Origin of the sequence: Bradyrhizobium sp. WSM2254, from assembly GCF_000472645.1 — a bacterium.
GTDB lineage: Bacteria > Pseudomonadota > Alphaproteobacteria > Rhizobiales > Xanthobacteraceae > Bradyrhizobium > Bradyrhizobium niftali.
Genome location: NZ_AXAB01000040.1, coordinates 1 through 89,948, shown reverse-complemented (window position 1 = coordinate 89,948; position 89,948 = coordinate 1). Strand labels below are relative to the sequence as shown.

The following is an 89,948-nucleotide window of genomic DNA, read 5'->3' as shown; positions in this document are numbered from 1 at the left end:
GCTGGTGTCGCCGGCGGCAATCGAGCGCGGCCGTCAGGCCGGCTTCCACGACTATGTCGCCAAGTTCGACCGTCCCGGTCTGATCGCGGCGCTGAAGGAACAGACCGCGGGCGCCGCCGGCGCCTCCGAGCTGAGCCGGGCCGCGGCGTAACCAGAGCATGATCCGGAAAAGTGTGAAGCGGTTTTCCGACGAGATCATGCTCAAAACGAAAGAACCGGATCAGGAGATACGCTTATGGCCAACAAGATGCAGACCACCGAAGGCGCCATGGTCGAATACGTCACCGCGATGATCGGCGGCCAGCTGTTCGGCCTGCCGATCTCCCGCGTCCAGGACGTGTTCATGCCCGAGCGCGTCACCCGCGTGCCGCTGTCCTCGCGCGAGATCGCCGGCGTCCTCAACCTGCGCGGCCGCATCGTCACCGTGGTCGACATGCGCGCCCGTCTCGGCCTGCCCAGGCCCGAGGACGGCAAGGTGCCGATGGCGGTCGGTGTCGACCTGCGCGGCGAATCCTATGGCCTGCTGATCGACCAGATCGGCGAGGTGCTGCGCCTGCCCGAGGACGGCAAGGAAGAGAACCCCGTCAACCTCGACCCCCGCATGGCCAAGCTCGCCGGCGGCGTCCACCGTCTCGACGGCCAGCTCATGGTCGTCCTCGACGTCGATCGCGTCCTCGAGCTCGAAACCAAGGTCCAAATGGCTGCGTGAGCCAACGAAACATCGAAGCCGGAGAACCAAAATGAAAACGTGTTTGGTGGTCGATGATTCCAGCGTCGTGCGCAAGATCGCGCGCCGCATCCTGGAAGGCCTGGACTTCCAGGTCACCGAAGCCGAGGACGGCTCGAAGGCGCTGGAGATCTGCCAGCGGCAACTGCCCGACGCGGTGCTGCTGGACTGGAACATGCCCGTGATGGACGGCTTCGAGTTCATGGGCCACATGCGCCGCCTGCCCGGCGGCGATCAGCCCAAGGTGGTGTTCTGCACCACCGAGAACAACGTGGCTCATATCGCCCAGGCGCTCAGCGGCGGCGCGAACGAGTACATCATGAAGCCCTTCGACAAAGACATTATCGCCGACAAGTTCGCTGAAGTCGGCTTGATCCCGGTCGGACAAGCCATGGTCTGAGTGTGTCTGGCCCGAGTGTTTCGGCCAGAGTGTTTTCAGTACAGCTTTCGAGAGGCCATCTGTGACCCCGACCGAGTATGAGTATCTGCGCAAGTTCCTGAAGGACAATTCCGGTCTCGATCTGTCCGCAGACAAGCAATATCTGATCGAAAGCCGTCTCTTGCCGCTCGCCCGCAAGGCCGGGCTCTCCGGCATCCCCGAGCTCGTGCAGAAACTGCAAGGCGGCTCGCGCGTGCTCATCACCGACGTGGTCGAAGCCATGACCACCAACGAGACCTTCTTCTTCCGCGACAAGGTCCCGTTCGATCATTTCCGCGACACCATCATGCCTGAGGTCATCAAGGCGCGGGCCGGCCGCCGCAGCGTGCGGATCTGGTGCGCCGCCGGCTCGACCGGGCAGGAGCCCTATTCGCTGGCGATGTGCCTGAAGGAGATGGGTGCAGCCCTCACCGGCTGGCGCGTCGAGATCATCGCGACCGATCTGTCGCAGGAGGTGCTGGAGAAGGCCAAGGCCGGCATCTACAGCCAGTTCGAGGTGCAGCGCGGCCTGCCGATCCAGATGCTGGTGAAATACTTCAAGCAGACCGGCGAGACCTGGCAGATCAATCCCGAATTGCGGGCGATGATCCAGCACCGCCAGCTCAACCTGCTGCACGATTTCGCCCAGCTCGGTACGTTCGACGTCATCTTCTGCCGCAACGTGCTGATCTATTTCGACCAGGAGACCAAGATCAACATCTTCAACCGGCTGGCGCGCCAGATCGAGCCCGACGGCTTCCTCGTGCTGGGGGCCGCCGAAACCGTGGTCGGACTGACCGATACGTTCAGGCCGATTCCCGACCGGCGTGGCCTCTACAAGCCGAACGATCCGCGTGCCGCCGCGGCCAAGCCGGCCCTCGCCGGCGCGGCGCCGCGCATGGCGGTGATGGCAGGACGATAGGCATGGCCGAGGATGGAAAAGGCGCGGAGCGCGTCACCTTCAGTCGCGGCTATGATGTCTGCATCATGGCCATCGACGGCACCTGGCGCCGTGACTGCAAGCTCAACGCCATTTCCGATACCGACGCCATCCTCACGGTTGAAGGCTCGATCCAGGGGCTGAACCTGAAAGAGTTCTTCCTGCTGTTGTCGTCCACCGGCCTTGCCTACCGCCGCTGCGAGCTGGTGCGCGTCAACGGCGCCGAAATGGACATCCAGTTCCTGCGCGGCAAGAACCGGAAGAAGCGCGGCGCGGCCGGCGGCCACGACGCGGCGGCCTGACCGGCGCGTGGCGGCCAGCGCTTTCCGCCACGTTGCTTTACATTTGCTGAAACATCCGGACGAATTTGCCGCGGCGGCTTTACGTGGCCGAAGCCCGCGCCGTGTATCCATTGCCCGTCTCAATCTCAGGAATACGGCAATGCCCAGAAGTTCCCTCTCCCCCGTCCCGTCAAACCTGCCCGACGTCGCCGAGCGGCGTGCGCTCCAGCTCCTGGTGGTCGATGACGACGCCACGCAGCGCAGCCTGATCACGGTCGCCGCCAAGCAGGCCGGCCACGAAGTCACCGTGGCGCCGTCCGTGGCGGAAGCGATCGAGAAGCTCCGCGCCGCGCGCTTCGACTGCGTGACGCTCGATCTCGTGCTGGAGGATGGCGACGGCATCGACGTGTTGCGCGAGATGGCGAAGGCCAAGTTCGCCGGTGCCGTGATCGTCATCAGCGGCATGGACGGCAAGCGCCGCAGCGCCGCCCGCAGCTTCGCCCGCTCCGTCGGGATCCAGCTCCAGGGCCTGCCGAAGCCGCTCGATCTGGCGGCCCTGCGCATCAGCCTCGCCAACCTCGGCAAGACCGCGATGGGGCTGCCGGCGATCCACACCTGGGGTGGTGTCGCCAGCGACGCGATCGTGGAACGGCACCGCACCTGACGCGCGGAGCTGCCATGCAATCGGGCGCGGCCGCCGCCGCGCCGATCGCGACCTATACCGGGTCGCCGGAATCCGACAGGTATTGAAGGGCGCGGCCAAGGCCCGCCCGACAGACGTTGAGGGCGGCGCTCGCCGTGGCATAACGCGGCGTGACGTCGTCGAGCACCAAAATGTCGGTGGAACCCGCCTGATCGCCGCTGTCGTCCCGCTCCAGGCCTGCGTCGATCATGGCTGCGTCGATCAGGCGCATGCTGCTCTCGATCTGCGCGATCAGGCAGCGAAGGTCGGCCGCGATCAACTGACGGCTGTCGGCCTCGGGCGTCGTGACGAGAAGTGGCGTGCCAGCCGAATTTAGCATGGATATTCTCCGTCCCCCGCAATTAGGCGCCATGCCGCTACTTGTGCGTTAAGTCCATGTCCCGTACAAATACGGGTGGGCCGAATCCGCGCCGAACGCCATAAGGGTTGGCGCGGACGCGAGTCCTCAATGCCGAATGGACTCTAATGCCAATTGGACATGGCACATGGCCGAACAAACCTCTCGCGGTGAAATCTTCGTAGTCGACGACGACCCGGCCGTTCGCGACACCTTGTCGATGGTGTTGAAGGCGGCGGGCTATGAGGTGATCTGTTTTGCGGACGGCGCAGCGCTGCTCTCCGTCGCGCGAAACCGCACACCGGCTGCGATCCTGCTCGACGTGAACATTCCCGGAAAGTCGGGTCTCGACATTCTGAAGGAGCTGCAGGGTGAGGATTATCCGGCGCCGATCTTCATGATCTCCGGGCAGGGCGACATCGCGATGGCGGTGGGCGCCATCAAGAGCGGCGCGCTCGACTTCATCGAGAAGCCGTTCCGCGGCAGCGAGATCGTCGGCCGCCTCGACGAGGCGATCGGCGCCTATGCGCGCAGGCAGGCGGAGAACGCAGCGCCGAAATTCGGCTCGCTGCATTTCCCCGGACGCGAGCCGTTGACGCGGCGTGAGCGCGAGGTGCTCGAGCAGTTCGCCGCCGGCGCATCCAACAAGGAAGCCGGCCGCACGCTCGGCATCAGCCCGCGCACCATCGAGGACCACCGCGCCAACATCATGAAGAAGCTCGGCGCGCGCAATGCGGCCGACCTGATCCGGATCGTGATGACCGCGGCGCAGCGCGCGTCGTAAGTCTTTCGGTTGAGCTTTCGTAGCCCGGGTGAGCCAACGGGTCGGCGCGAAGCGCCGCCCGATGACAGGCTCCGCGACACCCGGGAACACTGCCGCAGAGTCCCGGATGTCGCTTCGCTCATCCGGGCTACAGTGCGGCGAGTCACCCCAGCAGCGCCTTGCGGATGATCCGCGCGAGATCCGATTTGCGGTAGGGCTTCGCGAGCAGCAGAACGCCCGAATCCAGCCGGCCGTGATGGATGATCGCGTTCTCGGTATAGCCCGACGTGTAGACCACTTTGAGATCGGGGCGCGTCTTCATCAGCTCGTCGGCGAGCTGCCGTCCGTTCATCTTACCGGGCATGATGACGTCGGTGAACACCAGGTCGAAAGGCTCTCCGGCGGCAACGATCGCGAGCGCTTCCGCGGCGTTCGCAGCCTGCAAGGTGACGTAGCCCAGCGCGTGCAGTTGCGCCAGCACGTAGTCGCGCACCAGCCGGTCGTCCTCGACCACCAGGATCGTCTCGTGTCCGCCCTCGATCGTCGCGGGAATCACGCCGTCGCCGACCGCCGTCGCCGTCTTGCCGGGTGGCAGGTACATCTTGATCGTGGTGCCGTGGCCTTCCTCGCTGTAGATCTTGATGTGGCCTGCGGACTGCTTGATGAAGCCGTAGACCATCGAAAGCCCGAGTCCGGTGCCCTTGCCCGGTCCCTTCGAGGTGAAGAAGGGATCGAACACCCTGGCCAGCATGTTGGATGGAATGCCGGTTCCGGTGTCGCTCACGGCGATCAGCACATAGTGTCCGGGCCGGACGTCGTTGACGCTGGCATAGACCTCGTCGAGATAGGCGGCGCCCGTCTCCACGATCAGCTTGCCGCCGCCGGGCATGGCGTCGCGGGCGTTGAGCGCGAGGTTGAGGATCGCCGTGGTGAGCTGGTTGGGATCGACGATCGCAACGCAGCTCTCCTCTTCGAACACGGATTCGATCTGGATCTGCTCGCCCAGCGTCGGCCGCAGCAGCTTTGCGGTGTCGACGATCAGCGAGTTGATGTCGATCTCGCGCGGCTGGAGCGGCTGCTTGCGCGCGAATGCGAGCAGGTGCTGGGTCAGCTCGGCGCCGCGTCCAGCGGCCTCGTCGATCATCCGGGTGATCGCCGCAAGCTCGGGCTCCTTGGCCACTGCGTCGCTGAGGATTTCGATCGTCCCGGTGATCACGGTGAGGATGTTGTTGAAGTCGTGCGCGACGCCGCCGGTGAGCTGGCCGACCGCCTCCATCTTCTCGGCATGGCGGATGCGCTCCTCGGACGCGATCTTGTCGGTGAGGTCGCGGTAGAAGACGTTGAACAGGATGCCCTCCCGGCGCTTCAGCGCCGTGACGCTCAGCTCGGCCTTGAATTCCTTGCCGTCGCGACGGCGAACCATGAGCTCGCGGCGGCGGTTGAGCCTCCGGCCATCCGCGGACTCCAGGAAGTGCGCGAGGCCGACCGTGACCCGCCGGCGCTCACTCTGTGCGACGATCAGATCGACCGCATTCCTGCCCAGCGCCTCGTCGCGGCGCCAGCCGAACAGCTCTTCGGCCCGCGTGCTCCAGTTCAGGATGATGCTGCGGTCGTCGGTCTGGACGAAGGCGTCGAGCGCGGTCTCGACGATGTTGCGGGCCAGCTGCTCGCTTTCGCGCAGGGACTCCGCGGCGAGCCTTGCCTCGGTCATGTCGCGCCCGACCAAGAAGTAGCGCTTGGCCTGATCGGACCAGTTGCCGAGCCAGGACAGCCAGATCTCGCGTCCGTCCCTGTGGAGGCAGCGGGTGTCGGCGAGCTTCGGATGCCCGCCGCGCCTGAGCGCGCGCATTTCCTCGCGGGATTGATCGAGATGGTCCGGGTGGATGAAATCGACGCCGCTGCGGCCGATCATGTCGTCGGGCGGGTGGCCGAGAACGGCCTCGCAGCTCGGGCTGATCTGCACGATGTGGCCCTGCGAGTCCATGATCATGATCAGGTCCTGCGAGGCGTCGAAAAGCTGCCGCCGCTCCTCGAGCTGCTGCTTTAGCGCCCGCTCGGTCCGTCGCGCCTCGGTGAGGCTGCGCGCCGAGCCCGAGGCGCCGATGATCTCGCCGGAGGGGCCCCTGATCGGCGAGAGGCTCACCGAGATTTCGACCGGGCTGCCATCCTTGCGCAGGCGCGCGGTTTCGAAATGCTCGATCCGCTCACCCCTCGCAATCCGCCGAAGATAGTCCTTGCCCTCTTCGCTGCGATCCGGCGGAAGCAGGATCGACGTCGGCTGTCCGATCGCTTCCTCGGCCGAATAGCCGTAGAGGCGTTCGGCTGCCGCGTTCCAGCCGATGATGGTGCCGTCGAGCGTTTGCAGGACGATCGAATCGTCGGAGGATTGGACCGCCGCGCTGAACAGGCTCTCGCGGACGGCGAGCTGATCGCGGACGGCCTCGGTGCGACGCCGCTCCTCGATCTCGTACTCCAGTGCCGACGTCTTTGCCTTCATCTCCTCGACCATATGGGCAAAGGCCCGCGCCAGCACGCCCGTCTCGCCGCTTGCATCGACGGGAATATCCGCTGGCCGTCCGCTGCCGATGGCTTCCACGGCCGCGGTCAGGCGCCCGATCGGGCGAGTCAGGGAGCGTGCCACCAGCACCGCGAGCAAAGCCGCGGCGAGGACGGACAGCAGGCCGACGAGCAAGGACGTTTTTTGAATGGCGGCCGGCACGCGGCCAAAGACGGCCGGGGGAATGGTCACGATGATTGCGACCCATTCCTTGCTCGCAAGCACCGCAGGCGCGATCGCCGCGCCGCTCGGCCGGCCCGAGGCATCGGTCGTGAGCTGCGTGGATACTCCCGGCGAGCCTGCCAGTGCTGAGAAGAATGGGAAATCATTGCGCCAGTTGGTGGGGTGGCCGCGCAACGAGCCGAATTCTCGTGTCTGATCGGGATGAACCAGATAGTCGCCGCGCGCATTCACGACGTAGATCTCGCCCCCCGAGCTCGTCGTCGAGCGAATGCGGTCGAGTGCCGGACGCATGTCGATATTGGCGATGATGATGCCGAACGGCTTGCCGTCCGGCGTGAACAGCGGCGTCGCGGCCCGCAGGGTCGGCGTGTGCAAGGCCGTGGTTCCCCCCTGGCGGGTCGCGAGTTCGATGGGCGACACATAAATCTCGCCCTGCGCCAGTCGTATCGTTTCCTGAAAGTAGGTTCGTTCGCTCTTGCGCTCCAGTTCGCTGTCAGGGACGATCCGTACTGCTCCGTTCGGGCCGGAGCGATCGACGCGGACCAGTTCGCGCTGGTCGTCGTCAAGGCCGATGATTCGAAACTGCCCGTAGCTGGGTTTGGCCTCGATCTCGGCCGCGAGCCGCGCCGCGATGCGCTCGCGCCAGGTCTGCTCTGAAACGCCGTCGAGGGCGTCGATTCCTCCGCCGAGGTGAGCCCGGATCAGACCGTTGATTCCCGCGGCGGAGCGATAGCCGAGCAGATCGCCGCGAACTCCGGCAACGTAGGATTCAAGATTGGTGGCCAGCAGGCGTGACTGGGCTTCGACCCGCTCCAGGACCCGCGGAATGACGGCTTGTGTTGTGTTGCGATAGCCCAGCCAACCGACTGCGGTCACGGTAGCCGCCACCAGCAGGATCATCGCAATGGCCAGCCGCGTTGCAAGTGTCATGGAGATAATCGCAGGGGTTTCCGGATGACCGCGCCTGTCCTGGCCTGGAGCAGAGGAAGCGCCGTCGTCATCGGCGGCCGGTTCTGACATCGGGCTCCTCCGGCTTGCCCGCGTCGAGGCAGCCGTTGACCGCGGCGAGCAGCGCGTCTGCCCGGAACGGCTTCTGAAGGCTTGCCACTGCGCCGAGCTTGGTCGCCATCTTCAGGAAATCCGGCTCCGCATAAGCGTCCGGCGAGATCGATCGGCCGGAAATGACGATGATCGGAATCGCCGGCTGCTGCGCCCGGATGTGGCGCATCGCCTCCAGCCCGTCCATGCCGGGCATGAAGATGTCGAGAAACAGGAGGTCGAACTGACTGGCCTCGAACAGCGCAAGTCCCTTGTGGCCGTCGCCGGCGACGGTGACGTGATGACCGGCCCTCTCCAGAAGCAGCCGGATCGTGATCTGCACGGCCGGGTCGTCATCCACGATCAGGATGTTGGCCACGTCTGAATTCCTCCGGGTCGGCTGGGACGTTCCAGTGACCGCAAATCAAAGCATCAAAGACGAAATTGTTGCGCGGATTCTGTCCGCCCCGCAAGCGGCTTGCGTTTTGGGTGCGATTGACCCGGCCGGCGCGCAAAGGGGGCGATGCCATTGCAGTTTGTACGCACGCTTGCGTGCATATGAGCCCATGGTATCGCCGTAGTTGTACGGGACCCGGATTTCACCATGAGTTAAAGGCGAGTGACCACAATCCCCCTCAGTTTCGGTACCCGCATTTTGCGCATTTCATTGTCCACATTCTGGCCTCTGCCCCACGCCGGCCGATCAACCGACCACCAGCACGAGATCTTTCATGTTTAAATCGATTGCGAACACCGGCATTCGGACCCGGCTGCTCGGCGGCTTTGCGCTGATCTGCGTTCTGCTCGCCGCGACCGTAATTTACACCGTCGCGGCCGTCTCGGATATCTCGTCGCGCATCAAGACGGTCGTGGATCAGCGAGCGCCGGTCGCCGTCGCAAGCACGGAGCTCGTCGGCAATCTCTACTCCACGCTCTCGGTGCTGCGCGGCTATCTGCTGACCGGCGATGCGCAGGGCAAGCGTGACCGGGCGGCGGTCTGGGCCGACCTGGATCGCACCGCCGCTGCGGTCGACCGCATGGCGGAGGGTTTCTCCAGTCCGCAGAACAAGACCACCTGGAGCGAAGCCAAGGCGCTGATCGCAGAATTCCGCCAGGCCCAGGACAAGGCCGAGCTCACCGCCTTCACCCCGTCGGCCTATCCTGCGAGCGAGCTCCTGGCAAAGGAGGCCGCGCCGCTGATCGCGACCATGTTCGCCGAGATCACCGCGATGATCGACGAGGAGGAGGCACTGGAGGCGACGCCGCAGCGCAAGCGCCTGCTCAAGACCTTCGCCGACGTGCGCGGCAATCTGGCCGCGGCGGGATCGCAATTGCGGCTCTACGTCGCCTCGGGAGAGGCGGCCGACCGTGACAAGTTCGAAAAGCCGCTTGCGACCTTCAGGGCCGCGCTCGCATCCGTCGGGACCCAGGCGGATCTGCTCACCGAAAGGCAGGCGACCGCCTACCGGGCCATCGCCAGGGCGAACGAGGCCTTCACGCCGTTGCCGCAGAAGATCTTCGCGATCCGCCAGACGCCGCAATGGAACATGCCGGTCTTTATTCTGTCCACCGAGGCCGCTCCGCGCGCGGCCCGGATCCTCGATCTTCTCGACGGCAGGAAGGACGCCGAGGGCAAGCGCGCGGGCGGCCTCAAGAGTGACCAGCAGTCCAAGCTTGCCGAGGACGCCCGCAGCGTGGCCGACGAGGTCGAGAGACTGCTTCTGCTGCAATGGATCCTGCTCGCCGCGGGGCTGGCGCTTGGAACGGCGATTGCGATCCTGGTCGCGCGCTCCATCACCCGTCCGATCGTCGAGCTGGTCGGCGATTCCGCGCGCCTGTCCGGCGGCGATACCAGTGTCGAATTCAGGACGGCTGAGCGCGGCGACGAGATTGGAATCGTCTCGCAGGCGGTGGCCAAATTCCGCGACAACGTAATCGCCCAGCAGCAGGCGGCGGCGGAGCTCGCGCGCGAAGCGGAGGCCCGCGAGGCGGCCAACCGCAACACGGAGAATGCGGTCGAGGAATTTCGTGCGACCTCGCGCGACCTGCTCGCGCTGGTCGACGAGAATGCGGGGACCATGCGGCAGACCGCGGAGAGCCTCGGCGGGATCGCGCACCATGCGACGAGCCAGGCAGCTTCCGCGGCGAGCGCCTCCGAGCAGACGGCGGTCAACGTCCAGACCGTCGCCGCGGCGGCCGAGCAGCTTGCGAGCTCCATCGTCGAGATCGGCCGGCAGATCGAACTGTCGAACAAGACCGTGCGGTCCGCGGGCGAGGTCACCGCGCGCTCCGAGGCCGAGATCGAAGGTCTCGCGCACGCGGCCCAGAGCATCAGCTCGGTGGTCGACCTGATCCAGGCGATCGCGGCCCAGACCAACCTCCTGGCGCTCAACGCCACCATCGAGGCGGCGCGCGCCGGTGAGGCCGGCCGCGGCTTTGCGGTGGTGGCCTCCGAGGTCAAGGCGCTGGCCGACCAGACCCGTAATGCGACGCAGGACATCACCCAGCACATTGCCGCGATCCAGAATTCGACCGGCAGCGCGGTCGCCTCCGTCAAGGAGGTCGCAACCGCCATGCGCCGGATCGACGAGGTGACCGCGGCGATTGCCAGCGCCGTGGAGGAGCAGGGCGCGGCAACGCGGGAGATCTCGCAGAACGTCCAGATGGCGGCGTCGGGAACGCAAACGCTGGCCACCAGCATCGGGACCGTCTCCCGCGCCATCGCGGAAACCAACCGCTCGGCCGACGACGTGATGGGGGCCGCGAACCATGTTTCGGCGGCGGCCGAACGCCTCGCCGCCGAGGTGCAGGCCTTCTTCGTCAAGCTGCGCAGCGGTCCGATGGACCGCCGCAGGAGCGACGATGCCGATTATCGCGGGCCGGAGCGGCGCACCGCCGCCTGACTAGTCCGTCAGGTATTCGGGGTGGTGGCTCCGGATCTTGTCGAGCTCGCTTAGCGTGCCCGACAGATGCTTGCGCAGATGCTGTTGCGCGGCATCGGCGTCTGCCGCCTCGATCGCGCGGGTGATCAGTCTGTGGTGGCGCACGATGTTCTGGGCCTTGCCGGGCGAGGGCAGGTGCAGCCGGCGCAGGCGGTCGATATGTCCGCTGCGGCTGCGCACCAGCGCCCACAGCTCCTGTTTGCCGGCGGCTGCATAAAGCTGCGCATGAAAATCATTGTCACCGGCGATGAAGCTCTCGAAGTCCCCGGCCTTGGCGAATTGCTGCTGGAGCGCGATCGCGTGGTCGAGGCGGATGACCAGGGCCTGGTCATGTTGCTCCGCGAGCATCCGGACGATTTCGAGCTCGAGCGCCTGGCGCAGGAAATGGGCCTGCTCGGCGCGGCCGACGTCGACCCGGCTGACCACGGTCGCGTGCTGCGGAAACACGTCGACGAGCCCTTCCTCCTCCAGCCGCATCAGCGCGTCCCGGATCGGCGTCGAGCTGACACCGAATTGCGCGGCGAGATCGGTACGCGACAGCGGTGAGCCCGGCGGCAGTTCGAGCGCGAGAATGGCGTTGCGCAGCCGCTCGAACACCTGCGGCGCGGCCTGGCGGCCGCGATCGAGCCGGGCGGCCGTGCGGGGCGCGGGATGGGCTGATTCCATGACTGCGACTCCGGCGGACTTGCCTTTGATGCACTAATGCATTAGTGCATCAGCAAGGTCTTCCGTCAATGGCGGCCAGAGGAAACGAACAACAATGATGACGCAATTCCAGCGCGGCTGTGCCGCCATGGCCCTGATCGCCGCAACCGTCCTGCCGGTATCCGCGGCGCGTGCCCAGCAGAAATCCGAGATCTCGCTGTCGCGCCAGCCCGGCATTTTCTACATGCCGAGCCACATCATGGAGAAGCAGAAGCTGATCGAGAAGCATGCTGCTTCGCTCGGGGTACCCGGCGTCACCACCAAATGGGTGACCTTCTCCGGCGGTGGCGCGCAGACCGATGCGCTGCTCGCCGGTGGCGTCGACATTCTCAACACCGGCACAGGCAATCTCCTGCTGCTGTGGGACCGTACCCGCGGCGGCGTGAAGGGCATCGTCGCGACCTCGGCGCAGCCGATGACGCTGATCAGTCGCGACGCCAACATCAAGTCGATCAAGGATTTCGGCCCCGGTGACAAGATCGCGGTGCCGACTGTCAAGGTCTCGACGCAGGCAATCGTGCTTCAGATCGCGGCGGCCGAGGCCTTCGGTGCCGATCAATGGTCCAAGCTCGACGCCAACACCGTGCAGCTCGGCCATCCCGACGCCTATGCGGCGCTCGCCAATCCCAAGCACGAGGTGCACACTCACTTCTCGATCCCGCCGTTCACGTTCCTGGAGCTGAAGAACGTGCCGGGCGCGCATGTCGTGCTGTCGTCGCCCGACGTGATGGGCGGCCCGCTCAGCCAGGCGCAATTCTTCACCACGACCAAATTCGCCGACGCCAATCCCAAGATCATCCAGGCGGTGCGCGACGCCACCAAGGAAGCGCAGGACCTGATCCGCAGCGACACCAAACAGGCCGTCGAGATCTACAAGGAGATCACCGGCGACAAGACCTCGGTGGAAGAGCTGCTCGATCTCCTGAAGGAACCCGGCATGATGGAGTGGAATCTCGAGCCGCAGGGCACGATGAAGTTCGCCGCCCACCTCTACAAGACCGGCACGCTGAAGAACCAGCCCAAGGCCTGGACCGACTATTATCTCCCCGTCGCGCACGACCTGAAGGGCAACTGATGGCGCTGCTCGATGTCAGCGGCGTGACGCTGCGCTACAAGACCTCCAGCGCCGTCGTCACCGCCACCGAGAGGGTGAGCTTCACCGTCGACAGGTCCGACCGCTTCGTGCTGCTCGGGCCGTCCGGCTGCGGCAAGTCGACCCTGCTCAAGGCCGTCGGCGGCTACATGAGCCCGAGCGAAGGCCGCATGAGCATCGACGGCCGCGAGATCCACGGTCCCGGCGCCGACCGCATGATGATCTTCCAGGAGTTCGACCAGCTGCTGCCGTGGAAGACCGTGCTCGCCAACGTGATGTTCCCGCTGCTCACCGCGCGAAAGCTGCCGCGCAAGGACGCCGAGGCACGCGCGCGGGCATATATCGAGAAAGTCGGCCTCACCCGCGTCGTCGATGCCTATCCGCACACGTTGTCCGGCGGCATGAAGCAGCGCGTCGCGATCGCGCGCGGCATGGCGATGGAGCCGGACATCCTGCTGATGGACGAGCCGTTCGCCGCGCTGGACGCGCTGACGCGCCGGACCTGCCAGGACGAGCTGCTCCAGCTCTGGAGCGAGACCAGGTTCACCGTGCTGTTCGTGACCCATTCGATCGCGGAAGCGATCCGCATCGGCAACCGTATCCTCTTGCTGTCGCCGCATCCCGGCCGCGTCAAGGCCGAGGTGGTCGATGTCGACAAGGTCTCGGGCGCGGACGGCAGCGCCGGCCGGCTGGAGAAGGAGATCCACGATCTCCTGTTCGCCGCCGAAGCTACGGCGCATTGAGGGAGCCTCCAACATGGGCGAAGCGAGAATATTGCTGCGTGACACGTCGGTCGTCACGGCCGGCGGCGCAGGCGAGGTCGAGCGCAAGCTGAGCGTGCCTGAAATGTTGTGGAACGACGGCTTCGTCCGCAAGACCGTCATCATCCTGTTCCTGGCGGCGGTCTGGGAAGCCTATGGCGTCGCCCTCGACAATCCCCTGCTGTTTCCGACGCTGCACGACACGATCGTCACGATGTTCGAGCGCGTGAAGGACGGCACCATCCCGCTGCGCGCCTGGGCGTCGCTGAAAGTGCTGTTCATGGGCTATTCGGCCGGCATCGTGCTCGCCGCGATCTTCACCGTGCTTGCAATCTCAACCCGCATCGGCACCGATTTCCTGGAAACGGTCACGGCGATGTTCAATCCGCTGCCGGCGATCGCGCTTCTGCCGCTGGCGCTGATCTGGTTCGGCCTCGGCAATGGCAGCCTCGTTTTCGTGCTGATTCACTCGGTGCTGTGGCCGGTGGCGCTCAACACCCATTCCGGCTTCAAGAGCGTCTCCAACACGCTGCGCATGGTCGGCCGCAATTACGGCCTGCGCGGGCTGCCCTATGTCGCAAAGATCCTGATCCCCGCCGCCTTCGGCTCGATCCTCACCGGCCTCAAGATCGGCTGGGCTTTCGCCTGGCGCACGCTGATCGCGGCCGAACTGGTGTTCGGCGTGTCCTCGGGCCAGGGCGGGCTCGGCTGGTTCATCTTCGAGAACCGCAACCTCCTCGACATACCCGCCGTCTTCGCAGGCCTCTTGACGGTGATTATCATCGGGCTCTTTGTCGAGAACCTGATCTTCCGCGCCATCGAGCGGAACACGGTCCAGAAATGGGGCACCCAATCATGACCAAGAAGAAGAAAACACCCGACCAGCTCCGCAGCGCGCGCTGGTTCGCGCCCGACGACCTGCGCTCGTTCGGCCACCGCTCCCGCACCATGCAGATGGGCTACGCCCCCGAGGAGTGGAAGGACCGCCCGATCATCGCGATCCTCAACACCTGGTCGGACGCGCAGCCCTGCCACATGCACTTCAAGTCGCGCGTCGACGACGTCAAGCGCGGCATCCTGATGGCCGGCGGCCTGCCGCTGGAGCTGCCGGCGCTGTCATTGTCGGAATCGCTGCTGAAGCCGACCACGATGCTCTATCGCAATCTGCTGGCGATGGATGCCGAGGAGCTGCTGCGCAGCCATCCCGTCGACGGCGTGGTACTGATGGGCGGCTGCGACAAGACCACGCCGGCGCTGCTGTTAGGGGCGACCTCGATGAACATTCCGGCGATCTATCTGCCGGCAGGTCCCATGCTGCGCGGCAACTGGAAGGGCAAGACGCTCGGCTCCGGCTCGGACGGCTGGAAATACTGGGACGAGCGGCGCGCCGGGCAAATCTCCGACAAGGACTGGCTCGACATCGAAGCCGGCATCGCCCGCAGCTACGGCACCTGCATGACCATGGGCACCGCCTCGACCATGACCGCGATCGCCGAAGCCATCGGCATGACGCTGCCGGGCGCCTCCTCGATTCCGGCAGCCGATGCCAACCACATCCGCATGGCCAGCGAATGCGGCCGCCGCATCGTCGAGATGGTGTGGGAGGATCTGACGCCCAAGACGATCCAGACCCGAAAGGCCTTCGAGAACGCGATCGCGGTCGCGATGGCGATGGGCTGCTCGACCAACGCGATCATCCATCTGATCGCGCAGGCCCGCCGTGCCGGCCAGGACATCGGGCTCGACGATTTCGAGATCGCGAGCCGCAAGGTGCCTGTCATCGCCAACGTACGGCCGAGCGGCGACGCCTATCTGATGGAGGACTTCTTCTATGCCGGCGGCCTGCCGGCGCTGATGGGCCAGATCAAGCCGCATCTGCATCTCGACTGCATCACCGTCACCGGAAAGTCTCTGGGCGAGAACATCGCCCATGCCGAGGTGCACAATGACGACGTGATCCGCTCGGTCGACAATCCCATCTACAAGGAGGGCGCGCTCGCCGTGCTCAAGGGCAATCTCGCGCCCGACGGCTGCGTCATCAAGCCCTCCGCCTGCGCGCCGCGCTTCCTCAAGCACACCGGACCTGCGCTGGTGTTCGACGACTATCCGTCGATGAAGAAGGCGGTCGACGATCCCAATCTGGACGTCACCGAGGACCACATCCTGATCCTGCGCAATGCAGGCCCGCAAGGAGGGCCGGGCATGCCGGAATGGGGCATGCTGCCGATCCCGACCAAGCTCGTGAAGCAGGGCGTGCGCGACATGGTGCGCATCTCGGACGCGCGCATGAGCGGCACCAGCTACGGCGCCTGCATCCTGCACGTTTCACCGGAGTCCTACATCGGGGGCCCGCTGGCCCTGGTGCAGAACGGCGACCGCATCACGCTCGATGTCGCCGCCCGAACCATCAATCTCGACGTATCGGAGGCCGAGCTCGCAAAGCGCCGCGCCGCCTGGAAGGCGCCCGAGCGCCGCTTCGAGCGCGGCTATGGCTGGATGTTCACCAAGCACATCAAGCAGGCCAATGACGGCTGCGACTTCGACTTCCTCGAGACCGATTTCGGCGCGCCGATCGGCGAGCCGTCGATTTATTAGTTTCTGTCGTTCCGGGATGGTCCGAAGGACCAGACCCGGAACCTCGAGATTCCGGGTTAGATGCTGACGCATCGCCCCGGAATGACGACCATGAGAGAGTACGAGATGTCCAAACTCAGCGAAGCCACCCGCAACAAGCTCAAATCCGTCTCAACCGCCACCGTCGCGACCGCCTTGTTCAAGCGCGGCCTGCGCATCCAGATGATCCAGGATGTGCATCCTCTCGGGGCCGATCAGCCGACCATGGTCGGCGAGGCCTTCACGCTGCGCTACATGCCGGCGCGCGAGGATCTCAACACCATCGACGTGTTCAAGGACCGCTCGCATCCGCAGCGCAAGGCGGTCGAGGATTGCCCTCCGGGCGCCGTGCTCGTGATGGACAGCCGCAAGGACGCGCGCGCGGCCTCGGCCGGTGCGATCCTGGTGACGCGGCTGATGAAGCGCGGCGTCGCCGGCGTCGTCACCGACGGCGGCTTTCGCGATTCCGCCGAGATCGCCAAGCTCGGCATCCCCGCCTACCATCATCGTCCCTCGGCGCCGACGAACCTCACGCTGCATCAGGCGATCGAGATCAACGTGCCGATCGGCTGCGGCGACGCGCCGGTGTTCCCGGGCGACGTCATCCTCGGCGATGCCGACGGCGTCATCGTCATCCCCGCGCATCTGGCCGACGACATCGCCAACGAGACGTTCGAGATGACGGCGTTCGAGGACTTCGTCACCGAGGAAGTCGGCAAGGGCCGCGGCATCTTCGGCCTCTATCCCGCCACCGATCCGCAGACGCTCACCGATTTTGCGGCGTGGCGGAAGAAGAACGGACGGTAGTTGAACAGTCGGTGGCGCCACAACACCAGCGTCGTCCCGGCGAAGGCCGGGACCCATAACCACAGGGAGAAGTTTGGCGAAGACTCGCAGTTAATAAATCTTCGCTCGGTACAGCTACCTGCGCTTCACGGATAAATCACGCGGTATGGTCCCGGCGTTCGCCGGGACGACGGCGGTGGGTGTGGTTACATCCCGGCCTCCGCCATCCCCGCCGCCCACAGCGCAAACGCATAGACGATCGCGACTTCGTCGAGACGGTCGAAGCGCCCCGAGGCGCCGCCGTGGCCGGCGCCCATGTTGGTGCGCAGCAGCACCGGGCCGCCGCCGCGCATGGTGGCGCGCAGGCGCGCGATCCATTTGGCGGGCTCCCAATAGGTGACGCGCGGATCGGTCAATCCGCCCATGGCCAGGATCGCCGGATAGTCCTTCGCCGCGACATTGTCGTAGGGCGAGTAGGACAGGATGGTGCGAAAATCCTTTTCGCTCTCGATCGGGTTGCCCCATTCCGGCCATTCCGGCGGCGTCAGCGGCAGCGTGTCGTCGAGCATGGTGTTGAGCACGTCCACGAACGGCACTTCGGCGACGATGCCGGCGAACAGCTCGCCGGCGCGGTTCGCCACCGCGCCCATCAGCATGCCGCCGGCCGAGCCGCCATGGCCGACGATGCACTTTGCGCTTGTGTACCTGGCGTCGATCAGCGCCCGCGCGCTGGCGGCGAAATCGTCGAACGAATTCGTCTTCTTCTCGCGCTTGCCGTCGAGATACCAGCCCCAACCCTTGTCGGCGCCGCCGCGGATATGGGCGATGGCGTAGACGAAACCGCGATCGACCAGCGACAGGCGGTTGGCGCTGAACGAGGCCGGCATCGCCATGCCATAGGAGCCGTAGCCGTAGAGCAGGAGCGGTGCCGATCCGTCGAGCTTCAGCCCGCGGCGATAGAGGATCGAGACCGGGACCTCGGCGCCGTCCTGCGCCTTCGCCATGATGCGTGTGGTGACGTAGTCGGCCGCATTGTGGCCGGACGGGATCTCCTGGCGCTTGCGCAAGGTCCGCGTGCGCTTGGCCATGTCATAATCATAGACCTCCGACGGCGTCGTCATCGACGAATAGGCGAACCGCAAATTCGTCGTCTCGAACTCGTAGGAACCCATCGTATCGAGCGAATAGGCGGCTTCGTCGAAGGCGATGGCGTGCTCCTCGTCCGTCGCGAGATCGCGGATCACGATCGCCGGCAGCGCATTGGCGCGCTCTAGCCGCACCAGATGGCCGGCATAGAGATCGAGGTCGATGATGTAGATGCCCGGACGATACGGAATCAGGTCGCGCCAGTTCTTGCGCTCGGGCTGGCTAAGCGGCGCGGTGACGATCTTGAAGTCGATGGCGTCATCGGCATTGGTGAGGATGAAGAGCTGATCGCCGCGGTCGGCGAGCGAATATTGCACGCCTTCCTCGCGCGCCGCGACGAGGCGCGGCGGCGTATCAGGGCTTTCGAGGTCGATCAGCCGTTGCTCCGAGGTCTCGTGATCGCCGCCCGCGATCACGCAGAAGCGGCCGCTGGTGCTCTCGTGCAGATGGGTGAACCAGCCGGAATCCTGCTCCTCATAGACGAGGGTGTCGTCGGCCTGTTTCGTCCCCAGCCGGTGCTGCCACACCTGCATCGGGCGGTGATTGTCGTCGAGCTTCACATAGAAGAAGCTTTTCGCGTCCTTGCTCCAGACGATACCGCCGTCGGTCTCCTCGACGAGGTCGTCAAAGTCCTTCCCCGTCGCCCAGTCGCGCACGCGGATCGAAAAATATTCCGAGCCCTTGGTGTCCGCGCTCCAGGCTTGCAGCTTGTGATCGTAAGAATGCCGGCTGCCGCCGAACTTGAAATATTTGTGATCTTTTGCCAGCGCGTCGCCGTCGAGCACGATATGCTCGTTGCCGCCCTCGCGTGGCATGCGGCCGAACAGCTCGTGCTGCCCGCCCTCGCGAAACCTGCGGAAATAGGCGAACTGGCCATCCGGCGACGGCACGCTGGAATCGTCCTCCTTGATGCGCCCGCGCATCTCGCGCACCAGCGTCTTCTGGAGGGCGGCGGTATGGCCGAGCAGGCTCTCGGTGTAGACGTTCTCTTCATCCAGATATTTGCGGATATCAGGGTCGAGCACCTTGGGGTCGCGCAACACCTCCTGCCATTTTTCGTCCTTCAGCCAGGCATAGTCGTCGGTCACGGTGATCCCGTGCCGGGTGAAGCTGTGCGGCCGGCGCGGGGCGACGGGGGGCTGGGAAGGTGTCTTGGCTTGTGTCACTCGATCCTCATTGCGTCTCACCGGAACCCATCTCGTCATGCGCGGGCTTGACCCGCGCATCCATCAAAGACGAATTCTTGAGCGATGGATTGCCGGGGCAAGCCCGGCAATGACGGCCGTAGACGGCGGCGGGTCGCGCATCATATGGCGACGAGCGCATGAATTGCCAGCGCGACTGCGCCAAGGACTGCGCCAAGTCGCCGGGTTGTTGATCGGCCCCTTGTATGCTTTAGGGGCCAAGTCCTTTAGTAGCAAAGTCCTTTAGTGGCCAGGTCCTTTAGTGGCCATGTCCCCGCCGCCGGTCCAGCCTGATGCTGTTCAATTCCTACCCGTTCATCCTGCTGTTCCTGCCGGCCGTGCTGGCCGGGTACTTCTGGCTCGGGCGGCGCGGCAATCTGACCCCGGTGATCTGGCTGGCGGCCGCCTCGCTCGCCTTCTACGCCATCGGCAGCTGGCAGTTTGTCGCGCTGTTGCTGGCGTCGATCGCCTTCAACTACGGCATCGGCTACCTCCTGATCGCGGCGGAGCTCGCACCAATGCAGCGCCGGGCGGCGCTTGCCGTCGGTGTCGCCGGTGACCTTCTCGTGCTCGGCATTTTCAAATATGCGGGCTTTGCCGCCGACAATCTCAATGCGCTGCTCGGCACGCATGTCGCGGTCCACATCCTGCTGCCGGTCGGCATCTCCTTCTACACCTTCACCCAGATCGCGTTCCTGGTCGATGCCTTTCGCGGCCAGGTCGCGGCCTACGCGCTGCCGCACTACGCCCTGTTCGTGACCTATTTTCCGCATCTGATCGCGGGGCCGATCCTCCATCACAAGGACATGATCCCGCAATTCGAGCAGGAGGAGTCCAAGCATCCGCACGCGCATCTGATCCTGTGCGGAATCATCATCTTCGCCATCGGCCTGTTCAAGAAGACCTGCCTCGCCGACGGCATCCAGCCCCTGGTCGCGCTCGCCTTCGACGCGCGCTCGCCGAGCTTCGACCAGGCCTGGCTCGGTGCGCTCGCCTACACGTTCCAGCTCTATTTCGACTTCTCCGGCTATTCCGACATGGCGATCGGGATATCCCTGATGTTCGGCATCTTCCTGCCCGTCAACTTCAACTCGCCGTACAAGGCCACCAGCATCGTCGAGTTCTGGCGCCGCTGGCACATGACGCTGTCGCAATTCTTGCGCGACTATCTCTACATCCCGCTCGGCGGCAACCGCCGCGGCCGCGCGCTGCGCTACGTCAATTTGATGGTCACGATGCTGCTCGGCGGGCTCTGGCACGGCGCGGCCTGGACATTCGTGGTGTGGGGCGCGCTGCACGGCGCCTATCTCTGCATCAATCACGCCTTCAACGCGCTGGTGCCGGCCATCCCGTCGCCTCTCGCGCGCCCGGTCCGCATCCTTGGGGCCGTGCTGACCTTCCTGGCCGTCGTCGTCGCCTGGGTGTTCTTTCGCGCCGAGCGGGTCGATTGGGCGTTGCGGATCACCAGTGCCATGGCTGATCCCTTGAACATCGTCCTCGGCCGCGAGGAGATCGCGGCGCTGGTGCAGGTCACGATCTATGCGGCACTGGTGTGGCTGGCGCCGAACACGCAAGCAATCATGGGCTACGATCACGGCAATCGCAGGGTCGGCGAGAGTTTGCGGGCAGGCCGCATGCGGCCGCTGGTCCTCTATGTTGCGTCGCTCGTGCTCGCGTTCGGGATCCTGGGCATCCAGAGCCACAGCGAATTCATCTATTTCAGGTTCTGATGCGGGGATCGTTCACCAGCGTGAGGCGTCTTCTCCTTGCGAGCGTCGCGTGCGTGCTGGGCGCAGCGGCGCTGACTTTTGCCGTCGACCCCCTGCAGCTGTTCCGCCCCTCGCGCCTCATCGCGCCCTTCTATTCCGACGACACGCGCATGCAGAATGCCGGGCTGATCCGCAGCCAGTCGTTCGACACCGCCTTCATCGGCACCTCGCTCGCGATCCATTTCCGCCAGAGCGACATCGACCGCGCGCTCGGCGTCCATTCGCTCAAGCTGGCGATGACCGGGTCCAACTCGCGTCAGCAGGGCTTCGTGCTGGAGCAGGCGATCGATCGCGGCGCCCGGCGCGTGATCTGGGCGATGGACGATTTCAGCTTTGTCGATGCGGCCGGCATCGAGGCTGATCCCTATCTGTCCGTCGATCTCTACCGGAGGACGGCCAAGGGGATCGCGGCCTATCTGTTCAACGCCGCCATGGCGAAGGAATCCCTGTTCGCGCTGCTGCGGTCGATTCCGCCGCTGCGGGAGCCGTTGACCCGTGCGGCGCCGTTTCTCCCCGTCAAGTTCGCGCTGTTCGACGTCGACGAAATCTACGCGCTGCCACGGGATTTCGACGTCGCGCGCGCCTACAACGCGGAGAGGACGCGCGCTGCCTTCGCCTACATCACCGATCCCGTGCGCAGCAGCTTTCTCGGCGAGGGCTACGGCTATGACGCCATGGTCCGGCATTTCGAGCGCGACGCCGTCGGCCTGATCACGCGCCATCCGGACGTGACCTTCGACATTTACTTCCCGCCTTATTCGATCCTGCAATTCGTCGCGATGCGCGATGCCTCACCGGCGACGCTGAAGATCGTCATCGATCTCACGGCCCTCATCGCGCCGCGCCTGACGCAGCTTCCCAACGTGCGCCTCCACGATTTCCGCGCGATCAAGGCGGTGACCCACGACCTCAACAATTACGGCGACGTCATCCACCATTCGCCGGTCATCGATGCAATGGTGCTGAAGTGGCTGGCGAGCGGGGAGCATCGGGTCGATCCGAAAGCACCGCTGGCGGCGCTGGAGGAGCTGAAGGCGCAGGTCGAGGCATATCGGGTGCCGCAGCCATAGCCAAACACTCCGCTGTCGTCCCGGCGAAGGCCGGGACCCATAACCACAGGGAGAAGTTTGGCGAAGATCATCAGCCAAGAGGCGCTCCCGCGGTACGGGTAGCGTGCGTCATCGATAGATCACGCGGTATGGGTCCCGGCTTTCGCCGGGACGACAGCGGAGGGTTAGGCGCAAGCTTGCGCCTACGCCGCCACCTCTTCGCCGAGATACGAAACCGCCGCTTCCAGCCCGCCCTTGCCGTGCGGGATCTTCAGCGCGTTGAGGCCGATCTCGATCACCCCGAGCGTGCCGAGCAGCATCGGTGCGTTGACATGGCCCATATGGGCGATGCGGAAGGCTTGTCCCGAGAGATCGCCGATGCCGGTGCCGAGCACGACGCCGCACTTCTCCTTGCAATAGCGTTGCAGCACTGCGGGATCGTGGCCGTTGTTCATGGTCACCGTGGTCACGGTGTTGGAGCGCTCGCTGGCCTCGGCGACGTTGAAGCCGAGCACCTGGCCTTCCGACCAGGCGGAGACCGCACGCCGCGCGGCTTCGCCGAGCAGGCTGTGGCGGCGGAAGGCGTTTTCAAGCCCTTCCTCGTGCAGCAGGTCGATCGCCTTGCGTAGCGCGAACAACAGATGCACCGGCGCGGTGCCGGCATATTTGCGGTAGTTCTCGGCGCCCTCGCGCTCGCTCCAGCTCCAATAGGGCGTCGACATGTTCGCCTTCTTGTGCACTTCGAGCGCGCGCGCATTGGCGGCGACGAAGCCGAGGCCGGGCGGCGTCATCAGGCCCTTCTGCGAGCCGGACATCGCGACGTCGATGCCCCATTTGTCCATCTCGAACGGCATGCAGCCGAGCGAGGCCACGGTGTCGACCATGTACAGCGCGGGATGGCCGCTCGCCTTGATCGCCTTGCCGATCGCCTCGATGTCGTTCTGCACGCCCGAGGCGGTGTCGACCTGGACGACGACGACGGCCTTGATGGTGTGCTCCTTGTCGCGGCGCAGGCGCTCCTCGACCTCGTGCGGCCGCACCGCGCGGCGCCAGTCGCCCTTGAGCACCTCGACCTCGGCACCCATCAGCGCGGCTGCATTGCCCCAGCCGATTGCGAAACGTCCGCTCTCCAGCACCAGCACCTTGTCGCCACGCGACAGCACGTTGCTCAGCGCCGCTTCCCAGGCGCCGTGCCCGTTGGCGATGTAGATGTAGGACTTGCCCTTGGTCGCAAACAGCTTCGAGATGTCACCGAGCAGGCTCTCCGTCAGGTCGAGCATCTCTTGGGAGTAGATGTCGATCGCCGGACGATGCATCGCCCGCAGCACCTCGTCGGGCATGTTGGTGGGCCCGGGGATGGCCAGAAACTCCCGGCCCGCGCGAACGGTCATTGCTGTTGGTCCTTGTTGCTTGAGAACAGGCTGGTGGGTCGCTGAATCATACTTTTACGCGCTGCTGCGATGCAAGAAAAGCACGCAAAATGCAGGGCTGGGTTATCTTTTGGTCTCCCGACAACCGGCGGCTTCCGCCTCCTCGACCGAGCAGAACCAGCGGGTGCCCTTGCTGATCTTCATCTTGATCTGGGTGTACCAGCGGCTGGTCGGCTGGTGATAGATGCACTCGCCGGCGGTGTTGACGTTGCCCTTGATGGTGCAGTCGGGCGAGGGCGCGACCGGCCCCGAGGCCGAGGCAAGCAGCACCGAGTGCGCCCCGTCGGGCGGCTTGGTGGCGCCCAATATCGTCGTCTTCTTGTTGCGCACGCGCCAGTCCCAGGGCGCGATGAAGGCGCCCTGCCACATGCCGGCCTTGGCCTCACGCGCGGCGGCCTCGTCGGCGTCGTAATCGTGCGAAACGCGGGTGTAGGACAGCGCCCAGCCGCTGCGCACCAGCCATTTCTGGATGTCCTCGCCGCCGACCTCGCAGCGCGCCACGGTGCGGCCGCGGCGGTCGATCGCGCGGGTGTGGCAGACCCAGTTCTTGCCCTCGGTGTATTTGGCGAGCTCGTCGCGCGCCGCGATCCCGCAGGTCCAGCGCTCGGTATTGGTGTTGAGGCAGAGCTGGTCGGACGACGGCGCGTCGATGCCGCCGAGCCGGATCCTCGTGTTGCCGATCACGACGGAATCGCCGTCGCGGACCTTCGCCGTGCCGGTGATGTCGGCGGCCTGCGCCAGCGACGGCAGGGCGAGCAAAGACAGCGCAATCAGGAATTTTCGCAACATGCCGGTCCGCGTGTTCAGGAAAATCGCGATAGACCCCGCAATTGTGGTCGGCTTTTGGCCATCCGGCCAGCATATGCCTAACGGATGGGCTTTCAACTTCCTGTCATTGAATGACGGACGTAGGGTGGGTTAGCCCCGCGCTGCGCGAAGCGCAGTCGCTCGGCGTAACCCACCTCTTTGGTCTCTATAGCGACAGAAGTGGTGGGTTACGCTTCGCTAACCCACCCTACGAAGCCTACCCCCGCCCAGCCATCGCCCGCTTCGCCACCGCCAGCCCCATCAGCACGAACGCCGACGTCACCTCAGGGCCACCGACCAGGATCCGCGTCGGCGTCTTCATCTTGTTCCATTCATAGGCGCGGAACGGGCCGCGGCGGCCGCCTTCGCCGAGGCTCGCGACGATGACGTTCAGCGCCGGCGCGAAGGCGCGCGGGTCGGCGCCGAGATGACCGAGCGCGATCAGCGCCAGCGCCGCGTCGAACACGTTCATCTCCGCGGCCATCAGCTCGCCCTTGACGTAGGAGAGCACGCGGTGGCGGATGAAATCGAAGTCGCCGTCCGGATCGATCGCCGCCTGCGCCGCCAGCGGCAGCGCCAGGAAGGCGGCATAGCAGCGGCCGAAATAGGCGCTGTAGAGTTCCGGCAGGTAATAGATGTGCGAGCGCGGATTGGCGAAGGCGCCGCTTGATGCCAGCCGCTTCTGGAAGCCGATGATGCGATGCACGGTCGCCAGCCGCGCCGGCGTCTCCAGGATCTTCCAGCGCGCCAGGTTGCGGAAGCTGACCTCGAGAATGTCGAGATTGAGCGTCGGATCGAGATCGTTGCCGTAGGGACGCTCGCCCTTGAGATTGTCGATCCAGGTCGCGACCCCGCCCTCGTAGTCGATGTTGTCGTTGAGCGGCACGGTCACGCGCGGCTCGTTGACGCCGGCGAGCACCTGGTAACCGCTGTAGAAATCCAGCAGCGGCTGGTCGATGATCGGATCGGTGCAGCCGGCCTGCGTCGCCGCGGAGATCGAGCAGGCCGTGGTGTCGCAATCCGGCACGTAGACGCCGAAGCCGAGATCCTGCTTGATCTGGGCGAAGAAGCGCGAAAAGCGCGGATGCGGCGCAGGCGCGAGCGCGGTGATGACGTTGAAGCGCGCGCCGTCGGTGCCCTCGACCTCCTCGCGGCTGATGTTGACGCAGAAATCGACCATGTCGGCGATCGCGCGCTCTGCTGCCGTCTTGTCGGCCGGCGAAGCGAGCCCGGTCTCGATGAAGCTCAGCAGCGCCTCGATGAAGAAGGCATCGTAATAGGCCGAGCGGTGGCGGATCTGCATCGGCTCCCACATCGGCTCGGCAATGCCGGTCCAGGGCGGATTGATCACGGCGGCTGCCTTCGATCGCGCGATGAAGACACGGGCGAGGTTGAACAGCAGCGAGGAGTTCTTGTAGCCGCGCGCGTTCAACCCCGTGAGCGCCATGGTCAGCTCGCGTCCGCGGAAATCAGGGTCGCCGATCAGGTTGAAGGCGGCATAGGTCGGCAGGAAACCGTTCTTGCGGTACGAGCCGAGCAGGTGCTGCGCACAGTCGCGGATCACGCCGTCGATCTGTGAAGCTTGCGGCATGGCGGCGACGAACAGCGCCGGCGGCGGCCTGGGATGGTCGAGCGTGATGCTGTCGACGAGATCGGCCACGGGCTGGCCGATCGCCGCCCAGTCCGGCTCGGCTTCGTCGCGCGCCCGCGCCAGCGCCGTGCGAAGCCGGGTCAGCTTCGCCTCGTCGCGCAACTCGGGCAGCCCGGCGCGGCGGAGCAGTATCCGCAATGCGGGATTGCCGAGCGCGGTCTTGTAGAATTTGGCCAGATGCGGATCGCCGCTGGTTGCACCCGCCAGCACGGGATCGCAGACGTCGTAAAGCGAGGGGCCGTCCTTCCGCGCCGTCAGCGCCCGGCAGGCGGCGCCGGCAAAATAATGAAAGCTCATGAAATACCTGGTCGCGGGGCCCCTGGTCGGGGGCCGGCCGGTGCGGTTCCCATCCGCGCACCACCCCCTGCAAGTCTTTGAAAAAGCTACCCGGATTCGCAGGAAATACAAATGTGATAGCGGTCACGGAAAAAACCGGCATGAGGGCTGCATGATCAGGCCCCGGAAGGGCTACGGGAACGCAAAACCAGGAGAAATTTAGGTCATGGAATTAACTAACATCTTCAGCGACTTAGCTCAAATTTTGGGCAATCTATTGCCGGACACACTATATCCCGTTAAAGGTTTGTTTGGTGCGGCGCCGCAAATTGCGCGCAATTCGGGGGCACTCCCCCGGCCAATCCCTCAAACCTAAAGACGCTATCGCGCTACTCAACCTGTGTGCGCGCGCGTGGCTGATCTTTGGCACTGACAGGAATGAAGCGAGATGAATGTAAGGCAGCTCGACATTTCCCGACGCACGATTGCGGTGGCCGCAGCCCTCATCGGCACGGTCTCGCTCGTGATCGGCGCCCATGCTGCCCTCAACATGCGCGCGCTCGATGCCGCCAAGGCTGTTACGACCGACCAGGTCACCGGCTCGATCGGCCAGACCTCCCGGCTCGCGCTCGTCATCGGCAATGGACATTATCCCGACGCCAGCGCGCCGCTGACGCAGTCGATCAACGACGCCCGCGCGCTGTCCTCGACCCTGCGCAAGAACGGCTTTGACGTCGACATGGTGGAAGACGCGACCAAGGACGACATGGTCCGCGCCGTCAACCGCCTGAAGTCCCGGATCAAGCGCGACACCGTCGTCATGCTGTTCTTCGGCGGCTTCGGCGTGCAGGCCGGCCGCCAGAGCTACATGCTGCCGGTCGACGCCGTGATCTGGAAGGAAAGCGACGTCCGCCGCCAGGGCGTCTCCATCGACGGCGTGCTCGACATGATGAAGGAGCAGGGCGCCAAGGCCAAGCTCGTCGTCGTCGACGCCTCCCGCCGTAACCCCTATGAGCGCCGCTTCCGCTCCTACAGCCACGGCCTCGCGCCGATCGGCACGCCCGACAATGCGCTGATCCTCTCCTCCGCTTCGCCCGGCAAGGTCGTCGACGACGGCAAGGGCGAGCACAGCGTGCTGGTCAGCGAGCTTCTCGGCAACCTCACGACGCAGGGCAGCGCCGAAAGCGCCTTCAACAAGACCCGGGTCGCCATCTCCCGCGCCTCCGAAGGCGACCAGGTCCCGACCGTCTCCTCCTCGCTGCTCGAAGACGTCCATTTCGGCGAAGCCGGCGGCTAGGTTTTCGCGGCCATCGTAGGGTGGGCAAAGGCGCAATGCGCCGTGCCCACCATCTTTCCCAAATCGCAGACAGAATTGGTGGGCACGCTTCCGCCTTCGCTCTTCGAGCTACGGCGGACAAGTCGCTTTGCCCACCCCACGATATGCGTGTGTAACGCACATCTGCCCCCACATCGTCATTGCGAGCCAACGGGTCCGCGCGAAGCCGGCCCGATGACAGGCTCCGCGAAGCGATCCAGTATCTTTCCGCGGAATGATTCTGGATTGCTTCGTCGCACCAGCGCAAAATTGCTTCGCAATTTTGTCGCGGGCTCCTCGCAATGACGGTTGAGGCGAGACCTACTTCGCCGCTTCCGCGGCCATCACCGGGCGCACCGGATCGCCTTCGCGCAGGAGTGCGCCGGCGCGGGCGACGACGACATCGCCTTCGTTGAGGCCGTCGCGGACCTCGATATTGCCGCCCGACATCAGACCGATCTCGACGCGCTTGGTCTCGACGCGGTTGCGGCGGATCACCTGCACCACGGTGCCGGCGGACGAATATTGCACGGAGGTCAGCGGCACCGCGACGTTGCAGCTCTGCCCGGTCTTGATCAGCGCGCGCCCGCTCGCATTCAGCAACAGCCGTTTCTGCGAGGAGATGCCGATATAGACCATGCCCTGCTGGATGTTCGGCTCGATGGTTGGTCCGATGCGGCGCACCTTGCCGTCGATGTCGCCGGCGCCGGCGATCCGCACGGTCGCCTGCTGACCGACTGCGAGCTTGCGCACGTCGGTCGTCGCCACGAGGCCGACCAGATCGTATTCGCTGCGCGCCACGATCGTGAATAGCGCCTCGCCCTTGGCCGAGGCGAGGTTGCCGATCTGCGCGGTCGAGGTGGCGATCACGCCCGCCACTGGCGCGGTGACCTGAAGTGTGCCGCCCTCGGGCAGCGCGAGGCGCGCCAGCACCTGGCCGGCGGTGGTGGTCTCGCCGGCCTCCGCCAGCACTTCCGTCACCTTCAGGCCGGGACGTTCGGGCCGCACGGACGTTTCCTCGCGCGCGATGATCGTGCCGGTGGCCTCGACGATGTCGGAGAAGCAGGATTTTGCGACTTTCAGCACCGTGACGGCCGGCCCCTTGGGCGCGTCGTCATCGGCGGCTCCGGCCGGATATTGGCCGAAGACGAGCACTCCGGCGATGGCTGCGGGAAACAGGCTTCGAACAACGGCACGGGGCAAAGGGCGCATCGGAAATTCCACGGGGGCTATGCCTCCAATCGATAGCAGATGGCAGCGGCCCGGACTACGGCAGCGTTGTCCCAAAGCGGGATGCCGCGCCGCCCGGGCTGCCGCGGCAAGTCTTTGATTAGTCGCGGGATTGGGGAACAGGTTCGCTCGCCGCCGGGCCGGGCGCCGTGGCCGCACAGCTTGCGGTTCGAGATCGGATGCAGCGGTTCGTCTGCGAGCGGCCGGTCAGCTTCGGCGATCTCCGAGCAGCTTGCCGGAGGAACGGTCGATCAGATGCAGCCGCGTACAGGCCGGGCAGGGCACGGAAACGTGCGTGCGGTCGGCCGGCTCGTCGCCAAGCCGATGCTGCACGTTCATGCCGGTCTGGGGGCACTTGAAGACAATATGACGGTCCATCCCCGTCATATGATGCCAGTGCCCGGACTTTGGAATTACGGATGATTACTTAGGTCGGCCGCGGTCCCCTCACGGCAGGCTCAGGAACTCCACCCAGTTCGGCTTCTTGCCGGTGGGGTAGGATTTCAGCTTGCTGAGCGCGCCGCTGCTCTGGTCGATCGCATAAACCGTCATGCCGTCGGACAGCTCGCCGACCGCGGCGAGGTAGCGGCTGGACGGATCGATATTGAAGCCGCGCGGCTGCTTCTCGGTCGGCACGCTTCCGACCGTGGTCAGCTTGCCGCTGGTCGGATCGATCTTGTAGGCGGTGAGCGTATTGGTCGTGCGTTCGGAGGCGTAGAGGAAGCGCCCGTCCGGGGTGATGTGGATGTCGGCGGCCCAGGGTTTCCCATTAAATCCCTCCGGCAGTGCGGTGGTGCGCTGGATCTCGTTCCATGCGCCGCTCTTGGCCTCGTAGGTGAAAGCAGCGACATCGCCGTTCAGCTCGTGGATGAGATAGACGAACTTGCCGCCCGGGTGGAACACGAAGTGCCGCGGCCCTGATTTTTCCGGCACCTTGTAGGCTGGCGGATCGCTCGGCGTCAGCGTACCCGCCGTGGCGTCGAACGCGAAGCTCAGCACTTGGTCGGAGCCGAGATTGGTCGCGAACACGAAGCGGTTGTCGGGCGAGGGCAGGAAGGCGTGCGCGTTCAGCCCGGTCGGGATCACCTGTTTCGGCTCGCCCACGACGCCGTTCGCGGAAAGCCGATTCAGCGCGACCTTGTTGCCGCCGTAGGAGGCGCTGAACAGGACCTTGCCGCCGCGGTCGGTTGCGATGTACGCCATGCTGTCGGCGAGCGGACCGTTGCCGATAGGGCTGAGCTGGCCCGTCTTGGGGTCGATCGCAAAACTCACCGCCTGGAATGGCTGCGAGCGGATTCCGGCAATCAGCACGCGGTGGTCGGGTGTGATCGCGAGCGGCGTCGAGGAGCCCGGCTTCTCGACGCCCGTGAAGGCGGCGGTCTGCACCGGTGTCATCTCGCCGCTTTCGGACAGCTTGAACACGCTGATGTCGTTGCTGTCGGCATTGCCGACATAGGCGAAGGTCTCGGCCATGCCGGCGCGAACTCCTGAAATGAGGGCAAGGAAGGCGAGCGTGGTGGCGATCGCAGCGCGGGGCGTTATGGATGCGATGCAGCCTGTCGGTCTCGGCATGGGCGTTCTCCTCGGGGCCGGTGCGGCCTTGTCGTTTTGTCGCAGAGGATAGCGGCAGGCGTCTCGCCGCACCAAATTCCAAATGAGATCGATCGATGCCGAAATTGTATCGGTTGCGTTGCACCGAAGGCGGCTACCGCACCGCGGCCGTCAGGTTGCGGAAGTGCAGATTCGGGCCGGCCGGATGGTCGGGCGGTCCGAGCACGGTCCACACGACGACCGCGAGCAATGCCGAGGTCAGGATGGTCCAGGCGACGAGTCGTTTGCGCATCAGGCCAAATCCGTCCGTCGAAAGTTGGGGGCGCGCGGCCATCGTGCACTGCAAACGGCGACGACCCTATGAACTCGTTCACAGCCCAAGGGGATGAAAGGGCCCGCGGGATGAGGATGTCGTGGCAAAGCGCCACACCGGTTAAACCGATCGCAAGGTCTCTCCGACAAACTTGAACGGCGCTGCGTTTCATCTGCTCAATCTCAGGCCGCAGGCCCGGCCACCTGATCGCTAGGAACGGCAGCCCCCCTCCCGCCGTTACCCCTGATCTCGCGGGCGGAGGACGCCAAAACGGAGGCTGGCACGTGTTTTGGATTTATTGGGACACCGCCTGGTCACTGATCATCAGCGGCATCATGTTCACCACCATCGTCACGCATCCCGACGCCGAGTTCGTCGAGATCCGGGCGGCACGGCAGGCGAAATGAGCTTTCACTCCGCCTGAGCCCCTCATCTCCGTAGTTCAACGGAGCCTGTCGCACGCGCCGTGGGCGCTCACGGGTTTGGTGAACCAAATCTTAGGGCTGGACCGGTATTTTTCTGCATCTTTTTCGGAGATGCGGCGCTCACCATGGCATTGTTCGGCAATCCCTCCATCCGCTCGGTTCTCGGCGCCATCATCGGCGTCCTTGGCCTGTTTCTGATCGGGCAGCTCGCAACCGGACTTTTTGCGGCGATCGAGCGCAACGGCGCCGCGCAGAAGGTCGAACGTTTCGCCAGCACCGACCAGCAGCTGTTTGCGACCCTGCTCGGCTTCCGCCTCGAACGCGGCACCTTCCTGTCGGCACTTGTCGCGGACGCGCCGGCCAATGCCAATGCCGATAACCGCATCGCCACCAACCGGCAGTTGTCGGAAGCCGCCTACAAAAGCGTGCTCGAGCGTCTCGATGGCGTGGCGGATTCCCGCCTTGCCGGTGCCATGAGCAAGCTCGTCGCGGTCCATGACGCGCTCATGCCGCTGCGACCCAAGGCGGAAACGGCCATCCACCAGGCGAAGGCGGAGCGTGACGCAAAGGTCGGCGACGAATTCCGCAAAGCGGCGCAGGATTATCTCGATGCCATTCTGGCGCTGACGGCCGAGCTCGAGAACGCGCTCAAGCTCACGGATCCCGTGGTCGATCATCTCCTGGGCGTAAAGCAGTCGGCCTGGGCCGCGCGCAATTTCGGCGGCCTCGTCGCCATCCGTCTGGAAGCCGCGGCCGCGAGCGGCAAGCCCTGGAGCGCCGCCGACATGGTCGGTGCGGCCGAGGATACCGGCCGCGCCAAGCAGGCCTGGAGCCAGGTGCTGGATGTCGCCGGCCGCCCCGACGCTCCCGCAAGGCTCACTGACGTGATCGCGCGCTCGAAGCAGGGCGATGCCGCCGCCATGACCGAGCGCCAGCAGGGCTTCATCAAGGCGCTCAGCAACAACCAGACCATCGACATCAAGATCGAGGACCTGTCGAAGCTCAACACCGCCATTCTCGGCTACAGCGTCGAGGCCGGCCAGGTCGCGCTCGCGGAAATGGTCGCCCGCGCCGAGCAGCAGATGACATCGGCGAAATGGAGCCTGGCGCTCAATGGCGGGATGATGCTGGTCGCGCTCGCCATCACGGTGTTCGGCTTCATCCTCGTCAATCGCCGCGTCAGCGCGCCGATCCGCAAGCTGACGCAGGCGATGCGCTCCCTTGCCGAGCGCGACTATGCGATCGAGCTCGCCGGCATCGAGCGCGGCGACGAGATCGGGGAAATGTCGCGCGCGGTGTCCGTGTTCCGGGAGAACATGATCACCGGCGATCGCCTCGCCGAGGAACAGGCCGCCGAGCAGGCAAAGAAGGAACGGCGGCAGCTCGCCGTCGAACGACTGATCGAACAGTTCGAGAAGACCGTGACGGAATCGCTGCACACGCTGGCCTCGGCCTCCGGCGAGCTGAACGCCACCGCGCAGTCGATGTCGTCAACCGCCGAGCAGGGCTCGTCCAAGGCGGCCTCGGTCGCGAGCCTCTCGGGCGATGCCTCCTCCAATGTGCAGACGGTTGCCGCCGCCACCGAGCAGCTCTCGGCCTCGATCAGCGAGATCAGCCGTCAGGTCGCCGAATCCTCCAGCATTGCCGGTGCCGCTTCGGCCGAAGCCGACCGCACCAACGCCGAGGTGCAGGCGCTGGCCGATGCCGCGCAGCGCATCGGCGACGTCGTCGCGCTGATCACCGGCATTGCCGAGCAGACCAATCTGCTCGCGCTCAATGCCACTATCGAGGCCGCACGCGCCGGCGACGCCGGCCGCGGCTTTGCGGTGGTCGCATCCGAAGTGAAGAACCTCGCTACGCAGACCGCGAAGGCGACCGAGGAGATCACCGGCCAGGTCGCCGCGATCCAGGGCGCGACCCAGTCCTCGGTGACCGCGATCCGATCGATCGGCTCCACCATCCAGCGGGTCAACGAGATTGCGGCGGCGATCGCGGCGGCCGTCGAGCAGCAGGGCGCCGCGACCCGCGAGATCGCGCGCAACGTGCAGCAGGCCTCGCAAGGCACCAACGAGGTCTCGCGCCACATCTCCGGGGTCTCGCAAGCCGCCGGCCAGACCGGCGCCGCCGCCGGCGAGGTGCTGGATTCCGCCAAGATGCTGGCGCGCCTGTCGGACGATCTCAAGCGCGACGTCGACGGCTTCGTCGGCGATCTCAGGGCGGCGTAGTCCGGAGATCCGTAGGGTGGGCAAAGCGCAGCGTGCCCACCATTCACGTTCGATGCGGATGGATGGTGGGCACCGCGCGCGAAGAGCGCGCCTTGGCCCACCCTGCGAAATCACTGCATCGTCGCAGCGATCTTCTCCGCCGACATCAGGACCGGAAAGTTGGTGTTGGCGCATGGCACCACCGGGAAGATCGAGGCGTCGACGACGCGCAGGCCCTGGATGCCCTTGACGCGGCCCTGGTTGTCGACCACCGCCATCGGATCGTCAGCCCGGCCCATGCGGCATGAGCATGAGGCGTGCCACACGCCGATGGTCGCCTTGCGCACGAAGGCTTCCAGCGCCTCGTCGTCGTTCATCACGTCATCGAAGCTGAAGCCTTCGACCACGAAATTGTCGATCATGTAGTGGCGCAGCGCCGCCGGCCCGTCCATCAGGGCTGCGGCGATCGTGGTCAGAATCCTGTTGGTGTTGTTGACCACGCCGATCTTGCGGACGCGGTCGGTATAGGAGGCCGGGAACGGCTTGTCCGTCACCACCTTGACCGCGTCGCTCATCTGCACTGCCGCCATTTTGCGGAAGCCGCTCATCAGGCGATCGAGGTCGCGCCGGTCGGACAGCAGGTTGAACTCGACGATCGGCTCTGCCGCGGGGTCGCGCGAGGCAAGCTTGATCTGTCCGGTCTCGGAATAGGTCTTGTTGACGAACGTCAGCAGCGAGCCGATCTGCGCGCCGACCGCATGCCAGGCCGACTTGTTGAGCAGGACGACGAACATGTCGCCCTTCGGCACCCCTGACAGCCCGGACGAATAGCGCAGGCCGAGCTGCATGTGGCGCCTGGTATGCTCGTTCATGCGCGCGCCGCGGCGGACAAAGGACGACAGCGAAATCGAGGGATGATCCATCAGGCGCTGGCCGACGCCTTCAAGTCCCATCAGGACCGGAATCCCCAAATCCTTGAGGTGACCGACCGGGCCGATGCCGGCGCGCAGGAGATGCGCCGGCGAATGGATGGCGCCGCTGGACAGAATGATCTCGCGTCCGCGGAATTCCTGCTCACGGCCGTTGATCTTGGCCTTCACGCCGACGCATTGCGTGCCGTCGAACAGCAGCTCCCGAACTTGCGTGTCGGTGGAGATCGTGAGGTTGGGGCGCTTGCGGGTGTCGCGGTCGAGATAGCCCATCGCGGCGGAGACGCGTTGCTCGGCCTGGTTGGCGTGCGTCACCGCGAAATAGCCGTCGACGAACTCGCCGTTCTGGTCGGCTACGAATTGATGGCCTGCCTGCTGGAAGGCATCGGCGAAGGCCTGCGAATGCCGCGTCCAATGCTCCCGCGGAATCCGGCGCACCGGGATCCGGCCGTCCTTGCCGTGGAACGGGCCGTCGAAATCGAGGTCGCGTTCGACCTTCTTGAAGAACGGCAGCACGTCGTTCCACGTCCACCCTTCGCACCCCGCGCATCCCACTCATCGTAGTCGGTCGGTGCGCCGCGGTTGGCCATCTGGCCGTTGATGGACGAGCCGCCGCCGAGCACGCGCGCCTGCTCGTATTTGCGTAAGGGAGGACGGCCTTCGGTCGGATTGTTGTGGCTGACGATCTGGGTCGTGACCTTGAGCTCGGTCCAGTGGAAGCGCGGATCGAAATAGGCCGTGCCCGGATAGCTGTCCCTGATCTCGGCCGGCTCGTTGCCGGGTGGTGTGTCCTGTCCGGCTTCGCAGAGCAGGACCTTGTTGGCACTCTTCGCGGAGAGCCGGTGGGCCAGCACGGACCCCGCCGAGCCGCCGCCCACGATAATGTAGTCGTACACGATTGGCGCTTCCTCTTGTTCTTGTGCCGAAGAGGTTAGCGCGGATTTATTTCGAGGTCACGCCACGGCTCTTGTTGGTGGCGCCATGAGGTCAGGAGGGTGGAGCGATGCCGCGGGGCGAGCCGGACGGCGGGTTTGCGCCGTCTCGGTCGATGAACCCTATTGCAGCACTTTCGGCATCACGATGACGACGTCGACCTGCTTGTCCAGCACCTGCGATGCGACCGCGGCGATGTAGGACGAGTAGCTGTCCTCGATGTCGGACGCCATCTCCTCGTTTCCGGCGAAGGCGTAGAGCATCGTACCCTCGATCTTGTCGAAGCGGATGCCCGCGAAGACCCGATCGAACGTCTCGGCGCCGACGATGCCTGCCATGAGCGCCTGGATAGCCTGGTCCTGGACGAGTGTGAGCGTCATCATGCCGATGAGATATGGACCATCTTCCCGGATGCAAGATGCGCAGGAACGATGCCGGCTTGTTCTCATTGCCCGGTCGGCCTCACGGCGCCGTCGTGCCGCCGTTTCAGCCCGCGGGCCTGGCCGTCTGCGGCAGCGGCGGCTTGCGCTCCGGAAGCTTCTTTTTCGGGGGCGCCGGCAGCAGGCCTTCCCTGATCGCCTGCTTGCGCGCGAGCTTGCGGGCGCGGCGAATGGCCTCGGCTTTTTCGCGCGTCTTTCGCTCCGACGGCTTCTCGTAGGAACGCCGCTGCTTCATTTCCCGAAACACGCCCTCGCGCTGCATCTTCTTCTTCAGGACACGAAGCGCCTGGTCGACATTGTTGTCGCGAACGAGTACCTGCAATTGTGTCTCCTTGTCGGGCTGCGAAATGCGGCAGTCCTGCACGCAGCCTATTGCGCAGGAGCTTCGTTGCGATCGTGAGGATGACGGTGACGGCGATCTTCGCGCCGGCTTCGAACACGCGAGCTGCTTGTCGCCGCGATAGAGTTCGGGGGCGACGTGAACACTCCCGGGCCGCCATGTCAATCGATAAGGCTTCCCTGCGCGTCAATTCGCCATCTGAAGCCGTTCCGGGCTGGCAACGGCGGGGCTGATACGGGGCGGGGGGCGGGTATGCCCTAAGCCGCCGCCGCCTGTTCCGACAGCAATTGCTTCAGCTTTGCGGCCGGGACGGCCGGGCTGAACAGCCAGCCCTGCATCTGGCTGCATCCGAGCTGCCGCAGCACCTCGCGCTGCGCCTCGGTCTCGACGCCTTCGGCCGTCGTCGCCATCCGGCGCGCGGCGGCCATGTGCACCACGGCCTGCACGATCGGCGAAGAGTCCTCGGGCTCGCCGATATCGCTGATGAAGCTGCGGTCGATCTTGATCTTGTCGAAGGGGAAGCGGTGCAGATAGCTCAGCGACGAATAGCCGGTGCCGAAATCGTCGAGCGCGATGCGCACGCCGAGCTCGCGGAGCTGCTGGAGAATCGTCAGCGCCTCCTCGTCGTCGCGAATGAGCACGGTTTCGGTGACTTCGAGCTCGAGCCGCCCGGGCGCCAGGCCTGACTCGGCAAGCGCGGCGGCGACCTTGAGCGCCAGCGTCTTGGAACGGAACTGCACCGGCGAGACATTGACGGCGATGTGGATATCGCCGGGCCAGGAGGCCGCCTCCGTGCAGGCCTGCTTGAGCACCCATTCGCCGATCTCGCCGATCAATCCGGTGTCTTCCGCGACCGGAATGAAGTCAGCGGGCGAGACCATGCCGCGCTCCGGATGGTGCCAGCGCAGCAGCGCCTCGCAGCCGGTGACGACGTTGGCCGCAAGATCGACCAGCGGCTGATAGTGCACCTCGAACTCGCCGCGCGTCAGCGCCTGCCGCAGATCGAGCTCCAGCTGCCGGCGCAGCCGCGCCTTGGCGTCGTATTCGGGCGTGAAGACGCGGAAGGTGCGGCGGCCCTCGGATTTGGCGGCATACATCGCCAGATCGGCGCGCTTGAGCAGATCATCGAGATTGTCGCCGTGGTCGGGCGCGATCGCGATGCCGATGCTGGCATCGGTCGGAACCTCCTGGCCCTTGCAGTTCACGGGCGTACGCAATGCGTTGAGGATCGTTTCCGCCAGCGCCGTCAGCTCGGCCTGGTCGCTGGTCCCGGCCTTGACGATGGCGAATTCGTCGCCGCCCAGCCGCGCGACGAGGTCGTTGCCGCTGACGCAGGCGCGCAGGCGGTTCGCGACCTGGCGCAGCAGTTCGTCGCCGACCTCGTGTCCGAGCGAATCGTTGACGCCCTTGAACTCGTCGACGTCGATATAGAGGATCGCGAACGGTTTGCCCTGGCTGAGCTCCGCCACGCGGCGTTCCAGATGGCCGCGCATCAGCACGCGGTTGGGCAGGTCGGTCAGCGCGTCGTAATGCGCCATATGCGCGATGCGTTCGTCGGCGCGGATGCGCTCGGTGACGTCGTCATGGGTCGCGAGCCAGCCGCCGGCGGCACCGGGCTGGTTCTTGACCTCGATCAGGCGGCCGTCCGCGGTCTCGACGATGGTGCTCTGGGTTCGCCCGGCATTGCTTAGAATGTCGTCGCAGTAGGACGCGACGTCACCATGGAACGATCCGGTGTCATGGCGATGCTGGATCACGTCGCGGAAATAGGCGCCGGGCTTCACCACGTCAGCCGACAGTCCGTACATCTCGATGTAGCGCCGGTTGCAGACGATCAGCCGCTCGTCCTGGTCGAACATCAGAAGGCCCTGCGTCATCGTGTTCATCGCGGTGTCGAGCTGCTGCTTCTCCGCAGCGAGCCTGCGCGTCATCTGGCGGAAGATCAGGAACAGCGTGAGCACGAGCAGGCCGATCGACAGCACGGCGATGGTGACGAAGAATTTTGTCTGCGTGTGCCAGGTCGCCAGCGTCGCATCCAGCGATTTGGTTGCGACCACGACCAGAGGCACGCCGGTCAGGAGGCGCGCGGCGACGATGCGGTCCTTGCCGTCGATCGGGCTGGCGAGCTGCGTCGTGACGAAGGTGCGCTCGAACACCGCCATCTGCTCGCGCGTGCCGTTGCGAAAATTCTGTCCGATCATCGCGTCGACATGCGGAACGCGCGCGAGCAGCTGGCCGTTCTGGTGGTGCATCGCGATCGAGGATTCCTCGCCGAGCCCGGTCGAGGCGAAGAAGGATTCAAGCTGCTCCGGCGAGATGGCCCGCGACACCAGGCCGAGGAATTCGCCGTGGGGACCGGAGACGCGCCGCGCGAACACGATCGCAGATCCATTGCCGAACCGGCCGGGCACGACTTCGATCTCTTCCTGCGAGGCCGGATCGTTCTTGAGGCGATTGAAATAGCCGCGGTCGGCGACCGAAATATCGGCCACCGGCCAGCGCCGCGACGAGTTGATCAGCACGCCCTTGGAATCGAACAAATTTGCGCCGGCGACGTCGGACCAGCCGCTCGCCTTTGCGCGCAGCACCTCGTGCATGGCCAGCGTACCCATCTCGCTGCGGAAGATATCGGCGGATGCGATGCCATGGCTCTCGAGCTCGGCGATGACGCTCTTCTGGAGCACCGCAAAGTCCTCGAACTCACGGTCGAAATGCCGGGCGAGCATGCGCACGGAGTTTTCCAGGCTGTCGCGGCCGCTCTCGATCGCATTTTGCCGGAAACGATCGACGGTAAGCGCGGTGCCGATGGCCATCGCGACCATCAGCACGAAGCCGCCGGCGATCAGCCACGTCAGCGGCGCTCCCTGCCAACGGCGGAGCAACGCGCGCATGCGCGTGGTCCATCGGATTGATGTGCCCATCCAGCCCTCCCGTGGGATGCAAGATGCAGCAAAACCGACAAGAGCCCGTTACCAGTAAGGGTTAGGGAAACATGAATCGGAACGGAATCAGAGGGTTGGGTTCCCTCGATCGCCGCGAGCTCCGTAGGCTGGGTTTACGCTGACGCGATTCCGGTGGATCACCGGCGGATTTCCCACTTCAAGGCTTCCGCATTGGCCTTGGCGAACATCGTCGGCACGTCGAACTTTCCGGTCTCGAGATCATAGCGGCATCGCCAGCCGCCCAGCCCCTTCATGGCGACGTTCTTGGGATGATTGTCATATTCGCCCGACAGCGAGATCACGAGGTAGCGGTTGTTGGGCCAGTCCATGCCGAGCGAGCGATAGGCCTCTTCCGTACCCTCCATGAGATTGGCCGAGATGTGGAAGTCGAGCTTGGCGAACCTCTTCGTCTCCGGCCGGCCGTAGAAATAGGCCCAGGCGAGATTGCTGAGCGGCTTCTTCGTTGCGCTCGCGAAGGCGCCCTTCTCGACATGGTAGAGATAGAGGTCCTGCTCGCCCGAGCCGGTCTTCTGCATCCGCACCAGCCATTGCGAGTCGCTGGTGAAGCGGAAGCCGGCCCCGTAGCCCTGCTCGGGCTTCAGCTCCGTCATCTGCTCGCCGCGGCGAACCCAGGCCTGCCATTTGACGTCCCAATCCCCGCCGTCCTTCATGTACTGCTCGATCTTGGTGGCGCCATCGGGCGAGGTGAAGGCGAGGCCGGCATTGTTGGTGAGGATGTAGTCCGGCGGCGGGCCGGATGCGGCGAGCGCGGGCGAGGCGACGAGTGTCAGGGCAAGTGCCAGCCATCGGGCCGGGCGTGAAAATGCGTTCACGGAAAAAATCCTCAAAAAATATGCCGCGATGCGGCCTCGATCATTTGACGCCGACGGGGCCGCGCCGGTTCATGTGCGCTAATCCCTTCGAACGTCTTGCTGCCGCAGCCAAATCGGCGCAATTTGCCGGCCTCGGTTGATTTGCGACCCAAGGGTTCATTGTCTGATGATCACCGCTTCCAAGGCCTTCATTGCGTTCTGCCTGCTCGCGGTGGGCGGCACCGTGCTGGTGATCGGTCCCACTGAGCTGCGCCGCCTGCTGCCGGGCGGGGCGAACACCGAGATCGCCGTCGCGGCCAAGCCTGAGGTCAAGCCTGACGTGAAGCCTGAGGCCAAGGTCGAGGCCAAGGCGGAACCTAAAGCCGACACCAAGGCAGGGACGAAGCCCGAAGAACCGAAGCTCGCCGCCGGCGCGCCGCCGGCGTCCCCTGCGCCGAAGCCGGCTGGTCCATTGGACGAGACGCAAAAGCAGGTGACGGCGCTGGCCGATCTCGCGCCGGTCAAGCCGCCGGCGGCCGCGACCGACGCCGGTCCTCGCTTCGATGTCGCCCGCGTTGACGACCATGGCGAGGCGGCGGTGATCGCGGGCCGGGCCACGCCGGGCGCAAAGGTCGAGCTGCTGCGCGACGGCCAGCCGCTTCATTCGGTGGTGGCCGATGCGTCGGGCCAGTTCGTTATGACGCCGCCGCAGCTCCCCGCCGGCAGCTACGAGCTGACACTGCGCGCTAAGGCGCCGGATGGCACCGTCACGCAGTCCGGCCGCACCATGCCGGTGACGATCGCGGAGGCGGCGCCGCCGCCGGCGCGTGTTGCACCGCCCACGACCAGGCAGGAAACGAAGCGGGCCGAGACGCCGGACGAGAAATCGGATGTCGTGGCATCCTTGCCGTCGGCATCGGACAGGTCCGCGGCGCGGCCCAGGGTGATGGGGGCACCGAAATCAAAGGGCATGGCGCGAGCGACGACGGTCGCGTCGGCCTCGCCGGGCGACGCCCTCAGCGGCACACCGGCAGAGGCGGGCGGCAGCCGGGTGATCTCCCGCGGCGACAGCCTGTGGGCGCTCAGTCGGCTCGCTTACGGCGACGGCGCCCGCTACGCGGTGATCTTCAAGGCCAACCGCGACAAGATCCACAACCCGAACCTGATCTATCCCGGCCAGACTTTTGTGCTGCCGCAAAAGGCGCAGTGAGCGCGGCACTTCGCCGACGCGATTGCACCTCCTGCAGCCATGATTGCGATCCTTCCTCTCCCCGTCCTTACGAGGGGGTAAGGGGCTGTCTCCGCGACATGGACAGTCAGGATTCTCATCGCCGCGACGCTTTGACCCTCACACTAGCGGAACCTTTGGTTCCCTCGTGCGTCATGTGATTTGAGGTGGTTCGCGCTTGGCGCTGGAGGAGGGCCAAGGTGGTCAGGTCAGCGGTCATGTCGGGATCACGGATGCGCCTCGCGCTGGCGGGCGCCAGCCTTGTCATTCTGGCCGTGCTGCTGCCGAACAAAGCCGAAGCGCAGTTCGGATTGCGCGGCGGGCCGCTCGGTGTCGCGCGGTTCGCCGTCGGCCACGTTATCGGCATGTCGCGCCTGCGCCATGCCCGCATGGCGGTGCGGGGCGGCCGATACCGCTCCGCCGCATTGCGCTCCCAGGATCCCCGTGGTGCCGAGAGCCGGCAACCGCCCAATCCCGCCATCCTGCGTGCGGCGCTCACGGCGCAAGCGGCGCTGTCGGGCTGGCACGGCGGCCGCAGCCCGCAGGGCTGGTGGCGCCACCCCGATGGCAGCTATGGCTGGGCCGGTCCGGTGTTCTGGCCGTTCGCACATGACGATCTCGCCAATGCGGTCGTCTTCGGCGATACGACCAGTCTCTCGCTCTACGGCTATGGCGACATCTATGCCGCGATCTTCTCGCCCTATGCTGCCACCGAGCTCGCCGCCTACACCGCGTCGCAAGGCAGGCGCGCGCGAAAGGTCCCCTCGATCGAGGACATTTGCGACGCCAGCGATACCGGCGGCCTGCCCGTTGATCGCATCGCCGCGGTGGTAGCACCGAGCGAGTTGCAGCGCGCAGCGCTCGACGATCTTGCCGCCGCCTGGAATGGAGCGCGCGACACCATCCGCGCCGCCTGTCCGGCACAGGCGCTGGCGACCGCATCGGAGCGTCTCGGCCTGATGCGCGAGCGCATCGGGGCCATGATCAAGGCGACGGATGCGATCGAAGCGCCGCTCGCGAAGTTCGCAGGTCTCCTCAACGACGACCAGAAAGCCAGGCTCAATGCCCTCGCCAATGATCGTCGCGCGGCGCTGGCGTCTCGCCAGCCCAAGGACGCGCAGGCCGCCGCCGCTTGCCGACCGGACTACGATCCCCGCTACGACGAAAAGGCGCAGCGCCAGTATGAGCAGCTCGTGCAGCAGCAATGGCCTGTCGCCGATATGGCCACCACGCTTCGTCTGGACGACACCGCCCGCGCCCGCCTCGACGTGCTCCAGGACACCACGCTGCGCACCATGGAGACGCTGAGCGCCTGCCCTGCGGAGGCCGCCGCGACACCGCTGGCCCGCCTCGCGGCCGTGAAGGCACGGCTGGCGGCGATGCTGCAAGCGGTGAACGCCGTCACTGATGCGCTCGACGATTTCGAGGCTGACTTGAGCGACGAGCAGAAGGCCGGCTTCGAGGCGATCGGACCAAAGCGCGGGGCGTGATCACCCGCACGCCCAGTCGAACTTCATATCCTTGAAGTCGAGCTGCGCGTTGCCGGTGCCGAAATTGTAGCCACCGAAATATTCCTCGAACTCGATGTAGAACGGGCTCATCTCCGGCACCGCCTGGCAGGGCCGCATGGTGCCGCCGAGATGGTTGTGGGCGTGGTCCTTGCTCCAATCGTGCAGGCGGTAATTCTCGGTGCTCGGGGCGCCGCCGACAAAGTAGTAGTAGGACTGATAATCGCTCGGCGGGTTGCGCGGGAAGTGCGGGTCCTGCGGGGCCTTGCCGGCGTTGGGATCGGTCGCGCGCGGCGTCAAGGCGATCGCGAGGTTCTCCGCCAGATCGGCCCGCGGAGGGCCGGCGAACATCTTCTGCGCGAAGGGCGGGGCGGACTCGAAGAAAGCGCTGGCGCCGCCGACATCGAGCCAGCGCGGCCGCTCCGCCGTCGCAAGCGCAAGCGGTGCCGGCGGCGTCGCGAACGCGCCCTCGTATTCGGCTGCGGTCAACAGCAGCGCGGCATATTCGTAATCGAGGATGTCGGTCATGCGCGAGAGCCGCGGATGCGCCGGCCGCGCCAGCACGGCATCGCGGATATCGGGATCGTCAACCGCGCCGCCGTCATTGTGATCGGGCGGCGTCGCAAAGAACGACACCGCGACGATGTCCGCGCCATGCACGCGATAGTCCTCCGGCAGCAGAAGCGTGAAGCCGTGCATCAGCGGAAAACCGGTGACGGGATCGAGCGGCCATTGCTCGCTGCTGATGCCCGGCGGCAGTCCATAGACCCAGCCGTGGTCGCGCGCGCGATCGGCGGGACCGTCCAGCATCTGCAAATCATAAGCACGCGAAGGCAAGGCAAACGTCACGATCGTCTCCATCCGAAGCCTGCCTCGCCGTCGAGGCGATGGTTAGTCGCGGGGAGGGGTGATGCGGTTCGTGGGAGGGGTCCGCAAAATAGGATGCAGATATCATTCGCAACCGGCGCCTCAAATTCCGCTGTCGTCCCGGCGAAGGCCGGGACCCATAACCCCAGGGAGGAGTTTGGCGAAGATTACACGTTCTGTACTAACACCATCGCGATCGATAGATTCCGCGGTATGGGTCCCGGCCTTCGCCGGGACGACCCGGGGAAGATTTTGCCTTCCTCACGGATTGAGAAAGAACTCACCCCCGCCTTCGCGCCGCCGCGGCGTCCACCACGTTCTCCACTTCCTCGCGCCAGCTCAGTATCTCCATCGCCAGCACGGGGTGGTTGAAGCCCTTGAGCTGGAGATCGTCGAGCGCGCGCGCCTCGACCCAGGGCTCGACGATGCCGTAGACGCGGCGGCTCACCACGATCTGGCCAGCCTTGGCCTCGCCGCAGAGGCGGGAGGCGAGGTTGGTGACGCTGCCGATCGCGGCATATTCCAGCCGCTGCTCGAAGCCGACCTGGCCGAGCGTGGCATAGCCGAGCGCGATGCCGATGCCGAAGCCGAGGCTGTGGCCGCGGTTGCGCCAGCGCTCGGTCAGCGGGCCGATCGTTTCGCGCATTTCCACCGCCATCTTCACCGCGCGTTTCGTGTGGTCGTCGAACTGGATCGGCGCGTTGAACAGGATCATCACGCCGTCGCCGGAATATTTGTCGAGCGTGCCCTCGTATTTGAAGATCAGTTTGCCGAGCGCCGCGTGATATTCGCGCAGCACGTTCATCGCCTCTTCCGGTTCGGTCGCTTCCGTGAACGCCGTGAAGCCGCGCAGGTCGCAGAACACGACCGTTACCTCGCGGCGCTGGCTGGTGAGCAGCCCCTCGGGGCTGTCGGAGGAGGCGATCAACTGCGCGACCTGCGGTGCCAGGAACCGCTCGAGCTTGCGGATGCGCTCGATCTCGCCGAGCTGGGTCTTGACGCGCTCCTCCAGCGACTTGTTCCAGTCCTTGAGCTGCTCGGTCTGCACGCGCAGCTTGTCCGCCTGGGCGCGCACGGTCTCGTGCGCCGCCTCCAGCGCGTGGCTCTTGTGATCGACCTCGGTGAACAGGCGCGCATTGCGCATCGCCAGCACCGCCTGGTTGGCGAAGGTGCGCATCAGGCCGATGATGCTGCCGGCGAACTCGCCGCCGGCGCGGCGCAGCACCACCAGCGAGCCGAGCGTACCCTGCTGGTCCACCAGCGGCACCACCAGCACCGAGCGGAAGCCGGCTTCGATCGCGACGTCGCGCAGCGGCTGCTCGGCCGCGTGGTCGAGGTCGGCAAGCGCGATCGGCTCACAGCTCGCCGCGGCATCGCTCAGGATGTTCTCGCCTTCGTCGATCGTGACGTGGGCGCCGTCGGCCGATTTGTCGATGCCGTTGGATTCGACCAGGTTGAAGCGGCGCGTCTCGGCATCGAAGCCGTAGATCAGCACCGCGTCGGCATGGGTGATCTCGATCGCGTTCGCGGCGATCGTCGGCAGCACCGCGTTGAGATCGAGCGATGAGGCGACCGCGCGGCCGACCTCTTCCAGCACCTTGAGCTCGTTGATCGACTGCGCGAGATCGCGGGTGCGCTCCTCGACCTTGGTCTCCAGGTTCGAATAGGTCTCCTGAATCTGAACGGCCATGCGGTTGAACTGGCCGGCGAGGTCTTCCAGCTCGTCGGAGGTGTGCACGTCGATGCGATGGCTGAAATCGCCTTCGCCGAGCTTGTGCGCACCGTCGCGCAGCGCCGTGATCGGAATGATCATGCGGCGGGCGAGCAGGGTGCCGGCGAGGATCGCGACCATCAGGCCCATGCCGATCAAGAGCGCGATGCGCACCAGCTGGTCGCGGATCGGCGTCAGGGCCTGCGTGGTCGGCTGCTCGAACATCACGCTCCAGCCGAGTTTCGGCACGGTGCTCGCGGCTGACAGCACCGAATGGCCGTTGAAGTCGGTGCCGGAGGTGTCGGGCTCGCGGCCGGGCGAAATCGCGGCAGCCACCTGCGGCAGCTTCGACAGGTCCTTGCCGACATCGGGGCCCTTCGCGGACGTTGCCAGCACGCGGCCGCGCGGATCGACCACATAGGCAAAGGCCGCCTTGCCGACCTGGGCGTCGGACAGCAATTCGGAGAGGAAGCTGAGATCGATCTCGGCCACCGTGACGCCGGCGTTGAAGCCGGAATGCGCCACCGAGATCGACATGAACGGGGTCCGGTCGGAGAACCAGGCCGGCGCGTAGCTGACGCCGCGCGCGACGGTGTCGGTGAAGCGCATGTCGCGGGAGAGATCGGCGTTGCCGCCGGTCGTGGTCGACTGGCGCGAGACGCGCAGCACCTCGCGGCCGTCGCCGTTGAGCTGGAACAGCTGGTTGACGACCGCGACCTGGTGCAGGAGCTGGGCGTAGTCGGCGCGGCGCTTCTCGAGGGTGTCCTGGCTCGCGCGGGTCACCCAGCTGATCTGGCGCTCGAGCTCGGAGATCGACTGTTCCATGCGCCGGGCAACGGCCTGGGCCTTGTCCTCCAGCCCGTCGGCCAGCTGCGTCTTGGTGGCGCGATAGGAGATCCAGGTCTCCATCGCGCCGTTGACCGCGAGGACGAACACGACGAGGCCGACGAGGGAGACGACGTATTTGGCGAACAAGCCCTCGCGCAGAAACCGTGTCTTGTCGTTCGCTCCCGCCATCCGGATCCTCTCGCGCCGCCATCGACGCCGGCGCTACGGCCCGTCCGGGCCCCGCCGCCCTTCTATCACAATTTGGGCCAAGGGACGTCCCGGGACCGGTCGACCGGCCAGCGTGGTTACCCGCTGCGGACGCCCGGGCGGGCCGAAAGGGTGGTGAATTGCCGCAGCCTCCTCCGTTCGGAGGAAGCAGGCAATGGCGAAGCCGAGGTAAGGGATCGGCGTGAAGTCCAGCCCGTTGGTCCGCCAATCATCGATTAAAGAGCTGCCGCAGCACGTCATTCATCGGCTGGCTGTCCTGCTGCGCCACCGGCGGCGCGTCCGGGGCCGGGGGCGCCGGCGAGGCCTGCGGTGCCGGTGTGGATGGCGTTGCGGGCAGGCCGCGGCTGCGGCCGGTGCCAGTAGCAGTCCCAGTGCCAGCGCCAGTGCCGGTTGCAGCTCCGCTGGAAAGCCCCTGCTGGATCAGATTGCCGATCGCCTCGCCAAGCGGGCCGCCGAGCAGATTGTTCTGCCCCGGCTGCTGGGTTTGCGGATTGGCGTTGCCGGCTGCATTGCTGCCACCCGGCGCGGTTGTGCCGCCGAGACCGAGGCTGCCGAGGATATTGCCGAGCCCGGCGCCATCAGGCCCGAACAGGCCCTTGCCCATCTCGCGCAGCTTGGCATAGGCGGCGTCCGGATTGTCGAGCACGCCGGCCATGTCAGGGTAGATCCGCGGTTGCGACCAGCTGCCCTGGATCATCACGGGGATGCCGAAGCCGACCGGCTCGGAGGCGCGGCCCTGGCCTTCGGTGGTCATCACCAGCTTCGGCTCGACGCGAAAGCCCATCATCTTGGTGTCGAGCGCGATCGTGCCGGCGCCGGTCACGCGCACCAGCGGCCCGATCAGATTGAGATCGGTCGTCACGGCCTGTCCCTTGTCGATGCGGAAGGAGGCCGAGAGCTGCGACAAATCCGTGCTCTGGTCCTGGCTGGGGTTCTGGTTCTCTTGCCAGCCGGACAGCGTGCCCGATGTCAGCGAGCGGATCATCTGCGCGACGTTGATGCCGCGGATGGCGCCGTCCTGGAAATTGACGAAGGCCGTGCCCTGCATGTTCGCCATCAAGGCGCGCTGGCTGGTGCCGGCGCTGCGCAATGCGAGCTTGGCTTGCAGTTTGCCGTCGATGCGGTCGAATTCGGCAAGGCCCTGGAGCAGCGGCAGCGCGCGCACGCCGACGAGGTCGGAATGCATGGCAAAGCTCGGCGCGCCACTGGTGGCATCCAGGATCACCTCGCCGGAGACCTGGCCGCTATAGGCGCCGAGATTGGCGGTGCCGGCCTTCAGCACGCCGCCGGCGAGCTTTGCATCGAGCGCCAGCGGCGCAAGATGCGCATCGCCGATCACGGCATCGTTCGCGGAGATCCTGATTTGTGCATCGACATAGTTGAGGCCGGACACGTCGATCGGCGCATTGCTCCAGGGCTGCCCGGATGCGCCGTCCGGCGATTTCGCCAGCGGAATCGCGAGCCGCTGGAAGTCGAGATCGACCTTGACCAGGGGCTTGCTCGCGATGTCGACCGAGGCCCAGCCGTTGAACGCGCCGTCGCCGAGCGTGCCGTTCACGCCGTTGATCATCACGACATCGCCGCTCAGCCGCATCTCGGCGTGACCCGCGAGCCGGGACTTCAGCACATCTGGCATGTCGATGGCGAAATCCACCGGGATCGTCGGCCGGTCGGCTGGCGGCGCGGGCGTCGTCGCCTTGATGTCGAACCTGGTCGGGTGCTCGCCGACGCGCGCGGTGCCGGTGATGTTGACCTTGCGGTCGCGATCAACGATCGCGTCGGCGTTGATGGCGCTGATGCGGCCCTCGACGCGATCGCGCACGCGCGCGAATGCGACCTCGCCGTCGGTGATCTTGACGCGGTCGATGGTCGCGCCATCCGTGTCGAGCGTGAGCGGCTTCGACGCGGCGCCGGGGTTGGGCAGGCGCTCACGCAGCAGCGGCTGGTAGAGCACGGGACGGGTGACGACGAGCTCGCTGATCTTCGGGCGGCCCGACCAGACGCTCGCGAGCGACATGTCGGCCTGCACGCTGTCGACCGTGAGGCGCGTGATGCCGCTGCGGTCCTTCGGATCCTGAAGCGTGAGATCGTTCAAGGTGACGTTCAGCGTCGGCCACAGGCTGATCCTGGTGGTGCCGTCGATCGACAGGCGATAGCCTGTCGCGCTCTCGACCCGCGACGCAATCGTCGAGGTCAGGAAGCCCGATGGGATCCCGACCACGAGGAGAACCGCGATCACGATGATGATAGCGGCGACCGCGGCGCCGGCGAATTTCACTGCTCTCATGTCGACTTTCCAACGACGGACGCACGGTGCCGAACCCGGCCGCTCACCCGTCCTATGCGCGTGAGTTTATCCCGGGACGGGAAGCCGCTCCAAGCGGTCAAAAATAGTCAGGGGGTGCTGCAAAGTTATGTGACTTATGACACACTTCTCCGGCGCGGTTTTACGCGATTCTGGAGGTTGATGGTTCCAGCCGATTTGCCGGCGAAATTGGCACGTAAATTCACAAGGAAGTTGAAATGAGCAAGCAGGCCGAATTTGCGGTCATCCTGAAGATGAACCCGATGTTCGCCGATCTCGGCGCAGACGAGCTCCAGCGGCTGTCCAATCTCTGCCACACCCAGCATCTGGCGAACGGCGAGGTGCTGTTCCAGAAGGGCGATGCCGGGGACGCGCTGTTCGGCATGCGCCGCGGCCAGGTCCGCATCGAGACCGGCGCCTCCGACGGCAGCCGGCTGACGCTGAATTTCATGGGGCCGGGCGACCTGTTCGGCGAGGTCGCGGTGCTGGACGGCCAGAACCGCACCGCGGACGCGACCGCGGGCGAAGCCAGCGAATTGTTCGTGCTGCGGCGGGAAGACTTTCTCGCCTTCCTCGAGCGCGAGCCGAAGGTCGCGATCAAGATCATCGCGCTGCTGTGCCAGCGCATCCGCTGGCAGAGCGAGCGCATGGAAGAGTCCATGTTGCAGCCGCTGCCGGTGCGGCTGGCGCGGCGGCTCTGCGCACTCGCCGCCGATTTCGGCTCGGAGGTGCACATCTCGCAGGAGCAGCTCGGCGTCTTCGTCGGCGCCGCCCGCGAGAGCGTCAACCGCCAGCTTCAGGCCTGGCGCAAGGACGCGATCCTGGATCTTCAGCGCGGCCGTATTTTGCTGAGGAACATGACCAAGCTGACGGCGATCGCGCGGAACGAGTAGGGGCTCTCGCGAACCCTACTCCGCCGCAGGGTGCACGATGTTCTTCGGTGCCGGCTGTGCCGGCGAAGCTTCGTGATGACCGGGGACCTCCGTATCCTCGCTGTGCACGATCAGCCGGCTGCCGAAGCGCCAGATCAGGGCGCCGAGATCGTCCATCACCATGAACATCGCGGGCACGAACACCAGCGACAGGATGGTCGAGAAGATCAGGCCGCCGATCACCGCGAGCGCCATCGGCGAGCGGAATTCGCCGCCGGCGCCGACTGCGAGCGCGCTTGGCATCATGCCGGCGGCCATCGCGATCGTGGTCATCACGATCGGGCGGGCGCGCTTCATGCCGGCGTCGATCATCGCTTCGTCGCGTCGCTTGCCGTCGCGGATCGCCTCGATCGCGAATTCCACCAGCATGATCGCGTTCTTGGTGACGATGCCCATCAGCATCAGGATGCCGATCCACACAGGCGTGGTGAGCTGCTTGCCGGTGACGAGCAGGGCCGCGATGGCGCCGCCTATCGACAGCGGCAGCGAGAACAGGATGGTGATCGGCTGGAGGAAGGTGCCGAACAGCAGCACCAGCACGGCATAGACCATCATCAGGCCCGCGGTGATCGCGGTGGCGAAGCCGTCGGACAGCTCGTTCAGGCTTTCGGCGTCGCCGGAAGGCGAGACCTTCACGCCCTTCGGCAGGCTCTTCATCACCGGCAGCTCGTTGATCTTCTTGGTGGCATCGCCGAGCGCCGCGGAGCCGACGAGGTCGGCGGCAACGGTGGCCTGGCGGTCCCGGTCGTAGCGGTTGATGCTGGTCGGACCCTGGTCGAGCTTGACGTCGGCGATGACCGAGAGCGGCACGCCGCCCTTTTCGCCGCGCTCACCGAGCGGCACGCGCAACTGCTCGAGCGTCTTCAGATTGCCGCGCGCGGCGTCCTCGAGCTGCACCCGGATCGGCACCAGGCGGTCGCCGACGTCGAACTTGGCGAGCGCAGGGCCGACGTCGCCGATGGTGGCGACGCGGATGGTCTGCGACAGGCTTTCGGTGGAGACGCCGAGGCGCGCGGCGAGATCGGCGCGCGGCTCGATGCGCAGCTCGGGCCGCTCCAGCGTGGTTTCCGAGATCACGTTGGCGATGGTCGGGATCCGCTTCATCTGCGTCGCGAGCTCGCTGGCGACGTTGTTGACGATGTTGGCGTCGACGCCGGTCACGACCAGCGAGATCGCGCGCAGGCCGTTTTCGTCGAGGAACCAGAAGCGGATGTCGGGAATGTTCTCCAGCTCCTGGCTGATCGAGAATTCCAGCTCGCGCTGGGTGATGTCGCGATCGCCCTTGGGCGTGTAGTTGATGATCAGGGCGGCGCGCCGGACTTCCTGGGTGCCGGGTGGTACGCGCCCGCCGTCGACGAAGATGCTCTTCACCTCGGGCCGCTTGCGCAGCCGCGCGACGATGTCCTCGGTGACCTTTTCGGTGTAGGCGAGCTGGGTGCCCGGCGGCAGCTCGAGGGCAAGCAGCGAGCGCGCGCTGTCCTGCGCCGGCAGGAAGCCCTGCGGCAGCAGCGTGATGCTCCAGATCGAGGCGGCGAAGATGCCGAAGCCGATCAGCACCGTGATGAAATAGTGCTTCACCGACCACGCCACGATCCGGTGATAGGACCGGAGCACGCGGCCGGGCGGCGGCTCCTCGTGATGGCCGTGTTTGAGGAAGTAGGCGGCCAGCACCGGCGTGACGAAGCGCGCCGCGAGCAGCGAGAAGAACACCTGCACCGAGACGGTGATGCCGAACTGCTTGAAGAACTGTCCGGCGATGCCCGACATGAAGCTCGCGGGGGCGAAGATCGCGATGATGGTGAGCGAGATCGCGATCACGGCGAGGCCGATCTCGTCGGCGGCTTCCAGCGCGGCACGATAGGGCGATTTGCCCATGTTCATGTGCCGCACGATGTTCTCGATCTCGACGATGGCATCGTCGACGAGAATACCTGTCGACAGCGTGATGGCGAGGAAACTGACGAGGTTGAGCGAGAAGCCGAGGAGGTCCATCGCCCAGAATGCCGGGAAGATCGACAGCGGCAGCGAGATCGCGGCGATGATGGTGGCGCGCAGATCGCGCAGGAACAGCAGCACGATGACGACGGCGAGGATGGCGCCCTCGAACAGGGTCGAGATCGCCGCTTCGTAATTGCCGTTGGTGTATTCGACTGAGGTGTCGATCAGCTTGAGGTCGACGTCGGGATAGGCGGCCTTGAGCGCGTCGATGCGCTTCTGCACGGCGTCGGCGACCTTCACGTCGCTGGCGCCCTTGGAGCGCTTGATGCCGAGCGCGACCACCGGCTCGCCGTTGAAGCGGGCGAAGGTGCGGCGATCGGCGATGGTGTCGGTGACGGTGCCGAGATCGTCGAGCCGCACCTCGCCGCCGCCGAACAGCGGGACCATGGTGCCGGCGAGGTCGCTCAGCGTCTTGGCGCCGGCCAGGGTGCGGATCGCCTGGTCGTTCTTGCCGATCTCGGCGCGGCCGCCGGCGACGTCGACATTGGTGCCGCGCAGGCTCTGGCTGACATTGACGGCGGTCAGGCCCATCGCCTGCAGGCGGTCGGGATCGAGCGAGACCAGGATCTCGCGCTCGACACCGCCGATGCGCTCGACCTGGGCGACGCCGCGCACGCCCTGGAGCGCACGCTTGACCACGTCGTCGACGAAATAGGAGAGCTGCTCCGGCGTCTTGCCGGGCGAGATCGCGGCATAGGTGACGATCGGCAGGCCGATCACGTCGACGCGCTGGATCAGCGGCTCGGTGACATTCTGCGGCAGGTTGGAGCGCACGCGGGTCACCGCGTCCTTGACGTCGTTGAGCGCGCGGTCGGTGTTGGTCTCCAGTGCGAACTGGATGGTGGTCAGCGACAGGCCGTCGGTGATCGAGGAGGTGATGTGCCTGACGCCCTCGACGCCGGAGACCGCGTCTTCAATGGTCTTGGTGACCTGGGATTCGAGCTCGGCGGGCGCAGCACCGAACTGCGACACCGCGACCGAGATCACGGGAATGTCGGCCGAGGGCAGCCGCGTCACCGCGAGCTTGGCGAAGGAGGTCCAGCCGAGGATCAGGAGGATGATCGAAAAGACGACCGACGGCAGCGGATTCCGGATCGACCATGCCGAGATATTGAGAGCCATCAGCGTACCCGCGTGCGATCGAGTTCATCGGCGAACATGGTCTTGATCTGGTCGCCGTCATGCAGAGAAGAGCCGGCGTCGGCCACGACGATTTCGCCGACGTCGAGCCCTTCCAGGATTTCCGTCGCGGTGTCGGACGACAGCCCGACCCGCACCTTGCGCGTCTCGATCGTGTTGCCCTTGACGACCTGCACGGTGAGATGGTCGATCGCGGTCTTGGGCACCGCGACGCCGCAGCTTCGCTTGGCGTCGATCGAGGCGCGCGCGAACACGCCGACCTTCAGCGAGGGATTGTTGGTGACGCTGATGCGGACGCGGCCGAGCTGGGTGGTGCGGTCGATTTCGGGCGCAACCAGCCGCACCCGGCCGATCAAATCGGGCGCGTCGTCGCGGCTGATGCGCACGGTCGCGCCGGCGCTGAGCTTGGGCATGTGCACGGCCGGAACCTGGGCGTCGAGCTCGATCTCGTTGTTGACGGCGATGCGGAACATCGGGCCGGCCTGCGGCGAGGCGGGCGCGCCGACGATGGTGCGAACTTCCGTGACGAGGCCCGGCGCCGGCGCTTTCAGCGAGATCGGCCCTTGCGGGCCGGGCCGCTGCGGCTGGCCCGGGATCTGCGGCGGTGCCGTCAGGCGCGCCAGCTCCTGGTTGTCGGTGACCATGGTCCCTTCGGTGACGAAGAGATCGGTGACCCTGGAACCTTCCTGGTCGGCGACGACGACAGCCTCGCGGCGCGGCACGAAGAACCCGGTCACACGGACGAGGTCGGAGAAGCAGGCATTGGTCGACTTCGTCACGATGACGAGCGCCTCGCCCGGCGTTTCCTTGGCCTCGGGGCGACGCCGATGCTCGAACAGATAATAGCCGATGCCGAGCGCGACGATGAACGCCACAGTTCCGGCAGGCTTGAGATAGTCGGAGACGTTCATCGCCGGATTGTCCTGGCCTGGCTCACGGCCATCCGCACGAGGCCTGCTGAGAGCGTTTCCCTGAAACAAAGCGGCGTCCCGCAAGGCTGCGGGACGCGCTTTGGAAGCGAGACTTTACACCACATCACGAACGGTCATTTCAAAGAATTGCGTCGTGCTTACTTCGATGCGGTGGTCTTGTTTTCCATGTTGACGACCTGCACGCGGCGGTTGACCTCGGCCATCGGCTGGCTCGGGTCCTTCAGCTTGCTCTTGCCGTAGCCGACGGTGACGAGGTCGGTCGCGGAGATGCTGTACTTCTCGACCAGGTAGCGCTTGATCGCATCCGCGCGGCGCTCCGACAGGTCCTGGTTGTAGGCTTCGCCACCGGCGGCGTCGGTGTGGCCGGCGACCACGAAGGTCGATCCCTTGAGGTCGGGGCTGGTCAGCGCGCGACCGAGCGCCTGCACCGAAGCCAGCGACTTGGTGCTGATATTGGCGGAGTTGTAGTCGAAGGTGATCTCGAGATCGATGTTCGGCTTGTCCTTGGCGACCGATGCGATTTCCTCGCGCTCGGTCGACGACAGCGAGCGCGTCGAGCGGCCGCGCACGGACTGGATCAGCTTGGTCTCCGACGCGCTCGGCGCAGGGTCGGCCTGCGGCGCGATCGAGAGGCCGCGGGTCAGCGGCTTCTTCTGCGGCGGCGCCAGTGCGCGGACGATCTCGTCCTCGGTGACGTTCTTGCTGTTGCCGTCGTCGGCGGCGAATGCGGGCGAGGCCGGCAGCGACAGCGCGGCGCCAATGGCCATGATGGACAGGATTGCGGTAAGTCCCTTTGCAGCCAATCTCATTTGCCAGTCCCTCCTGCGCAGCTGACCTGCGTGGTTCCAAAATTCCTGCAATAGGCCCCCCGGGGAAAGGCCGCCTGCGGCATCCGTCCCTTTAGTCTGTTTTGGGCGGCCGAGGGTTCGAGGCGTCCGCCGCCTCAATTCAAAAAAATACTAGCGGACTCCGTAGCTTGCGAATTCCTGAACGATGTTCGGATCCATCGCCTTGGCATTGGCGATATCCAGCGCCCCTTCCTGGGCGGAGCCGTTACGCTGCTTGGCGAGGCCCCGTCCGTACAGCGAGGAGGTGAGGCGCGGATTGATCCTCAGGGCCGCATCGAAATCGGCGATGGCGTTCTTCACCGCCCCCGATTTCAGATTGACCAGCCCCCGGCTGTCCAGCGCATCGACGAAATTCGGTCGCAGCCGCAGCGCTTCGTTGCAATCCTTCAGCGCGGCCTGGAGATCGCCGACCACGGTGCGGGTCCAGCAGCGGTTGTTCAGCGCCTCGACGTCCTTCGAGTTGATCCGGAGCGTGTCGTCGAAATCCTTGATGGCGAGGTTGTAGGCGCCCTTGCTGGCATAGACCTGGCCGCGCCGGTACAGCGCGTTCACGTCATCAGGATTGGCCGCGATCTTGGCCGTCAGGCCCTTGATGGTGGGGTCCTCCGCCAGCGCGGCCGCGCTAGGCCCGGCGTCCGCATTCGGCGCAGGAGCGGGATCGGCCGGTTTCACCGGCGGTGGCGGCGGGGGCAGGGCGGCCTCGACCTGCGGCTTCGGTGATGGGGCCGGTACGGGCGCGGGAGCCGGTGCGGCTGCCGTGTCGGCCGGCTTCGGCGGCGGAGGCGGTGATGGCGGCGCAGGTGGTGCCGGCGGCGGGTTATTGGCGACGACGGGCGGCGGAGCGGGGGGCGCGGCCGGCGGCGTTGTCGGACGCGATCCGCCGGCTCCCGGAATGAACGAGAAATCTTCGGCCAATGAAGAGGATATCCACGGCACCTGCTCACCGCGCGAGGCGCGGGTGACGCCCATCTTGGTGCGGTTCAGCGTCTCCTCGGCCATCAGGTCGGGGACGCGGATTTCCTTCAGCAGTTCCTGGACGAACAGGCTGTGCTCGCCGCCGGCATCGGAGACCACCGAGGCCAGCGCCGCCGAATACATCACCAGCGTGCCGTTCGGCGCGATGACCGGGGTCAGGCCGGCCGAGAAGCTGCGGAACCGGCGCTCGAACGGGTTGCGCCTGGAGGCATCGACCAGCGCGATCTTGACGCCGGCGCCACGGGTGTTGAGCTCGCCGAGGACGGCTTCCAGGCTGAAACCGTCGCGGCGCACGTCGGATTCGGTCCAGATTTGCGCGTCGACCGGCAGCATGTAGCTCTGGCGCGCCGACTGGATGCCGAAACCGCTGAAGAATATCAGCGCCACCGAGCCCGGCTTGATCTTGCCGTAGAGCTTGTCGAAGGCGCGGCGCATGCCGTCACCGGTCAGGTTCTCGCCGATTTCGACCGAAAAGCCGTCGCGCTTGAGCTCGTCGGCGATGTCACGGGCATCGTTGAGCGGCTCCTTCAGCGGGGCGTCTGCATCCGGATATTTGGCGTTGCCGATGACCAGCGCATGTCGGTCGCCGGCCGCAAGCGACGGAGCGGTCGGCACGAGCGAAACGAGCAAGGGAAGAAGGAAAAGGAAGCGAATTTTCATAATCAGCGCGGTCCAGCCAAAAAGGCGCCGTTCCAGCTTGCGCCGCGGCGACCTTAACTTACGCAATGTGCATTATCAAACCGCGGAGAGGGGGCGTCAACCGCTTGGAGATTCGGCATTATCGCGACGATTGACCGCAACGCGTGGGTGCGCTGCGCGGGGAATGAACCGGCCATCATGGTTGGGCTCGACGCGATCTGGTTGGGCATTGCAGCGGCCATGTCAGGACCCCCATGATTATTGGGGAGCCATGTTAGGGAAGTCATGTTTACGGGAGTCTTGGCGCCGAAAATGTGATTGGTCTCACACTGGAGCGGGCCTCCACGCATCACGCGAGGCGTTTGACCTTTCCGGCGGACAATGGCTTGGTGCGCTCGTACCTCCCCGACGGTCCACTCACAAAAAAGCAAAACCAAAAGCAGAGCCATGGGAAACGCCTACGAAATCTACGCACTGCGCTATGCAACGATGTCGCCGCGCACCCTCAACATGAACTTCCTGGCGCCGGATCCGCATGACAGTGCGGCGCAGGACCTCGACTATTTCGTCTGGCTGATCCGCGGCGGCGGGCGCGACATCCTGGTCGACACCGGCTTCAATGCCGAGGAGGCGAGTGCGCGGGCGCGCAAGCTGACGCTCAATCCGGTCGACGCGCTGGAGCGCTTCGGTGTCGCGGCGTCGAGTATTCGCGACATCATCGTGACGCATCTGCATTACGACCACGCCGGCAATCTCGACCGCTTCCCGAACGCGCGCTTCCATCTCCAGGAGCGCGAGATGGCCTACGCGACCGGCCGCTGCATGTGTAACGGACTGCTGCGACATCCGTTCTCGGTCGAACACGTCACGCAGATGGTGCGCCATGTCTATGGCGAGCGCGTTGCGTTCTATTCAGGTGACGGCGAGGTCGCGCCCGGCGTCACCGTGCACCGGGTCGGCGGCCATTCCGACGGCTTGCAGGTGGTCAAGGTCGAGACCGCGCGCGGGCCGGTGGTGCTGGCCTCCGACGCCGCGCATTACTACGCCAATCTCCAGCGCCGCAGCCCGTTCCCGATCGTCTACAATGTCGGTGACATGGCGGTTGGCTGGGAGACGATCGAGCGTCTCGCCGGCCATCCCGACAGATTCATTCCCGGCCACGATCCGATCGTGACGGAGATCTATCCGCGTGCCAGCGACAAGGTCGACGTCTGGGCGCTGCACCTGCCGCCGTCAAAGTCGTTTGCGAAATAGGAGCAGTCATTCCGGGGCGCGCGTAGCGCGAACCCGGAATCCATTTATCGACGTAACCGGTGGCGCGATGGATTCCGGGTTCGCGCTGCGCGCGCCCCGAAATGACAACAGCGGCTAATACGCCTGCTTCGCGTCGGCCTCTTCGCTGGTCTGGATCAGGTCGAGGCTCTGCTCGATCTTGCCGAGCAGCGCCGAGAGCTGCTTGCGCTCCTGCGCCGAGAGGCAGGCGAGGATCTCGTCCTCCCGCCGCAGCAATTGCGGGAACAGTTCTTCGTAGAGTGCGCGGCCTTTCTTCGTCAGTTGCAGGCGGAATTCGCGGCGGTCGGCTTCGTTCTCGACCCGCTCGATCAGCCCCTCGTGCAACAGCATGGTCACCGCGCGGCTGATGGTGGATTTGTGCGTGCGAGTGCATTGCGAGATGTATTGCGCGCTACAGGCATCGTTGCGGAAGCCGAGCGTCGCGATCACGCGCCAGGCGGGAATATCGAGGCCGTGACGCTCCTGATACTCGACCGCGAGCGCGGAACTCACCTCCGCCGCAAGCCGGTTGAGGCGGAATGGCACGAACTTGAACAGGTCGAGCCGTGTTTTTGGCCGCGGCGACGCCTCGCCCGCCTCTTGTCTCTTCAGCGCCGCATCGCTGGATGTCCTCGCCAAGGCTTGCGCTCCGAATTCCAGTTGACGGCCGGCCGGCTCCGGTCCAAAATAGTTGCACGTGAGACTATCTAGCAGATCAGTCGTCTTCTGACCAGAGCCGAGGTTGATGTATGGCGCCGGCCAATACGCATCAGGCCAAAACCCAGTTCGGCTATCGCCGTCATCCCGATCAGGACCGCCCCGGGCCAAGCCCCGCGGAGCATCCGGTCGTGATCGTCGGCGCGGGCCCGGTCGGGCTGTCGCTGGCGATTGATCTCGCCCAGCGCGGCCAGCGCGTCGTCCTGCTGGATGATGCCGACCGCATCGGCGAAGGTTCGCGCGCGATCTGCTTCTCGAAACGCTCGCTGGAATATTGGGACCGGCTCGGCGTCGGCGACCGCATGGTCGAGAAGGGCGTGGTGTGGAGCGTCGGCCGCATTTTCCACGGCGAATCCCAGCTCTACCAGTTCAACCTGCTGCCGGAAGACGGTCACAAGCGGCCGGCCTTCATCAATCTGCAGCAATATTATGCCGAGGCCTATCTGGTCGATCGCATCAGCGATTTGCCTGAGGTCGACCTGCGCTGGCGCAACAAGGTGACGGCGCTCGAGCAGCGCAACGATTCCGTCGCGCTGACGATCGAGACGCCGGAGGGCGCCTACCGCCTCTACGCGCAATATGTCGTCGCCTGCGACGGCGCGCGGTCGTCGCTCCGGCAGATGGTTGGCGCCGAGTTCGCCGGCCAGGTATTCGAGGACCAGTTCCTGATCGCCGACGTCAAGATGACGGCGGAATTCCCGACCGAGCGCTGGTTCTGGTTCGATCCGCCGTTTCATGCCGGCCGCTCGGCGCTGCTGCACCGGCAGCCTGACGACGTCTGGCGCATCGACCTTCAGCTCAATCGCTACGCCGATCCCGTTGTCGAGAAGAAGCCGGAAAACGTGCGGCCGCGGATTGCGCGCATGCTGGGCCACGACAAGTTCGAGTTCGAGTGGATCTCGCTCTATAAATTCCAGTGCCGGCGGATGGACCGCTTCATCCATGGCCGCGTGATCTTTGCCGGCGACTCCGCACATCAGGTCTCGCCCTTCGGTGCGCGTGGCGCGAACTCGGGTCTGGAGGACGCGGAGAATCTGTCCTGGAAGCTCGATCGTGTGCTGCGCGGCAAATCGCCCGCCAGCCTGCTCGACAGCTACCATGTCGAGCGCAGCCTGGCGGCCGACGAGAACATCCGCGAATCCACCCGCTCGACCGATTTCATGGCGCCGAACTCGCATCAGGAGGCGCGGCTGCGCAAGGCGGTGCTGTCGCTGGCCAAGGAAACGGAGTTCGGCAAGCGCATGGTCAATGGCGGCCGGCTCTCGGTGCCGTGCAGATATGATACGTCGCTGTCGTCGCCCGATGCTGATGCGTGGCGCGGCGGACCGTCGCCCGGTTGTTCCATGTTCGATGCGCCCGTCTCGTCGCGTGCGGGCGAGCAGGCCTATCTGACGGACGCCTTCCGCAAGGGTGGAACGGACTTCACCTTGCTGTCGTTCAGCAATGGCGCGCAGGTCGGCGCGCCCGAAGGCGTGAAGGATATCCGCATCGGCGGCGAGGGCGGACTTGCCGATCCCGCGGGCCTCGTCGCAAAGCGCTACGACGCCGAGGCGGGTGCTGCCTATCTGCTCAGGCCCGATGGCTACGTTGCCGCGCGCTTCCGTCATCCGACGCATGAGGCGATTTCGGCTGCGTTATCGCGGGCCCAAGGGTTGAATTGAAAGGCGTGAATTGAGGTTTGGTATGCCGCTTTCCACCAGTTCCAACTTCGCGCGGCCTGACGATGCCTTTCGCGCCATCGTCGAAGCGCATCGCGGCTTCACCGACGAGCAGAGTGCCGATTTCGACGCGGCGCTGGTGCTGATCCTCGCCAACCATATCGGTGACATCGACGTGCTGCGGGAGGCGATCGGGCTCGCGAAGCGCCGCATGATCGACGGCCAGCAGCAGCAACAACAGCAACAGCAACAACAATAACCCAAAGACCTGAGGATGAATTTGATGGCGAAGAACTTCGCATCCACCGGCGATCTCGCCGAGAAGAAGATCACCTTCTCGGAGATCGGCACCGATCTCTATGCCTTCACCGCGGAGGGCGATCCGAACACGGCCGTGATCGTCGGTGACGACGGCTGCCTGGTGTTCGACGCGCAGGCAACGCCGGCGATGGCGGGCAAGGTCATCGAGCGGGTCCGCGCCGTCACCGACAAGCCGATCAAATATGTCGTGCTGTCGCACTATCACGCCGTGCGCGTGCTGGGGGCCTCCGCCTACAAGGCGCAAGGCATCGTTGCCTCGCAGGAGACCTATCGCCTCATCGAGGAACGCGGCAAGCAGGACTGGGATTCCGAATATGGCCGCTTCCCGCGCCTGTTCCAGGATGCGCAGAGCATTCCCGGCCTGACCTGGCCGACGCTGACCTTCGAGGGCGAGATGTCGATCTATCTCGGCAAGCGCGAGGTTCGCCTGATGCAGTTAGGGGCCGGCCATACCTCGGGCGACATCGTCGCCTGGGTGCCGGATGCGGAGGTGATGTTCTCCGGCGACCTCATCGAATATCACTCGGCCTGCTATTGCGGCGACGCGCATTTGCGCGAATGGCCGTTGACGCTGAACGAGATCCGCAACTTCAATCCCAAGGCGATCGCGCCGGGCCGCGGTGACGCGCTGAAGGGGACCGCCACCGTGCGCGAAGCCATCGCGATGACGCGCGACTTCGTCACCTCGCTCTATGGCGCAGCCGAAATCTCGGTCGCCAGGGGGCGCAGCTTAAAGGAATCCATGGCCGCGACGCGCGAGGTGATGGATCCGAAATTCCACAGCTTCGCCATCTACGAGCACTGCCTGCCGTTCAACGTGTCGCGCGCCTATGACGAAGCGTCGGGGATCGACGATCCCGTGATCTGGACCGACAAGCGCGACCAGGAGATGTGGGCCGCCCTGCAAGGAGGAGGATAGTCATGAACATCAATACCTCGCCCGATCAGATCATCCGCAGCTCGGCCCAGGTCACGCCGGGCTACATGTCCGGCTTTGGCAACAGTTTTGAGACCGAGGCGCTGCCGGGCGCGCTGCCGATCGGGCGCAACTCACCGCAGCGCTGCGCCTACGGGCTCTATGCCGAGCAGCTCTCGGGCTCGCCCTTCACCGCGCCGCGCGGCACCAATGAGCGCTCCTGGCTCTATCGCATCCGCCCCTCGGTGAAGCACTCCGGCCGTTTCGAGAAGGCCGACGCCGGCCTGTGGCGCTCGGCGCCCTGCCACGAGAACGATTTGCCGATCGCGCAGCTGCGCTGGGACCCGGCGCCGATCCCGAAGGAGGACATGACCTTCCTTCAGGGCGTGCAGACCATGACGACCGCCGGTGACGTCAACACGCAGGCCGGCATGGCCGCGCATGTCTACCTCATCACCAAGTCGATGGTGGACCAGCATTTCTACAATGCCGACGGCGAGCTGATGTTCGTGCTTCAGCAGGGCAACCTGCGCCTCGTCACCGAGTTCGGCCGCATCGACGCCGAGCCCGGCGAGATCGTGGTGATCCCGCGCGGTGTCAAATTCCGCGTCGAGATTCCGAACGGGCCGGCGCGCGGCTATCTCTGCGAGAATTACGGCGGCGCCTTCACGCTGCCGGAGCGCGGCCCGATCGGCGCCAATTGCCTCGCCAATGCGCGCGACTTCCTCACCCCGGTCGCGCATTACGAGGACAAGGACACGCCGACCGAGCTCTACGTGAAATGGGGCGGCGCGCTGTTCAAGACGCAGCTCGCCCATTCGCCGATCGACGTGGTCGCCTGGCACGGCAATTACGCGCCGTACAAATACGATCTGCGCACCTTCTCTCCCGTCGGCGCGATCGGCTTCGACCATCCCGATCCCTCGATCTTCACGGTGCTCACCTCGCCGTCGGAGACCGCGGGCACCGCGAACATCGATTTCGTGATCTTCCCGGAGCGCTGGATGGTCGCCGACAACACCTTCCGGCCGCCCTGGTACCACATGAACATCATGAGCGAGTTCATGGGCCTGATCTACGGCGTCTACGATGCCAAGCCGCAAGGCTTCGTCCCCGGCGGCATGAGCCTGCACAATTGCATGCTGCCGCACGGCCCCGACCGCGACGCGTTCGAGCATGCCAGCAATGGCGAATTGAAGCCGGTGAAGCTGACCGGCACCATGGCCTTCATGTTCGAGACCCGCTACCCACAGCGCGTCACCGCACATGCCGCGAATTCGTCGACGCTTCAGGACGATTACGCGGATTGCTGGAAGGGCCTGGAGAAGCGGTTCGATCCGAATAAGGCGTAGTGACTTCGTCATTCCGGGATGCGCCGAAGGCGCAGGCCCGGAATCCATACTCACGATCGTGGTTATGGATTCCGGGCTCGCGCTCCGCGCGCCCCGGAATGACGGCGGAGAAACCGTCTCAAAACATCCGGCAGGAAACCAATGCCCCACCCCAACGACCCCAGCCTCCGCTCCTTCATCGACGTCGATCCCGCCTCCGACTTCCCGATCCAGAACCTGCCCTATGGCGTGTTCTCGACCGACGCCAACCCGACGCCGCGGGTCGGCGTCGCGATCGGCCATTACGTGCTCGATCTCTGGGAGATCGAGCAGGACTCGCGTCTCGATGTCGGCGCGCTCGGCGTGTTCTCGGGCGCGTCGCTCAATCCGTTCATGGCGCTGGGGCCGAAGGTCTGGGCGAAGACGCGGGCGCGGATCAGCGAGCTCTTGCGCGCGGATCATCCGGAGCTGCGCGACAATGAGGAGCTGCGCAAGCAGGCCTTGGTGCCGATGCGCGATGCCAGACTGCACATGCCGTTCGCGGTCTCCGGCTACACCGATTTCTATTCGTCCAGGGAGCACGCCACCAATGTCGGCGTGATGTTCCGCGGCAAGGAAAATGCGCTCCAGCCGAACTGGCTGCATATGCCGATCGCCTATAACGGCCGCGCGTCCACCGTCGTGGTCTCCGGCACCAGCGTGAAGCGCCCGCGCGGGCAGTTGAAGCCGCCGAATGTCGACGTGCCGAGCTTCGGGCCATGCAAGCGGCTCGATTTCGAGCTGGAGATGGGTGTCGTGGTCGGCCAGCCGTCGCCGATGGGCGGCATGCTCACCGAACAGCAGGCCGAAGAGATGATCTTCGGCTTCGTGCTGCTCAACGACTGGAGCGCGCGCGACATCCAGCAATGGGAATACGTGCCGCTCGGTCCGTTCCTGGCAAAAGCGTTTGCGACCTCGATCAGCCCGTGGGTGGTGACGCGCGAGGCGCTGGAGCCGTTCCGGCTGAAGGGGCCGGAGCAGGAGCCGGTGCCGCTCGATTATCTCAGGCAGGCCAAGCCGCAGAATTACAGCATCGAGCTCGATGTCTCGTTGCGGCCCGGCGGCGCGAACGCGCCAACGGGCATCAGCCGCACCAATTTCAAATACATGTACTGGTCGTCGGTGCAGCAGCTCATGCATCACGCCTCCTCAGGCTGCGCCATGAATGTCGGCGATCTCCTCGGCAGCGGCACCATCTCCGGCCCGGAGAAGAACCAGCGCGGCAGCCTGCTCGAGATCAGCTGGAACGGCACCGAGCCGGTCGAATTGCCCGGCGGCATCAAGCGCTCGTTCCTGGAGGACGGCGACAGCCTCGTCATGCGCGGCTGGTGCCAGGGCAACGGCTACCGGGTCGGGTTCGGGGAGGTCGAGGGGACGATCCTGGCGGCGGAGTGAACTGTCGCGCACTCCGGTGTCGTAGGGTGGGTTAGTCTTGTAGGGTGGGCAAAGCGAAGCGTGCCCACCATCGCTCGGCGTTTTGGTGGGCACGGCGCAAGAGCGCCTTTGCCCACCCTACGAGACCTATCGCCTCTCCGGCGGCACGTCGCGTATCCGCGCGCAATGCGCCGCGACATCCTCCGCGCTGTACTTCAAATGCACCCGCTTGTCCGACGGCACGTGCTTCGTCACACATACGCCCGGCCGCCATTCCTGCGTCGGCCTGATCGGGCGCGGGGCAAAGCCGCCGCCGCAGTTCGGGCAGACGTTGGAGAGCTTGGTCTCGACGCAGTCCGCACAGAACGTGCATTCATAGGAGCAGATCCGCGCATCCGTTGCATCGGGCGGCAGGTCGCGGTCGCAATATTCGCAGTTCGGTCGAAGCTGGAGGGCCATGGTCGAATCTCCGGATCGGCTGGATCATCGCAGACGGTGCCTTACGCGCGAATGCCGTAGTTCCCTCGATTTCAGCCAGGCTTCAGCTCCCTGAGCGGCAGCCGCGTGCTTTCCTTCAACCGGTCGAGCACGATCGAGGAGCGCACATGCGCCACGCTCTGGTGCGGCATCAACACGTCGTTGACGAGGTTGGAGAGGCCCTTCAAATCGCGCAGCACGGCTTTCAGCACGTAATCGGCATCGCCCGTCAGCGAGTAGGCCTCCTGGATCTCGTCGATGCGGTTGACCAGCGCGCGGAACCGCTTGGAATTGTCCGGCGAGTGGGTCGCGAGCCCCACCTGAATGAAGGCGATCACCCCGAAGCCGAGTGCCTCGCTGGAAAGATCGGCGTGATAGCCCGATATCACCTTCTCCTCCTCCAGCCGCATCCGCCGGCGCGAGCATTGCGAGGCCGAGAGACCGGCGAGATCGGCGAGCTCCTGGTTGGTGAGGCGGCCGTCGTCCTGGAGCGCGCCGAGGATCTTGAGGTCGAAGGCGTCCACCGAAATCATGCGCGTTTTATCCATTTGATGCACAGATCATGCATATGATAGCCAAATGACGCCCCGTTTGCACGCCTCTTGCGCGTCCCATGAAGGATAGTTCCTCTCAGCAGCCATTTGGGAGAGCAGCATGGGTCCGTTTCCGCACGATGCACCGCCGGCCACTGTTAGCGCCGACAATCCGATGGGCACCGACGGGTTCGAGTTCGTCGAATATGCCCATCCCAATCCGGGCGAGCTGCACGCGCTGTTCAAGCTGATGGGCTATGCGCCCGTCGCGCGCCACAAGACCAAGGCAATCACGGTCTATCGCCAGGGCGACATCAACTATCTCGTCAACGAGGAGCCCGGCACCCACGGCTATGATTTCGTCGCCGCGCATGGTCCCTGTGCCCCGTCGATGGCGTTTCGCGTCGTCGACGCGAAGGCGGCCTATGACCGCGCGCTCGCGCTCGTCGCCGAGCCGGCGGATGTGTCATCAGCGCAGAAGACACTCGACGTGCCCGCGATCAAGGGCATCGGCGGCAGCCTGCTCTATTTCGTCGATCGCTACGGCGCCAAGGGCTCGGCTTATGATGCCGAGTTCGAGTGGCTTGGCGCGCGCGATCCCAAGCCGGCTGGTGCCGGCCTGTTCTATCTCGACCACCTCACCCACAACGTCCATCGCGGCCGCATGGATGTCTGGACGGGCTTCTACCAGAAGCTGTTCAACTTCCGCCAGATCCGCTTCTTCGACATCGAGGGACGCGCGTCGGGCCTGTTCTCGCGCGCGCTGACCAGCCCCGACGGCAAGATCCGGATTCCGATCAACGAGGATGCCGGCGAGTCCGGCCAGATCGAGGAATATCTGCAGACCTATCGCGGCGAAGGCATCCAGCACATCGCCTGCGGCTGCCGCGACATCCACCGCACCATCGAAGGCTTGCGCGAAGCCGGCCTGCCCTTCATGCCGTCGCCGCCAAACACCTATTTCGAGCGGATCGACGCGCGCCTGCCGAAGCATGGTGAGGACGTCGCGCGGCTTCAGAAGAATGGCATCCTGATCGACGGCGAAGGCGTCGTGGACGGCGGCCAGACCAAGGTGCTGCTCCAGATCTTCTCGGCCAACGCGATCGGCCCGATCTTCTTCGAGTTCATCCAGCGCAAGGGCGACGACGGCTTTGGCGAGGGCAACTTCAAGGCCCTGTTCGAATCGATCGAGGAGGACCAGATCCGGCGCGGCGTGCTGAAGGTGGATGACGCGGCGTAGGCCACGCGTGAGGCGCGAGTTGCGCCCACATCACCGGTGTCGTCCCGGCGAAAGCCGGGACCCATAACCCCAGGGAGAGGTTGTGGCGCGCGGCTGGTAACTCCGAGTCTTCGCAAAACCACATCCTGTGGTTATGGGTCCCGGCCTTCGCCGGGACGACGGCGGAGTGTGGTGCGGCAGCGGAGCTTCTACCTCTTCCACGCCTTCGTCACCGCGGCGATCTCCGCGCCCTCCGGTTCGCGCACGGCGGATGGCGTGCGTGAGAATCGCGGCGCGGGCGCGGGCTGTTTCACGCCGTGGCGTTCGACGAACACCTGCCGGGCGACCATGTGCGGATGCTGCGTCGCCTCCGACATGGTCAGCACCGGCGCGAAGCAGATGTCGGTGCCTTCCATGATCTTGCACCAGTCCTCGCGCGTCTTGCTCTTGAACACGGCTTTCAGCTTTTCCTTCAGCGCCGGCCAGGCCTTGCGGTCCATCTGCGCGTCGAAATCGGCGTCGGAGAGGCCGGCATGCTGGCGCAGCAGCGCGTAGAACTGCGGCTCGATCGAACCGATCGAGACGAAATGGCCGCAGGCGCATTCGTAGACGCCGTAGAAATGCGCGCCGCCGTCGAGGAAGTTCTGGTCGCGCCCTTCGGTCCAGCGGCCGATCGTGGTCATGTCGAAGAAGAACGACATCAGCGATGCCGCGCCGTCGCACATCGCGGCGTCGACCACCTGGCCCTTGCCCGACCTCGAGGCTTCAAGGAGCGCCGCGAGCACGCCGACGACGAGATAGAGCGCGCCGCCGCCGAAATCGCCGACCAGATTCAGCGGCGGCACCGGCGCTTCCTTGGTGCCGATTGCGGCGAGCGCGCCGGTGATGGAGATGTAGTTGATGTCGTGGCCGGCGGCATTGGCGAGCGGGCCTTCCTGGCCCCAGCCGGTCATGCGGCCGTAGACGAGCTTCGGGTTGCGCGCGAGCACGATTTCAGGGCCGAGCCCGAGCCGTTCCATCACGCCGGGACGGAAACCTTCGACCAGCGCATCGGCGCTCGCAAGCAGGTCGAGCACCTCCGCGATCGCCGCCTTGTCCTTGAGGTCGAGCTCGATCACCTTGCGGCCGCGCCCCGCCACCGACTTCATGCTCTTCCTAGCGCCGACACGGTCGAGCGTGACGACGTCGGCGCCCATGTCGGCCAGCATCATGCAGGCAAACGGGCCGGGCCCGATGCCGGCGAATTCGACGATGCGGAAGCCGGAGAGCGGGCCGGAGGCGCGGACGGACGAGGTGGGGGCTGATTTGTCGAGCACGTTGTTGTTTCCTCGGGTCGCGGGCAAGTGCCGGTGATCCGGCAAACGCCTCTGACGTTGCTCTTGGGGGCGAGTTAATTGGCTGATTAACTTTTCTCGCCTTCCCGCCAGCGAGGCAAGCGGTTTTCATGCATGGGCGCATAATAAAAGCGGCGCGCATTTCTGCGCGCCGCGGAAAATTTGTGTTCAGTCGCTAGAGCGGCATCGTCAGCCGGCCGCCGCCACCGCGCGCTGCGCCATTACCTTGATGAGGTTGGCGCGGTACTCCGACGTGCCGTGGATATCGGACAGAAGTCCGCTCGCCGAAATCGTCACGCCGTCGATCGCCGACGGCGACCAGTTCGCCTTCAGCGCGGCCTCGATCGCGGGCACCCGCACCACGCCGCTCTGCGAGGCACCGGTCGCGGCGACGCGGATCTCGCCCGACTTCGTCTGCGCGACGAACACGCCGGTCAGCGCAAAGCGCGAGGCCGGATGCGGGAATTTCGCGTAGCCCGCTTTCGCCGGAACCGGGAACGAGACGGCGGTGATGATCTCGCCGTCCTCGAGCGCCGTCGTAAACAGGCCCTTGAAGAAATCTTCCGCCGAGATCGACCGCTTGTTGGTCTTCACGGTGGCGCCGAGCGCCAGCGTCGCGGCCGGATAATCCGCGGCGGGGTCGTTGTTGGCGAGCGAGCCGCCGATCGTGCCGCGGTAGCGCACCGCGGGGTCGCCGATCAGCGAGGCGAGATAGGCGAGCGCAGGGATCGCCTTCTTCGCGGCATCGCTGGTCGCAACGTCGTAATGCGGCGTGGCGGCCTTGATGGTCAGCGTGTCGCCGGAGGCTTCGACGCCGATCATGTCCTTGATCTTGCCGAGGTCGATCACGTCCGAGGGACTGGCGAGGCGCTGCTTCATGACCGGCAGCAGCGTCTGGCCGCCGGCGAGGAATTTTGCCTCGCTGCTCTTGCCGAACAGGCTGGCGGCTTCGTCGACCGAGGAAGCGCGATGATAGGTTGTCTGGTACATCTTGGTTCCTCCCTCAAGCCGCGTGGATCGTGCGCCACACCCGGTCGGGGGTTGCGGGCATTTCCAGGTTGTTCTTGCCGATCGCATCCGTGATCGCATTGATCACGGCCGCAGAGGCGCCGATCGCGCCGGCCTCACCGCAGCCCTTGATGCCGAGCGGATTGCCCGGGCACAGCGTCGTGGTGTGGGAGAGGTTGAACGAGGGCACATCGTCGGCGCGCGGCATGGCGTAATCCATGAACGAGGCCGTGACCGGCTGGCCGTTGGCATCGTAGATCGCGTGCTCGAGCAGCGCCTGTCCGATGCCTTGAACCAAGCCGCCATGGACCTGACCCTCGACGATCATCGGATTGATCAGCCGGCCGAAATCGTCGGCTGCGACGAAGTTGACGAAACTCGTCTTGCCGGTGCCGGCATCGACCTCGAGCTCGCAGATATAAGTGCCGGCCGGGAAGGTGAAGTTGGTCGGGTCGTAGAAGGCGCTCTCCTTCAGGCCCGGCTCCATCCCGTCAGGCAGGTTGTGCGCGGTGTAGGCCGCGAGCGCGACCATCGGGAAGGCGATCGCCTTGTCGGTGCCGGTCACCTTGAACTCGCCGTTCTCGATGACGATGTCGGCTTCCGACGCTTCCAGCGCATGGGCGGCGATCTTCTTGGCCTTGGACTCCATCTTCTCCATGGCCTTCAGGATCGCGGTGAGGCCGACGGCCGCCGAGCGGGAGCCGTAGGTGCCCATGCCGAACTGCACCTTGTCGGTGTCGCCATGGACGATCGAGACCTGGCTGATCGGAACCCCCAGACGCTCCGCGACGAGCTGGCAGAACGTCGTCTCGTGACCCTGGCCGTGGCTGTGCGAGCCCGTGAGGATCTCGATCGTGCCGACCGGGTTGACGCGGACCTCGGCGGATTCCCAAAGACCGACGCCGGCACCCAGGCTGCCGACCGCCTTCGACGGCGCGATGCCGCAGGCCTCGATGTAGCAGGACACGCCGATGCCGCGCAGCTTGCCGTCCGCCTTGGCCTTGGCCTTGCGCGCGGCGAAGCCGGCATAGTCGATCGCCTTCATCGCCGCATCGAGCGAAGCGTTAAAGTCGCCGGTGTCGTAGGCCATGATCACGGGCGTCTGGTGCGGGAACTGGGTGATGAAGTTGGTCCGGCGCAGCGCCGCCGGATCGACCTTCAGCTGCCGGGCGGCCGTCTCCATCAGCCGCTCGATCAGATAGCTCGCCTCGGGGCGGCCCGCGCCGCGATAGGCGTCGACCGGCGTGGTGTTGGTGTAGACCCCGATCACCTCGGCATGGATCGCCGGGATGTTGTACTGGCCCGACAGCAGCGTCGCGTAGAGATAGGTCGGCACCGACGAGGAGAACAGCGACATGTAGGCGCCGAAATTGGCGTAGGTCTTCACCTTGAGGCCGGTGATCTTGTTGCTGGCGTCGAATGCCATCTCGGCATGGGTGACATGGTCGCGGCCATGGGCGTCGGTGAGGAAAGCCTCGGTGCGGTCGCCGGTCCATTTCACGGGACGGCCGACCTTCTTCGAGGCCCACAGCGCCACCATCTCCTCCGGATAGATGAAGATCTTGGAGCCGAAGCCGCCGCCGACGTCGGGCGCGATCACCCGCAGCTTGTGCTCGGGGGCGATGTTGTAGAACGCCGACAGCACGAGGCGGGCGACGTGCGGGTTCTGCGACGTCGTGTAGAGCGTGAAATGCTCTTCCGCGGCGTCGTAATCGGCGATCGCCGCGCGCGGCTCCATCGCGTTCGGCGCGAGGCGGTTGTTGGTGACGTCGAGCTTCACGACATTGGCGGCCTTGGCGAAGGCCGCATCCGTGGCGCCCTCGTCGCCGATCACCCAGTCATAGACCTGGTTGCCGGGCGCTTCAGGATGAAGCTGCGGCGCGCCGGCCTTGATTGCGGCGTGGACGTCGGCGACCGCGGGAAGTTCCTCGTAATCGACGACGACAGCTTCCGCCGCGTCGCGCGCCAGATTCTTGCTGTCGGCAATCACGACCGCAACGGCCTGTCCGACGAAGCGCACCGTCTCCGGCGCCATCGCCGGCCACGCGCCCATCTTCATCGGGCTGCCGTCCTTGGAGGTGATGGCCCAGCCGCAGATCAGGTTGCCGACCTTGTCGTCGACGAGCTGCTGTCCCGTGAGCACCGCGACCACGCCCGGCATCTTCAGCGCAGCGGACGAGTCGATCTTCTTCACCTTGGCGTGCGCGTGCGGGCTGCGAATGAAATGGGCATGGGTCATGCCCACCAATTTGATGTCGTCGACGTAGCGGCCCTTGCCGGTAATGAAACGCTTGTCTTCCTTGCGCACGACTCGCGCGCCGATACCTTCAACACCCATGTCTGGTCCTCCCGACCGGAATTATTTTGACTGCGCTTTCCATCGAAAGCCGCAGTGGTGGTCTTCGTTCGAGGCGGGCGGCCTTACTCGGCCGCCTGCGCAACCTTCATGCGTCCGGCCGCATCCAGCACCGCCTTGACGATGTTGTGGTAGCCGGTGCAGCGGCAGATGTTGCCTTCGAGCTCCTGGCGGACGGTGGCCTCGTCGAGCTGGCCGCTATGGCGGTGCACGATGTCGATCGCCGACATGATCATGCCCGGCGTGCAATAGCCGCATTGCAGTCCGTGATTGTCGCGGAAGGCGGCCTGCATCGGGTGCAGCTCGTCGCCCTTGGCAATGCCTTCGATGGTGGTGATGCTGGCGCCGTCGGCTTGTCCCGCCAGCATGGTGCAGGATTTCACCGCGCGGCCGTCCATGTGCACGACGCAGGCGCCGCACTGGCTGGTGTCGCAGCCGACATGGGTGCCGGTGAGGTTGAGGTGATCGCGCAGGAGATGGACCAGCAGCGTGCGATCCTCGACGTCGACAGCAACGGCCTTGCCGTTCACTGTCAGTTTGACTGTAGACACGATGAAGTCCTCCCGAATGTTTGTAGTTATTCTAATTAGAGACAGCGCGAACGGAACTTTGCAACTGGGATTTTGGGGGACGTGCGTCATGGAAAGGTCATCGTGACGTTTGTCGCAGGTGCGCGATTCGGCCGCGATGTTCCGAGCCGCCGCCAGTGCGTGGCGCGACCTTGCGATCTCCGCTTCGTCGATGGCGGCCTGGGTTCAGCCGCCAGCGCGAAGCGCTGGCCCTGGACGTCGGCGCTCCCGGCGCGTCGTTTTCTCCCTTTGATGTTTTGTTCGTTGCGACGAATAGGAGCACGCGCTCACGCCGTTGTAATCGCGATCTTGGTAGTAGACGTCGGCAAGCTAAGTCATTGATTTTGTTCGCGGCAATGCAGCGAAGCTGCGCTGCCCCCGGTGCCTACGGCAGGCCGCGTCGGCCGGGACGACCTAGTACTTCCTGGCGATTGATCGCAGCCGGGCGCCGCCCTAGTCGAGCTGTACAAGCAACGGCCAAAAGGGATGGAAGCGATGCAGATGAACGACAGTCAGCGTATTCCGGCGTCGAAAGCCAAGGTGTGGGCTGCGCTCAACGATCCCGATGTTCTCAGGCGCTGCATTCCCGGCTGCCAATCGCTCGAGATGGCATCGCCGACGGAGATGATTGCGACCGTGGTGCTGAAGGTCGGCCCGGTGAAGGCGACGTTCAGCGGCAAGGTGACGCTGACCGATATCGATGCGCCCAACGGCTACCGCATCGTCGGCGAAGGCGCCGGCGGCGTCGCAGGCTTTGCCAAGGGCGGCGCGAAGGTCAGGCTGGAGGAGGAATCGCCCGACGTCACCATCCTGCACTACGAGGCCGACGCGCAGATCGGCGGCAAGCTCGCACAGCTCGGCGCGCGGCTGATCGACTCGACGTCGCGCAAGCTTGCCGCGAACTTCTTCGAAAACTTCGCGGCGGTGGTAGCGCCATCATCGTGATCAGCGCGTCGTCCTCGGCGTCCTGACGCGAACTTGTAGGGTGGGCAAAGGCGCTCTTGCGCCGTGCCCACCACTTACTAATCCACGATTGCGAGAGAAGAGGTGGGCACGCTTCCGCGTTCGCTCTTCGAGCTGCGGCGGACAAGTCGCTTTGCCCACCCTACTGCGCTGAGTGGACCGGACGAATCGGATTGCGGCGCGATGCTGCCCAAATCCGATGGCGCATTTCGAGCTGCAAAATAAGGGCAAGACGCAAGCCCGGACAAGGAGATGAGCGGCGAAGGCCGCCAATGATTTGCACTACTACCTTCCGCCTATACTAAGCGCGAAAAGGCGATGCTGTAATTTCGAACGATGGCTCGCAGACGAACTGCGCATCACGGGCGCAGCGCGCTCAGGCGCCTAACATGGCGTGCATAACAACATCACGGAGGGAATACATGACCTTAGGAACGAAGGGCTTCTTGGCTGGCATCTCGATGGTTGCGATGCTGGCTACCGCCATGTCAGGCGTTCGCGCCAATGACTCCCTGCTCAAGGCGCAATCCGATTCGAACCAGTGGGCCGTTGCCGGCCACGACTACGGCAACACGCGCTTCAGCCCGCTGAAGCAGATCAACACCGAGAACGCCGGCAAGTTGACGCTCGCCTATTCGTTCTCGCTGGCGTCGCTGCGTTCGAACGAGTCCTCGCCGATCGTCGTCGGCAACACGCTCTACGTTTCGAGCTCCTGGGGCCCGAAATACGTCTACGCGCTCGATGCCGCCACCGGCGCGCGCAAGTGGACCTACGAGCCCGATATTCCCGAAGACGTGCTGCAATACGCCTGCTGCGACGTGAACAATCGCGGCGTCTCCTATGCCGATGGCAAGATCTTCGTCGGCCGCCTCGACGGCAAGCTGACGGCGCTCGATGCCGCGACCGGCAAGGCGCTGTGGACGACGAAGGTGGTCGATTACAAGCAGGGTTCGGTCATCACCTCGCCGCCGCTCGTCGTGCGCGACAAGGTCATCACCGGTTTCGGCGGCGGCGAGTACGGCGTGCGCGGTTCGCTCCAGGCCTTCGACATCAACACCGGCAAGCAGCTGTGGCAGACCTACACCGTTCCCTCGCCGGACGAGCCCGGCGGCGACACCTGGAAGGGCGACTCCGCCCAGCATGGCGGCGGCGCGGCCTGGCTGGTCGGCTCCTACGATCCGAAGAGCGACACGGTCTATTGGGGCACCAGCAATCCCGGCCCGTGGAACACGGCGGTTCGCTCGACCGGCGACGGCAATTTCGGCAAGCTGACCAACCTCTACACCGCCTCGACGGTGGCGTTCGATCCCAACACCGGCAAGATCAAGTGGCACATCCAGACCACGCCGGCCGATGCCTGGGACTATGACGGCGTCAACGAAGCCGTGCTCGCGGATCTGAAGATCGGCGGCAGCACCGTTCCGACGCTGATGAAGGCGGATCGCAACGGCTACTTCTTCGTCGCCAATCGCGAGACCGGCAAGGTGCTTTCGGCGGAGAAATACGTGTTCTCCAACTGGGCCAAGAAGTGGGACATCGCCACGATGCGCGCGGTCGAGGATCCCGACAAGCGTCCCGGGCCGAACCATCCCGCCAAGGACATCTGCCCGAACCTGATCGGCGGCAAGAACTGGCAGCCGATGTCGTTCAACCCGCAGACCGGCCTCGTCTACATCCCGTCCAACAATGTCTGCATGGACTGGTCGGTCTCCGATGTCGCCTACAAGCGCGGTGTGTTCTATCTCGGCGCCGAATTCCCGACCAAGGAAGGTCCCGGCGGCTTCCTCGGCGAACTCGTGGCCTGGGATCCGGTCGCGCAGAAGAAGGTCTGGTCGATCAAGGAAGACCTGCCCTTCAACGGCGGCACGCTGACCACCGGCGGTGGCCTCGTGTTTGCCGGCAACATCCATGGCGATTTCCGCGCCATCGATGCGAAGTCCGGCAAGGTGTTGTGGAGCAAGAATCTCGGCTCCGGCATCGGCGCAGGTCCGGTAACCTACCAGGTCGACGGCAAGCAATATGTCGCCATCGTCGTCGGCCGCACGGCTGCGCTGCCTGCGTTCCTGGGCGAGGTAGGAAAGAAGATGACGGCCGCAGCTCCCGAGGGCGGTTCGCTCTTCGTGTTCTCCGTCCAGTGACCACTCGCGCGCGTATCCCCGCGGGATACGCGCGCGCTTTTTCCAGACAATCATCGCGGCATCGGCCGATGCCTGGTGCCGCAGCGCTTGGCTCAACGAGCTCCGGCTCAACAAAGCTATGGGAGACGAGGATGCGTCCGAATCATTCTGGCATCGGTGCGAGCCGAAATCGCGCCATCGCAGGCCTGCTCGCATCTGCCGCCGCGCTGATCGTTCCGGCCTCGCTGCACGCGGACGAAGCCCAGCCGCTCCGTCTCTGCGCCGATCCGACCAATCTTCCGTTCTCGAGCGATAGTCCGTCGCAGCCGGGCTTCTATGTCGAGATCGGGCAGGCCCTGGCGCAGGCGCTCGGCCGGCCGGTCGCCTACGACTGGTACAAATCCTATTTCGGCAAGCGCACCGTGCGCGTCACGCTGCTCGGCAAGCAATGCGACGCCATGATCGGGTTGCCGAGGTCCGAGGATTTCATGGGACCGGCGGTGATCTTCTCCAACGCGTTCGCGAAGCAGGGCTATGCCCTCGTGGCCGCCAAGGGGCAGGTGCTCGATGGCGTCGACGGCCTCAAGGGCAAGCGCGTCGCGGTGCAGTTCGCAAGCACGCCGCAAAACCTGCTCGCGAGCCGCGACGACATCCAGAAGGTGACGGTGCTGTCGCCCGAGCAAGGCATGCAGGCGCTCGATCAGGGCAAGGCCGACGTCGCCTTCATCTGGGGCCCTGTCGCCGGCTGGCTGAACAAGACCAGCTACGGCGATCGCTATCAGATCCAGCTCACCGAGGGCGAAGGCCTGTCATGGGATGCGGCGATCGGCTTTGCCAAGACGTCCACCGAGCTGCGTGATCGCGTCGATGCCGTCCTGCCGCAGCTTCAGAGCACGATCGGCGCGCTCGCGGTGAAATATGGCCTGCCAACCGGCCAGCCGGCGCGCTTCGGTGCGACCCGGGCGATGCCGGCGGGGACGACGACCGGGACCGGACCCGGCGCGACCCAGACCGCCAGTGTGGTGGCGACCGAGACCAAGGGGGACGCGGCCGCGCCGGCCGCCGAGGCCGTCGGCTCGGGCAAGGAGATCTTCAATGGAACCTGTGCGCACTGCCACGGTCCCGACGCGGTCCAGAGCGAGCGGAAGATCGACCTGCGGCTGCTGCGTCACCGCTACGGCGACGAGATGCGCGAGAAGTACTGGACGACCGTGCATGAGGGACGACCGACCAAGGGCATGCCGGCCTGGAAAGAGGTCTTCACCGACGACCAGTTCGACCACATCTTTTCCTTCCTGCTGACGGTCCAGTCCGAATCGAACGACTGAACGATCTTGACCGAACGCGATCGGGAGGATGTGGTAGCGTCCGTCCGGCATCATCCCGGCGCCGGACGGCTATCGCATGAATGTGCCGCTTCCGCTGCCGTGGTCGATGCGCGTGCGGTGCAGTGTTGGGAAGGCGCCATGACCAGCTTCCTGATCATCGACGATCATCCGCTGTTTCGCGAGGCGCTCGGCAATGCGGTGCGGCTGGCCTTGCCGGAGGCGCAGATCTTCGAAGCGATGTCGATCGGGGACGCCCTGCATATCCTGTCGGCCGGGCAGGGCATCGACCTCGCGCTGCTCGACCTCTCGCTGCCGGATGCGACCGGCTTCTCCGGCTTTCTGCGCTTGCGCGAGGCCTATCCGCGCCTGCCCGTCGCCATCGTGTCGAGCGAGGAGGACCAGCACGTCGTTCGCGAGGCGCTGGCGCTGGGCGCCGCAGGCTATCTGCCCAAGTCGACGTCGAAGCGTGAGCTGGCACAATCGATCGAGGGCGTGCTGAGCGGATCGGTGTCGGTGCCAAAGGATTTCGTGGCGACGCCGAAGCGGCGGCGGGCCGATGCCGGCAACGGGCTCGAGGTCAAGCTGCGCGACCTCACGCCGCAGCAGCTGCGCGTGCTCGACCTCCTGCGTCGCGGATATCCGAACCGGCAGATCGCCCAGGAGCTTCAGCTCGCCGAATCCACGGTGAAGGCACATATCACCGAGATCCTGCGCAAGCTCGGCCTATTCAGCCGCAACAAGGCGATCATCGAGATCGGCAAGATGGAGCTGCCCGATCCGCGCAGCCGGCCTCATGCGCGGATCGATCGCGGCAGGTCGCAATGACGCGCGGTGTCCTTCTTGACCTGGATCAAGCCGGCGTGTCTCTGCTGAGTCATTCTCAACGCGTGCAGTTCGACGCCGGCCCCGGCGGCATCCTGGGCACGGTCTTCAGCAAGGTCTTCAGAATGGCTCGTACCTGATGCGATTTCTGATCGTCGAAGATCATCCGCTGTTTCGCGAGGCGCTCGAAAGCGCGCTCCGGATGGTGGCGCCTGCGGCCGATATTGTTCAGGCGACGTCGATCGACGGCGCGCTGGAACAGGTCTCGGCGGCCGCCGAGTTCGACCTGATCCTGCTCGATCTGTCGATGCCGGGCACCACGGGTCTTTCGGGCATCATCCGCATCCGCAAGGCGTTTCCCAAAATTCCCGTCGTCATCGTCTCCGGGTATCAGGATCGGCAGATCATGTCCGGCGCAATGTCGCTCGGCGTGTCCGGCTACATCCTTAAATCGTCGTCCAAGCAGGATCTGGCACAGTCGATCGGCGAGGTGCTACGCGGCTCGGTCTGTGTTCCCGCCGCCTATCGCGGACTGGTCCGCCCGCTGCGTGCGTCCGACCCCGCGCAGGATCTCCTGAAGCGCCTGCACGAGCTGACGCCGCAGCAATTGCGCGTGCTCGAAATGCTCAAGCGCGGCCTGCAAAACAAGCAGATCGCCTATGAGCTGAAGATTTCGGAGACAACGGTGAAGGTCCACGTCTCCGACATCCTGCGGAAGCTCAACGTGCTCAGCCGCACCAAGGCGATCGTCGAAATGTCCAGAATCGATTTCGCGACGCTGGCAGCCGGAGACACCGCGGCCAGGCGCGAGCGGGTACGGCCGGACCAGCAGTGAGGCGATTTTCTCCTGCATTGTCCTTCAGATTGAGGACACTCCGTTTCTAACTTCGCTTGTAAGTCATGCCCTTGATGAAACGTAATATACTACCGGTACTGTGCATGGGGTTGTTTTCGCCATTTTGATTGGAAGCCATGCGCGCTCGCCCCGCCGCAAGCGGGGCGAAGCGAAGACCATTCGCGCAGGTCAGCTCAGCAGGAACGACAGCAGCGCCCGCATCTCGGCGGGCTTGATCGGCTTTTTCAGCACTTCGAGGCCGTGGAGGCTCGCTTCCTTCGCGGCCTTTTCGGAGTAGTCGGCCGTGATGATCATGGCCGGCGTGTCGAGCTTCAGGTGCTGGCGGACGTCGGCGATGGCCGAAAGGCCGCTCTCGCCGTGATCGAGGTGGAGATCGGCGATCACGGCATCGGGTGCGCCGCCGAGCTCGCTGAGGCGCAGCAGCGCATCCGCGGCCGAGCGCGTGGTCGCGACGTCGCAGCCCCATCCTTCCAGCAGCGCGGCCATCGCCTCCGAGCCGTTCGGGTCGTTCTCGATCAGCAGGATCTTGGCGCCTTCGAGCCCGCTATAGTGCCGCTCGGCGAGCTTGACCTCGTGCACCTCGTCGCTGACCTCCGCGAGGTCGGCCGGCTCCAGCTCCAGGGTGAAGGTCGATCCCCTGCCGACCTGCGACGACAGCCGCACCTCGTGCCCGAGCACGGTTGCGAAACGGCGGACGATGGAGAGGCCGAGCCCGAAGCCGGCCTGGTCGGTCGCGGTTGCCTCGCCGCGCTGGAATTCGCGGAAGATTGCCTGCTGCTGCGCCTGTGCAATTCCAGGCCCGGTGTCGGAGACCTGGATGCAGATGTGGTCGCCCTTCAGCCGGCATCCCATGACGACGCCGCCGCTGCGGGTATAGCGGATGGCATTGGCAAGCAGGTTCTGCAGGATCCGCCGCAGCATCATCGCATCCGACCTCACCGCGCGCGGCGAGGTGCGGATGCGCAGGGAAAGACCCTGCCGCGCCGCGACCGGCTCGAATTCGTTGCGAAGCTGTTGGAACAGGGGCGCCAGAGCAATCGCGCGCACGTCGGGTTTGAGCGCGCCGGCGTCGAGCTTTGCGATCTCCAGCAGCGACCGCAGCAGATCCTCCAGCATCAGCAACGAGCGGTCGGCCTGGTCGATGAGCAGGCCCGCCTCCTGCGATTCCATCATCTCGGTCAGCGCCGACAGCGTCAGGCGCGCCGCGTTCAGCGGCTGCAACAGGTCGTGGGTGACCGAGATCAGCACCGATGATTTCAGCGAGCTTGCGGCTTCGGCCTGCTGCTTGGCGCGGTAGAGCCCCTCATTGGCGCGCTCGACCGAATGCAGCGCCTCGCGCAACTGGTGAGTCCGGTCGCGAACCTTGTGGTCGAGCGCAATGGCGGTTTCGAACAATGAAAAGGCGTTGAGCTGCTGGTCCATCGAGCGTTCGACGCGCGACATCAGCGCGGCATTGATCTTCTTCAGCTTCGCCGCCTCGCGCCGCAGCTGGTCGACCGCATCGGGGCCCTGCCACATGTCCGTCACGACGGGCGCCTTCCGATCGCAACGCCGGTGAAGGTCTGGTTCACATGCATGGAGCCGAACTGCTCGCCATAGGTATGAAAGCCGACGACCCGGTTCTGCCGGTACAGGTCGGACATGTCGCGGGCGAGCTGATGCTGCTCGGCGTCGAGCCGGCGAAGCAGGCACTCGAAGCCGATATAGAGCGAGACCTCTCCGATCTGGTCGCGGATCTCGGTGAAGGTGTCGCAGGTCGAGCCGACCAGGCTGCGCGACGTCGCCGCCGTCAGCACCATGCCTTCGTCGATGGCGCAGAAGAAATGTAAGGAGCCGTCCGGTTCGACGCGCTGGATCGACCGCGCGTAATAGGCGCCGCCGACGCGCACCAGCACGGGGTGGGACGCGAAGGAGAACGGATCGAGCTTGGCGTCCAGGATCCCGACCATGCGCGAATATTCCTGGGCCGCAGGCTCCGCGTTCAGCTCCCTGACCGTTCGATTTTCGATGTCGGCTTCGGTGACCACCATCTTCTGCGGACTCGGCTCGAAATTGTCGCACTTGAAAACCCGGAACGGCAGCGAAGTGTTCAACAGGATCAGGAGGGCGGCATTGGTGTGTGCCTTGCCGTCGCAGAACACCCAGGTCTTCTCGAAGCGCATCCCGTCGCCTGCGGACCCGCCGACGACAGGAATGTCGTCGAGCGAGGCATAGATCGCCGACATCACCGCCTCTTCGCGGCGGCACAGGCCGTCGATCAACACCAGGCCAAAGGGATTGCCGTGATCGACCTGCGGGGTGACCCGCAACAGCTCGTGCCGGAGCTCGCCGCCGATCCTGCGGCCGTCCTCGACGCGGAAGCCGTCGAGGTTGAGAATGGGCCGCACCGCGGCCGAGAAGTCGGCACGGCTGAACGCCAGCGCCACGACGCTGTTCTCGTCCCAACCGTCGGGGGCGAGCTCGCCCGCGGTCGTGCAACCGCAGACCTGGGTCTCGTCGAATTGCCGGGTGATCTCGGCGATAAAGTGATGAGGGTCGTAGCTGGGAGAGAGGAAGACCAGGATCAGCGCCAACTCGTCGGATGGGAGCTGGGCGGCGAGCTCGGCCACGGCTTCATCGACGCTCGCAGCCTTCGATTTGGCAACGGCAACGCCAGACGCACCGCCAAACCGAAAATCGGTTTGCCCCACTCCGTTTCTCCCTCGAGGACCAGCCTGGTCTGACGCCAAGTGCCTGATAAATGCCTGACAAGTCTTCAAAGAATAAGGCGTTTTCCGGTTAGCCGCAACACGCGCCCCTCGGCCCGGCAAGGCTGGACGCGCCCGTGCGGGCGGAGACTCTCTCCACCCGGGGTGCAGGCCGGACGGATTTACCGCCCCTTGACGTTTCTGCCCTAATTTTCCGCAGGCGTTCGGAAAGGGCTGCTTCCGGGCCGCGTGATCGTTGCAAGAACATAGGGTGGGGGTGGGAATGTCCGGGCGTATCGCGTCGCCGTCTAAGCGCACCATATTTCCGACCCTCAGGTTCCGCGCCAAAATCATCCTGGGCTTTGCCGCAGTGCTGGTGATCTCCGCCGGCAGCATGGCTTTCGCCTATTTCGGCTTCGAGCGGGTGTCGTCCGGGGTCGGGTCCTACCGCACCAGCGTTTCGGAAGCCGACCTCGCCCGCAATATCGACCGCGAGCTGCTCGCCTATCGTTCGTCCGCCCGGTACTTCGTCGTCACCGGCAAGGAGGATGATTCCAAGGCGGCGCTGGATGCCGAGGCCGGCCTCAAGAGCGCCATCGACCAGGCGATCAAGGGCGCCAAGCGGCCGGCGCGGCAGGAGAGTCTCAACAAGCTCGCCAAGGAGTTCTCCAACTTCTCGGCGACGTTTGCAAAGATCCTGCAAGCCAAGCGCGACAGCGCGCTCCTGGTCCAGAACCAGCTTCAGCGCAATGCCAACCTCCTGAAGTACAAGCTCGACGACATCGGCAACAACGCCTCCGACGCGGAGGCCCAGGCGATCGAGTTCGGCACCAAGCAGGTCAACGCCCAGTTCCAGACCGCGAGTGCCGCCGCGAGCAATTTCATCGTCAACTCCGACCAGGCGGTGGCGACAAGCGCGCTGGCGCGACTGAAGTTCGTCGAGAATTCGCTGGGCGCGATCTATTCCATGGACGACAAGGTCGTCGCCGGCCTGAAGGATGCGAAGGCGCTGCTCGCGGCCTATCGCGACGCGCTGGAGAAGCTGATCGCCAACGCCAAGATGGTCGATGATCTCGTGACCGAGATGAGCGGCTCGGCCGGTGCAATCCTGCAAGGAGCGACCGCCATGAAGGCGGACCTCGTCGCCGAACAGCAGCGGCTGGATTCCGAATCGGAAGCGACCATCGGGCAGACCGAGCAACTGGTCCTCATGCTCGCCGTCGGCGGCACGCTGCTCGGCGCGGTTCTCGCGTTCCTGCTCGGCACCGGCATCTCGCGCCCGATGATCGCGATGTGCAAGGCGATGCGCGAGCTCGCCTCGGGCAATTTCGACGTGGTGCTGCCGGGCCTCGGCCGCAAGGACGAGATCGGCGAGATGGCCGGCGCGGTCGAAGAGTTCAAGGTTCAGGCCGTCGCCAAGGCCGAGCGCGATGCTGCCGCCAGCGAAGCCCAGAACAAGGAACTGGCGACCGCCCGCCGCTCCGAACTGATCCGTTTTGCCGACGACTTCGAGAGCGCGGTCGGCGCCATCGTCTCCAACGTCTCGGCCTCGGCCGTGCAGCTTGAATCCGCGGCGTCCACGCTGACCCGCACCGCGGAGACCACGCAGAGCCTGTCGAGCCAGGTCGCCGGTGTCTCCGAGCAGGCCTCCAGCAACATGCAGTCGGTCGCCACCGCAACGGAAGAGCTCTCGGCTTCGGTCGAGGAGATCGGTCGCCAGGTGCGCGATTCCAGCCGTATCGCCGAGGCCGCCGTGGTGCAGGCCAAGGAGACCGACAGCCGCATCGGCAAGCTCTCGCATGCCGCCCAGCAGATCGGCGAAGTGGTCAAGCTCATCACCGCCATTGCCGAGCAGACCAATCTGCTGGCGCTCAACGCCACCATCGAGGCGGCGCGCGCCGGTGAAGCCGGTCGCGGCTTTGCGGTGGTTGCCAGCGAAGTGAAGTCGTTGGCGAGCCAGACGGCGAAAGCGACCGACGAGATTTCCTCCCATATCACGGGCATGCAGGGCGCCACGGCCGAGTCGGTTGCCGCGATCAAGGAGATCGGCGCGACCATCGGCCAGATCTCGTCGATCTCGACGTCGATCGCGAGCGCGGTGGAGCAGCAGGGCGCCGCGACCCAGGAGATCGCGCGCAGCGTCCAGACGGTTGCTCAGGGCACCCAGACCGCCGCCACCGACATCGGCCAGGTCAACCGCGGCGCCGCCGAGACGGGCTCTGCCTCGGAAGAGGTGCTGAACTCGGCCAAGACGCTGTCATCCGAAAGCACCCGTCTTCGCGCCGAGCTCGACCGCTTCATGGGGAACATCCGGGCGGCGTAAGCATTCGCTGCCCGTTGGGCGCTCCGCTGCCGCATCACCCTCCATCGTCGTCCTGGCGTATGCTAGGACCCATTACCCCAGGGAGAGGTCGTGGCGCGAGCCGGTAACCCCGAGTCTTCGTCAAACCACGCCTTGGGGTAATGGGTCCTGGATCGGCGCTCGCTCCGCTCGCTGGTCCAGGACGACAGCCAGAGCGCGAAGCCTCACTCCCTCCCGAACGCGCGCTTCAGCTCCACCTTCGCTCGCTCCAGCCGCGTGCGCTGGGTCTTCGGCAGCGTCGTGCCGGCACGGTTGATATAAAACGTCAGCATCGACAGCGCCGAACGATAGGCGCTGGTCTTGCGGCGCGAACTGTGCTCGGCCGAGCGCTTCAGCGAGGTTGCGATCTTCTTCGGACTCGTGAGCGTGAATACGCCGCGCTGGAGATCGAGCGCGTCGCTCTCCTTCGTCACCCGTTGCGACCAGCGCTTCGGCGCCGCGCGTTTCGCGCGCTTGCGCACGCTGGTCTTCCTGCGCGCAGCTGTTTTGCGAGAATGTGTCGTCTTTCTGACCTGAGCCATGCATCAACTCCCTGCAGCTCCTTCGGAAACGGACGGCGCCAAAGGCTGTTCCTGTGGGAACCTGGCCTTGCCGCAGACGTTGTCGCAGGTGGCAGGCGGAATGCCGCACCCCGATGATCGGTTCGCCCCCGGCCACATCATGTGAACCGGGCCGCTTCCATTGGTCAGACCCAACAACGCGATGGAATTGCAGCAAAGCCAAGCGCTGAATTATGGACCTGCTGTCTCGGCGGTCGCGACCGATCGCATCATCGAGACCAGCATTCCCTCGCGTCTCGACGCGCTGCCGTGGAGCGGCTTTCACACCCGCGTCGTGCTGGCGCTCGGCATCACTTGGATTCTCGACGGGCTCGAGGTGACGCTCGCCGGTGCGCTTTCCGGCGCGCTTAAGCAAAGTCCCGTGTTGCACTTCTCCAATCTCGATCTCGGTGTTGCCAATTCCGCCTATCTCGCCGGCGCGGTGCTCGGCGCGCTCGGCTTCGGCTGGCTGACCGACCGCATCGGCCGCAAGAAGCTGTTCTTCATCACGCTCGCGGTCTATCTCTCCGCGACCGCCGCGACCGCGCTGTCGTGGAATATCGCGAGCTACGCGCTGTTTCGCTTTCTCACCGGCGCCGGCATCGGCGGCGAATATACCGCGATCAATTCGACCATCCAGGAGCTGGTGCCGGCGCGCTATCGCGGCTGGACCGATCTCGTCATCAACGGCAGTTTCTGGATCGGCGCGGCAATGGGCGCGGTGGCGGCCATCGTTCTGCTCGACCCCGCCGTGATCGGCCCCGATCTCGGCTGGCGCCTCGCTTATCTTATCGGCGCGAGCATCGGCCTCGTCGTGCTGTTTATGCGGATGTGGATCCCGGAAAGTCCGCGCTGGCTGATGATCCACGGGCGGCCCGATCAGGCTCACGCGATCGTCGACGAGATCGAGCGCTCGGTGATCGGACACGACCAGAATGTGAGCGACGGACGCTTCACCAAGATCCGGCTGAAGATGCGCAATCACACGCCGATTCGCGAGGTCGTGCATACGCTGTTCTCGGTCTATCGCCAGCGCGCGCTGGTCGGCCTCGCGCTGATGAGCGCGCAGGCCTTCTTCTACAACGCCATCTTCTTCACCTTCGCGCTGGTGCTGACCGATTTCTACGGCATCAGCGCCGATCATGTCGGCTGGTACCTGCTCCCCTTCGCCGCCGGCAACTTCCTCGGCCCGCTGCTGCTCGGCCGCCTGTTCGATACGCTCGGACGGCGCGCGATGATCATGTTCACCTATGGCGCCTCCGGCCTGCTGCTGGCGGTGTCGGGCTATCTGTTCTCGATCGGGGCGCTCAGTGCGCAAGGACAGACCATCGCCTGGATGGTGATCTTCTTCTTTGCCTCGCCCGCCGCGAGCGCGGCCTATCTCACCGTCAGCGAGACGTTTCCCTTGGAAGTCCGCGCGCTGGCGATCGCGGTGTTTTATGCGATCGGCACCGGCATTGGCGGCGTCATCGGCCCGGCGCTGTTCGGCGCGCTGATTGACACAGGATCACGCACCAGCGTGTTCGCCGGCTATTTGCTGGGGGCATTCCTCATGATCGCGGCCGCGATCGTGGCGTGGCGCTATGCCATCTCCGCGGAACGTAAATCGCTCGAACAAATCGCGCGGCCGCTCGCCTTTATGGAGTAGACTATGAAATCGGAACTTGCGGAAATGGCATTGGACCAGAAGCGCACCATGCTCGTTGACGACGATGTGCCGGAGACGGTGCCGGTGCCGCATGCGCTCGTGCCGCATCTCGACGAGACCGCGATCCTGCTCGACATCGACGGCACGCTGCTCGACCTGATGCCGACGCCGCGCGAGGTGTGGGTGCCGCCGGGCCTGTCGGAGACGCTCAAGCAGCTGGTGGAACGCACGTCCGGGGCGCTGGCGCTGGTCAGCGGCCGCTCGCTCAACGACATCGACCTGATCTTCGCGCCAGACGTCTATCGCGCCGTCGCCGGCCACGGCGCGGAGATGCGGCTGTCGGCGGACAATGAAGCGGATGACGTGCATGCGCCGCCGCTGGACAAGGAGTTGAAGCGGCGGCTCGCTGCGATCGCAAAGCTCAGCCCGGGCATTCTGCTCGAGGACAAGGGCTATTCGCTGGCGCTGCATTACCGCCTCGCGCCGCATGCGGAGAAGGCGATCTTCGAGGCCGTCTCGCTGATCCGTGCCGACCTGCCCAATGCGCCGATCGAGGTGCTGCCCGGAAAGTTCGTCTGCGAGATCAAGCATTCCGGCTTCACCAAGGCGACCGGCGTACGCGAGTTGATGCAGCACGAACCGTTCAGGGGACGGCGTCCGCTGTTCATCGGTGACGACGTCACCGATGAGACCGTGTTCGCGATCATGCCTGACATGAACGGGCTCGCTTTCTCGGTCGGCCGCCGCGCCATGGGCGTGAATGGTCACTTCGATGCGCCGAGCGATGTGCGCGCGTTCCTCGCGCGCCTGCTCGATCCGAGGTGAAACAAAGGCAGCGCCACGCCGCAGACATAAAGGCCGTCAGCGCAGCGCCCCCGCGCGCCGCAATGCATGCTGTGCAATCCAACCGGAAAAGCTGTCTTTGCAGTGGGTTCCACAGGGGAAACCAGCTCCAACGCGCGCGCCCGATTTTGGTTTCAATTGGTTGAAACGATGATCAGGAACCATATTGATGAACATCAGTTAAACAGGGTGGAATGAACAGGAAGGGACGACCTGTGAACTTAATCGTCGTTTCGAATCGCGTCGCGCGCGGCAAACCCAACGAGCCCATGACGGGCGGCTTGGCTGCGGCATTGCTTCCGGTTGTGGAACATTCGGGTGCCATCTGGGTGGGGTCTTCCGGCCGCGTGCGTGACGGCCATCAGAAGGAACCGTTTGCCGAGATCGAGGCGCTGGGTTCGGGCGCGATTGCGACGCTGGATCTGCCGGCGGCGCATTACGGCGGCTATTACGAAGGTTTTGCCAATTCGGCGCTGTGGCCGGCACTGCATTCACGCAGCGATCTGATCCGCGTCTCGCGCGAGGACTATGTCAGCTATCGCGAGGTCAACGCCTTCATGGCGCGCGCCTTGATGCGCTTCCGTAAACCCCGGACCGCGTTCTGGGTGCAGGATTATCATTTCCTCGCACTCGGTGCGGAGCTGCGCGATCTCGGCGTCGATGATCCGATCGGCTTCTTCCTGCATACGCCGTGGCCGGTGGCCGCGGTGATGCAGGGCGTGCCCAATCATAGCGAGCTGATCACGGCGATGCTCGCCTACGATCTCCTTGGATTCCAGACCGAGGAGGATCGCCAGAATTTCCTCGGTTATGTCGGCGGCGAGCTTGGTCTCGCCATCGATGACGGTGTTGTGTTGTCGCAGTACGGCCGCACCCGCTTTGAAGTCTTCCCCATCGGCATCGATGCGGAAAAATTCGCGCAATATGCCGCAAAGTCGGCTTCGCATCCCGACGTGTCGCGGCTGCGCCGCAGTCTCAACGGCGAACGGCTTGCGATCGGCGTCGACCGGCTCGATTATTCCAAGGGCCTCGTCAACCGCATCAGCGCGTTCGACCGGCTCTGGACCGAGCAGCCGCAATTCTTGCGCAGCATCTCGCTGCTCCAGATCGCCAACCCTTCGCGCGGTGCGATCGAGGCCTATGGCAATCTCCAGAACGAGGTCGCGCGCCTCGTCACCGACGTCAACGGCCGCCATGGCGAGGTGGACTGGACGCCGATCCGCTATTTGAACAAAGGCTTCAGCCAGGCCGTGCTCGCGGGCCTCTATCGCACCGCGCAGGTCGGTGTGGTGACGCCGCTGCATGACGGCATGAACCTCGTCGCCAAGGAGTATGTTGCCGCGCAGAATCCCGCCGACCCCGGCGTGCTGGTGCTGTCGAAATTCGCCGGCGCAGCGAATGAGCTCGACACGGCGCTGGTGGTCAATCCGCATGACGTCGACGCCATGGCGCGCGCGATCGCGATCGCCGCCGCGATGCCGCTCACCGAGCGCAAGATGCGCTGGGACGCGATGATGAAGAAGCTGCGCGGCCACACCATTCAGCAATGGTCCGCCGATTTCGTCGCCGAGCTGGAGAAGTGCCGCGTCGAGAAGGCCGCCGTCGCCCCGCTCGCCGCCCAGCCGCCGCAAGCGCTGCGCTGGCTGAAGTCGGCGATCTCGGGCGTGCGGTTGATCTAGTCCCTCTCTCGCGCCCCGTTCTTACGGGTAGGGGTGAGGGGCTGCTTTCGCGCTCAACTCTCGATCTCTGTGCCCCTCGCAGACTTTATCCACGCGTCATGGCCGGGCTTGACCCGGCCATCCACGTCTTGCCGCGGGCTCCCAGGAACGTGGATGCCCGGGACGAGCCCGGGCATGACGGCGAACCTCGAGTACCGCGCTCAATAGCAATACGACACCCCCTCCAGAATCGCGCATTGCCGCTTGTTCGGCGCGTTGGGGTCGTCCAGCGGCACCATGCCCTTGCCCTGGCCGACGAACACGCCGGGCCCGACATGCACCGAGCTCTTGTTGCCGATGATCACGCTCGGATGCGGCGAGGCGCTCGAGCGCGTCCCGTCCGGCCAGATGATGGCATCGCCCGAAAGCACCCCGCGCCGCCCGTCGTCGCAGCTGACGTCGACCCCTTGCCGGCTGCAGACCTGCGCCAGGGCCGGCCCGGCAAAGGCGGAGCCAAGGGCCGAAATCAGGCCGAGCGCAGCGATGGTCTTGCGGATGGTCATGGCGTCCCCCGGCGTGTTTGGCATTCTCAAGTGAATCGTCGCGCCAAACCCGTCCCGGGTTCAGCCGGCAGGCGGTTCCGAAGGAGTCGCCGACGCCAGATATTGTCTTTCAAATACAACATCTTACGGAAAATTCACCCGATTTACCCGCGATCTCTTGCAAAATCGCCGGCGCCCCTTCAAGAGAGGGCGCTCCGGAGAGATGGCCGAGTGGCTTAAGGCGCACGCTTGGAAAGCGTGTGTGCGGGAAACCGTACCGTGGGTTCGAATCCCACTCTCTCCGCCACCCCAGCAAAATCATCTCGTACTTCGAGCTGCAGACAGGCCAGAAACTCGGCCGTTTTCCTGCTTTCCTGCGGGCGGAGAGCTCCCATCCGTTATCCAAAATGGGCCTGAATGAAGCCGGAGAACCGAATTTTCTCCGAATCTTAGAACCCCCAAAATTGGTCTAGTACGGCATTTCTCGAAAAATCAACGGCTTGGCCGCGCGGCGGTTTGATCCCTCTCGCTCAACGAAGACGTATTGGTTTGGAAAGCGAGCAGCCCTTACTCCCGTGAAGAGGGTGGTCAGGCGGGCGTACACGGACCAACTGTCCGTTTAGGATATGGACAACGCATGTTTGGGAATCTTAGCGATTCCGTTTTGCATAGCTGTTTCAGGAACGCGCCCGACGTTTGGCCGAGGTTCTCAGTAGGTCTACGGATTGATCTCAGCCGCAGGTTGCGACTACTTGCCTCCACATGTTTTCAAATTTTTCTGACGTCGAGACGCCCGGCAAAAAGACCGCCCTCGACGCGCCGATTGTAGTTAGTCGCGTCGATGTCGCCCTGATCCTGATCATGGCGGCCCTTGCGGTTTACTTCTTCATCTATCCGCTCTGGCGGTCCCGATTCTTAATTGAGATTTGGTTCACCGAGGGCTGGAACGCCTACTTTCAGGATGTTGCTGCGTCGGGCGGGCGCATCTATCCTTCAGCAAGCGCCCTCATCGTTAACAATTATCCGCCGCTGTCCTTCTATACGATTGGACTGCTTGGGAGTGTGCTCGGCGATAACCTCTTCGTTGGCCGCGCTCTGTCATTGATATCGCTGGTAGTTGTCAGCATCGAAGTTTTCGCGTGTGCGAGGATACTTGCGGGTGGTGTGATCGGGCCTGCGCTCGGAGCGCTGTGGTACGCCGCGATCATGTCCCACAACTTCACCTCCTATGTAGGGGCAAATGATCCTCAACTCGCTGGCGAGGCCATCATGGGGTTCGGGCTCGCTTGGCTGTTGCGGCGGCACAAGGCTGGAGGCGCGCCGCTTGGACCACTGCTCGTGATGATCGTTGGCGGCTTTTGGAAGCACAATATGATCGCTATTCCGCTGACCGCAGTGGTTTGGCTGTTCGCACGACGGGGAAGACAGGCTTTGGCCTCCGTTGCCATCAGCATACTCGCTGCCGCAGTGGGGTTGGCCGCCTGCGGTGTAATTTTTGGTGCCGACTTCTTCCGCAACCTCCTTACTGAGCGCAGCTACAGCCTTGGACACGTCCTGCTGAATATTGGTCACCTGCAGTGGTCAGCACCGGCAGCAGTGATCTGGCTTTCTTGGGTGTTCAACAGCCGGAGCCTTGGCGCGAAGTTCACCTCAATCCATGTTCCCGTCGCTCTAGCGTCCTGTCTCCTGCAATGGACCGGCGACGCAATATTTGGCAACGCTGAGTTCGATTGGATTATCGCGCTCGGCATCGCCATTGGCGTAACCTGTGCGTCGATTGAGACCAGCGTCGTTGCTCGATACATTGGTTCAACATGGACTAGGGCCGCCGTCGTTGCGCTTCTTGTCCTCCGTCTTATCGCGACTGACCGGCAGGAGCCTTTGCTGATCCTGATGGACCCTCAGTTCAGACGTGGATTTGAAGCTGGCGAACAGTCCGTCCGAAAAGAGGCTACGCAGGTCGCTGCTATTAATGGTGACGTCTACTGCGACATCAAAATTGTATGTAGGATGGCCGGGAAGCCTTTTGCCGTTGATGATTTCAAGGCAGGTCAAATGCTCGCGACAAAGCGCCTAAGCCAATCCGACTTGGACGCGCTACTTGCCTCGCGACGCATCACCACATTCAAGGACAATCCGATCGGTATGGGCGCTGTCAGTACATCGCTGGCTCATGCCATTCGGCACGCAAGAGCCCCTTGAGAATTAGATACGTGGCCCTCGAACACAAGGGACATTTTGGAATCCGTGGGATTCCCCCACTGCATCGTTGCGGCCCGATAGGGTTGCGCGCTGTAAAGCGGCGAGCACGCAAGTGGACTAAACTATAGATAGTATTGCGATTGTCGCCTTCCCTGCTAGCATGAGCCGGGGATTCTGGGGAGGGGAGCCATGGAAATTCCAAGAGAGCTTGTTGAGGCCGTCAGTGTGTCAATCGGCCTGCAAATTTGACCCCTCATCGGCGTCCAATTTTGACCCCTTAGCGCGGCGGGGTTTGGTGGTAGCGCTCGTCTCGTCGGAGCTGGTCGGGATAGCGGAGGCGAGACGAGCGCGGGTGGCGTGATCGTCGTCGCGGCTTTTGAACCGCCAGCTGTCGTTGCCGGTTTCGACAATGTCGCAGTGGTGGGTCAACCGATCGAGCAGCGCGGTGGTCATCTTGGCGTCGCCGAACACGCTTGGCCATTCGCCGAAGGCAAGATTGGTGGTCACGATGACGGAGGCGCGCTC

At 65.0% G+C, this 89,948-nt stretch carries 72 protein-coding genes, 1 tRNA gene and 1 pseudogene; 38 read left to right on the top strand and 36 right to left on the bottom strand.

Going from position 1 to position 89,948, the window contains the following annotated elements; all coding sequences use genetic code 11:
• The first annotated feature begins 235 nt into the window (after positions 1-235).
• The 5 genes from A3M7_RS0127445 to A3M7_RS0127425 all read left to right on the top strand — a co-directional run bounded on the left by A3M7_RS0127445 (position 236) and on the right by A3M7_RS0127425 (position 3,030).
• Entirely contained in the window at positions 236-709 is a 474-nt protein-coding gene (locus tag A3M7_RS0127445; RefSeq protein WP_027546798.1) for a chemotaxis protein CheW, read from the top strand.
• Positions 710-740: 31 nt separating this feature from the next.
• Complete coding sequence (locus A3M7_RS0127440) at positions 741-1,127, top strand: response regulator (RefSeq protein ID WP_027546797.1); 387 nt, start codon at positions 741-743, stop codon at positions 1,125-1,127.
• Between the two features lie 61 nt (positions 1,128-1,188).
• Positions 1,189-2,067 carry a protein-glutamate O-methyltransferase CheR gene (locus tag A3M7_RS0127435; RefSeq protein WP_027546796.1) on the top strand — a complete coding sequence of 293 codons (879 nt, stop codon included), beginning with the start codon at positions 1,189-1,191 and terminating at the stop codon, positions 2,065-2,067.
• Between the two features lie 2 nt (positions 2,068-2,069).
• Positions 2,070-2,387: a hypothetical protein gene (locus tag A3M7_RS0127430; protein WP_011083221.1), complete on the top strand. Its 318-nt coding sequence runs from the start codon at positions 2,070-2,072 to the stop codon at positions 2,385-2,387.
• A 139-nt stretch (positions 2,388-2,526) separates the two neighbouring features.
• Positions 2,527-3,030 carry a response regulator gene (locus A3M7_RS0127425; RefSeq protein ID WP_027546795.1) on the top strand — a complete coding sequence of 168 codons (504 nt, stop codon included), beginning with the start codon at positions 2,527-2,529 and terminating at the stop codon, positions 3,028-3,030.
• A 52-nt stretch (positions 3,031-3,082) separates the two neighbouring features.
• On the opposite strand, the gene A3M7_RS49895 is transcribed toward A3M7_RS0127425, so the two are convergent.
• A complete protein-coding gene (locus tag A3M7_RS49895; RefSeq protein WP_027546794.1) occupies positions 3,083-3,388 on the bottom strand; it encodes a hypothetical protein in 306 nt (101 codons plus the stop codon).
• Between the two features lie 166 nt (positions 3,389-3,554).
• Here A3M7_RS49895 and A3M7_RS0127415 point away from each other — a divergent pair, with 166 nt between their 5' ends.
• Entirely contained in the window at positions 3,555-4,190 is a 636-nt protein-coding gene (locus tag A3M7_RS0127415; protein WP_027546793.1) for a response regulator transcription factor, read from the top strand.
• Positions 4,191-4,332: 142 nt separating this feature from the next.
• On the opposite strand, the gene A3M7_RS0127410 is transcribed toward A3M7_RS0127415, so the two are convergent.
• Both A3M7_RS0127410 and A3M7_RS0127405 read right to left on the bottom strand, forming a co-directional pair.
• On the bottom strand, positions 4,333-7,929 hold the full coding sequence (locus A3M7_RS0127410) for a PAS domain S-box protein (protein ID WP_027546792.1): 3,597 nt from the start codon (positions 7,927-7,929) through the stop codon (positions 4,333-4,335).
• A complete protein-coding gene (locus tag A3M7_RS0127405; protein WP_027546791.1) occupies positions 7,907-8,326 on the bottom strand; it encodes a response regulator in 420 nt (139 codons plus the stop codon). The genes A3M7_RS0127410 and A3M7_RS0127405 overlap by 23 nt, the downstream gene beginning before the upstream one ends.
• Before the next feature lie 352 nt (positions 8,327-8,678).
• On the opposite strand from A3M7_RS0127405, the gene A3M7_RS0127400 reads away from it, so the two are divergent.
• Positions 8,679-10,850: a methyl-accepting chemotaxis protein gene (locus tag A3M7_RS0127400; RefSeq protein WP_027546790.1), complete on the top strand. Its 2,172-nt coding sequence runs from the start codon at positions 8,679-8,681 to the stop codon at positions 10,848-10,850.
• Here the strand turns inward: A3M7_RS0127400 and A3M7_RS0127395 are convergent, their stop codons facing one another.
• On the bottom strand, positions 10,851-11,555 hold the full coding sequence (locus tag A3M7_RS0127395; protein WP_027546789.1) for a GntR family transcriptional regulator: 705 nt from the start codon (positions 11,553-11,555) through the stop codon (positions 10,851-10,853). It abuts the gene before it with no gap.
• A 94-nt stretch (positions 11,556-11,649) separates the two neighbouring features.
• On the opposite strand from A3M7_RS0127395, the gene A3M7_RS0127390 reads away from it, so the two are divergent.
• The 5 genes from A3M7_RS0127390 to A3M7_RS0127370 all read left to right on the top strand — a co-directional run bounded on the left by A3M7_RS0127390 (position 11,650) and on the right by A3M7_RS0127370 (position 16,868).
• On the top strand, positions 11,650-12,669 hold the full coding sequence (locus A3M7_RS0127390) for an ABC transporter substrate-binding protein (protein ID WP_027546788.1): 1,020 nt from the start codon (positions 11,650-11,652) through the stop codon (positions 12,667-12,669).
• A complete protein-coding gene (locus tag A3M7_RS0127385; protein ID WP_027546787.1) occupies positions 12,669-13,430 on the top strand; it encodes an ABC transporter ATP-binding protein in 762 nt (253 codons plus the stop codon). The genes A3M7_RS0127390 and A3M7_RS0127385 overlap by 1 nt, the downstream gene beginning before the upstream one ends.
• A 13-nt stretch (positions 13,431-13,443) precedes the next feature.
• Complete coding sequence (locus A3M7_RS0127380; RefSeq protein WP_027546786.1) at positions 13,444-14,307, top strand: ABC transporter permease; 864 nt, start codon at positions 13,444-13,446, stop codon at positions 14,305-14,307.
• Positions 14,304-16,043 (top strand): L-arabinonate dehydratase, encoded by a 1,740-nt coding sequence (gene araD, locus A3M7_RS0127375; RefSeq protein WP_027546785.1) that lies wholly within the window; start codon positions 14,304-14,306, stop codon positions 16,041-16,043. The genes A3M7_RS0127380 and araD overlap by 4 nt, the downstream gene beginning before the upstream one ends.
• A gap of 105 nt (positions 16,044-16,148) precedes the next feature.
• Positions 16,149-16,868, top strand: a complete 720-nt coding sequence (locus A3M7_RS0127370; RefSeq protein ID WP_027546784.1) for a ribonuclease activity regulator RraA — start codon at positions 16,149-16,151, stop codon at positions 16,866-16,868.
• Between the two features lie 185 nt (positions 16,869-17,053).
• Here the strand turns inward: A3M7_RS0127370 and A3M7_RS0127365 are convergent, their stop codons facing one another.
• On the bottom strand, positions 17,054-19,159 hold the full coding sequence (locus A3M7_RS0127365; RefSeq protein ID WP_027546783.1) for a S9 family peptidase: 2,106 nt from the start codon (positions 19,157-19,159) through the stop codon (positions 17,054-17,056).
• Between the two features lie 311 nt (positions 19,160-19,470).
• On the opposite strand from A3M7_RS0127365, the gene A3M7_RS0127360 reads away from it, so the two are divergent.
• On the top strand, positions 19,471-20,907 hold the full coding sequence (locus A3M7_RS0127360) for an MBOAT family protein (RefSeq protein WP_027546782.1): 1,437 nt from the start codon (positions 19,471-19,473) through the stop codon (positions 20,905-20,907).
• The gene (locus A3M7_RS0127355) at positions 20,907-22,016 is read left to right on the top strand and encodes a hypothetical protein (RefSeq protein WP_027546781.1); all 1,110 of its coding nucleotides are present in this window, start codon (positions 20,907-20,909) and stop codon (positions 22,014-22,016) included. Before A3M7_RS0127360 ends, A3M7_RS0127355 begins: the two co-directional genes overlap by 1 nt.
• Positions 22,017-22,198: 182 nt before the next feature.
• Here A3M7_RS0127355 and A3M7_RS0127350 read toward each other — a convergent pair whose 3' ends face one another.
• The 3 genes from A3M7_RS0127350 to A3M7_RS0127340 form a co-directional block, all read right to left on the bottom strand.
• The gene (locus tag A3M7_RS0127350; protein WP_027546780.1) at positions 22,199-23,386 is read right to left on the bottom strand and encodes an alanine--glyoxylate aminotransferase family protein; all 1,188 of its coding nucleotides are present in this window, start codon (positions 23,384-23,386) and stop codon (positions 22,199-22,201) included.
• A 102-nt stretch (positions 23,387-23,488) separates the two neighbouring features.
• Positions 23,489-24,214, bottom strand: coding sequence for a thermonuclease family protein (locus A3M7_RS0127345; RefSeq protein ID WP_027546779.1), 726 nt, complete (start codon positions 24,212-24,214; stop codon positions 23,489-23,491).
• 235 nt (positions 24,215-24,449) lie between these two features.
• Positions 24,450-26,180, bottom strand: a complete 1,731-nt coding sequence (locus A3M7_RS0127340; protein ID WP_027546778.1) for a hypothetical protein — start codon at positions 26,178-26,180, stop codon at positions 24,450-24,452.
• A gap of 427 nt (positions 26,181-26,607) precedes the next feature.
• Between A3M7_RS0127340 and A3M7_RS0127335 the strand changes: the two genes are divergently transcribed.
• A complete protein-coding gene (locus tag A3M7_RS0127335) occupies positions 26,608-27,456 on the top strand; it encodes a caspase family protein (RefSeq protein ID WP_027546777.1) in 849 nt (282 codons plus the stop codon).
• A 339-nt stretch (positions 27,457-27,795) separates the two neighbouring features.
• Here A3M7_RS0127335 and A3M7_RS0127330 read toward each other — a convergent pair whose 3' ends face one another.
• The 4 genes from A3M7_RS0127330 to A3M7_RS48915 form a co-directional block, all read right to left on the bottom strand.
• A complete protein-coding gene (locus A3M7_RS0127330; protein WP_027546776.1) occupies positions 27,796-28,686 on the bottom strand; it encodes an efflux RND transporter periplasmic adaptor subunit in 891 nt (296 codons plus the stop codon).
• A 225-nt stretch (positions 28,687-28,911) separates the two neighbouring features.
• On the bottom strand, positions 28,912-29,082 hold the full coding sequence (locus A3M7_RS49890) for a hypothetical protein (RefSeq protein WP_165448133.1): 171 nt from the start codon (positions 29,080-29,082) through the stop codon (positions 28,912-28,914).
• 69 nt (positions 29,083-29,151) lie between these two features.
• The gene (locus tag A3M7_RS0127320; protein ID WP_027546775.1) at positions 29,152-30,276 is read right to left on the bottom strand and encodes a lactonase family protein; all 1,125 of its coding nucleotides are present in this window, start codon (positions 30,274-30,276) and stop codon (positions 29,152-29,154) included.
• A gap of 133 nt (positions 30,277-30,409) precedes the next feature.
• Positions 30,410-30,547, bottom strand: a complete 138-nt coding sequence (locus A3M7_RS48915) for a hypothetical protein (protein ID WP_156149861.1) — start codon at positions 30,545-30,547, stop codon at positions 30,410-30,412.
• Between the two features lie 305 nt (positions 30,548-30,852).
• On the opposite strand from A3M7_RS48915, the gene A3M7_RS51085 reads away from it, so the two are divergent.
• On the top strand, positions 30,853-30,975 hold the full coding sequence (locus tag A3M7_RS51085) for a hypothetical protein (protein ID WP_256374887.1): 123 nt from the start codon (positions 30,853-30,855) through the stop codon (positions 30,973-30,975).
• A gap of 143 nt (positions 30,976-31,118) precedes the next feature.
• Entirely contained in the window at positions 31,119-33,218 is a 2,100-nt protein-coding gene (locus tag A3M7_RS0127305) for a methyl-accepting chemotaxis protein (protein WP_027546774.1), read from the top strand.
• 110 nt (positions 33,219-33,328) lie between these two features.
• On the opposite strand, the pseudogene A3M7_RS51335 reads toward A3M7_RS0127305, so the two are convergent.
• From A3M7_RS51335 to A3M7_RS0127280, 5 genes and pseudogenes are all read right to left on the bottom strand, one after another.
• Positions 33,329-35,022, bottom strand: a pseudogene (locus A3M7_RS51335) (GMC family oxidoreductase).
• 159 nt (positions 35,023-35,181) lie between these two features.
• Positions 35,182-35,442, bottom strand: a complete 261-nt coding sequence (locus A3M7_RS0127295) for a hypothetical protein (protein ID WP_049823721.1) — start codon at positions 35,440-35,442, stop codon at positions 35,182-35,184.
• 103 nt (positions 35,443-35,545) lie between these two features.
• On the bottom strand, positions 35,546-35,821 hold the full coding sequence (gene rpsU / locus A3M7_RS0127290) for a 30S ribosomal protein S21 (protein ID WP_027546772.1): 276 nt from the start codon (positions 35,819-35,821) through the stop codon (positions 35,546-35,548).
• 275 nt (positions 35,822-36,096) lie between these two features.
• On the bottom strand, positions 36,097-38,760 hold the full coding sequence (locus A3M7_RS0127285; RefSeq protein ID WP_027546771.1) for an EAL domain-containing protein: 2,664 nt from the start codon (positions 38,758-38,760) through the stop codon (positions 36,097-36,099).
• Between the two features lie 158 nt (positions 38,761-38,918).
• Complete coding sequence (locus tag A3M7_RS0127280; RefSeq protein WP_027546770.1) at positions 38,919-39,614, bottom strand: hypothetical protein; 696 nt, start codon at positions 39,612-39,614, stop codon at positions 38,919-38,921.
• Between the two features lie 166 nt (positions 39,615-39,780).
• Here A3M7_RS0127280 and A3M7_RS0127275 point away from each other — a divergent pair, with 166 nt between their 5' ends.
• Positions 39,781-40,803 (top strand): LysM peptidoglycan-binding domain-containing protein, encoded by a 1,023-nt coding sequence (locus A3M7_RS0127275; protein WP_027546769.1) that lies wholly within the window; start codon positions 39,781-39,783, stop codon positions 40,801-40,803.
• 236 nt (positions 40,804-41,039) lie between these two features.
• Positions 41,040-42,311 (top strand): Spy/CpxP family protein refolding chaperone, encoded by a 1,272-nt coding sequence (locus A3M7_RS0127270; RefSeq protein ID WP_049823720.1) that lies wholly within the window; start codon positions 41,040-41,042, stop codon positions 42,309-42,311.
• Here the strand turns inward: A3M7_RS0127270 and A3M7_RS0127265 are convergent, their stop codons facing one another.
• The 3 genes from A3M7_RS0127265 to A3M7_RS0127255 form a co-directional block, all read right to left on the bottom strand.
• Positions 42,312-43,178, bottom strand: coding sequence for a hypothetical protein (locus A3M7_RS0127265; RefSeq protein ID WP_027546767.1), 867 nt, complete (start codon positions 43,176-43,178; stop codon positions 42,312-42,314).
• A 298-nt stretch (positions 43,179-43,476) separates the two neighbouring features.
• Positions 43,477-45,924: an adenylate/guanylate cyclase domain-containing protein gene (locus A3M7_RS0127260; RefSeq protein WP_027546766.1), complete on the bottom strand. Its 2,448-nt coding sequence runs from the start codon at positions 45,922-45,924 to the stop codon at positions 43,477-43,479.
• A 247-nt stretch (positions 45,925-46,171) separates the two neighbouring features.
• Complete coding sequence (locus A3M7_RS0127255; protein WP_027546765.1) at positions 46,172-48,250, bottom strand: AsmA family protein; 2,079 nt, start codon at positions 48,248-48,250, stop codon at positions 46,172-46,174.
• Positions 48,251-48,486: 236 nt separating this feature from the next.
• Between A3M7_RS0127255 and A3M7_RS0127250 the strand changes: the two genes are divergently transcribed.
• Complete coding sequence (locus A3M7_RS0127250) at positions 48,487-49,161, top strand: Crp/Fnr family transcriptional regulator (protein ID WP_027546764.1); 675 nt, start codon at positions 48,487-48,489, stop codon at positions 49,159-49,161.
• 15 nt (positions 49,162-49,176) lie between these two features.
• Here the strand turns inward: A3M7_RS0127250 and A3M7_RS0127245 are convergent, their stop codons facing one another.
• The 4 genes from A3M7_RS0127245 to A3M7_RS0127230 all read right to left on the bottom strand — a co-directional run bounded on the left by A3M7_RS0127245 (position 49,177) and on the right by A3M7_RS0127230 (position 55,753).
• Positions 49,177-52,320, bottom strand: a complete 3,144-nt coding sequence (locus A3M7_RS0127245; protein WP_027546763.1) for an efflux RND transporter permease subunit — start codon at positions 52,318-52,320, stop codon at positions 49,177-49,179.
• Positions 52,320-53,249 (bottom strand): efflux RND transporter periplasmic adaptor subunit, encoded by a 930-nt coding sequence (locus A3M7_RS0127240; protein WP_027546762.1) that lies wholly within the window; start codon positions 53,247-53,249, stop codon positions 52,320-52,322. Before A3M7_RS0127240 ends, A3M7_RS0127245 begins: the two co-directional genes overlap by 1 nt.
• Before the next feature lie 158 nt (positions 53,250-53,407).
• Positions 53,408-54,079, bottom strand: a complete 672-nt coding sequence (locus tag A3M7_RS0127235; RefSeq protein WP_027546761.1) for an OmpA family protein — start codon at positions 54,077-54,079, stop codon at positions 53,408-53,410.
• A gap of 150 nt (positions 54,080-54,229) precedes the next feature.
• Positions 54,230-55,753: a caspase family protein gene (locus tag A3M7_RS0127230; RefSeq protein WP_027546760.1), complete on the bottom strand. Its 1,524-nt coding sequence runs from the start codon at positions 55,751-55,753 to the stop codon at positions 54,230-54,232.
• A 426-nt stretch (positions 55,754-56,179) separates the two neighbouring features.
• Between A3M7_RS0127230 and A3M7_RS0127225 the strand changes: the two genes are divergently transcribed.
• Positions 56,180-56,986 carry an N-acyl homoserine lactonase family protein gene (locus A3M7_RS0127225; protein WP_027546759.1) on the top strand — a complete coding sequence of 269 codons (807 nt, stop codon included), beginning with the start codon at positions 56,180-56,182 and terminating at the stop codon, positions 56,984-56,986.
• A gap of 114 nt (positions 56,987-57,100) precedes the next feature.
• Here A3M7_RS0127225 and A3M7_RS0127220 read toward each other — a convergent pair whose 3' ends face one another.
• Entirely contained in the window at positions 57,101-57,643 is a 543-nt protein-coding gene (locus A3M7_RS0127220; RefSeq protein WP_027546758.1) for a MarR family winged helix-turn-helix transcriptional regulator, read from the bottom strand.
• Between the two features lie 110 nt (positions 57,644-57,753).
• Between A3M7_RS0127220 and A3M7_RS0127215 the strand changes: the two genes are divergently transcribed.
• The 5 genes from A3M7_RS0127215 (at position 57,754) to fahA (ending at position 63,381) form a co-directional block, all read left to right on the top strand.
• Complete coding sequence (locus A3M7_RS0127215) at positions 57,754-59,382, top strand: FAD-dependent oxidoreductase (protein ID WP_027546757.1); 1,629 nt, start codon at positions 57,754-57,756, stop codon at positions 59,380-59,382.
• Between the two features lie 22 nt (positions 59,383-59,404).
• Positions 59,405-59,638: a DUF2783 domain-containing protein gene (locus A3M7_RS0127210; protein WP_027546756.1), complete on the top strand. Its 234-nt coding sequence runs from the start codon at positions 59,405-59,407 to the stop codon at positions 59,636-59,638.
• 24 nt (positions 59,639-59,662) lie between these two features.
• Positions 59,663-60,619 carry an MBL fold metallo-hydrolase gene (locus A3M7_RS0127205; protein WP_027546755.1) on the top strand — a complete coding sequence of 319 codons (957 nt, stop codon included), beginning with the start codon at positions 59,663-59,665 and terminating at the stop codon, positions 60,617-60,619.
• Between the two features lie 2 nt (positions 60,620-60,621).
• Positions 60,622-61,968, top strand: coding sequence for a homogentisate 1,2-dioxygenase (gene hmgA / locus A3M7_RS0127200; RefSeq protein ID WP_027546754.1), 1,347 nt, complete (start codon positions 60,622-60,624; stop codon positions 61,966-61,968).
• 141 nt (positions 61,969-62,109) lie between these two features.
• Positions 62,110-63,381 carry a fumarylacetoacetase gene (fahA, locus tag A3M7_RS0127195; RefSeq protein ID WP_027546753.1) on the top strand — a complete coding sequence of 424 codons (1,272 nt, stop codon included), beginning with the start codon at positions 62,110-62,112 and terminating at the stop codon, positions 63,379-63,381.
• 126 nt (positions 63,382-63,507) lie between these two features.
• On the opposite strand, the gene A3M7_RS0127190 is transcribed toward fahA, so the two are convergent.
• Both A3M7_RS0127190 and A3M7_RS0127185 read right to left on the bottom strand, forming a co-directional pair.
• A complete protein-coding gene (locus A3M7_RS0127190; protein WP_027546752.1) occupies positions 63,508-63,819 on the bottom strand; it encodes a DUF1272 domain-containing protein in 312 nt (103 codons plus the stop codon).
• Positions 63,820-63,890: 71 nt separating this feature from the next.
• The gene (locus A3M7_RS0127185) at positions 63,891-64,370 is read right to left on the bottom strand and encodes an Lrp/AsnC family transcriptional regulator (RefSeq protein WP_025576029.1); all 480 of its coding nucleotides are present in this window, start codon (positions 64,368-64,370) and stop codon (positions 63,891-63,893) included.
• Between the two features lie 121 nt (positions 64,371-64,491).
• Between A3M7_RS0127185 and hppD the strand changes: the two genes are divergently transcribed.
• Entirely contained in the window at positions 64,492-65,610 is a 1,119-nt protein-coding gene (gene hppD / locus A3M7_RS0127180; RefSeq protein ID WP_027546751.1) for a 4-hydroxyphenylpyruvate dioxygenase, read from the top strand.
• 188 nt (positions 65,611-65,798) lie between these two features.
• Here the strand turns inward: hppD and A3M7_RS0127175 are convergent, their stop codons facing one another.
• The 4 genes from A3M7_RS0127175 to A3M7_RS0127160 form a co-directional block, all read right to left on the bottom strand.
• A complete protein-coding gene (locus A3M7_RS0127175) occupies positions 65,799-66,905 on the bottom strand; it encodes a CaiB/BaiF CoA-transferase family protein (RefSeq protein WP_027546750.1) in 1,107 nt (368 codons plus the stop codon).
• Between the two features lie 207 nt (positions 66,906-67,112).
• A complete protein-coding gene (locus A3M7_RS0127170) occupies positions 67,113-67,913 on the bottom strand; it encodes a xanthine dehydrogenase family protein subunit M (protein WP_027546749.1) in 801 nt (266 codons plus the stop codon).
• Between the two features lie 13 nt (positions 67,914-67,926).
• Entirely contained in the window at positions 67,927-70,269 is a 2,343-nt protein-coding gene (locus tag A3M7_RS0127165) for a xanthine dehydrogenase family protein molybdopterin-binding subunit (protein WP_027546748.1), read from the bottom strand.
• Positions 70,270-70,352: 83 nt separating this feature from the next.
• On the bottom strand, positions 70,353-70,838 hold the full coding sequence (locus tag A3M7_RS0127160) for a (2Fe-2S)-binding protein (protein ID WP_027546747.1): 486 nt from the start codon (positions 70,836-70,838) through the stop codon (positions 70,353-70,355).
• 513 nt (positions 70,839-71,351) lie between these two features.
• On the opposite strand from A3M7_RS0127160, the gene A3M7_RS0127155 reads away from it, so the two are divergent.
• The 5 genes from A3M7_RS0127155 to A3M7_RS0127130 all read left to right on the top strand — a co-directional run bounded on the left by A3M7_RS0127155 (position 71,352) and on the right by A3M7_RS0127130 (position 76,921).
• The gene (locus A3M7_RS0127155) at positions 71,352-71,801 is read left to right on the top strand and encodes a carbon monoxide dehydrogenase subunit G (protein ID WP_027546746.1); all 450 of its coding nucleotides are present in this window, start codon (positions 71,352-71,354) and stop codon (positions 71,799-71,801) included.
• A gap of 440 nt (positions 71,802-72,241) precedes the next feature.
• Positions 72,242-73,957 carry a PQQ-dependent methanol/ethanol family dehydrogenase gene (locus A3M7_RS0127150; protein ID WP_063629463.1) on the top strand — a complete coding sequence of 572 codons (1,716 nt, stop codon included), beginning with the start codon at positions 72,242-72,244 and terminating at the stop codon, positions 73,955-73,957.
• Positions 73,958-74,088: 131 nt separating this feature from the next.
• A complete protein-coding gene (locus A3M7_RS0127145; protein WP_027546744.1) occupies positions 74,089-75,264 on the top strand; it encodes a c-type cytochrome in 1,176 nt (391 codons plus the stop codon).
• Between the two features lie 138 nt (positions 75,265-75,402).
• Entirely contained in the window at positions 75,403-76,089 is a 687-nt protein-coding gene (locus tag A3M7_RS0127140; RefSeq protein ID WP_027546743.1) for a response regulator transcription factor, read from the top strand.
• Positions 76,090-76,225: 136 nt separating this feature from the next.
• Complete coding sequence (locus tag A3M7_RS0127130) at positions 76,226-76,921, top strand: response regulator transcription factor (protein ID WP_049823719.1); 696 nt, start codon at positions 76,226-76,228, stop codon at positions 76,919-76,921.
• Between the two features lie 189 nt (positions 76,922-77,110).
• Here the strand turns inward: A3M7_RS0127130 and A3M7_RS0127125 are convergent, their stop codons facing one another.
• Together A3M7_RS0127125 and A3M7_RS0127120 are read right to left on the bottom strand one after the other, a co-directional pair.
• Complete coding sequence (locus A3M7_RS0127125; RefSeq protein WP_049823718.1) at positions 77,111-78,460, bottom strand: hybrid sensor histidine kinase/response regulator; 1,350 nt, start codon at positions 78,458-78,460, stop codon at positions 77,111-77,113.
• Positions 78,461-78,465: 5 nt separating this feature from the next.
• On the bottom strand, positions 78,466-79,632 hold the full coding sequence (locus tag A3M7_RS0127120) for an FIST N-terminal domain-containing protein (protein ID WP_027546740.1): 1,167 nt from the start codon (positions 79,630-79,632) through the stop codon (positions 78,466-78,468).
• A 280-nt stretch (positions 79,633-79,912) separates the two neighbouring features.
• On the opposite strand from A3M7_RS0127120, the gene A3M7_RS0127115 reads away from it, so the two are divergent.
• Positions 79,913-81,952 (top strand): methyl-accepting chemotaxis protein, encoded by a 2,040-nt coding sequence (locus A3M7_RS0127115; protein ID WP_027546739.1) that lies wholly within the window; start codon positions 79,913-79,915, stop codon positions 81,950-81,952.
• Between the two features lie 203 nt (positions 81,953-82,155).
• On the opposite strand, the gene A3M7_RS0127110 is transcribed toward A3M7_RS0127115, so the two are convergent.
• A complete protein-coding gene (locus A3M7_RS0127110) occupies positions 82,156-82,512 on the bottom strand; it encodes a DUF3175 domain-containing protein (protein WP_084302552.1) in 357 nt (118 codons plus the stop codon).
• A 181-nt stretch (positions 82,513-82,693) separates the two neighbouring features.
• On the opposite strand from A3M7_RS0127110, the gene A3M7_RS0127105 reads away from it, so the two are divergent.
• The 3 genes from A3M7_RS0127105 (at position 82,694) to A3M7_RS0127095 (ending at position 86,700) form a co-directional block, all read left to right on the top strand.
• A complete protein-coding gene (locus A3M7_RS0127105; protein ID WP_027546737.1) occupies positions 82,694-84,178 on the top strand; it encodes an MFS transporter in 1,485 nt (494 codons plus the stop codon).
• Between the two features lie 3 nt (positions 84,179-84,181).
• Entirely contained in the window at positions 84,182-85,003 is an 822-nt protein-coding gene (otsB, locus tag A3M7_RS0127100) for a trehalose-phosphatase (RefSeq protein WP_027546736.1), read from the top strand.
• Positions 85,004-85,236: 233 nt separating this feature from the next.
• Positions 85,237-86,700, top strand: a complete 1,464-nt coding sequence (locus A3M7_RS0127095) for a trehalose-6-phosphate synthase (RefSeq protein ID WP_027546735.1) — start codon at positions 85,237-85,239, stop codon at positions 86,698-86,700.
• A 200-nt stretch (positions 86,701-86,900) separates the two neighbouring features.
• Here the strand turns inward: A3M7_RS0127095 and A3M7_RS0127090 are convergent, their stop codons facing one another.
• Complete coding sequence (locus A3M7_RS0127090) at positions 86,901-87,242, bottom strand: hypothetical protein (RefSeq protein ID WP_027546734.1); 342 nt, start codon at positions 87,240-87,242, stop codon at positions 86,901-86,903.
• A gap of 196 nt (positions 87,243-87,438) precedes the next feature.
• Between A3M7_RS0127090 and A3M7_RS0127085 the strand changes: the two genes are divergently transcribed.
• Positions 87,439-87,528: transfer RNA gene (locus A3M7_RS0127085), tRNA-Ser, on the top strand.
• Between the two features lie 455 nt (positions 87,529-87,983).
• Complete coding sequence (locus tag A3M7_RS0127080) at positions 87,984-89,423, top strand: DUF1761 domain-containing protein (RefSeq protein ID WP_027546733.1); 1,440 nt, start codon at positions 87,984-87,986, stop codon at positions 89,421-89,423.
• Between the two features lie 228 nt (positions 89,424-89,651).
• On the opposite strand, the gene A3M7_RS0127075 is transcribed toward A3M7_RS0127080, so the two are convergent.
• On the bottom strand, positions 89,652-89,948 hold a 297-nt coding region (locus A3M7_RS0127075; RefSeq protein WP_027546732.1), incomplete at its 5' end, for an ATP-binding protein.

Bases quoted from the DNA above. Each gene is read 5' to 3' on its own strand.
- A3M7_RS0127260 (WP_027546766.1), bottom strand. From the start codon at position 45,924: ATGGCGGGAGCGAACGACAAGACACGGTTTCTGCGCGAGGGCTTGTTC.
- A3M7_RS0127445 (WP_027546798.1), top strand. From the start codon at position 236: ATGGCCAACAAGATGCAGACCACCGAAGGCGCCATGGTCGAATACGTC.
- A3M7_RS0127380 (WP_027546786.1), top strand. From the start codon at position 13,444: ATGGGCGAAGCGAGAATATTGCTGCGTGACACGTCGGTCGTCACGGCC.
- A3M7_RS0127225 (WP_027546759.1), top strand. From the start codon at position 56,180: ATGGGAAACGCCTACGAAATCTACGCACTGCGCTATGCAACGATGTCG.
- A3M7_RS0127415 (WP_027546793.1), top strand. From the start codon at position 3,555: ATGGCCGAACAAACCTCTCGCGGTGAAATCTTCGTAGTCGACGACGAC.
- A3M7_RS0127115 (WP_027546739.1), top strand. From the start codon at position 79,913: ATGTCCGGGCGTATCGCGTCGCCGTCTAAGCGCACCATATTTCCGACC.
- A3M7_RS0127395 (WP_027546789.1), bottom strand. From the start codon at position 11,555: ATGGAATCAGCCCATCCCGCGCCCCGCACGGCCGCCCGGCTCGATCGC.
- A3M7_RS0127335 (WP_027546777.1), top strand. From the start codon at position 26,608: ATGAATGTAAGGCAGCTCGACATTTCCCGACGCACGATTGCGGTGGCC.
- A3M7_RS0127090 (WP_027546734.1), bottom strand. From the start codon at position 87,242: ATGACCATCCGCAAGACCATCGCTGCGCTCGGCCTGATTTCGGCCCTT.
- A3M7_RS0127155 (WP_027546746.1), top strand. From the start codon at position 71,352: ATGCAGATGAACGACAGTCAGCGTATTCCGGCGTCGAAAGCCAAGGTG.
- A3M7_RS0127320 (WP_027546775.1), bottom strand. From the start codon at position 30,276: ATGCCGAGACCGACAGGCTGCATCGCATCCATAACGCCCCGCGCTGCG.
- A3M7_RS49895 (WP_027546794.1), bottom strand. From the start codon at position 3,388: ATGCTAAATTCGGCTGGCACGCCACTTCTCGTCACGACGCCCGAGGCC.
- A3M7_RS0127340 (WP_027546778.1), bottom strand. From the start codon at position 26,180: ATGAGCTTTCATTATTTTGCCGGCGCCGCCTGCCGGGCGCTGACGGCG.
- A3M7_RS0127125 (WP_049823718.1), bottom strand. From the start codon at position 78,460: ATGTGGCAGGGCCCCGATGCGGTCGACCAGCTGCGGCGCGAGGCGGCG.
- A3M7_RS0127130 (WP_049823719.1), top strand. From the start codon at position 76,226: ATGCGATTTCTGATCGTCGAAGATCATCCGCTGTTTCGCGAGGCGCTC.
- A3M7_RS0127205 (WP_027546755.1), top strand. From the start codon at position 59,663: ATGGCGAAGAACTTCGCATCCACCGGCGATCTCGCCGAGAAGAAGATC.
- A3M7_RS0127210 (WP_027546756.1), top strand. From the start codon at position 59,405: ATGCCGCTTTCCACCAGTTCCAACTTCGCGCGGCCTGACGATGCCTTT.
- A3M7_RS0127240 (WP_027546762.1), bottom strand. From the start codon at position 53,249: ATGAACGTCTCCGACTATCTCAAGCCTGCCGGAACTGTGGCGTTCATC.
- A3M7_RS0127140 (WP_027546743.1), top strand. From the start codon at position 75,403: ATGACCAGCTTCCTGATCATCGACGATCATCCGCTGTTTCGCGAGGCG.
- A3M7_RS0127305 (WP_027546774.1), top strand. From the start codon at position 31,119: ATGGCATTGTTCGGCAATCCCTCCATCCGCTCGGTTCTCGGCGCCATC.
- A3M7_RS0127400 (WP_027546790.1), top strand. From the start codon at position 8,679: ATGTTTAAATCGATTGCGAACACCGGCATTCGGACCCGGCTGCTCGGC.
- A3M7_RS0127190 (WP_027546752.1), bottom strand. From the start codon at position 63,819: ATGGCCCTCCAGCTTCGACCGAACTGCGAATATTGCGACCGCGACCTG.
- A3M7_RS0127215 (WP_027546757.1), top strand. From the start codon at position 57,754: ATGGCGCCGGCCAATACGCATCAGGCCAAAACCCAGTTCGGCTATCGC.
- A3M7_RS0127270 (WP_049823720.1), top strand. From the start codon at position 41,040: ATGTCGGGATCACGGATGCGCCTCGCGCTGGCGGGCGCCAGCCTTGTC.
- A3M7_RS0127105 (WP_027546737.1), top strand. From the start codon at position 82,694: ATGGAATTGCAGCAAAGCCAAGCGCTGAATTATGGACCTGCTGTCTCG.
- A3M7_RS0127345 (WP_027546779.1), bottom strand. From the start codon at position 24,214: ATGTTGCGAAAATTCCTGATTGCGCTGTCTTTGCTCGCCCTGCCGTCG.
- A3M7_RS0127430 (WP_011083221.1), top strand. From the start codon at position 2,070: ATGGCCGAGGATGGAAAAGGCGCGGAGCGCGTCACCTTCAGTCGCGGC.
- A3M7_RS0127250 (WP_027546764.1), top strand. From the start codon at position 48,487: ATGAGCAAGCAGGCCGAATTTGCGGTCATCCTGAAGATGAACCCGATG.
- A3M7_RS0127440 (WP_027546797.1), top strand. From the start codon at position 741: ATGAAAACGTGTTTGGTGGTCGATGATTCCAGCGTCGTGCGCAAGATC.
- A3M7_RS0127350 (WP_027546780.1), bottom strand. From the start codon at position 23,386: ATGACCGTTCGCGCGGGCCGGGAGTTTCTGGCCATCCCCGGGCCCACC.
- A3M7_RS0127110 (WP_084302552.1), bottom strand. From the start codon at position 82,512: ATGGCTCAGGTCAGAAAGACGACACATTCTCGCAAAACAGCTGCGCGC.
- A3M7_RS0127385 (WP_027546787.1), top strand. From the start codon at position 12,669: ATGGCGCTGCTCGATGTCAGCGGCGTGACGCTGCGCTACAAGACCTCC.
- A3M7_RS0127330 (WP_027546776.1), bottom strand. From the start codon at position 28,686: ATGCGCCCTTTGCCCCGTGCCGTTGTTCGAAGCCTGTTTCCCGCAGCC.
- A3M7_RS0127150 (WP_063629463.1), top strand. From the start codon at position 72,242: ATGACCTTAGGAACGAAGGGCTTCTTGGCTGGCATCTCGATGGTTGCG.
- A3M7_RS0127145 (WP_027546744.1), top strand. From the start codon at position 74,089: ATGCGTCCGAATCATTCTGGCATCGGTGCGAGCCGAAATCGCGCCATC.
- A3M7_RS0127355 (WP_027546781.1), top strand. From the start codon at position 20,907: ATGCGGGGATCGTTCACCAGCGTGAGGCGTCTTCTCCTTGCGAGCGTC.
- A3M7_RS0127165 (WP_027546748.1), bottom strand. From the start codon at position 70,269: ATGGGTGTTGAAGGTATCGGCGCGCGAGTCGTGCGCAAGGAAGACAAG.
- A3M7_RS48915 (WP_156149861.1), bottom strand. From the start codon at position 30,547: ATGCGCAAACGACTCGTCGCCTGGACCATCCTGACCTCGGCATTGCTC.
- A3M7_RS0127390 (WP_027546788.1), top strand. From the start codon at position 11,650: ATGATGACGCAATTCCAGCGCGGCTGTGCCGCCATGGCCCTGATCGCC.
- A3M7_RS0127235 (WP_027546761.1), bottom strand. From the start codon at position 54,079: ATGAGATTGGCTGCAAAGGGACTTACCGCAATCCTGTCCATCATGGCC.
- A3M7_RS0127230 (WP_027546760.1), bottom strand. From the start codon at position 55,753: ATGAAAATTCGCTTCCTTTTCCTTCTTCCCTTGCTCGTTTCGCTCGTG.
- A3M7_RS0127410 (WP_027546792.1), bottom strand. From the start codon at position 7,929: ATGTCAGAACCGGCCGCCGATGACGACGGCGCTTCCTCTGCTCCAGGC.
- A3M7_RS0127360 (WP_027546782.1), top strand. From the start codon at position 19,471: ATGCTGTTCAATTCCTACCCGTTCATCCTGCTGTTCCTGCCGGCCGTG.
- A3M7_RS0127255 (WP_027546765.1), bottom strand. From the start codon at position 48,250: ATGAGAGCAGTGAAATTCGCCGGCGCCGCGGTCGCCGCTATCATCATC.
- A3M7_RS0127425 (WP_027546795.1), top strand. From the start codon at position 2,527: ATGCCCAGAAGTTCCCTCTCCCCCGTCCCGTCAAACCTGCCCGACGTC.
- A3M7_RS0127170 (WP_027546749.1), bottom strand. From the start codon at position 67,913: ATGTACCAGACAACCTATCATCGCGCTTCCTCGGTCGACGAAGCCGCC.
- A3M7_RS49890 (WP_165448133.1), bottom strand. From the start codon at position 29,082: ATGGACCGTCATATTGTCTTCAAGTGCCCCCAGACCGGCATGAACGTG.
- A3M7_RS0127185 (WP_025576029.1), bottom strand. From the start codon at position 64,370: ATGATTTCGGTGGACGCCTTCGACCTCAAGATCCTCGGCGCGCTCCAG.
- hmgA (WP_027546754.1), top strand. From the start codon at position 60,622: ATGAACATCAATACCTCGCCCGATCAGATCATCCGCAGCTCGGCCCAG.
- A3M7_RS0127245 (WP_027546763.1), bottom strand. From the start codon at position 52,320: ATGGCTCTCAATATCTCGGCATGGTCGATCCGGAATCCGCTGCCGTCG.
- fahA (WP_027546753.1), top strand. From the start codon at position 62,110: ATGCCCCACCCCAACGACCCCAGCCTCCGCTCCTTCATCGACGTCGAT.
- A3M7_RS0127295 (WP_049823721.1), bottom strand. From the start codon at position 35,442: ATGATGACGCTCACACTCGTCCAGGACCAGGCTATCCAGGCGCTCATG.
- A3M7_RS0127370 (WP_027546784.1), top strand. From the start codon at position 16,149: ATGTCCAAACTCAGCGAAGCCACCCGCAACAAGCTCAAATCCGTCTCA.
- A3M7_RS0127285 (WP_027546771.1), bottom strand. From the start codon at position 38,760: ATGGGCACATCAATCCGATGGACCACGCGCATGCGCGCGTTGCTCCGC.
- hppD (WP_027546751.1), top strand. From the start codon at position 64,492: ATGGGTCCGTTTCCGCACGATGCACCGCCGGCCACTGTTAGCGCCGAC.
- A3M7_RS0127275 (WP_027546769.1), top strand. From the start codon at position 39,781: ATGATCACCGCTTCCAAGGCCTTCATTGCGTTCTGCCTGCTCGCGGTG.
- otsB (WP_027546736.1), top strand. From the start codon at position 84,182: ATGAAATCGGAACTTGCGGAAATGGCATTGGACCAGAAGCGCACCATG.
- A3M7_RS0127080 (WP_027546733.1), top strand. From the start codon at position 87,984: ATGTTTTCAAATTTTTCTGACGTCGAGACGCCCGGCAAAAAGACCGCC.
- araD (WP_027546785.1), top strand. From the start codon at position 14,304: ATGACCAAGAAGAAGAAAACACCCGACCAGCTCCGCAGCGCGCGCTGG.